The following is an 83,568-nucleotide window of genomic DNA, read 5'->3' as shown; positions in this document are numbered from 1 at the left end:
TTGGGCTGCTGATTTTATCACCCAGTCAGTTTAAAAGATGTTGGTAATGACAAGGTTTCAAAGGATGGGATGATGCCTTTGCCTCGGCGATAAATTTTCTGAAACTTTGGAAAGGCAAGAACGAACGTATAATACCAGCGATTACTGCACACGCTCCTTATACCGTCTCGCCAGAGCATCTGGTACAAGCTATTCAGGCTGCGCGTCATTACGATGTCCCGTTGACGATTCACCTGGCAGAGACACAAACTGAAGTTAAAGATGTTCAGCAGCGCTATAATGCAACCCCAGTGAAACATCTAGAAAATCTCGGTTTTCTGGAGCCGCGTGTATTTGCCGCACACGTTGTCTGGCCTAACGCAAGTGAAATCGCCTTGCTAGCCAAACGTGGTGTTGGTGTTATTCATAATCCTGACTCGAATTTGAAACTGGCTTCTGGCTTTGCGCCGATTCCGGCGATGCTGAAGGCAGGAGTTAAGATTGGTTTAGGTACGGATGGAGCCGCGTCGAACAACACTCTTGATATGTGGAAGGCAATTCGACTCACCGCCCTCATTCATAAAGGGACTACCCTTGACCCCACTGCTGTATCGGCTAAGACAGTTTTGCGTATGGCAACACTTGGTGGTGCAGAAGCACTTGGCTTATCAGATAAAATTGGTGCGATTAAGGTGGGACTTCAAGCAGACCTAATTCAAGTCCAGCTTAAAGAACCACACTTGCTCCCGCTTTACGATGTCATCTCCCATCTTGTTTATGCAGCAGATGCCCAAGATGTTGATACTGTGATTGTAAATGGGCAAGTTCTAATGGAAAAACGTCGGATGCTCACGATTGACACTGAGAGGATTCGCCGTGAAGCTACTTCCATTGCTCAGAGAATCAAAGCTCAATTCCGACCTTCTAATTGATAAATCTTAAGCTGCTCTGGGTCTAACTTAGAGCAGTTTTACTATTTCTCGCATTCCCCAAAAAATTAAATTTGGTTCTACAATCAAGCGTCCTGTAATTTCAGGATATAAAGTTCGCAGATAATTTAGTAATAAAGTGCGATCGCCCCCTTTAATTGCAATATTACCATTAGGAAATAATTGCAACCAGGCTTCAATAAAATATTTGATTCCAGCTAAGACTGTGTAAATTACTCCGCTTTGAATTGCTTCTTTAGTATTGAGAGCAAAACGTGCTGGTAGAGACGGAAAACTTTGCATTTCTACTAATGGTAATTGTCCTGTTTGTTGACCGAGAGTTGCAAATTGCAAGCTTAATCCTGGCAAAATTGCACCTCCAACTAGACACTTATTAGCATCCACAGCTGTAAAAGTTAGCGCTGTACCAGCATCAATTACCAACATCGGAAAACCCCAAGTTTTTGCCGCACCCCACAAAGCTAAAGCGCGGTCAACCCCTAGTGTGGGATAAACGCCTTTTAGTGGTATTTGGTCTAAAGTAATAAGGCGAACATTTGGGTAAGTTTGCCAAATAGCAGTTTGACTGGGAACTACTGAGGCGAGGAAAAGAGGGCAAGGGGGCAGAGAGACAAAAGCGCAAAGGGGTGGAGTATTTGTGAGAAAATTACTTTGTTGATGGGATGGAGAAATTGTCAGCAATAAATCATCTAGGGTTTGACATTCAGCTAGATGTTGGATGACAGACTCAGGAAAATAGTCGGTATCCCAAGCTGAGTAAAGTGTCTCGCCAATAAACAATGCCCAATGCAGCCGCGAATTACCAATTTCCAAGGCTAGCCAAATTTCCTCTCTGTGGCTCTGTGGTTTCACACTTTTAACTTTTTTAAGTCAACTATAGATTTTTTAATAAAAATTAACATTAAAGCCGTGTAACAATAAAAGAAGAGGAAGAAATACTCATTGTGTCAAGGAGGGAGTTATGGTAGCACTCACCGAAAAAACTGAAAAACGGCTCACCATACAGACTGTAGAGATTGCTCAAGAGACGACGGCTATTCGCTCTTTGGATTGGGATCGCGATCGCTTCGATATTGAGTTTGGTCTGCAAAACGGTACTACTTATAACTCGTTTCTCATTCGCGGGGAGCAGACTGCCTTAGTTGATACCTCCCATGAAAAGTTTCGTCAACTATACTTTGATACGCTTACTGGACTAATCAACCCAACAGAGATTGATTATTTAATTATCAGTCACACTGAACCAGACCATAGCGGTTTAGTTAAAGATTTGCTGCAAATGGCTCCAGAAATAACCGTTGTCGGTTCTAAAGTGGCGATTCAGTTTCTTGAGGATTTGGTACATCAGCCATTTAAGCGGCGGATTGTGAAAAATGGCGATCGCTTAGATTTGGGCAATGGTCATGAATTTGAATTCGTGATTGCCCCAAATTTACATTGGCCGGATACCATCTTCAGCTTTGACCACAAAACCAAAATTCTCTACACTTGCGATGCCTTTGGGTTGCACTATTGCTCAGATAGCACCTTTGATGAAGACTTGGCAGCGATCGAAGAAGACTTTCATTACTACTACGATTGCTTGATGGGGCCGAATGCCCGATCGGTTCTATCTGCCCTGAAGCGGATGGCGGAACTGAAAACCATCGACACGATCGCCACAGGGCACGGCCCATTATTATCTCACAATGTAGAAGAACTAGTTGGACGTTACCGCACTTGGAGCCAAAGCCAAACCAAGGCAGAAACAACAATTGGGATATTTTACGTTTCTGAATACGGATATAGCGATCGCCTCGCGCAAGCAATTGCCAACGGTATCGGTAAAACTGGTGTCGCCGTGGAAATTGTCGATTTGGGATCTGAAGTCGATTTACAAGAACTGCGGGAAGTAGTTAGCCGTTGTGCTGGACTAGTCGTTGGATTACCTCCGGCTTCCGGTGCTGCGAATATCCAAGCTACACTCAGCACAGTTTTAGGATCTGTCAAAGAAAAGCAAGCTATCGGCGTATTTGAAACTGGTGGTGGCGATGATGAGCCAATAGATCCTTTGGTAAGTAAATTCCGTAATTTGGGTTTGACAACAGTTTTTCCACCAATTCGGATTAAACAAACGCCCACAGAAAATACCTACAAGTTGTGTGAAGAAGCGGGTACAGACTTAGCTCAATGGGTAACACGCGATCGCAACATCAAAGCCATGAAATCCCTTGGTGCTGACTTAGATAAAGCATTAGGTAGAATCAGTGGCGGACTATATATTATTACTGCTAAAAAAGGCGATGTATCCAGTGCCATGCTAGCCTCCTGGGTTGCTCAAGCTAGCTTCAAACCTTTGGGATTCTCCATTGCAGTCGCCAAAGATCGGGCAATTGAATCACTTATGCAAGTAGGCGATCGCTTTGTCCTCAATGTCTTAGAAGAAGGCAATTTCCAACCATTAATGAAACACTTTTTGAAACGGTTCGCCCCTGGCGCAGATCGTTTTGAAGGTGTGAGAACTCAGCCAGCCGAAAATGGTGCGCCTATCCTCAACGATGCCCTCGCCTACATGGAGTGCGAAGTCATCAGCAGAATGGATTGCGGCGACCATTGGGGAGTATATAGCACGGTCTACGCTGGAGGAGTTTCTAAACCAGAAGCTTTGACTGCTGTGCATCACCGTAAAGTTGGCAACCACTACTAAAAAGTTAGGAGTTAAGAGTTAGGAGTTAGAAGTTAAAAATTAGGAGTTGTAGGGACGAGTTGGACAAAAAATATCGTCTGTACAACGGAAGTTAAAAAATTTAGATTAACGACTTTCTTCAACTCATAACTCATAACTTATAACTCATAACTCTTGTTTTACCTATGTCAAAAAACAAACCCCGTGACGTTCAAGTTTTCCCGATTGCGACAGATACGAGAATACTGCGATCGCGCAGTTGGTCAAGGCTGAGATTTGAAATTGAATATGCTCTTGCTAAGGGTACAACTGCTAATTCTTATTTAATCGAAAGCGATAAAACTGCCATCATCGATCCTCCAGGGGAAACCTTTACGCAAATTTATTTAGAAGCTTTACAGCAACGTTTCCATCTAGAAGATTTAGATTATGTAATTTTGGGACACGTAAATCCTAACCGGGCTGCAACTTTAAAAGCTTTGTTAGAAATTGCCCCGCAAATCACCTTTGTGTGTTCTAATCCAGGAGCGAGAAATTTACGTGCGGCGCTGGAAAATCCAGATTTGCAAATTCTTGTGATGCGCGGCGAAGAAACTCTAGATTTGGGTAATGGGCATAATTTACAATTTATTCCCACTCCCAATCCCCGCTATGCCGATCAACTTTGTACCTACGACCCGCAAACAGAAATTCTGTACACAAATAAGTTATTTGGGGCGCACGTTTGTGGAGATCAGGTATTTGATGAAGGCTGGGAAGTATATAACGAGGATCGGCGCTATTATTTTGATTGTCTGATGGCTCCCCACGCCCGTCAAGTTGAAACAGCGCTGGAGAAATTAGCTGATTTCCCCGTGCGAATGTATGGTACTGGACACGGGCCTTTGGTACGCTATGGCTTAATCGACCTGACCAAAGCTTATCGAGAATGGATTCAACAGCAAGCATCTGCTGACTTGACAGTGGCGTTAATTTATGCATCAGCTTACGGAAATACAGCCACATTAGCCCAAGCGATCGCTCGTGGGATCACGAAAGCTGGTGTTGCTGTAGAATCGATTAACTGCGAATTTACCGAACCAGAAGAAATCCGAGCGGCTGTGGAAAAAGCCGGTGGTTTCATCATCGGTTCTCCTACTCTGGGGGGTCATGCACCGACACCCGTACAAACAGCTTTAGGAATTGTGCTATCCACCGCTACTAACAATAAACTTGCTGGTGCTTTTGGTTCCTTTGGCTGGAGTGGGGAAGCGGTTGATTTAATTGAAAGTAAATTAAAAGATGCTGGCTATCGATTTGGTTTTGATACCATCCGCGTCAAATTCAAACCCGACGATGCCACCTTACAATTGTGTGAAGAAGCTGGAACCGACTTTGCCCAAGCATTGAAGAAAGCTAGAAAAGTGCGATCGCCAAGTCAACCTGCAACCAATGTAGAACAAGCAGTTGGTCGGATTGTCGGTTCTCTTTGCGTTCTCACAGCCAAAGAAGGCGATCGTTCCAGTGCCATGTTAGCTTCTTGGGTATCTCAAGCCAGCTTCAATCCACCTGGTTTAACCGTCGCTGTCGCCAAAGACCGCGCAGTAGAAACACTGACGCATACAGGAAACAAATTTGTCCTCAATATTCTGAAAGAGGGGAATCACTTGGGATTGATGAAGCACTTCCTCAAACCTTTTGGGCCAGGACAAGACCGATTTGCTGATGTCGCCGCCGAAGAAGCTGAAAGCGGTTCTCCCATACTTACGGATGCCTTAGCATATCTCGAATGTTCCGTACAAAACCGGATGGAGTCTGGCGACCACTGGCTGGTTTATGCGACTGTAGAGAATGGCAAATTGTTAGATACTGATGGCGTTACAGCTGTGCATCATCGCAAGTCGGCAACTCATTATTAATCAATCATCGCCAATTTCCGACCCCAGCCTATTTTTGCTAGTACAATTGTTTCCCTTCTCGCTTGCGGGGAGGGGTGATTTGCTAATGGGAATACTTGCTAAATATCAGATGATGTTTGATAGCGGATTTTCTTAGCTTTATGAAATAAAATTCTATAAGTACTGAAGTATTGTCCGAGGCTATTAATCTGAGGGCAGTTCATATTAAGAAGAAAAAATGCAAAGTGTGGCAGACTAGCAACTTTTTGCAAAAACTAACTCAACGCTCTGTGTTAAAAATTATTGCTATGACTTTACGTGAACTTGAAGATCAAGCACTGAGATTATCTGCTGAGGAGCGTTGGCAGTTAATCAATACATTGATGCGATCGCTCCAACCAAAACTTCAGCCAACGTCAAAGCCAAAGGGTTTAGCTGCAAGTTTAATCGGTATTGCCAAGACTGACACCCTGCCACCTACAGATGAAGAAGTAAAAGCCATGCTAGATGAGCGGTTGGTGCAAAAGTATCTGTAATGCGAGTTTTATTTGATACGAACGTTCTGCTGGATGCTTTGTTAGCGCGTGAACCTTTTGTGGCAGATGCTGCTTTTTTGCTACAGACAGTTGAATTGGGGCAAGTTGAAGGATTTATGTCGGCGACAACAGTTACGGATATACATTATTTGGTTGGACGCCAGACCAAAAGTACTGAAATTGCGATCGCCGCAGTGACTCAATTGTTAGCACTGATGGAAATTTGTGCAGTGGATCGCGATGTCCTAGAACAGGCGATCGCATTGAGGTTGACTGATTTTGAAGATGCGGTGCAAGTAGCGTCTGCGATGAAGTTGGGGCTGGAGGCGATTGTTACTCGTGATGTAGATGGATTCACAGGTTCGCCGATTCCAGTACTGTCACCGAAAGAGATGAGAAATCAGTTGATGTAGCAGAATGCTTGAAAAGTTCGGGGGAAGGTAAGACTTAAGCACAATAAATCTCCAACCCCCTTAAAAATTTTTCTCTTAATTCGTGGCTATTTGCTAAAGCTGTAGATTTGTTGCGTCTTTAAGCGATCGCTAATCGATGAAGGCAGTGTACCATCGGCGAATGTCTGCCGATCTAGTTGGACTTGTAAATTACTTAAAGGATCGCAACCAGAAGATATCAAAAATTCTAGTTTCTGGATGTAAGGCACAGTTGCTAGGTTATCCAGAATTTGAAAGATTGCCTGTATGTAAGGATGACCACTCTGCTGATACCAATCACAGCTAGCAACTTTTGGTTGATCGAAACCCAAGTGTACAGTTAAAGATGGTTCGTCAAATAGAGCGATCGCTAAGGGACGCGCTTCTTCCTGCAATAATAGATCGTTACTTTTTGCTAAGTGTCGCAGTTTTTCTAAGCGTTCATAACGTTCCGTCACAGCTTCCGGGTCATCTTGCCAGTGGATTGCTACTGTCACCAGATAAGTTTGTAACAGCATGTGACCCAGCTTTTTCGCTTTTGTCGCTAGATAATAGGAATTGTAGTCGTTTGCCTCAATTAACAATGGCACGCGATCGACTACTTCCAGCCCATAACCCTTGACACCAGCAATCTTACGGGGATTATTGGTAATTAGGCGAATCTTTTTGATGCCCAAATCCATGAGCATTTGTGCCCCCATACCGTAGTCTCGCAAGTCAGCAGGAAATCCCAAACGCTCATTTGCTTCTACTGTATCTAGTCCCATATCCTGCAAAGAGTAGGCTTTGAGTTTGTTAATCAAGCCAATTCCCCGCCCTTCTTGACGCAGGTATACAACTACACCTTGACCAGCAGACTCAATCATTTTCAGTGCAGCTACAAGCTGCATCCGACAGTCGCAGCGTAAAGAACCCAAAGCGTCACCAGTTAAGCATTCTGAGTGCATCCGTACCATCACTGGCTCATCTTTGAAATTAGCTGGATCGCCCTTGACAATTGCAACGTGTTCTGTATTATCCAGAGTATGGCGATAGGCGTAAATTTCAAACTGACCGAATTGACTAGGCAACTTGGTAATTACCTCACGATACACTAGGCGATCGTGCTGTAGGCGATAGCTGATTAAATCCGCAATACTAATAATTTTTAAATTGTGACGTTTCGCGTATTCAACTAACTGCTGCAACCGCGCCATTGAACCATCAGAGTTTTGAATTTCACAAATTACCCCCGCTGGGTATAGCCCTGCTAATCTCGCTAAGTCCACAGCCGCTTCCGTATGTCCGGCGCGTTTGAGTACGCCTCCAGCCTTAGCCCGAATCGGAAAAATATGACCAGGACGACGCAAATCGGTAGGTTTTGTGGCTGGATTGAGAGTAACCTGGATAGTGCGGGCGCGGTCTTCTGCTGAAATGCCTGTAGTGACACCTAATTCTGGGCCGGCATCAATACTGACAGTGAAAGCAGTTTGGTTAGTATCTGTAATGTTGCTTACCATCAAGGGTAAGTCTAGCTCGTCTAAGCGATCGCCTGTCATTGCCAAACAAATTAGTCCTCTTGCTTCCACCGCCATAAAATTAATCATGTCGGGTGTGGCAAATTGGGCAGCACAAATTAAGTCGCCTTCATTTTCTCTATTTTCATCATCTACCACTACAATGACGCGACCAGCTTTTAGGTCTGCTAAAGCGGCATCAATCGAATCAAATTTAAAAACTTGGGTAGGATTAGGCTGTGACACAGAAGATTTCCAGCTATAAACGTAAATTTTTTTAACAATTTCTCCTTTTAGATTGTAGCTCCTTTATAAGGCAGAGAAGTAGACTAGCAATGATTTGATAACGGGGCACAAATTTTTGCCATTAAAAGTGGCGATAAAGTGCAGCGACAGTAAAGGACGAAGGGGATGAGGAAGCATAATAATTATTTGTTTGCTCCCCCATCTTCTAGAGAACAAAGTAGAGGGGTTTAAGACCTTTTGTGCGCTGCGGTCTGGTCGCTGATATTGTTGATAGCTGAGAACGAATTAACCATTCATGGGATAAGGATTTGGGATCATGGGCAAATTTAGACGCGTACCCGTTGGGATTGTTGGCGCGTCGGGCTATGGTGGAGTGCAGTTAGTACGACTACTGATGGATCACCCAGAAGTCGAAATGGTTTATTTAGGAGGTGAGACTAGTATCGGGAAATCCTTTGGGGATCTCTACCCGCATCTGGCTCATGCAACTAACCTGCTAATAGAGGCAGTAGAACCAGAAATAATTGCTCACCGCTGTGAAGTAGTTTTCCTGTCTTTACCAAATGGTCTGGCTTGCCAAATCGCACCCAAACTTTTGGAAAAAGGATGTAAAGTACTAGATTTGAGTGCAGACTATCGGTTTAGTGATTTGACAACTTATACCAATTGGTATGGTACAGAGAGAAGCGATCGCCCAATTGCAGCGACAGCAGTTTATGGATTACCAGAACTTTATCGCGATCGCATTGCCGAAGCTCAACTTATTGGCTGTCCCGGTTCCTATGCCACTGCTAGTCTTCTTGCACTTTCGCCACTTTTAAAGCAAGGCTTAATCAGACCGGAAACAGCTATTATCGATGCCAAGTCTGGCACATCTAGCAGCGGACGGCAGGCTCAAACCAACTTATTACTAGCTGAAGCCGACAACTCCATAACAGCTTTTAATGTTGGTCGTCACCGTCATACCCCAGAAATTGAGCAAATTTGCAGTGACTTAGCTGGTCACGAACTTATGATTCAATTTACACCGCACCTTATCCCAATGGTACGCGGTATTTTGGCAACAGTATATGCCACAATGAGCGACCCAGGTCTAGTACGAGATGATTTAATCACAATTTTCTCAGCCTTCTACCGCAACTCTCCTTGGGTAAAAGTCTGCGGTAGCGGCGTTTACCCCCAAACCAAGTGGGCGAACGGCAGCAATCTTTGTTACATCGGTGTAGAAGTTGACCCACGCACGGGTCGCGTAATTGTTATGTCAGCAATAGACAATCTAATTAAAGGACAGGCAGGCCAAGCAATTCAGTGTTTAAACCTGATGATGGGTTGGGATGAAACCTTGGGGTTGCCCAAGTTGGGGTTTTATCCTTGATTGGGGATTGGGTACTGGGGATTGGGTATTGGGAAGAATTCTTGCCCCAGTCCCTAGTCCCCAGTCCCTAGTCCCTACTTCGGCCCTAACCCCACAGCACCAGCATAAACGGCGCGATCGCCTAGTTCATCTTCAATTCGCAGCAAGCGATTATATTTTGCTACGCGTTCGCTGCGACACAGAGAACCTGTTTTGATTTGACCAGCACGGGTTGCTACAGCTAAATCAGCGATCGTTGTATCTTCAGTTTCACCAGAACGATGGCTAATTACTGAACGGATACTGTTGCGAGTTGCCAAATCAATCGTTTCCAAGGTTTCGGTCAGAGAACCAATTTGATTGAGTTTAATCAAAATGGCATTAGCGGCTTTTTCCTGGATGCCTCTTTGCAAGCGAGTAGCGTTAGTCACAAACAAGTCATCCCCTACCAATTGCACCCGCGAACCTAATTTCTGGGTCAGTAATTGCCAACTTTGCCAATCTTCTTCGTGTAAGCCATCCTCAATTGACACAATTGGGTATTGGTCAACTAGTTGTCCTAAATAATCAATAAATTCAGCCGGGGCGTGAGGTTTACCATCGTAAACATACTGACCATTCTTGTAAAACTCGCTAGCCGCCACATCCAGCGCCAAAGCTACTTGTTCACCTGGCTTGTAACCAGCTTTCTGAATGGCAGCAACCAGCAATTCCAAAGCCACCTGATTAGATTCTAGGTTAGGAGCAAAGCCACCTTCATCACCCACACCAGTAAGCAAACCCTTTTCATCTAACACCTGGCTGAGAGTAGCAAACACCTCTGCACCCCAGCGCAACGCTTCCCGGAAAGAAGTTGCGCCAATTGGGACAATCATAAACTCTTGAAAATCCACGTTATTTGAGGCGTGTGCGCCACCGTTAATCACGTTCATCAACGGCACTGGGAGCAAATTCGCTAAAGGGCCACCCAAATAGCGATAGAAAGGAATTTCTAGAGACTCAGCACCAGCTTTAGCAGCTGCTAAGGAAACCCCCAAAATTGCATTAGCGCCCAAATTGGATTTGTTAGGAGAAGCATCTATGGCAATCATTGTGCGGTCTAGCAATTCTTGGTTGAGGGCATCCAAGCCTAACAATTTTGGCGCAAGTGCTTCTTTGACGTTTTGTACTGCCTTGAGTACGCCTTTGCCCCCATAACGGCTTTTATCGCCATCACGCAGTTCGTGAGCCTCAAAACTGCCAGTAGAAGCACCACTAGGAACTTGCGCCAGTCCGACAACACCGTTAGCTAAATGCACTTCGGCTTCAATTGTCGGTCTACCGCGTGAATCAAGAATTTCACGAGCTGCGATCGCCTCAATGGCGGTATCTAAAAATTTACTCATCTGTACTTTATCCTTTATTCGAGTGTGTTACGCATCCAGTCCAGTTGCCTAACCCAATCGCTAGCATAGGTGGTTAAGAGACTTTCTCGGCTGAGATTAAAGAAGATTTCCATTATCAGGGATAGGGAGCAATGCCCAGAATGGGTAATTGTTTATTCTGTCCTCTCGGCTTTTAATTCTTTCTGTGACAGCATTTTTACCTTAAGACTTTGAGCTAGGTAAAATGTTTGCAGAGAATAACACTAAATCAATTACAGAGAAAAGGTCAATATGCGATTACTACACACAATGCTGCGGGTGGGCAACCTTGAAGAATCTTTAAAGTTCTACTGTGAAATTCTCAAAATGAAACTGCTGCGCCGAAAAGATTATCCAGGCGGAGAATTTACCCTGGCTTTTGTTGGGTATGGCGACGAAAGCGACAACTCGGTAATCGAACTAACCTACAACTGGGGTGTAGAAAAGTACGAATTAGGTAATGCTTACGGTCACATTGCCCTTGGCGTTGATAATATTTACGCTACGTGTGAAGAAATTCGCACTCAGGGCGGTAAAGTCGTGCGCGAGCCAGGGGCAATGAAACATGGTTCGACGGTAATTGCTTTTGTTGAAGATCCTGATGGGTATAAAATTGAACTGATTCAACTGGGAACTCAAGGTTCGGCAGTCAAACAGGAATCACAAGAGCAACTTGTCAGTCAATAATTCGATCGGGGATTTCCAAAAAATTAATTATCCAGTAGGGTGGAATGTCATTTATCTAAGCTGGATTCAGATCCCCGACTTCTTTAAGGAGTCGGGAATCTGGGCAGCAATTTGTGCTTAAGAGCGATCGGAAAATCTACACTGATGTCTTAAAAAGTTGAGCTAGAGGGAGATTGATTCTTCTGGCATACTGGCATATCGTGCCAATCAACCCAGATAAGCGAGATTTTTCCCTTTTTGCCTTTCTTTTTAGGCGGGTTAGGGGATCTTCTCTGGGTAAATCCTATTCATATTACCCCTACACTGTCGTTAACGATCGATACTAATAACCCTCGCTCCAACAATACCATTGGGGAAAGTCTGCTCATAACAGTGTTTTCGTTTTAAATTAGGAAATAGGGAATAAATTAAATTATCATCAATTGTCAATCCAAAATTGCCACCGGAGATACACGCGGATATCCGCCCAGAATGTTTGGATAATTATCTGGGTATTAAGGAGTAGGATTATTACCACTCCCAACTCCCAACTCCCTTTAATAATCCCCCAATCCTTAAACTAAAAATTCAAATTCTAAAATTCTAAAGATGCAACCTACAGATCCCAATAAATTTACTGATAAAGCCTGGGAAGCAATTGTTAAATCTCAGGATATAGTCCGTGCTTATCAACAACAGCAACTAGATGTTGAACATTTAATTATTGCCCTGTTAGAAGAACCCACTAGTCTAGCAATACGTATCCTAGCTCGATCTGAGGTCGATCCAATCCGTTTGCAGCAGCAGCTAGAAGCCTTTACCCAACGTCAGCCGAAAGTTGGTAAAAGCGATCAGCTTTACCTTAGCCGCAGTTTAGATGTTTTACTAGACCGAGCCGAGGAAGCTAGAGCTAGGATGAAAGACTCCTACATTTCTGTGGAACACATACTTTTGGCCTTTGCTGAAGACGATCGCATTGGACGAAAGATGCTCAAAGGCTTTAATGCGGATGCACCTAAACTTGAAGCTACAATCAAAACTATTCGCGGTAGCCAAAAGGTAACAGATCAAACCCCAGAATCCCGCTATGAAGCCTTACAAAAATTTGGCAGAGATTTGACAGAACAGGCAAAAGCGGGAAAACTCGACCCAGTAATTGGGCGGGATGACGAAATTCGACGGGTAATTCAAGTATTGTCTCGTCGTAGCAAAAACAACCCCGTACTCATTGGCGAACCTGGGGTAGGTAAAACTGCGATCGCCGAAGCATTAGCACAACGGATGGTAAACGGTGATGTTCCTGAATCTCTGAAAAACCGCCAACTCATCTCTTTAGACATCGGTAGTTTAATTGCTGGGGCAAAATTGCGAGGAGAATTTGAAGAACGTTTGAAAGCGGTTCTCAAAGAAGTTACGGAATCTAACGGTCAAATTGTCTTGTTTATTGACGAACTACATACCGTAGTCGGTACAGGTTCTAGCCAACAAGGGGCAATGGATGCGGGAAATTTGCTCAAACCTATGCTGGCGCGAGGAGAATTGCGTTGTATTGGCGCTACTACCCTCGACGAATTCCGCAAACACATAGAGAAAGATGCTGCCCTAGAACGCCGCTTTCAGCAAGTATTTGTCGATCAGCCAACTGTGGAAAACACTATTTCGATTCTGCGGGGGTTGAAAGAACGCTATGAAGTGCATCACAACGTCAAAATTTCTGATTCGGCTTTGGTAGCAGCAGCAACCTTATCAGCACGTTATATTAGCGATCGCTTCTTACCAGATAAAGCTATTGATTTGGTGGATGAAGCAGCAGCACAGTTGAAAATGGAGATTACCTCCAAACCAGCCGAATTGGAAACCATCGATCGCCGCCTGATGCAATTAGAAATGGAAAAGCTGTCATTAGCTGGCGAAGAAAAGGGTACTCTCCAAACAAAAGAACGTTTGCAGCGAATTGAGCAAGAAATCGCCAATTTGACGGAAAAACAGCAAACATTTAATGAGCAATGGCAAGGTGAAAAGCAGATATTGGAGGCGATAAGCGCCTTAAAGAAAGAAGAAGATGCGCTGCGAGTGCAAATTGAACAGGCGGAACGCGCCTACGATCTAAATAAAGCTGCCCAACTAAAGTATGGCAAATTAGAGGGAGTGCAGCACGAGCGTGAAGCTAAAGAAGCGAGCCTTTTAGAAATTCAAAACCAAGGTTCCACGTTGCTGCGAGAACAAGTCACCGAAGCCGACATTGCTGAAATCGTCGCCAAGTGGACAGGAATCCCCATCAATCGCTTGTTGGAATCGGAACGACAAAAATTGCTGCAATTAGAAAGTCATTTGCATCAACGAGTCATTGGGCAAGAAGAAGCTGTAGAAGCAGTAGCAGCCGCAATTCGCCGCGCCCGTGCGGGGATGAAAGATCCCTCTCGCCCCATTGGTTCATTTTTGTTCATGGGCCCCACAGGTGTGGGTAAAACCGAACTCGCCCGTGCTTTAGCTCAGTTTCTCTTTGATTCTGATGATGCATTGGTGCGCTTGGATATGTCTGAGTATATGGAAAAACACTCAGTTTCTCGCTTAGTGGGTGCGCCTCCAGGATACATAGGATATGAAGAAGGCGGTCAACTTTCCGAGGCGATTCGCCGCCGTCCTTATTCAGTGGTGCTGTTGGATGAAGTGGAAAAAGCGCACGCCGATGTGTTCAACATTTTATTGCAGGTGTTGGATGATGGGAGAGTTACTGACTCTCAAGGAAGGACGGTAGATTTTCGTAATACCGTCATTGTGATGACCAGTAACATTGGTAGCGAACATATTTTGGATATATCTGGTGATGATTCTAAGTATGAAACAATGCAAAAGCGGGTAATGGATGCTTTGCGATCGCATTTCCGCCCAGAATTTCTCACCCGCCTTGATGATATTATTCTCTTCCATGCCCTCAGTCGCACTGAAATGCGGCAGATCATCCGCATTCAACTCAAACGGGTAGAAAATCTCCTACGCGAGCAAAAAATCTTCTTTGAGATATCCCAATCAGCTTGCGATCACCTTGTCGAATCAGGCTATGACCCAGTTTACGGTGCCCGCCCACTCAAACGGGCAATTCAGCGAGAAGTAGAAAACCCCCTTGCCACCAAGTTATTGGAGAATACTTTTATCTCTGGAGACACGATTATCATTGACAAAAATGAAAATGGTCTGTCTTTTAGCAAAAAAGTGCTGGTGAAGGTGTCAGTACCACAAATTGCTACATAGCACTTGGTGTCTCCCCTTCACTCAACGGGACGTAGCCAAAGGGCTGTAGGGAGAAGACCAAACTGGCTTGGATACACAAACAAAATCTAAGAATAATTGAGGGTTTGAAACCCAAGGATGTGAGTAAACCCCCTATAGTTGCGGTTTCTAACCATCTTTTTAAGATTAATGTAACTGCGTGTTGCATCTATGATGCCTAGTAGCTTCTGCCACAGGGTACTAATTTTGCGTACCTTGTAGCAGAAGCTTGCTTGTCTTTAAAGGTGGTAGTGGGATTTACGCCAAGGTGTACTAATGAGTAATTAGTAATTAATCAAAGCAATGCGAACAATAAGATTTCCGACTTTTTAATTAAAGAAGTCGGGAATCTAAACCGCACATCTGATCATTTTGCCACTAATTGATATCTTTCCTTTAACAGATGGGTATTATAAGCCTACTCTGCTAACAACATCTTCATAAATTTGTCTTCAAATAAAACACATTTACGCAAATCTACTGTGAACCAATGCTCTTATTATTGATCGGACTTGAACTAAATAATTCTGAAAAAATCAGTGTTTACCGGATCAAATGAACAATTCATAAATGATATAACTTTAATAAATTATCTTTTTTATAGCTACTTTAGTTTGTAAGTTAGTAAAGCTAAATGTAGTCGTTAGATAAATATCGTCTCACCTCATACCTGTAAAAATACTTGATAGGCATGAGTAAAAACTTTGAAAAAATAGAAAATTCGTTATAATCTACTCGATTGGGAAGCAGATATGTCTAGAAAACGTCAGCTATTCAAGGTAATTCAAAAAACCTTCAGAAAAATTAGCAAGCAGCTTTTATCTGCAATTAATAAGCAACTTATTTGGCTTTTGCGAACTATCTCTGGTACTCAAAGAAGACGCAGTTCGGTTAATTCTGGCTTTGTATTGCCAACAGTGGCGATGGTAGTTTTGGTAGTTGTACTGTTAACAACTGCAATTTTATTTAGGTCTTTTGAGCGTTCTAAAAACGCTAGTAATGTCCGCGTAAATGAAGCGACAATGCAAGCCGCCACCCCTGCTTTAGACAGGGCTAAAGCCAAAATAAGCGCACTGTTTGCTGACCCGACTCTACCACGTTCTGTCCCATCAAATCTAACCCTATACAATACCTTAGTTAATAAACTTTCCGTCTATACATTTGGTGATGAAACTCCTATAACCCTGGCTTATAACCTTAATAAAAGTACTTCAACTCCGATGATTGAAGCAGCTAGTAGTATGGCTTTAGAAAATCAAGAAAGCATACAAACAGCCTGGAAATTTCCTGCCGATACAGATAATAACGGTAAATTTGATAGCTTTATTCTCTATGGTATCTACTTCCGTACTCCCCCCCAAACTGGTACACTCCGAAGTAGAAGTCCATTAGATGCTAGAACCCCTCCGATGCTACCAGCTAAGGCAGGTGGAGCTTGTGATGTAGCTGGTGATACTAGCGCCAGCTTAGTAGGTAGTTCGGGTTGGTATAAGCTACCAACTGGCGAATTGAAAAAAAGCTTTTTCGTTTATGCAATAACGGTTCCCATTAGTGATATTGCTCAAGCTACTTCTCTTAATACAACCAAATATGAGAAGTATCGAGGTAATAAGGGCTTTTCCGCGTTAGAAATGCAACAAGATCGTAGTCAAGTTTCTATTACTAATAATGCTGTTGTTTATGAAGATGACTTAGATATTACACCAGGGCCAAGATTCCGTCTCAATGGACGTATCTTTACCAACAGTAACTTATTTACTGGTGTAAGCAGTCAAAATATAACCCTATTTCAGGTCAGTAGTAGGTATTCATGTTACTACGAACGAGAAAATAGCAAGATAGTTGTTGGCGGTAATGTTGCAACTGGTAGTCCAATCAGTACAAGTGATACAGGTGGAACAAACGTAGATTTATTTGTAGAAAATGGTGCGCCTACTACAAATAAAACTTTAGCATCTACTAATAAAACCACTTCAAATAACTCGAATGACATTGCGTATAACACTCAGGCTTATGCTCAACGCATAGACTTATTAGTGAAGGCACAACTTAACAATGCTACGACTACTGATCCTCAAGAAATCAGAACTAATATAACCAACAGGACTCTAAACGATCCAAGTTTAGATGCGACTAAAGTACGTAAGGAAGAATTAGAAAACTGGTTTCGTAAGCGTACTAGACGTGTACCATTTAGAGAAGTTCCTTATGGTACTTCTGCTATTATAAAAACTGGCACTACTGAGTACGACTATATAACAGATGCAACAACCTTTATGCAAGGTTCTGTTAATACGCTACGTCCAATGGATGCCTGGATTTATCCAACAGATACTAATACAACACTAACACTAGATACAGCGCAATTACCTACCAGAGATCCAGACGTTGTAGATAATACTCCCGTAATAGAAACACAGTTAGGCGATCGCATCGTAGTAGGCAACAACTTGCCTGAACTTATATGGGACAACACAAAAGGAGACTTTGTAGGAGACAACGATTCCCAACCCATTACTCCTGCTGTGAGGTGGACAAGTAGCACTACCAAAGATCGAACACGTACCACTCGCGTCAGACAGTTATCAGATTTAGGGGTAACAGGACGTGATGGTTTTTGGGAAATTTCAGCCGCTTCACCGCGATCTAATCCCCTTGATGTGGTCGGTGGACTGAGGGTGATTACAGGTGCAGGAGTATATACACCTACAGGTTCTGGACTAAGAACACTCGTCCAACCTACTCTTCCAACACGAGGAGGAAAGCCCGATCTGGTTGACGACCCAAGCACGTCGGGAGTCAACGAAAGTTATGGCACTGTAGTCTGGCCAGATACTATGCCTATGGTTGTATCCGATCCGACTGATCCTCTGAATGCAAGTAAACAAAAACGTGGTGATTTAGTAATGCGTGCCACGGTGGTGTATCACTACAATTTCAATTCTTATAGTCCTCAGGCGAGTACACCAGACGATTATCAAACACCCATGGCCTGTGTAAGTAGCTACTACAACCCTACCAATCAGACAACAGCAACTACAAACACCTATAATCCCCTTGATTCGACAACAGTAGCAGCATCTAACAATGGGATTGTTTATGCTGCTCCCGCTACTGCATCTGATGGTATAACTAGAGGACAAACAGTAGATGCCAATGGTTTTTTTACACTTGGGGCTAATGCTGATGATGTGACTAACACTGGTGTAACTTTGCTAAATCGCTTGAAGTATCAAGCTAACTTGGTATTTCCCAATGGTCGCCTTGTGAATCCTCTACTACGGCAAGCACTGGCCAAAGCAACAACCAGTAAACTCACTCTCTCTGAGCAATCAGCAATTGACTCTACTATCTGTGCAATACAGATTGCTGATGGCACTCTGTCTCGGAGTACTACCTACATTCCTGATGGCGCAATCAAAGAAACTGCATTTCTTGATGCCCGACAAATTAAAGCTATAGATAAAGGTGGTACATTAACTGGAAACTACAATTTAGAAGTTGAACAGCGTCAGCCTCTAGAAATTCGTGCCACTAGCATAAATTTAGGTCAGCTTCGCACACAAGCAATTGGCGCTGCATTGGATAACGAATATCTATTGCCCAATAGCGGCATTATCTATGCCTCTCGTGATGATGCTCAAAAAGATCGCAGTAACCCAACTAGTGAAAATATCAGCGCTAGTGACTACAATCTCGATCCAGAACGGCGACCTAACGCCATTATGTTGATTAATGGCACTAACTTGAGTCGCCAGACTAATTACAGAGCAGAAGAAAAAGGCTTAATTTTAGCAACTGAGCTACCAGTGTATGTTAAAGGCGATTTTAATCTGCACACTAAACAAGAATTCAAAACCCCGGATCTTTTACCTGCTCCCAGCGCTGCTACCTACGATACTAAATTTTACACTCGTGCTGCGGCAAATCGCGATCCTGACTTTGCTTGTCGGCCTAGTGATCCTAGACTACCAAATTGCACAACAGGCGAAACTTGGCGGCCAGCATCAGTAATTGCCGATGCTGTTACCTTGCTCTCTGGTAACTTCCGTGAAGGTTTCCGCAATGAAGGTGATTACGACTTGCGAAATAACCAAGGGAGCGATCCTAACGTCGTACTCAGCCGACTGAAGGTAGGTTTCTGGAATAACAACTTTGTCACTTCATCTAATTTCTTGACTAACTCTGGTGGTGATGCCTACTATACAGGTACTCCCACTTCTACTGACTCAGTAAACAATAACAGTTCTTACGTGAACAACTTTGTCACGCCCATTCAGCGTCGAGGAAGTTTCCCTGAGTATGTAATGGAGATGTGCTTCAAAATACCAGTTTCAGAGTGTCAACCGGGTGACTGGTATGTGGGTTTAGATAGTGATACTGATACAGGTAATGCTTTAGACCTAAACACAGAAATCCTAAAAAGGTCTAGTGATGTAGTAGGTGTAACCGATCTTACCAGACTCTTAGCTGGTACAACTGCGCGATCGCCAAGGGCTGATTTTGCTCAATTTGCTCGTAGGATTGCGTTCAAACGGAAATACACACCAACGGGTGATATTGATTTTGGTAAGCTTGTTAATACTAGTAACAACGCCATAAATTATACTAGTGCTAATCCCATTCCACTAGGTATTAAATTAGGTGTAGTAAGAGAATTGCCGCTAAATTTCATAGCTGGTGTGTTAGACCCGCTTAGCATACCTGACATAGCAACAAATGCTCTATGGTTTGCAACCACAACAAATATTACTTCTCCTAATAGCCCACCACCATCAACTATAAGCGAGATCAAATACAACAATACTAATCGTGTATTCTACAGATACCCCAAACTACCAGCTTCTGGTTCGCTTAGGGATTTTCCTGGAGCCACAGACGCGTCACTATTCAGTGCTACACCCAGCAGAGATGCGTCATACCAGCCGCTATTTGAACCTGTAGTGCAATTACAACTAACAACCGCAACACCATCTACTCCAAATTACGCGGCTTTAGCAGGATCGTCTAGTGTAGTTAAAAACACTAGATGGTTGTCTCAGGCAAGTCAAACAAATTTTAATCTAGTAGTTGCTGCTGGTGATACTCCGGCTCGTGTGGGTGCAAGTACCTACGAAATCAATGGGGGTTTGCATAACTTTGTGCGCTTCTTAGAAAACTGGGATGGGATTGATGCCAATATCAACGGTTCATTTATCCAATTTAAACGCAGTATCTATGCTACTGCACCATTCCAAGTTTTTGTCAGACCAGGGCCAACAACTCCTCCTGCAACCACTTCTGACCCTAATGATACTAGCGCTGCTAACCTTTTGAATAATAACAGTATCTTTTACAGACTTCTGAATTCTGCAAGACCTGGTTACACATCAGATAGTACTTACATTACTAATCCTAGTGGTGAAGCGCCTTATTATATGGCTCCTAACCGTAACTGGGGTTTTGATGTGGCGTTATTGGCGCAAAACCCCGACTTGTTTGCCCAGCGCTTTGTAACTCCAGCAGCTGATCCTCCAAATGAATACTTCAGAGAAGTAGGCCGCGATGACCTTTGGGTGAAAACTCTGTTATGTGCTGTACAAGATGAAAATGCGAATGCAGGGAATGGGTTTGAGGATGCGCCCAGCGCCTACTTTGGCACCATCGTCTCTACCCCTGTTACTACCCCTCCGGCCCCTGACCGCAAGTTCAAATTTGCGCTACCTGCAACTGAACGTCCTACTAACTGCCAACTCCAACCATCCTAAAATGTCTGAATGAGAGTTTTTACATCACTTTTCGGGTGAATAGACCACGTTAACAGACCTAACCCCCTAGCCTCCTTCCCTAATAGGGAAGGGGGAAAATTCAAAGCCTCTCCCCTTGTAGGAGAGAGGTTACGAATATATTACACCCGATCGCAAATTACTTTAAAACATAGCCTTATTAAGAAATTGAGTATGAACCCACGCCAACTACAAGAATTATCTGCCCAGTCTAACGAGTCAGGTTTTACGATCATTGAGTCGCTTGTGGCAATCCTCGTAGTTGCCATTTTGCTAGTAGCGATCGCACCTGTTTTAGTAATGTCAACAGCAACTCGCGTGCAAGCTAAACGGGTGGAATTGGCAACAGGAGCGGCTAAAGCCTTCATTGATGCTATCAAGTCTAAAACAATCTCAGATCCAACAATCACCGTTACACTGGCTGCTAGCACAACTAGAAATGTATCCAGTTCAAGCACTGACTATTTATTGAGTAGTACGTCAGCTCCTACTGCTAGCACTGGTTTGTATTGCTTTAACAAAAATGGCAGCCTTGCTAATCCCAACTGTACTAGCGATTTATTTTACATTCAAGCTATTCGCGTTGCTGTCACAGGTAGCGACGCTGATAAAGGTCAAGGCTATCGTTTGGGAGTTCGGGTATATCGTTCAGATGCGGAATTTGGTTCTTTGACTGCGGGTAGCAGTGGAAAAACAGCAGCAACATTCACTGGGGGACTAGGCGATCGCAAAGCACCACTAGTAGAAATGACAACTGAAATTGTCAGAGGTCAAAGTTCGTATAGCGCTTTGTGCGATCGCCTTGGTGGTTGTCAACCATAATTAACCCGTTAAACAATAAAAAATTTCATAACTAAGTATCGGTCATTAAGGAGAACCTGTAGCAAAATGAATATATTGAGGTGGCTGTTAAGTACTCAGCTAAAACCCTCTCATAAGCAAAATAAAAATAGTGGGTTTACCCTGATTGAATTATTGGTGGCTATGCTCATTGCATTTTTAGTAATTACGCCGTTACTAAGTTTTATGATCAGTATTTTAAACACTGATGGTCAGGAACAAGCCAAAGCGAACTCAGAGCAAGAAATTAAAGCTGCACTAGATTATATTACTCGCGATCTCCAACAAGCTATATATATATATGATGCTACTGGAATTGCTTGTCTTAGCGGTACTGTTGATGCTAGTACCGCTAACACTTGCCCAAATGCAAGTACAACAGGGAATCAACTACCTAACGGAACAGATAAAGTGCCTGTGCTTGTTTTTTGGAAACGAGAATTAATTAATCAAGCAATTACAATTACAGGCACTCAAAAAGATGATACTTTTGTTTACTCATTAGTTGCCTACTATTTAATTCAAGACACTAGCACTACTTGGTCTAAAGCTGCACGTATCGCCAGATGGGAAATTAAAGATGGCGTTCCAAATACTGCTGCTACAGTAGGTGCTTGCGATGGATTTACCACCGAAAAATATCTACCATGTCCAGATAAAGGTTTTAAACCATTTGACTTGTCACAAAAAGGCATAACATTACAAGCAAAAATGAATAGTTGGGCAGGAGGGGGGGCTTACAATCAAGTTCCCGTGGTTTTGGTTGATTTCATAGATCAAACGACAATAGCACAGGGAGCGCCAGCAATAACATGTTCTACTGGCTTTAGTCAAGTTCCAGTAGCAGCAACTATTGCCAGAACAGGATTCTATGCTTGTATAAATTCAGTTGGCACAGATAATAGAAGTACTGCGGAAGTTTACTTAAGAGGTAATGCACAAGCTCGTCTTATACAAAATGATGAAACTAAAGTACGTTACGCGCAGAGCAAATCTAGTTATTTTCCGAGTGGAAACATTAAAGTTCAAGGAAGCAGCTTCATTTTTACCAAATAGCTTCTATCTTTGATAAATATTAATAAAAGCAGGATAGTATGGCGAATATTCTTAGTTTAAGACTATTAAATTATTTCCACTTGCACAGCCGAAAAACAAAGCTAAAGCAGCAATATTTAGCAAATAGACCCTCTACTAATGGCTACAAGCAACAAGATGCTGGATTTAGTCTTATAGAGTTAATAGTAGTACTGCTGCTAGTAGGAATTTTAGCAGCGATCGCAGCTCCTGGTTGGGCTGCCTTTGTAAATCGGCAACGGATCAATAAGTTTAACGACGCCGTTTTCGCAGCACTGCAAGAAGCACAGCGCGAAGCTAAAAACAAAAAACTTAGCTACAGTGTCAGTTTTCGGAAAAATAGCACAACTCAAGAGGTTGCTATTTTTCCTACCAAAAAGAGCGATGGTAGCAATTTGCCTTTAGCTGAAATCAGCACGTGGAAACCTTTAGGAACGGATGTAGGCGTTAGCTCTGATAAATTTTTGCTAGGTACAAATCTAAATAGCACTACTGAAAACACTGCCGATTCTACTGTATCCTATTCTTTAAATGCATCAGCAAAAATTACTTTTGACTATATGGGAACTTTACCCAATGCAAGTCTTGGAACATCTGGGTTACAAATAGTGGCAGCTGTACCAAGCTCTGCAAATCCTACATCGCCTAGTAGCGTAAAGCGATGTGTCATTGTGAAAACTCTCTTAGGCTCAATGGTGACAGCAAAAGATAATAATTGCAGTTAAGTAATTTAAATACCAATATTTGTTTAAAAATACGTAATATTGCTGAACATAAAACTGCACGTTGATAGCAAAATTGAAACATCATGTGCAGTTTTAATATTTGATAGATTCATTTAAGAGCCATTGATAAATTAGCCATTGCCTGAACATAATAATAAGCGTCATCAAAATATACTTTTCGGAAAATGACTGAGAACCTTGACTTTACTGTAGCTATCCCAACTTATAACGGTGAAAGTCGTTTGCCTGAACTATTAGAACGACTAAAAAACCAACTTCAGACCGAAAATTTATCTTGGGAAATTATAGTTGTAGACAATAACAGCACTGATAATACAGCTAAAGTTGTTCAAACTTATCAAAAAGATTGGCGATGTCCTTATCCTTTAAAGTATTGCTTTGAAGCAAAACAAGGCGCAGCTTATGCTCGAAAAAAGGCAGTTGCAGAAGCTAAAGGTAAATTCATAGCTTTTCTAGATGATGACAACTACCCAGTATCAAATTGGGTAGTCGCAGCTTATGCTTTTGGTGAAAAATATCCTAAAGCTGGAGCTTATGGCAGCCAAATTCACCCAGACTGGGAAGTAGAACCACCGGAAAACTTTAAGCGAATTGCTCCATTCTTAGCAATTACAGAGCGTGGTAATCTACCGCTATTATATGAAGCGTCTAAAAAATTACTACCCCCTTCTGCCGGACTTGTTGTTCGTAAACAAGCATGGTTAGAAAGTGTACCAGATAAGTCTATTTTAACTGGTAGAATTAAAGGTAATATGCTTACCAGTGAAGATTTAGAAATGTTGTCTTACATCCAAAAATCAGGATGGGAAATCTGGTATAACCCAGAAATGGAAATATCACACAAAATACCAAAATTGCGTTTGCAAAAAGATTATTTAATTCCATTTTTTCGAGGAATTGGACTTAGCCGTTGTGTAACTAGAATGGTAAATATTAAACAAATATATAGACCATTTGCTCTTTTGTCTTATATGCTAAATGACTTGCGTAAAATCACGTTACACTTACTAAAATATCGAACTAATCTGAAAGATGATTTGGTGGCTGCTTGCGAGATGGAACTTTTTTTAAGTAGTTTCATTAGTCCCTTTTATCTTTGGAAAAATGGATACTTTAAAAAGTAAATTACTAAAATATTAGGCATTTATTAGGCATTATGACTGAATTAACAGATGAAAAGTTAGATATTAGCGTAGCCATTCCTGCATACAATGGAGCAACCCGTTTACCTAAAATTTTGGATAAGCTCTTAACCCAGACAGGAGTAGAACAACTTAACTGGGAAATTATTATTGTGGATAATAATAGTTCTGATAATACATTTGAAATTATCCAGAATTACCAAAAAATATATAATGGAAACTGTCATTTAAGATATGTTTTAGAAACCGAACAGGGAGCAGCTTTTGCAAGATTGCGAGCAGTACGTGAAGCCAAAGGGCAGCTAATAGCATTTTTAGATGATGATAATTTACCTGCACCTGATTGGTTATCAGAAGCATATACCTTTGGATTAGAGCATCCTCAAGCAGGTGCTTGGAGTGGACAGATTCATGGTGATTTTGAAGTAAATCCACCAGAAAATTTTGAAAGAATTCAAGCTTTTTTAGCTATCAGAGAACATGGTTCAAATCCATATTTATTTGACGCAGATAATTTAAGACTTCCTCCTGGTGCGGCACTTGTTGTTCGGAAACAGGCCTGGCTTGAAAATGTACCACAGCGGCCTAATTTAAGTGGGAAGCTGCCTGGTATTTTCGTACAGGGTGATGACTATGAACCATTGCTTTATATACATTATGCAGGCTGGCAGATTTGGTATAATCCTGCCATGCATACTTATCATCAAATACCACACTGGCGACTTGAGAAAGATTATCTCTTAACTCTGGCACGTGGTTGTGGATTGTGTATTTTCCAGTTAAGTTTGATAAATACTAAAAATTGGCAAAAACCAATAGTGTTTATGAAAACTATTTTAGGGAATTTACGCCGAGCATTAAAACACCTAATTCACTATAGAGGGCAATTTAAAACTAATTTAATTGCTCTTTTTGAAATGGAGTTTTACTTGGCTAGTATGATAAGTCCTCTCTACTACTTAAAATGCAGTCTTGGTAGAGTATTCAAAAATAAATTAGCCCTATAAAAGCGATGAAAACCAGCAAACCAATACCAAAAATTTCTGTAATCATTCCCACTTATAACAATGAAAAGACTATTAAGTATACAATTGAATCTGTTTTAAATCAAACTTTTACTGACCTAGAATTAATTGTAATTAATGATGGCTCAGAAGACTCAACTCTAGAAGTTGTAACAAAAATCCAAGATTCAAGAATAAAAGTATTTTCCTATTCCAACGCTGGCGGAAACGTCAGTCGTAACCGAGGACTACACCATGCAGTTGGTGAATTTGTTAGTTTTTTAGATGCGGACGATCTTTGGACATCTGATAAACTTCAATCTCAGTTAAAAGCTCTACAAGAAAACGTTACTGCAAAAGTTGCTTATAGTTGGACTGATTATATTGATGAAAATGGTCAATTTTTACTTTCAGGTAAACGGATTAATGTAAATGGAAATGCTTATGAAAAACTGTTATTAAATAACTTTCTAGAAAATGGTTCCAATCCCTTAATTTATAAAGAAGCTTTAATTACATTAAATGGCTTTGATGAATCTCTAAGTGCGGCTCAGGATTGGGATATGTGGCTGCGATTAGCCTCTAACTTTGATTTTATATGTGTACCATCTGTACAAATCTTATATCGCATAAGCGCTAATTCAGTTTCTTCCAATCTTGTCAGGCAGGAAAAAACCTGCTTGCAAGTGCTTGATAGAGCGTATAAGGAAAAACCTTCGACACTTGAGCAGAGTTGGAATATAAGCCTAGCAAATTTATATAAATATCTGACCTGCAAAGCTTTACAAAAACCATTTAATCGGCACAAAAATCTAACCGCTGCTAGATTTCTGTGGAAGTATTTTCTTAACGATCCTGCAAGACTTCAAAATATAAATTTCACCCTAAAATTGTTCTTGAAAATTGTCATAATTTTTACTTTGCCCACCTTGCTTTACAGTATTATTAATCAGCGCGAAGTCAGAAGCGAAGAAGCTGATATGTTGCTTAACATCTGGGTAGTTGAAAATCGACCAGTAAGCAAAAATGGATATCCAGGTGCATTTACGATCTCTAGTTAATGCAAAAAATCTCTTAAGGAATAATCATTTTAACAGTGGTTTTACCTTACCAGAGATGTTAGTAATGATTGTATTAATTGGGATCTTAGCTACACTCGGAATATCCAATTGGCTGGCTTTTGTGGAGACTCGCCGTCTCAACACTAGCCAAAATGAGGTTTATTATGCTATGCGCCAAGCACAAAGCCAAGCCACCAAAGATAAATTGACCAGGCAAACCAGTTTTCGCATACAAAATGGTGTCGTGCAATGGGCAGTTCATCAACCAGAGGCAGGACAATTCATTCCTGATGCTGTTACAAACAATGGTAACCTATGGCATAATCTTGAGCCAAACATTCGCATTGATGAAGAGGAAAACGATAAAGGAAAAAAGGAGACAACTTTACGAAAACACACTTCACAGCAAATGTGGCGAGTTTTATTTAACTATCACGGTTGTCCTATCTCTGAAATTGGAAATCAGTGTACTGTAGGCGGATTAGGACAGATAACTTTCTACAGCTTGAATGGTGGTAAAGCTAGACGTTGTGTTTATGTTTCTACTATTTTGGGGGCCATGCGGACGGGAAAAGATCATACTAGAGCCAACGAAAACGACAAGTATTGCTATTAAGATATTTTTAGTTGTTAAACAAGGTATTGTGTGCTGAACTTACCAGCAAGCCCAAAACAGCACCTGATTATTTTCACTCGCTATCCAGAACCAGGTAGGACAAAAACCCGATTGATACCTGCTTTGGGAAATGTTGGTGCTGCCAATCTTCAACGGGAAATGACTGAGCATACAATATTTCAGGTTCAAGAATTGCAAAAAGCCATTGACATATCTGTGGAAGTGCGTTTTGCAGGTGGCGATTTACAACTTATGCAAGATTGGCTGGGGTTGGATTTGATTTACCAGTCTCAAAGTGAAGGGAATCTAGGTTTGCGCATGGCGCGATCGCTTTTTGATGCTTTTCAATCTGGTGCAGAAAAAGTAATTATCATTGGTACAGATTGTCCTGGAGTGAATGCCCAGATTTTAGCAACAGCCTTTGAGAAGTTACACGCCTTTGACCTCGTACTTGGCCCTGCGCTCGATGGTGGATATTACTTAATTGGTTTGCGCCAATCCATCCCGGAGCTATTCGTTAACATCGAATGGGGAACTGCTCAAGTATTCCAGAAAACCGTGGATATCGCTCAGAAACTTAATTTATCATACGGGGACTTGTTGCCCTTAGCTGATGTCGATCGACCGGAGGATCTGCTAATTTGGGAACAAGCCCTTACAGAAAAGATGGAGCGATCGCTTTAAGGAGCAAAATCAAGGGGCGAATTGAAAAAGTGCGTAGGTAGAGCCATAGGAATCACTTTTTCATAAAGATGCGATCTGACGAGCTTGGGGATGAGAATTAAGAGACAGAAGCAATAAAATTCTGTGGAATATCAGCACTGCTGAAATAGCTCCTTAAAGCTTTTTGAGGCTGCTTCAGGTTTGGCAACAATTTCAACAATTTTATTGCGTGCATCTGCTTCAAACAGCGCCTCAACAGCAACTTGGGCGACTTTCTGTCTGGGAATACTACCATCAAACAGCGTATCTGCACTCTGCATCACGATGCGATCGGAGTTGTCTTCATTCTTCAACCCACCAGGCCGCACAATCGTATAAGTAAGACCACTTTTCTGAATATACTCTTCAGCTTGTTTTTTCCACAACAAAATTAACCAAAACAAGTTGAGCGGATGGAAAAGCCGGGAAGTGCACAAAGAAGAAACTAAGATGAGATGCTCAATTCCCTTTGCCTTAGCAGCATCTACTAAATTTTTAGTCCCTTCAAAATCTACTTTATAGGGGCCAGTGGGGTCAAAGCTAGGTTTTGCCCCAGTCGCAACCAATAAAACTGTGCTATCTGCCAACGCAGCAGTTAAACTTTCTGGTTGTAACACATCGCCTAACACTAATTCGGCTTCAGGAGACAGAATACCCCTAGCTTTCTCTATATCCCGCACCAAGGCTCGGACGGGAATATTCCGCGCTATTAATTCTTGCACAATCCGGCGACCTGTTTCACCTGTTGCCCCTGCTACAAATGCTTTCATGATAAATGCTATCCTGGGAAACTATTGTGTGCTTGTTCAGTTCTTTATTTTAGTAATTCTATGGAGTTACTCGCAGATTAATGAGGTTTCGGTCAAAATGGGATCTGAATGCGAAATGACCCAGGTGTGTGGGGAATCATTAATATAGACTAACGCCAAAATATAGAGTAATGCATTTATGCTTTCAAGAAAAGGCGAATATAAATCCTGGGAAATAACAGAAGCTGTTTTACCTGTAGTGTCCGCCCAAGAAGCTGAGGACACATTAACAGAACCAAATGTAGCGACGCTGACAAAATTTTACGGTCATTATCAAGATTTTATGGAAATGGCTGCCCCAGTAGAGAAGGTTGCTGAGTATCTTAATTCTCACGCCTCATGGTTTTCGCGCTGCGCTGAACCCATGAAGGTACAATCACTTGGGGAAAATGGCTATGGTTTAACAATTGGTCGTTTTGGTTCTTTTGGTTATGAAGTAGAACCGAAAATAGGTTTGGAATTGTTGCCCCCAGAGGAGGGTATTTACCGCATCCGTACAATCCCCATTCCTGACTACCAACCGCCTGGTTATGACGTAGATTATCGGGCATCTCTAGAGTTAAAAGAAACCGATGTTTCCACTAGCATTGATAAGGTTACAAGAGTTGAATGGGAATTGGATTTGATAGTTTATCTTCACTTTCCCCGATTTATTCAGCGATTACCCAAGTCTATAGTTCAATCTACAGGCGATCGCTTACTTAATCAAATTGTCCGCCAAGTCTCCCGCCGCTTAACTCGCAAAGTTCAGGAAGATTTTCATAAATCTTTGGGAATACCGTTTCCTGCTAATTTTAAGCAAAAGCGTTGATAGGATTTCAAAAAATTCAATAATTCTAAATTATTTGTACGTTTGTAGGGTAGCACAGCTGTGCTACCCTACTTTGCTAACTATGCTTGAGTGAGAATTTTTTGGACAATTTGCACGCCAGTAACAGCCTGCCAAGCAAAAAGTCCCAAAAGGGTGAAATTTATCAAAATATGAGTTGCACGTGCCCAATTTGCTCCTTTTTGCATATAAGGGGACAAAGCAGCAGAAAATGCAATCAAACCTGTCATACCCAGTCCTGCTAGTAGGTGAGGCCCGACAAATAACTTTTGGTTATTAATGTAAGTGACAGCCATCCCACCAATCGCACCTGTCACCATCAAAGCTAGGAGTATAGACCCGATTTGGTAGTGTCTAACGTTATATCTACCTTTAATCAGTTCTTTCTTTTCTTCTCCCTGAGCATTTCTGGTACGCTGTAATTGCAATCCCAAATAGGCTGCATAAATTGAGAGTACTAATAGCGCCCACATAAGCACCGGATGGAAGAAGTTCAGCCAATATTTCACCGATGTAGAAAGTTCCAGACTCATCGCGTTCTCGCTTAATAATTAAATCTTCATAAAAATTAGCATAACTCTATTTTCTGTGCTTAAATTTGCACAAATTAAAAGAGACTCGCCCGACTATTTTCCTTTGCCCTCTTGCCAAAGTGGATAAACAATCTCAGACTAAATTTTGAGGGTAGACGAACAAAACCCCCTGTGTGGGATCTCATCCATGACTGAAAACAACAATACTTTGCTGCTCAAAGCTGCTAAAAGTGGTGATATTAAGGGACTGTGTGCGCTACTGGCTGCTGGTGCAAGAGTGGACGCGTGCGATCGCCAAGGCACCACGGCGTTAATGTTTGCTGCGAATTTAGGCTACACCGAAATTGTACGATCGCTGCTTGATGCTGGGGCAAATATCAACTTGCCGAGAAAACTCTATGGTTTAACAGCTTTGATGTTGGCGGCTAGTGCCAAACAGCTTGACATTTTGCAACTTTTACTCTCTAAAGGTGCAGATGTCAATGCCACTAATGAAGATGGCAGTACAGCATTAATGGCAGCAGTCCTCAAAGGTTATATCGATGTAGTGCGAGTTTTATTGGCTGCTGGTGCCGAAGTTAATATTGCTGATAAAGATAATGATACGGCATTGAAACTTGCCGTTAAGCAGGGAAAAATAGAAGTTTTACAAGCAATTCTCCAAACTGGTGTCGATGTCAATATCCCAGATGAAGAGGGTGAGACACTTTTAATGCTAGCGGCAGATTTGGGACATCTGGAGATTGTGGAAGCACTGTTAGCAGCAGGGGCTGATGTGAATGTGAAAAACGCTGATGGTGGAACTGCCCTATCGGCAGCAGCGGCTGGACACAGTGCGATCGTAGCAGCTTTACTAGATCGAGGTGCCCAGATTAATCTTCAAGATCGAGATGGTGAAACTGCCTTACATCTTGCCGTTGTGGAAGGCTACATTGATGTCGTGCAAATATTACTTAACAGGGGTGCAGATGTGCAAATTAGCAACCATCTGGGCGATACACCACTCCTTGTAGCAGCATTGCAGGGACATAGCCAAATTGTTGAGGCACTGGTACGTTCTGGCGGAGATATAAATGGGAAAAGTCTTGGTGAAATACCTTTGACGTTGGCTGCATCACAAGGACACACCCAAACGGTGCAAGTGTTGTTAGATTATGGTGCTGATGTCAATATTCCAGGGGATGATGGCAAAACTGCTTTGATCAAGGCAACCGAACGCCAACACAAAGAGATCGTACATTTGCTGCTAGCAAAGGGGGCAGATGTGAATTTTCAAGACTCAGCAAGGGCCACATCATTGATGTGGGCGGCTTCAGGAGGTTATGGCGAAATTGTGCAGTTATTACTTCAAGCTGGGGCAGATGTGAATTTGAAAAACCGGGGCGGTTATACTGCTTTGATGATTGCAGAATTTAATGGTTATAAGAATGTGGTGCGGAGTCTGCAAAAAGCTGGGGCGCAAGAATAGCGATTTAATTTCCTCATCTAAAATATTTTCCAGAAATATCTTGACAAATTATTAAATGAAGTTTATGGCTGAAATATCAAGGAAGTTTAAAAAACCAAATCTAGGACGAATAAACAAAGAAAGCAAAACTCCGTCGTAGCTGTTGTGAACTTGCTACGGCGGAGAAAGAAAAAATTAAAACGCTAAAAGGGAGCAGACCAAATGCTTGCGTCACAAGGATAGAAAGAAAGCAAAAATGAAGAAGTAAATTTACCTTTTACTTTTTACCTTGTAAATTTTACCTTTTACCTGCTCTCCCCCTTGGCGTTTCCTACTGTGCTAGATGTGCAAAATATATAGTTTTTAATTGAACAGAAAAGTATTCTAACGATCATTTTTTATGTATTATCCTAAAAGCTAAATACAAACAAGTTCACAAAAAAGGCTGATGTGCAACCATTTGGGCGATCGCTATGAAAATTCAAAGAAAAATAAATAAAAAATTAAATTTAGTGTAATCACTGTGGTGAATCCTCTGTCACCATAAACTCAAGCATTGACTAATGGACTCGATCGAGTATAAATAGCCAACGATTATAAGATTTGCAGAACAACTAGTGTCATATCATCAGTGTTTTGTTTATCAGCACCGATGAATTGCTGAACTTGGTCAAATAGGTAATCTACAATCTCCTCTGGCCCATTGCAGTATTTACAAGCAGTATTGAAGCCAGTAACAAAATTGTCTTCATCGAAGCGATCGCCACCAGCAGCAGCAGCATCAGTTAAGCCATCTGTATAGTAAATAATTGTATCTCCAGGCTCTAACTGTGCCTGGGCATCTTCATATTGGCTGTTAGCATCCAAACCGATTAACATTCCCAAAGTATCTAAACGGGTGACAGTTTTTGTCGCTGCGTGCCACCATAAAGGAGGATTGTGTGCCGCATTGCTATAAGACAGAATTCGGCTGTAGGGGTTATATTCTGAGTAAAATAGTGTTACAAAGCGATGGGAATTTTCCAAATCCGCATACATAACTCTATTTAAGTTTTGTAGAATTCCGGCTGGGGAATTACCATGTAGCACTTCTCCCCGTAGCATTCCCCGCATCATCGTCATAATCAGCCCAGCGGGGACACCTTTGCCCATGACATCTCCAATAACCAAACCCCAGCGGCTAGTTTCGCTGCCACCTTTGATCTTGGGCTGAATCTTATTATGATTGGTAGCAATAAAGTCGTAGTAGTCTCCGCCGACGCGATTGGCAGGTTTACAGCGTGCAGCCAGGACTGCACCAGGAATTGTCGGACATTGACGTGGTAGAAGTCGCCGTTGAATTTCTGCGCCAATTTCTAATTCTTGGTCTAAGCGTTCTTTTTTTCTTAGTTCTACAGCTAGTTCATCGTTTTCGATCGCTACTGCTGTTTGGTCTGCCACTAACCTAACTAACTTTTGCCTGGTTTCTGTCCAACTATATTCTGGATCGCGGCTCAAGACATAGAGCCATCCCCGTTCTGTATGCTTTACCAGAATCGCCGTACCAAAGATTTGCACATCTGGCCCCAAATAGCGATGCATCTGGTCATCCAAAATCCCCGTGGCATTCGCTAGGGGGGCAGCATTGGGTAAAAGCGTGATTTGACTACTGGCTATTTCTAGCGCTTTGCGGATATTTTTGCGCTGGCCACTATCTTGCCAATGTAACTGTTCTAACCTGACTTGACCATTAGGTTTGTAGAGAAACAGGGCGCTACCGTCTGCATCTGTCACTCTTGTTGCCATCAGCGGAATCAGTTCCAAAAACTGATTCAAATTATTGAAACTTCTCAGGGCAAATCCTAAAGAACTTAGCAAATCTTGAATTTTGTTCTGTTCTCGGTGTAACCTTGCCACGAGTTCTTTGAGTGCCACGACTGGTGTGACATCCGTCGCGGCACTACTACTATTATCAATGGGTTGAGAGGGCAGTTGAGACACAGGCACGGGTATTATTGCACTTTATATTGGCAGATTTTAGATTATTTATAAATCTTTTGGCTTTGGCTTTGCTAAACCATATTTAGACAAGACTTGCCATTTTAGCAAGAGTATAAAGACGTAACAGGCAAATTTTATAAGTATTTTATTTGCTTATTGTATTTTTGATGGAATATTAGTTATTTCAAATCATGTATTTTTAGTCCAAATTCTACCCGTAAAAATTACTAGTTTTGCCGATCTATCAGAAAAATTTTCATTTTCTCATAACTTAATTACCAAAGCATATCTCTAAAGTCATAAAAATACTTTATTCAAAGAATAATTTCTAACGCTCTCAGAGGGACTTTTTGGGCAGAAGCAACTAGAAGACTAGAAGTTTTTTGAGTAAAAAGCTCTATAAGCGCTCAAATCAAGCTTGATTTGCTCAAAAACAGAACTACACTCGTTCCCAAACCTGAGAATATGTTAATAATTTTTCAAATACTTAATTTGTATACCATAAATGCTCGGATAATCGCCAAGATTGAGCTTTTCCATTTTTCATTTCTCGTTTTGTGAATTTTGATTTGCTGAATACGCAAAATTTAAATCCATCAAAACTGCATAAAAGTGAACTAACTCTATCTTCTTAGTCAGAGATAACAGAGTTAAACCATTAGCCTGTAATTTATTCTAGGGGTAAGTCATTTGGTAAGTGTAAGATATGAATAGAAGAGATGACACTAAAAATAGAAGAAATATCTTCTAAGAACTTTAAGTCAAAATTCAGAAAGAGTCTTTTCATTTAACCATTAAAACTCCAACCTTTCGATAGACGTTGCACGAGTAAGTAGCCATAGCCAATACCAAACACCTACGGAGGAATAAACCTCCCGCAGCGCTGAAATTACTCGCGTTAGTACCCAAACGTACTGCTCACCATTGGGACTGCTGTCTATCCCACAATAGAGTTGTATTTGTGGGGATGAGCGTCTCGATTCCCTTTTCAATTGCTGCAAGATGAAAGTCTAAGGGATTTTGTATGTCGCAACTAAATATCGTGCTGCTACATTTAAAAAGCCCATTTCAGACCTCAAAAAGGGCATTAGCTAGAAATTTTAGCAAAAGTCACCTATTTATTGTGACAAATTCATAATTTTAGGACTTGAGCTGTTTCTAGTTAGTTCAAGTGATAATACCAGATCGTTCATCCCTAAATTTATCAGCTTTAAGACTTACGCAAAAATAACTAAAAAGCTTAATTTATCGAACCTCCTTCTCTGTCAGAGTCTGATGCCAACGCGCAGTATCTCCCAGAGAATAATACAATATTGCGTAAGTCCTAAGTTTGCTAAGAAAAATTTTTAACTCAAAATTTTTCAATTAACCACTCAAAAGAGCTTCGACAAACTCATAGCTTGAAAAGGGGCGTAGGTCTTCAATTCCTTCGCCAGCACCAATAAAGCGAATGGGTAAACCTAGCTGCTGTACAACGGCAAGGGCAACGCCGCCTTTAGCAGTGCCATCTAGCTTGGTTAAGACAACACCACTGAGTTGGGCAGCTTGGGAAAAAACTTCAGCTTGCCGCAGTCCATTTTGACCTAAAGTTGCATCTAGAACCAAAAGAGATTCTACTTTGGCATCTGGGGCTTTTTTGTCGATAATTCGCCGGATTTTACCGAGTTCGTCCATTAAATTTTTCTTGTTTTGCAGTCGCCCAGCTGTATCTACCAGAAGTAATTCGGTTTGACGCGCTTGAGCGGCTGCGATCGCATCAAATACAACTGCTGCCGGATCTGTATTTTTTCCCGGATTGGCAATTACATCCACGCCACTTCTACTACCCCAAACCTTTACTTGTTCCACTGCGGCAGCGCGGAAGGTGTCTGCTGCGCCAATCAAGCATTTATAGCCAGATTTTTGTCCCAGATGGGCGATTTTGCCGATGGTAGTGGTTTTACCGGCACCATTGACCCCGGTAATTAACCATATATTTAAGGTTTCTTTTTCTGGGGTAAAAGTAGTTTTGTGGGATGTTTTACTCGGTGCATCCAGCATATCCCGGAGGATTTTTTTCAGGAAAGCGATCGCTTCTTCAGGTGCGGTAACTTCTTCTCGCAGTTTTGTCTGTAAGGCATTGATAATAAAGTCTGTCGCCTCTACACCAACATCAGCTTGCAAAAGCAACGCTTCAATTTCCGTCACAGCAGCAAGATTTAGCGGCCCTTGACCAACGATCGCCTTCAGTTGATTGAGAATACTACGGCGAGTTTTGTCTAACCCTTGCCGGAGCTTTTTCAGCCAGGTAATTTCTTCAATAGAAACGTCTTCTGCACTCCTACCTTGAGCTGCTAGAACTTTCGCTGACCAGACAAACCCATCATCAAAAACCAATCCGGGAATTTCCTCTTTTGTTTCTGAGGTTGTCGCTACTGGGTGTACTACCTCCGGTTCTGGAACTTCAATGGCGGTGGCTATTAGTTGTTCTAGCTTGGCTTGCCGTTCTGCCGCCGCCCGTTCTAAAAAGGATAAGTTAGCTGGTGCTGTTGGCTGTGTTGCCTCTGGCGTAGCTAGTGGTTCGGTAGGTGTTGGTTCAACTTCGCTTGCCGTGAGTTCTGTGGTGGAAACATCAGGCTGTTCAGCAATTGCTGCCACTGAAGAATCTTCTGTAATTTTTTTCTCACTAGCAGCTTGGATAACTTCTGGCTGTGCTGTTTCTACGGTTGTATTAGTAGCTTCTGGTTCGGTTATTTCCGCAGTTGCCGTTTCTGCGGTTTCAGGTTGTATTGATGGTGCTAAGGTATCTGCTGGATCGGGTGGGGTTTCTACTACCTCGACTTGCTGTTTTTGCTGAATATTTTTGTAAGCAGCTTTCGCAAATGCCAATAAATCTGCCGTTGTGTCTGGTGTAGTTTCAGCAGTTGGTGTTGAGGTTTCGGCTGGCTCTGGTTGGGGTTCTTTTGCAGGAGGAGTTTCTTCCTGTTTATTATCAGAGGGAGTGTTAGAGGAATCGTTATGTTGACGACGGAACCAATTAAAAACCATTGCAGCAGTATTAGTTATATGAGTTATTAAGTTATAAATTATGAGTTTAATTTAACTTTGTACTTTTTCTTGGAGTGAAAACTTCCGGGTTATCCTCACCTTTCAACGCCAGTTTAAAGAAAATCCTTACAACAAGAGGTTTCCTCTGTTTGCGCAGCATCTCACTTTGGAAGAGATTCCGCTTGGAAGAAGCCGCAGAAGGGGCTACAGACTTTTTCCCACGGCAGTAAAGAAATTATGAATTCCGCGGCAGTACTACGCAGTTTTTTTCTGCTCAGTGACTCGGCGCAGAACACCGTTAATAAACCGATGACCATCGTCTCCACTGTAGCGTTTGGCTAGCTCCACAGCTTCGTTGATGGCGATACTGTCTGGAACTCCCAAGAACTTCATTTCTGCCACGGCAATTTGCAAAATATCGCGGTCAATTTGGGCAAGACGAGTTACTTGCCAATCTACTAAGGCAGCAGATATGAGTTCATCTATAATGTTTCGATTTTCGTTGACGGTGATTACAAGCTCTTTAGCGTAATTCCGAACTCCCTTGTCTTGATTAGCTAATTGAATCAATACTGGGAAATCAACTGCTGTACCCAACTGATTGATTGCTGTCTGGGTGCAGGCGATCGCTTCTTGAAGCATTGTTCTGGCAGTATTGAGGTCGGAGGCCCGAGTTTGGCTGCTTAAGAGGCGATCGTTACTGCGTTGCAGCTCACCTGCGGCATTATCAAGGGTATCTTGTACCTCTGAGGTCAGAGTGCGTACTGCACCTAGTACCAACTTAGATACTAGTTGATCGTCTTCCAATTTCTCTAATTTCTTGGGGTTGACTGGCAATTGGCTAAGGCTTAAAAGCGCCAATTCACGAGCAATTTGCTGGGGTTTACGAGGTTGCATAAAACTGAGGGGTGATTGTGCAAGAACGGAATTAACTAGGCAAGACAAACTTACAAGCCTATCAATTTTGGCACAGTTAAACAACATTACGCATTTGCTTGTGACTCTATGCCAGATTGATTCCAGAGAGGCTGAGAAAAAGCTTGTACTTTGCCTCAGCCAAATGCCTTGGAAGGGCGGGGCTTCATACCCATATTCCACAACGCTTGTCGGAGAGGGGAAGGGCTTGCTCCTCTTGCTCCCTGCCCCCTGCCCCTCTGCCTCTTCGGTGAGCTGCTATTCTTTATTCCAACCTCCTGCCTTCTGCTTTCTGCCTTCTTCACGTTTCTTCAACGGGAATAACCTGCTGCTCGATCTCTTTGTGTTTCACTTCCAATGTGGACTCTTTGGAGAAAACCAAAGGCGTATTGGAGGCGACAATGCCACCTGATACAACTATTTTAAAGGCGTCTTCAATCGACATAGAAAGGTTCACAACCTCGTCTTCAGGAACGACTGCGTACCATCCAGTAGTCGGATTTGGGGTGGTGGGGATAAAGACACTTAACACGGGGCGAGACATCTGGGCTTGGATATCACTGCTGATTGCACCAGTAACAAAAGCGATCGCCCAAATTCCTCGGCGGGGATACTCTACCAAAATTACCCGGCGAAACTTGCCATTAGAATCTTTTAGTATTGTTTCTAAAAGCTGTTTGAGAGTTTTGTATACCTGTCCGGCTAAAGGAATTGCCTGTAATAATTGCTCACCAAAATCTAACAACCACCGCCCAGCTATATTCCGAGCCATCAAGCCCATCAGTAATATACTTAGTAGTGGTACAGCTAATCCTACTAATAAATTAAGTATATTTACTAAAAATGGATTTAACCCATCAAAGGGATTCAATTGTTTGGGAATTTGGGTGAGGAAGTTGATTACCCAAGTCGCAATGGTAATTGTCAACCAGATAGTAGTTGCCAGGGGAATTACTACCAACAAACCAGCAATCAGGTCGTTTTTTAAGTCCTGTTTTAGGCGATTGATTACCAAGCCTCGATTCTCCTGTTTTAAGCTAGAGGAACTTTTGTTATTCGTATCCATACCAGCAGATTCGTCAAATTCCGAAGGCTTTAACTTTGGCAGATTCTGCCGCAAGTAACTGTCTAAAACGCTAGCAAGTTGCTTGCTGCTGGAAATCAGCTATTTTCCTATAAGCATACACATAGACATTAACCAATCCCATGGCGACTGGTTATTCTTAGAGGATGTTACTTTTATTTATAAAAACTGTAAAGAATTGTTGCAGTTTCTTAGTTATTATTAATTTATCGCGCTTAATCACAAGCTGCTTATGATTGTGAAAGTACTACAGGATAAACTAATAAATTATTTTATCTGGTCAGTCACTCACATTTGAGCAAAGGTGGCTTTTATGAAAAGATTCTGTTACAAATATTAATCTATTAGGGATTTTCAACAAATAAATTATCCATCTTGTGGGGTGAGTATTCTGCTCGCCCTGAATATAGAAGATATAGGGACACCCGTCCCACAAAAGAATTTGGGATGTTTTTTATTTATACCAATTTAAAAAAAAATGCGACAGATACATACTCCCAAACCTTTGTTCTATCTAGCTTCCCTAATTTTGAATTTTGAATTTTGAATTGGTATTAGAAGTCTCTTTTATCTAGTCTTGAATTATAAAAAACAAGATCCCCGACAACTTTTACGAAGTCAGGGATTTGTTTAGCACATGTGTGCGCTCTATAATTTTGCGTAGTTTACCGCCGTAGGCATCGCTATACAAAAAATCCTTCTAATCTCCAGCGCTCTTCATGCCGCATCAACCTGTGTAGTTTCAGAATCCGCGCATTGCAACTGTTGTGTATTCTCTTGTACCAAAATTGCTGTTGTATCTAAATTAGGTTTTGGTAAATACTTCATTTCCCAGACTTTGAGCAAAATCAGGTATTCGTAGAACGCCTGCAATGTACACCAAGCGACTCCGGCGCGTCCATCTAAGCATCCGCCTAAGATAAAATACATATATATAAACCGTAGCAACGGTCTAGCGGGCAAACGTAAAGATAAATCTTTCAGGGCACGCCGTCTTTCGACTTCCGATTTGCCAAAGAATAAATCTTGCCAGTTCACCTTTCCCTGTTCTAGCTGATACAATGTTTCTTGAGCTTCATCCGTAGAATAGCGGTTGTGCTTGTCAATCCAACGGCTCAAACCTTTGCTACAAGTGTAGTGTGGGTATGTTTCTTTTAAAAAGCTAGTTGCACCCTCACAAACTTCTCGCTCAGTATGACCGTAGTCTGTAAACCATACTTTACCGTGGCGGAAGAGTCGCATTTGGTAACGGGGATACTGTGTGCTGTAGCGAATCCAACGATTCATGAACATAACGCGTTCAGCCACGTAGTAACCGATATAGTCTGGATTCTGACTTGCCTTTTCGCATTCCGCAAACAGTTCTGGTGTCATACGCTCGTCAGCTTCGAGGATATAAACCCATTGATGCTTCGGGGGGATAGACTCTAACATCCAGGTGCGTTGGCGTCCGTGGCTTTCAAAAGCGTGTTGGACAACGCGGATGGGATAGCGACTGGCGATTTCCACAGTGCGATCGCTACTGCATGAATCCACAACAATGATGTCATCTGATAACATCGCCGATTCGATACAAGCAGCAATATCTAGTTCTTCGTTATATGTCAGTATGTAAATTGAGAACATTACTCAAGTTTTATAGCGATTTTACTCAGCGATCGTTGTCTTGTTATTAGTTATTAGCTATTAGACGCATGGCAGTATCAGCCGTCAATAATTTTTGGATACTTCCTACTGCCATGCCAATAGTGGATTAGCGTGCGGCAGTTCTAGGTTTACCACCTTGTACAGCACCCCTACCTCTTAAGCTTGTCCAGCCGATGATAATGTAACCAATTGACAATAGCAAACTGCTAATACCAATCCGCAGTCCAGATTTCCAAGCAGTATCTTTAGCTTGTTGCAGTGCTTCGTCTCGGCGCTGGCGAACTTGGCTTAGTTGTTGAGTTTGCAGCGTTTGAACATCTGTTTGTTGTTCAATAGCTTTGTCAAGTACTTGGGGATTTGTTTTAGCCTTCTTCAGTAACTCTTTTATATTTGCGGGAATTTGAGGACTTTCAATTGCTTGCTTATATTTTTGGTCATCTTTGAGGATTTCACTAAACTGAGCTTTGGTTTGGTTTCGCAGTTGATCTAGTTGCGCTTTTCCTTGTTCAGTATTCAGTTGTGCTTGCAATTGCGATAACCGAGTGTTCAGTTGAGTTTCTGCTTGATCTGCTTCTTGGGTGATTCGGTTGAGTGTTTGAGTCTTGGCTTGATTGACGTTATTTAGGTGCAGGGGAAAAATCAGCAAGAACATCAACCCTAAAATACTGGAGATAATCGCGGCAGGAAATCTTAAATCGATACCTTGGGGGCGATCGCTTGCTGGATCGGCATTCTCAATCCAATAGGCAGCAAACAGAAGCCCCAAACCTACTAGAGGGACGATTCCGCGATCGACGAGCGCTGTTCCTAAATTGATTTGCCATACCCGATCGGTGGGTTGAAAGGGTAACAACAGAATCAAAAAGTCAACGAAAAACGACAAAATGCAGATTATTCCAACTACCTTAAGTGTGAGAGCAGTACTCACGGAAGTAAAACGGTTAACCATAATTTTTCAAACTGGTGGTGAATATGAGTGATTTTCATATTTCAAGCTACTTGAATATTGTGCCCATGACTATGACTATTGTGTAAAAACACAAAGCAGATTCAATATTGCTAAAGGCTATCTGCCTCTTGGTTTTCAACTAGCCCACAGTAACATTTGTTATCTACAGTGTCTTCAGGAAAATCCTGGTATTTTAAAATACGAAGTTGATGCGGGCTAGAGGAACAGATTGATTAATTAGCCAATCTGCCTGATTGCAGTTCTCAATCGGTCTTAATACAGAGCTTTTATAAGGGTTCACAGATGTGAATCGGTGTCAATTTAAATCTAGACCTTTGCCATCAGGTTGTATCGACTTATCGCCCAATTTGAGCAAGGAAGCAATTATTACCGAGAGCAGATGCTACTAAAAATGATTGAGCTTATACAGGGTAGGGATTTTTGGGAGTATCTCGCTTGCTATACTTACAGTAGTTTTCTTTTGCATAAAGTAGAAACCTACGGGTTTTGAGGCAGGAAGTAGAAACTCTTTATATCTGATGCGTGAGTCCTACATTTTGTATCTCAGTTACTTGCAAACTCCTGTATTTATACTCTTTTTTGCTAATTCCTCAAAAAATCAGCAAATCGGAAATAATAACTAACAATCAGGTGTGAACTTTACTAGAATCAGTTCGTCGGTGATTTTTGTTAGCAAAAAGAGTGAATTTGAAGGAGTCAGACTCTGAAAGGCTTTGAATTCAAAGGTGTTGAAAAACTTATCGGCCCAATAGCTGCGCTTCTGGGCTTTGTGTATTTGTTGCAATGGTATATTGGAGACTTGCGATCGCCTTCCGATCCCATCTTTGAAAATAAACAGCCGCCTTTGGTGATGAAAGAGGGCGACCCTTATATCCGCGCTTTAATGCGAACTATCTCGGCAAGTGAGGCTAGTGGAAATCGTCCCTATTCGCTGTTATATGGTGGACAGCAAGTCAACGACCTGAGCCGACATCCTGAGATATGCGTCACAATTGTCACTGGCCCCAATACAGGAAATTGTTCTACCGCTGCTGGCAGATATCAAATTATCAACATTACTTGGTATCGTTTAGCTCCTCTTTATCACCCAAAGCCGATGCGAATGATGTTTTGGACTACTTATAGTTTTGAACCAGAATATCAAGATGTAGTAGTTTACCGTTGGTTAAATGATTCTAAAGTTTGGGGAACTAATATTTCGCAACTGTTGCGTCAGGGAAAGTTAAATGATGTTTTGCGGCGACTCTCTCCCACCTGGACAAGTTTGGGATATGGCATAGAAACTAATTCTGTTAGTAACTCTTTGCCTAAAGTTTATCAGAAAATGTTGCAAGAAGAATTAACCGCAGCTAAACAACCAACAGCCCCAAATTTGCCACCATCTCCAACTCCTTCTAGAAAGGCAGTAAAAAAGTAGTAAGATTATCGTAATTTTTAACTTGCTGCGGATAAAAAACTTGTGATATTTTCCACAAATACCAAAGTATTTTCAAAGTGGATATTGTGTGCAGCATTGCTAATTATTTTTATCTGAGCAAATTCACATATTTTAGCCATTTCTGTATTAATAGATATAAATTTTTCATCATACTCACCAGCTAGCAAAAGTATAGGAATTTTATTCTCTTGTAGCTTCTTCCATAAAGAAGGTTGGCATCCAGTTCCCATCAAGCGCAATGATTTATCTAATTCCTGTGGATTGTTCTGCAACCGGCTTTCAACCATGCGATCGTATTCTGGATGATTTTTTATATCGCCAAAAATCGGCTGATTGTACCAATTTGATAGAAAAGCAGTAAAATCACCTTTTTCAAAGGCTCTTGTTAATTTTCTACCTATTTGTGTATCAAGTTTAATCCGTTCTAATCGTTCTGTTGCTGTTGATAAACCTGGGGAAGCTGACTCTAGCACAACTTTATAAAAACGTTCTGGAAAATTCAAGATTAGGTATAAAGCCAATCTTCCACCCATTGAATAACCAACTAAAAAGCATTTGGCAATTTTTAACTCATCCAGTAAGTTGATTAAAGCATGAGCAGTGTTTGCCATTGTATAGTATTCGTCCCCACTCAAAACTTGAGTTTTTCCATGTCCGGGGAGATCAATTGTTAAATAGGAAAATTCTTTTAATAGTAGTTTGATAGCTTCATCAAATTCATTAATATTACCCATGAAGCCATGCAAAAAAAGAATTAGTGGTTTATCTAGAGTGCTATTTAAATAATAATGAAATTGATAATTTTTTAGAATCATAGTCTAGGTAAAAATTATCATTGCACAGCATATTCTCTGATATAGCCGTAGTCACACAGGTTAGGACATTTGGAAAAAGTGAATGCTAGAGTTAACAATAGTTTTACCTCCTGCCCTCTGCCTCCTGCCTCCTGCCTCCTGCCATATCATAAGTTTTTCCATCGTTGCCTCTTAGAAAAAATGAACAAAGGAAAGTCTATAAAAATAGCTTATCTACCAGTTGGCAATATGATGTCGCTGGAGTGAATGTCACGATGCACTATTAAATTTTGATATATCGCTGCTAGCGATCGCTAATTTGGCGAATGCATTTTAGATTATTTTTCTCATTTTTAAGGTAAAAATCGATCTAAAGCAGCTTTTAACTGTTTAATTTCAACGTCAATATTACCCTCTTGTGCGGCTCTAGCAATACACTCAGTTAAATGTTCATCCAAAACAATTCGCGCTACCCGATCCAATGCGCCCCGCACTGCGGCAATTTGCAGCAGAACATCAGGACAAGGGCTATTTTGCTCGACCATTGCCTTAATACCACGAACATGTCCTTCTATACGCGATAAGCGATTGACAATTCGCCGTAAAGACTCTTCGCTATGGATGTGGGGATGAGCCAACTCTCCAGTCCCATGAGTACCATCTGTATGCTCGTGGTCTGTATCGTGATAGTGGGAATGTTCTGCTTGCTCGGATGTTGGCAAGGATTTTTTACCTAATCGATTTGATCCATTCATGGGCTATCAAAAGGCTTGTATTACTAAGATCCTAGTCTAGTACTCGACTAACCCAAAACTTATGAGTGAAGGCAGATCCCGTTCACCCTAACTTTACTGCTGACGATTGGCTCTTTCTTGGGGAATAATCTCCGTTACTACCCTACCGCTAGAACTACCACCTTTGACAACAATATTTTCTGTTTGCAGATTACCAACTGCTGTTTCACCCACAAAATTTAATGGTGGGTCAATTTGTCGGTAAACAACATTTCCCTGAGCTTCAACTAACTTATTGTCTAAATACCAAGTTAATGTATTGGATCTGAGAGACTGGCGACGCTGACCAACGGCGTTGACGTTACCTTTTAAGTAAACGGTTTTTTGGGGTATTTTCATTTCACCTTGATTGGCTGTCACTGTGACATTTTCAGCACGCTGGAACATTCGCGTAGGTGAGTTTGTAGTTACAGTTTCTGCGTTCATGTTCCAGGTCATAGAGTTACTAGCTATTTGCATTGGTGGGTCTAGTAAGTCTAGTTGAGCATTCTTTTGGACAGTGGCAATTTTTGTTTTTAAGTTGACTTCGGCAGAATTACCCTTACCGCGATCGCTAATTTTATTATCTTTGTAGCGATCGATTTCTAGAGGGCGATCGCCAATCAGTTTTTCTTCTTTAATATTCCAGATTAAATGTTCAGTTCTCAGTTGCATCTGGGGATCGATAGAATTTGCTACTACTCCTCCAGAAAATTCCATCCGTTGTTCGCGGGTTTTAACTCGGACTTCCTGTGCTACTGCTTGTAGTTGTTTATGAGTGCCGTTAATCTTGTTACGAACAATCAACAAATCTTCTTTGGGACGCCATTCTAATTCATTACCTTGCAACACAATCCCATTATTAGGATCTGTGGCAAATATCTTACCTTTTAGAAACAACTGCTTCCCATCTTGTTCAATGTCTGCTACATCTGCCTTAATTTGGTAAACAATTTTGCCATCTTGATATAGTTCACCATAAGGACTTTCAGCTTGACCAATTTGTTTTTCTTTGGTGTATTTTGCGGTTTTAGCCCTGACTTTCCAAATAGGTCTTCCCACTTCATCTGCTTGTTCTAGGGTGACATCAAAGAAAGTCAAATTGCTATCTTTATTAGATGAATCCGCAGTATTTTGTTGGGAAGTTGGCGGGGATTTGCCCCCACAGCCAACTAAACCAAATACTAATAAAAAGGTCAAAGGTAAAATAAGAAAGGAGGGAGTGGAGGAGAAATTTTTTATTTTTCTCTTTTCCAATCTCCCTCTTTTATGAAATTGATACGCCATTATTCTTGGATTTCTAGGTGTCCATCACTCGTTCTGGGGTCTTCCAAAAAACCGATCCCAGATAAAGGTCGATATGGATAGCTTTGACGAGGAGTTTTTTGAATATCTTCTTTGATGGCTTCTAAATCAATGTAGCGATCGCTTACATTAATTAAGCTGTCACTGGTCATGGAACGCAAGCTCACAACTTCTACCCGCACGCCACGATAGCTGACTGAATTAACCGCATAAGCTAAATCTCCATCACCGCTAACTAAAACTGCGGTATCATAAGAATCTACAAGTGCCATCATGTCTACTGCTATTTCTACATCCAGGTTAGCTTTTTTCGAGCCATCTGGTAGCTGGACTAAATCCTTAGCAATGACTCGATAGCCATTGCGACGCATCCACAGCAAAAACCCCTGTTGCTTCTCGTTTGTCCGGTCTACACCAGTGTAGAAAAAAGAACGCAGTAATCTAGAACCTCCTGTTAATCGACATAATAGCTTCGTGTAATCGATTTCAATCCCTAGTTGCAATGCAGCGTAAAATAAATTTGAGCCATCAATAAATATGGCGACTCTACCCCGATTCTCCAAAACTTGTTCTGGCGTAAATATTGAATCGTTTTCCAAATTATTCAACATCATTGTGATACCTCAATTTTTATCCCTGTTATTTTTGATACAAATACCAACTTTTAGATGCTAGTCACAGCGGCTTATGATAATGTTCCGCGGCTAATTGAAATTGAGCCACGATAAATTTTGTGAGAAAATAAAAAAATTGAACAAAATCAGAGTTTGATAAGGACTAATCGTTTTTCGGGGGTTCTATTCGTTTAAAAATCGGTTGGGGTGTACCCAACTGTTGTTTGCTCGATAGTAGCCCCCATTTAGCATGGATGGCAAAAGGAGCATTAACTGAACTTTGTTTTTGATCGTTAAAATTTATTCTGAAGCCTAGCTGCTGATAAATATCGCTACTAATGTTCGGAATAATTGGGGATAGCAGATAAGCTGCTAGTCTAACTGATTCTAAAACTGCGTAGAGAACCTTTTCCACCGACTCCTGCTGTCCCTGTTTATATAATGACCAAGGAGCTTGTTCATCAATAAATTTATTACTGGCTTGCGCCAGTGAAAGGATAGCCTCACAAGCTTGACTGAAAGCTAGCTCCTGGTATGCTTGTTTTACATGCTCCCCTAGACGTAAACCAATTGCTTTCAAAGGATTTTCGTCAGGAATCCCTTCATTGCCAATTGATGGGACATTATTCTCAGCACAGTATTTTTTCACCATGCTCAAAGTGCGATTTAGCAAATTACCTAAATCATTTGCCAAATCTGCATTCAGAACATTAATGAACCTAACTTCATTAAAATCTCCATCTTTGCCAAATTCGATTTCCTTAAGGAAGTAATAACGAACGGCATCACTACCATAGCTCTTAACTAACGCTATAGGATCAAGGGTATTACCCAGACTTTTGCCCATCTTTTGCCCATCTTTAGTCAAAAAGCCATGTCCAAAGACTCTATCTGGCAAGGGTAAGCCAGCCGATAACAGCATTGCTGGCCAGTAAACTGCATGAAAGCGCAGAATATCTTTACCAATTAGGTGCAAGTTGATTGGCCACCATGTTTCTAAAGCATTTGCTAAAGTCGGTTCTGCATCTGGTTCTAGTAATGCTGTGACATAACCTAGCAGGGCATCAAACCAGACATAGAGAGTGTGCTTGGGATCGACTGGCACGGGAAAGCCCCAATCTAAATTCACTCGTGAAATGGAAAAGTCTTGCAGTCCTTGATTGACAAAGCTGAGGACTTCGTTGCGCCGACTTTCTGGTTGAATAAAATCCGGTTTAGATTGATAAAATTCTGTCAGCTTAGTTTGATATTTTGATAAGCGGAAAAAATAGTTTTGTTCGTCTCGCCACTCCACTTCTTTGTTAGTATGAATTGGGCAACGGTGTCCTTCTAGCAGATCCCGTTCTTCTTTGAATTCTTCGCAGGATACACAGTACCAGCCTTGTTGCTGTCCTTGGTAAATATCACCAGATTCCCAGACTCGCTCAAAGAATTCTTTAACGATCGCTTGATGATGAGGCGCAGTAGTCCGACTAAAGCGATCGTATTGAATATCTAATAATTGCCATAAACTCACGAAACTAGGGACAATTTCATCGCAGAATTCTTGTGGCGCTTTCCCTAAACTTTCTGCCGTTCGCTGAATTTTTTGCCCATGTTCATCTGTACCTGTAATTAGTAATACTTGATGTCCCAGTAATCTCTGAAATCGTGCCACTACATCGGCTGCGATCGTCGTGTAAGCACTGCCTATATGAGGGACATCGTTTACATAATATAGGGGTGTGGTCAGCGCAAATTTAAATTCTTTTTTTTTCACTAGATTCATACAAAATAAAAATTAACTTATTAAAACGTTTTACATCTTACCTTTTATCGGCAAAACCAGGCGATTATACAACATTATTACCATTTTTTCCAATAACATCTTCATACTAGCGAGTTTATCAAGTCCAGAATTGTTTTTGAATACGCATCAATTAAACTCATTTTTACCTAAAAAATGGAAATTCACTAATCATAATTTTTTTGAATAGTTTATATTAGATATTCTTGTATTCAAGAATACATAATTGAGAATGCAGAAAATCTAATTACTCTTGTAGATTAGATATTTCTATCTTAAGACGGTCATGGCGATAGTAAAGAAATGTAAAAATTAAATTAAGACAAATTGCCATATTTACTGGAAGATATATTGATTAGGTATGAGTGGAAATAGCCCCCTAGAGATTTCTCGCGCTTTGGTGGCGGCATTCTCAACGCAAATGTTCCGCTATTACGAAGACCGCATTCCCCAGGATGCGAGCGTTTTGGTAGTCAGCAATCACCGCAGCTTTATGGATGCACTGATTTTAATGGCGGCGTTATCGAGTCCGATTCGCTTTGCTTGCCATCACTACATGGGACAAGTTCCAGTCATGCGGGAGATTGTCACCGGTCAATTGGGGTGTTTTCCCTTGGAAGAAACTCAAAACCGCCAGCAAAGCTTTTTTTCGCAGTCACAATTGCTATTGCAGTCCAAGCAGATGGTAGGAGTATTTCCAGAAGGGACTGCACCAATGGTGAAATTTACTCAGCCAAGCCAAGTGGGTGAGTTTCAGCGGGGATTTGCCCATTTGGCATTGCGAGCGAATGTGCAGGATTTAGCTATTTTGCCGATCGCGATCGCTTCCTTAGAAGAAGTAAACACTAATGGCTTCCCATTAAGACTTTTGAGTGTATTCGACCCTTCAGAACCTTTATTTAAGCAAAATGGTTGGCATCCCTTGGTAATTTATCGTCGAGTTGCGGTGTTAATCGGTCGTCCTTATTGGATTACGCCCCAACATCATAAAAAATATCATGGCAAACAAGCCAGAACTGTTGTGACTGAACTGACAGAACACTGTCAGGGCGAAATTAGCAATTTACTGCGTCAAGGTTGCTATTAGAGCCATTCGATTTGGGATTTTGGATTGTTCTTATGACTTTCAATGTCTTGCTCTAAAAAGACGTTTGTTTTAGGTAAGAAGCACCGAACTTTACTTGAAAGCAATAATCAACAGTACAAAAGTTTTATATCATTGACCAATACTTCTCTGCGAGACGCTACGCATAGCTTGCTTCCCCGGAGGGGTACGACTACGCGGTAGTTGAGCGCAGTCGAAACTCAGTACAAATGACTAATGACTAATGACCAATGACTATCACAGAAGTTGAGCTAAATCCTTGTTTTCTAACTCCTAAACGAGTACAGCCAGAGTATCCACTTTTGGTATATTTGCCAGGAATGGATGGAACTGGTCAACTATTGCGATCGCAAACTGCTGGATTAGAAGCTGGCTTTGATGTCCGTTGTTTGGCACTCCCCCGCAAAGACCTTAACAGTTGGGATGTCCTAACTAAGAGTGTATTGGACTTGATCGATGCCGAATTAGAAAAAAGCTCTCAAAGACCAGTTTACTTGTGTGGTGAGTCCTTTGGTGGTTGCTTGGCAATGAAAGTGGCAATCCAAGCACCCGATTTATTTAAGCGAATTGTCCTAATTAACCCAGCTTCATCTTTTCATCTTCGCCCTTGGTTAAGTTGGGCATCCCAATTAACTTACCTAGTGCCATCAGGATTGTATGATATTGGCGCACTAGGTTTGTTGCCATTTTTAGCCTCTTTGTCACGCATTTCTCGCAGCGATCGCCACGATTTGCTAAAAACGATGCGTTCTGTCCCAGCAGAAACCGTTCTTTGGCGGTTGTCTTTACTGCGAGAGTTTCATATTGATGAGGAACAGTTAAGGCGTTTAACTCAACCAGTTTTGTTGATTGCTGGTGCTAGCGATCGCCTTTTGCCTTCTGTAAGCGAAGTCAACCGCATAGGGAACATCTTACCAAATAACAAGATTGTAGTGTTGCCCAATTGTGGACACGCTTGCTTGCTAGAGCAAGATACTAATCTCTATGAAATTCTTCGGGATAACGACTTTTTAGAAAGTAAAGCTGATAAAGGTAGAGTTAAAAAGTAAAAAGGGTGCTACACACAAATTCAGAGAGTTCACAACCTTTATTTTGCCTTATTTGGTAACAAGGGAAAGTAAAGTATACATATTCTCGTCACCTTCAAATAATATTTGCATCATTAAAAAGCTTAACCAGAACATATTTTTGGAGACTCTCAAATGGTTGCTCTCAAAGAGTTCCTCAGCCGATAATTAGACAAATTGAATGAAGAAGAACTCAAACAAGTTAGTGATTTTATTGCCTTCCTCAAATTCCGCAGCATAAATATTAGCTGGCAAATAGATAAAAATCAAATGGCTGCTCTTTACAGTGAATTTGCCCAGGAAGATCGTCAACTAGCAAAGGCAGGATTAGATGAATATGCACAACTACTTACACAAGAAGATTTAAAATCAGGGTTCAACGAGGTGAAGTATGGCTAGCCAATTTAGACCCTACCAAGGGTTCTGAACAAAGAGGTACAAGACCAGTTATTATTTTTCCAGATAATATTGTTGTCTGTCATCCATCTTATGTCTATAGTTAAAGCTCAGAATAATTCCTATTTACTCTGACGAATTGTACTTATCGAAAGATGTCAAAGCTCCTCAAACTTCGCTACAACAAAAAGAGAGAGGCTTTACAAGATGGTGTCAAGAAATGGCAGATCAACCCCAAAAAATAGAAGTGAATAAATTAGTTAATTCACCCAGAGAAACTTCAGAAGTAAAAATCCAGACTCAATCATCAGTAGAAAATGAACCGTCTATAGTAGAGTCTTTGATTAAAACTGTTGCTGAGACTGGCCAAGCTGTTTTAGACACAGCAATCGAAGTGGGAGAAGCGACAGCCAAAGAAACACACAAGTTTATTGAGCAAACAACTCAAACCAGCGGTCAGGTTGTAAATCGTCTCAGCGAAAATTGGCTGATTAGAAAACTATCTGGAGTCTTAAATCTCAATTGGCTGATTAACGATAGTAACCTTGTTAATTTAGAACAAGCAGAAGCGGCGGTAAACAAGCTTAAAAAACAGTATCCAAATGAATCACCCAGCCAGCTTGCTCACCGAATCATGGTGGAAAAATCAACTAAAGCAGCCACAGTTGGACTAACCACTAGTATTTTGCCAGGAATAGCAGTGGCATTGTTGGCAATTGATTTAACAGCCACAACAAAATTACAGTCAGAAATGCTTTATGAAATTGCATCTGTCTACGGGCTAGATTTAAAAGATCCTGCTCGCAAAGGTGAAGTTTTAGCAATTTTTGGGTTGGCTTTGGGTGGAGGGCGTTTGTTGAAAGCTGCTGGATTAGGCTTGCTGCGAAATGTGCCCTTGGCGGGTGCAGTGATTGGAGCTAGTTCAAATGCGACGATGATCTATTCATTGGGCTATGCTGGTTGTCGATTTTACGAAGCCAAGCTGGATGAATCCACTTCCTTAGCATCGCCACAAACATTAGCAACATTAAAAGCCGAAAGTGAAAAGTATCTAGAAAGTGCGATCGCTCAAGAAGCAGTCATGGATCAAATCTTAGTTCACATGATCCTTGCTAGTCATCCAGACAAGACTTTGGAAGAAATTTTGCCAGAATTACAAGCTGTAAAACTCAGTCCTACCTCTTTGGATGCCATTGCTCAAAATATCAAATCACCTAAATCTTTAGATGTACTGCTCAATCAGCTAAATCATGATTTTGCCATGCCCTTGCTGGCTCAGTGTGAAAAAATTGCCCAGCTTGACAATAAAACTACACTACACGAGCAAGAAATAATCGCAGCGATCGCCAGAAAATTTAACATTCATACAACAATTGGGGCATAGGAAATGGGGCATGTAACAAGAAGCAGGACGTAAAAGAATCTGACTTTTCACGGCATCTGGAAAACCTCTCTCTAAATCTCTCTCCTAAAAGGAGAGAGACTTTGAATTTTCCCCCTTCCCGCCACGGGTTGGGGGTTAGGTTTTTAGTGGACTTTTCTATATGTAGCAGGGGACAGGGAACTCTTAACAGGGAACAGGGTCGAAAGTCGCTTTTTGTCTAGGTTTTATATTAGGTTTATGTCCTAAACTACTTGTTGGCGACAGCTATAACGCGAAAAGTCAGGTAAAAGAATGGAAATCATAGCTTCATTAACGAGGATCAAACACTCGTTAACGGAGTTCTAAGGTGGATTCACGAGGATCAAACACTCGTTAACGGAGTTCTGAGGTGGATTCACGAGGATCAAACACTCGTTAACGGAGTTCTAAGGTGGATTCACGAGGATCAAACACTCGTTAACGGAGTTCTGAGGTGGATTCACGAGGATCAAACACTCGTTAACGGAGTTCCGAGGTGGATTCACGAGGATCAAACACTCGTTAATGAGTGCTATTTATACTTACTAACCCCATGCTCAATGCCCAATGCCCAATTCCCAATTCCCCATGCCCAATGCCCCATGCTCAATGCCCAATACCCACTCCCCTTAGCATGAAACCAGAATTTTGAGCAATACTGGTACAAGAAGGAATATTTACAGAAAATCCCAAAATGACAATTCAACCTAGTGATAAGCCTTTACTAGAGTGGGCAGGCGATAGTTTGGCAATTGGATTATTTGAAGATGCAGTAGAGTTAACCGGAGAACTAGCTACTTTAGATCAAAAGTTTTCTGGGGTATTAAAAGAACTGATTACTGAAGAAGAATTTAAAGGTAAAGCCAACAGTACGATCTTCACCCGTGTAAATGCTGGTAGCCCAGTGCGGAAATTGATTTTAGTAGGTTTAGGCAAACCAGAAGCGTTAACACTAGATACTCTGCGCCGTGCTGCGGCGGCTGTCGCCAGGGTAGGAAAAAAGCAAAAAAGCAAAATTCTCGGATTTAGTTTTCCATTATGGAATAACGATCCAGCAGCAAGTGCCCAAGCGATCGCAGAAGGTGTGGAATTAGCACTTTACCAAGATATTCGCTTTAAATCCGAACCAGAAGATAAAGGTTCACAAATAGAAAGTGTAGATTTACTGGGTTTCGGCGGACAAGAAGCCGCCATTACCCGCGCTAATCAAATTGTTTCTGGGGTAAATTTGGCACGGCAATTAGTGGCAGCACCAGCCAACGCAGTCACACCAATTACTTTAGCCGAAACTGCTCAAGCGATCGCCAAGGAATACGGTTTACAACTAGAAATTCTGGAACGAGAAGATTGTGAAAAGTTGGGTATGGGTGCATTTTTGGGAGTAGCCCTAGCTTCTGATTTGCCACCGAAATTCATTCACCTAACTTACAAGCCAGAAGGTACACCCAAAAAGAAATTAGCAATTATTGGTAAAGGTGTAACCTTCGATTCCGGCGGACTCAATATTAAAGGTGCAGGTAGCGGCATCGAAACCATGAAGATGGATATGGGGGGTGCAGCTGCTACCTTCGGCGCAGCAAAAGCAATTGCTCAAATTAAGCCGGATTCGGAAGTTCACTTCATCTCCGCTGTAACCGAAAACATGATTAGCGGTCATGCCATGCACCCTGGAGACATTCTCACAGCATCAAACGGCAAAACAATCGAAGTGAACAACACCGATGCAGAAGGACGTTTGACCCTAGCAGATGCCTTGGTGTATGCCGAAAAATTGGGATTAGATGCGATCGTTGATTTAGCCACCTTGACTGGTGCCAACGTCATTGCCTTGGGTGACGATATTGCTGGTTTGTACACTCCCGATGATGGTGTTGCTTCCCAGATCGAAAAAGCTGCCCAAACTTCAGGAGAAAAGATTTGGCGGATGCCAATGGAAGAAAAATATTTTGAAGGGCTAAAGTCAGGTATAGCGGACATGAAAAATACAGGGCCGCGTCCAGGTGGTGCAATCACCGCTGCCCTTTTCCTCAAGCAATTCGTCAAACAAACCCCTTGGGCGCACATAGATATTGCAGGCCCAGTGTGGACAGATAAAGAAAATGGCTACAACAGCGCAGGGGCAACTGGCTACGGCGTTCGGACGCTAGTTGATTGGGTGCTAGGAAGCGGGGAATAGGGACTGGGGACTGGGGACTGGGGACTGGGGACTGGGAAAGAATTTTCTTAATTCCCAATTCCTAATTCCCAACTCCTAATTCCCAATGCCCAATGCCCAAATTCGTGCTATCTTGAGCTTGCCAGTAAAAATTGTTGCAATAGTAACAGAATTAATTTGGCGGTCAGAAAATTAAGCTTTTTCGGGCATTGCCATCTGGTAAAATTTGTAAGGTTTCTAGAAGCTGTGAGCAATGGGATCGACTCGCGTACGGATCGCAATTGACGCAATGGGAGGGGATCATGCACCCGGTGAAATCGTTGCTGGCGCATTGCGAGCAAGAGAAGAATTGGGTGTAGATATATTTTTGGTTGGCGATCGCCAACAAATAGAAGCTGCCTTGCCATCAAAAACAAGTTTAGGGCAGGTAGAGATTGTGAATGCTGAAGAAGCGATCGCAATGGATGAGGAGCCTTTAAATGCAGTTAGACGCAAACGCAAGGCTTCTATCAATGTGGCGATGGATTTAGTCAAGCAACAAAAGGCAGATGCGGTATTTTCGGCTGGTCACTCTGGAGCCGCTATGGCATCAGCTTTGCTCCGCTTAGGACGATTGCCAGGAATCGATCGCCCAGCGATCGGGACAGTTTTTCCCACAATTATTGCTGGTAAGCCAGTGCTAGTACTTGATGTTGGCGCAAATGTAGATTGCCGCCCCAAGTTTTTAGAGCAGTTTGGCGTTATGGGATCGGCTTATAGTAAGTATGTCTTGGGTACAGATGAACCGAAGGTGGGTTTGCTGAACATCGGTGAAGAAGACTCTAAAGGCAATGATGCAGCCGTCCGCGCCCACCAACTGCTACGCGAAAATTCCCAAATTAATTTTATTGGCAATGCTGAAGGGCGTGATGTGCTTTCCGGTCGCTTTGATGTAATTGTCTGTGATGGCTTTGTCGGCAATGTACTGTTAAAATTTGCCGAAGCCGTTGGAGAAGTGATTCTGCAAATTCTGCGGGAAGAATTACCCCAAGGATTACACGGTCAAATTGGTTCAGCACTCTTAAAACCCAACTTGAAACGGATTAAGCAGCGAATGGATCACGCAGAACATGGTGGTGCTTTACTGCTAGGCGTGGCAGGAGTCTGTTTTATCGGTCACGGTAGCTCCCAAGCACCTTCAATTTTCAATGCAATTCGCATGGCAAAAGAAGCCGTTGACAACGAGGTGATCCAACGAATTCAGTCCCAATATATCCTAGAGCGCGAAAGTGGTTAGTCATTCGTCATTAGTCATTGGTCATTGGTCATTGGTCATTGGTCATTTGTAAAGGACAAAGGACAAATGACAAAGGACAACTGACAAAAGACAACTGACAAAAGACAAAAGACAAAAAGCTGATAGCTTGGGAGATTAGGAGTGCAAAACTTAGGCGTAGCAATTACCGGAAGTGGCTCGGCAGTACCAGCGACTTCCCTACACAACGAGACATTGAGCGAACTAGTTGAAACATCAGATGAGTGGATCGCTACAAGAACGGGAATTCGTCAACGTCGATTAGCTCTGCCATCTGAGTCCTTGAGTGTACTCGCTACTGCCGCCAGCAGTCAGGCGATCGCCGCTTCAGGAATAAAACCAGAAGACCTAGACCTGATTCTGCTAGCGACTTCCACGGCTGATGATTTGTTTGGTAGTGCTTGTCAAGTACAGGCGCAATTGGGAGCTACTAACGCAGTCGCCTTTGACTTGACTGCTGCCTGCTCTGGCTTTGTGTTTGGTTTGGTTACAGCAGCCCAATACATCAGAACTGGTGTCTATAGAAACGTACTATTGATCGGGGCAGATATCCTCTCTCGCTGGGTAGATTGGGAAGATCGGCGGACTTGTGTATTATTTGGTGACGGTGCTGGAGCAGTGGTGTTACAAGCTGCCAAAAGCGATCGCTTATTAGGATTTGCACTTAGAAGTGATGGTACTCAAAACCATTACCTCAACCTTGCCTATGCAGGTACTTCCCAAGAACTGCTGACTGATGTAAATATCACCAAAGGCGCTTACCAACCGATTACGATGAACGGCAAAGAAGTCTACCGCTTTGCTGTCCAAAAAGTGCCAGAAATAATTGATAAAGCTTTGTTTCAAGCCAACCTTAGCGTTGACCAGATAGATTGGCTGATATTGCATCAAGCCAATCAGCGGATTATCGATGCCGTTGCCCAACGCCTGAATATCCCAGAACATAAAGTTATTAGTAATCTCGCCCATTACGGCAATACCTCAGCTGCTTCCATCCCCTTAGCTTTAGATGAAGCAGTACAACAAGGTAAAATTCAAACCAATGACATCGTTGCTACATCCGGCTTTGGTGCCGGTCTTACCTGGGGCGCGGCAATCTTTCAATGGGGAAGATAATATATTGTCCTTTGTCATTAGTCCTTTGTCCTTTTTTATTCACTAATAACCAATGACAAATGACCAATGACAAATGACCCTTCGGGTTCGCCAGTTGCTCATGGGGGAAACCACGCCAGATGCTCCACTTGGGGAAACCCCAAGACCGCACTGGCTCCCCAAGACCGCACTAGCTCACCAATGACCACTGACTATTGACAAATGACAAAAACTGCATGGGTGTTTCCCGGACAAGGTTCCCAAACGCTGGGAATGGGAATGGATTTACTAGATATACCGTCCGCTAAAGACAAGCTTGCCAAAGCTGAGGATATTTTGGGCTGGTCTGTAACTGAAATTTGTCAAACTCAAGAAGAGAAGTTATCACAGACGCTGTATACTCAACCAAGTTTGTATGTGGTCGAAAGCATTCTTGCTGACCTGCTTCGAGAACGAGGACACCAGCCAGATTTAGTGGCTGGTCACAGTTTGGGAGAATATACTGCTCTTTATATAGCAGGTGTTTTTGAGTGGTCGGCTGGTTTATATCTGGTGAAGCGTCGTGCAGAACTGATGGATAGTTCCATCGATGGGATGATGGCAGCTTTGATGAACTTTGACCGCGAACAGTTAGAAAAAGTCATTGCTCAAACGCCTGATGTGGTGATAGCAAATGATAATAGTTCGGCTCAGGTGGTAATTTCAGGCACGACTGAGGCTGTACAAGCGGTGATGACTCAAGTTAAAGCAAAGCGTGCGGTTCCTCTAAAAGTTTCTGGAGCATTTCATTCACATTTAATAGCACCAGCAGCTGCGGAATTCCAAGACATTTTAGAATCTGTGGAATTTCAACCCGCGATTGTGCCAGTGCTGTCTAATGTAGAACCAATTCCGTCTATTGATGCTGAGATTTTAAAACAACGCCTAAACAAACAAATGACTGGTTCTGTAAGATGGCGAGAAATTTGTCTGCAATTACCAGCCAACGGTATCGAGCGAGTAATGGAAGTTGGCCCTAGTAAAGTATTAACTGGCTTGATTAAACGTAATACCCCTGATTTGATTTTACAAAACATCCAGAAGGTTAGTGATTTACCTGTTTAATTTTTTTAGCTTTTAGCGGTAGGGTAACGACAAATTCTGCGCCCTTTCCTAATATGGAATTACAATCGAGTTTACCTTGATGTAGTTCAGTCACAATTTGATAGCTGATAGATAAACCTAATCCAGATCCCTTACCCACATCTTTAGTTGTGAAAAAGGGGTCAAATAATCTTGTTAGAGTTGTTCGCTAACCTTGTATCCAGAAATACTGACTCTAGTGATAAACATACTGCTAAATTCTAAAGATTTCTAGATTTAGTGTTCCCAGAAGAGTGAAGTAATTCATATCTATAGCTTTTTTGCGTTTGATCTGAGTGTTGCGATCGCTTATGCTAAATTCAGTTTGATTTGCATTATCTTCTGTGGACAAAAACCGCGAACCGTTGATCAGTCTGGCACTTTACCACGCCTTTAAATGGTCAGTCGTCAGCCCCATGCTTCACGCTTATTTTCGGGGCCATATTTATGGTGCGGAAAATGTCCCCAAATCAGGGCCTCTATTAGTAGCAAGTAATCACGCTAGTTACTTCGATCCGCCAATTGTTTCTAATTGTGTACGTCGTCCAGTGGCGTATATGGCGAAAGAAGAGTTATTTAATATCCCCATTTTGGCGCAAGCGATTAAATTGTATGGTGCTTACCCAGTAAGTCGGGGAAATGCCGATCGCAATGCCATCCGTTCCGCCCTAGAATATCTCAATAAAGGTTGGGCTGTCGGTGTTTTCTTGCAAGGTACTCGCACCCCAGATGGTCGAATTACAGACCCTAAAAGAGGCGCATTGCTGCTAGCGGCGAAAGCAAAAGCGCCAATATTGCCGGTGAGTGTCTGGGGTACTGAAGGGATTTTACAAAAAGGCTCGTCCCTACCTCACGCAGTTCCCATCACTGTCAGAATTGGTAAATTGATTGATGCTCCCAGTTCCAGTAATAAAGAGGAATTGGAAGCGTTGACACAAAAGTGTGCCACAGTCATAAACCAAATGCATGATTTAGGAAGATGAGTTAGACACGCAAGAGATGTATGCTTTAGGGAGGTAGCGATCGCTATTAGATTACTCTAATCTTAAACTTTATTCCTCTAGCAATAAAGTAAAGGACTTCCAACAAATAACTCTCAATCTTACAGGGCGGCTAACTCGATCGCGCTAAACAACTAGCGTTTTTATGGCTTAATTACAAATTACGAATTACGAATTACGACTTATGAATTATTATGAGCGGCTTTGAAGCCAAGAATTTTTGGGAGCGATTAAATAATCTGGCATTAGTTCGCTTTTTGCTTTTGGTTGCTTCTGGCTGGGCAATTGTACAACTTTTAGCTTATTTTGAATCGGTCATTGTTATTTTTACATTTGCGGCAATTTTAGCTTTTTTACTCAGTTATCCTGTACAAGGGCTGCGGCGTTTTTTGCCCCACGGTGTAGCTGTTGGTGTCGTTTTCTTGCTCAGTATTGTGATTATAGGCGGTCTGATAATTACTGTGAGCTTAACAGTTTTATCTCAAGGACAACAATTAATTAATAGTATCACTGCATTTTTAAATTCTTTAGTACCGTTATTAGAGGGACTAGAAGGGTTACTAAAAAACCGTAATTTCCAGATAGATTTAAGTTTTATTGAAGAACAATTGCGGAATCAGGCTATATCAACTCTTGTTAATAGTTTAGCTATTTTACAAGGGTTTATGACGAACTTTGTCACTTTTATTTTGATCGCAGTTGTGGCTTTTTTCATGTTATTAGATGGAGAAAAACTGTGGAATTTTATTTTAAAAATAGTTCCCAAACAGCGTCGTAATAGATTTACAAACATAATTAGAAGGTCTTTTTTAGGATTTTTTAGAGGTCAGCTGCTATTAAGCGGATTTTTAACAATTTCAACATTTTTAGTGTTTTTACTATTAGAAGTACCTTTTGCTTTGATATTGTCAATAATAATCGGAATTGTTGATATCATTCCTGGCATAGGCGCGACATTAGGAGTAAGCACAGTTACTCTATTTGTGTTGTCTCAAGGTATTTGGTTAGCAGTAAAAGTATTAATAGCTTGTATTGTACTCCAGCAGATACAAGACAACTTGATTGCGCCCAGAATTATGCAAGGTGCGCTGAATCTTAATCCTGTAGTTGTGTTTTTTGCTTTACTAGTAGGGGCTAGAGTAGCAGGATTATTAGGTGTTTTTATATCTATTCCCATCGCTGGAGTAATTGTGTCTTTATTTGAAATTGATGAAATGAAATCTGAAGTTTAGTTATTGGTCATTTGTCATTTGTCATTTGTCAGGAACTCGGAACTAGTGAATAATATAAAAATAGCCATTCACAAATAAACATTGGGAAGTAATGTCGGATTTAAGAGCGGAATTAACAGAAATTTTGGATGAGGCAGAGTGGGAATGGTTAATTCCTCATGTACAAAGAGATGCAGTAATTTTGGTAGCGCTTGAGCTAGACTTGGTGGATGTTGGAGTAGCGATCGCCAGTGATAACATTCCATCAGTGGAACAGTGGATTGATAAACAATTAATTACCAAACCCACAACAGTACAAGTGGGAGAATGGAATGGCGATCGCAGTAAGCGATTTAATACTCTCATCGTTCAACCTTACGTTCTAGTCCAAGAAATAGTTGCTGCCTAATTCGTTTATGTGTTGTTTTGATGGCAGTTGGTGTTGGGGTATTTTATCAGAAAAGATAGTCTAATGTGTCAGTTATTACTTGGTTATTGCCACGGACTATCTGGCTGATTGAATTAAAGCAAAATTTTCTCCTTTAAGATTTATCCATCTAGGAGCTAGAATTGTTACCATAATTTCAGATTAGATATTGAAACCTTGATCCAATCTGAAACCTTAGAATTATTAGAATGGCATCGCCTGTGCCAGCACCTTGCCACCTTTGCCGCAACTAAGCTGGGGGCGACAGCTGCGCGTCATCTGAAAATACCTGATTCTCAGACCCAAAGCGAACTGTTGTTAGAGCAAACCAAAGAAATCTACCAACTGGAAAGTTGCCTAACCACGGGACTGTCATTTGAAGGAATTCAAGATATTGGCGATTCCCTAGAACGAGCAGAACGCAGTGGAGTTTTGGCAGGAGAAGAACTGTTAGCGATCGCTACTACCCTCGCTGGTGCCAGAAATTTGCGCCGTGTCATCGACAATCAAGAAGATTTGCCGATATTGACTGATTTGGTTGCCGATTTGCGGACTTATCCCGAACTAGAACAGGAAATTCACCGCTGTATTGATGAACGGGCCCAGGTAACTGACCGCGCAAGTCAAAAACTGGGAGAAATTCGCACAGACTTGCGGCGAGTACGCAGCCAAATAACTCAAAAGCTGCAAAATATCTTACAGGCAAAATCTGGCGCAGTTCAAGAACAGCTGATTACGCAACGGGGCGATCGCTTTGTTATCCCCGTAAAAGCACCCCAAAAAGATGCTATTCCCGGTATAGTTCACGATACCTCTACCAGCGGTGCCACCCTGTATGTGGAACCGAATTCAGTAGTGCCTCTAGGCAACCAACTGCGGCAAATTATCAGAAGAGAGCAAGCCGAAGAAGAAACGATTCGCCGCATTTTGACTGAACAAGTAGCCGCAGTTAAACCAGATTTAGAGAGATTGTTAGCGATCGCCACCACTTTGGATCTGGCAACCGCTAGATCGCGATATAGTTTCTGGCTAGGAGCAAACCCTCCTCGATTTATCCAGCGCGAAGACAGGGAAATGATTACCTTGCGGAACTTGCGACATCCTCTGTTAGTGTGGCAGCAACAGCACGAACAAGGGCAACCAGTAGTTCCTGTAGATTTACTGATTAGTCCACAAATTCGGGTAGTGACAATTACGGGGCCTAATACTGGCGGTAAAACTGTAACTTTAAAAACTTTGGGGTTAGCAGCATTAATGGCCAAAGTGGGTTTATTTGTCCCCGCCCGCGAACCAGTAGAAATACCTTGGTTTGATAAAGTGCTGGCAGATATTGGCGATGAACAATCCTTACAGCAGAGTTTGTCTACATTCTCTGGACACATCCGCCGGATTAGTCGGATTTTGGAAGCATTGGGGAATGGGGAAGTAGAGGAACAGGGGAGCAGGGGAGCAGCACTTCGGCTACGCTCAGTGACCGAGGAGCAGAGGAGCAGCACTTCGGCTACGCTCAGTGACCGAGGAGCAGAGGGGGAACTTTCTACTTCTAACTCAGCACTCGTTTTACTTGATGAAGTCGGCGCAGGAACCGATCCAGTGGAAGGTAGTGCCTTAGCGATCGCTTTGTTGCAATATCTTGCCAACCATGCCCAGCTAACGATCGCCACTACTCACTTCGGCGAACTAAAAGCCCTGAAATACGAAGACGATCGGTTTGAAAATGCCTCTGTAGAATTTGACGAAAGTACTCTGTCGCCGACTTATCGTCTGCTGTGGGGCATCCCCGGACGTTCTAACGCCTTAACTATTGCCCTGCGCTTGGGATTAAAACCAGAAGTTGTACAACAGGCAAAAACCCAAGTTGGAGAAGCCACAGATGAAGTTAACCAGGTAATTGCTGGGTTAGAAGCGCAACGCCGCCGCCAAGAAACCAAAGCTGCGGAAGCCCAAGTTTTGTTACAGCAAGCGGAACGTTTATATAAAGAAGTATCTGCAAAAGCCGCAAGTTTGGAGGAAAGGGAAAGCAGTTTGCGGGCTTCCCAGGAAATAGCAGTCCAACAAGCGATCGCTCAAGCAAAAGGTGAAATTGCCCAAGTAATTCGCCGTTTGCAGAAAGGTACGCCCACAGCCCAAGAGGCGCAGCAAGCTACTAATGCTTTGAATCAAATTGGCCAGCAATATCAGCCAGCAGCGCCAGCAAAACCAAAAGTTGGGTTTATGCCCAAGATAGGCGATCGCATCCGGGTTCCCAAATTGGGACAGATAGCAGAAGTGATCGCTGCTCCCGATCAAGATGGTGAGTTAAGCGTTCGCTTTGGGCTAATGAAGATGACTGTGAAGTTAGAAGACGTAGAATCTTTAGACGGTCAAAAAGCCGAACCAGTTGTCAAACCCAAACCAGCCCCAGCAGCAGTAACCCCGCCACCACAAAATGTCCCAGAAATTCGGACTTCCCAAAATACCATCGATTTGCGTGGTAAACGCGTGGCTGATGCCGAATACATTTTAGACAAAACCATTTCGGAAGCTACAGGCCCAATCTGGATTATTCACGGCTATGGCACTGGTAAGCTACGACAAGGAGTTCACGCCTTTTTGCAACAGCATTCCAGAGTGAACAACTACGAACCAGCAGAACAAGCAGATGGCGGCACTGGTGTTACCGTTGCTCACATCAAATAAAAAGCAGGAATGCTATGTTACTTGAACTCAATCAACTAATTGTTAGAGCCGGTCATCAGTTGTTGATTAAAGATGTCTCTTGGTCGGCATACAAACGCATTTTAGCAGAACTAGGAGACAATCGCAGTTCGCGGATAGGTTACAGTCAAGGGGTGCTAGAAATAATGGCTCCATTGCCAGAGCATGAAGTAGCTAAAGTTATTATTGGCGACTTGGTAAAAGTTTTATTAGAAGAACTTGATCTGGAATTTTGGAGTTTGGGTTCTACAACTTTTGATCGGGAAAGTATGGATGCTGGGGTAGAACCCGATGATTGTTTCTATATCCAAAATGAAGCTAAAATTAGGGGCAAAGATAGAATCAATTTAGAAACTGACCCGCCTCCAGATTTGGCTATTGAAATTGATATTACCTCTCGCACTCGTTTTAATAATTATCAATCTTTGAGAGTACCGGAACTGTGGCGATGGAATGGAAGTAAGTTAGAAATAAACGTGCTTTTTGATGGTAAGTATGTAGAATCAAATACCAGTTATATTTTCCCCAATCTCTCAATAAACCAAGTGATTCCCGAATATTTGATGCTAAGTAAAACCAATGGCAGAAATGCGACAATCAAAGCATTTCGTGTGTGGATAAGACAGCAAATTAGTAGCCCTATTTAGTTTAAATTATCAGAAATGCCTACTCAAAAAAGTTATAGCTAGTCGGATAAAAATAGTGATATTTTGCTATTTATCCCTTACAAAACTAAACATTAGGAGATTTACGAAGCGTGGTTTACAGGTTAGCAAACCACGCTACTTACCTTTTATTTAATACCTATAATTAGCAGACATTAATATTCTAATTAAATAAAATATATCATAAATTATATGGATATAGAAATAGAAACTCTACAAGAAGCTGAAGCAGTAATTGAAAGTGACATAAGAGCCAAAGTCACGAGGCTAGACTTGAGTTTTTCTCATAGGTATAGGGATTCTGTTATTCCTGATTCTATCGGCGACATATTAAGTTTAGAAGAATTAACAATTTATAGTAAATCGTACAATATAGTTTATGGAATTGAACAAATACCAAGAACTATTGGAAAGCTAACTAACTTGAAAATACTTAAGATTTATGATTTATGTGAATTAGAATATCTACCTGAAAGTATCGGTAATATTACAAATTTAGAAGTTTTGCACATTGCTGATTGTTCACGCTTGAAAGCAATACCAAACAGTATTGGTAAACTCAAAAATCTTAAGCGGTTAGAGTTGATGGAATCAATGAGACCGCTTGCTAATTTTGAGAATTTACCTGACAATATTGGAGAACTTAGTTCTTTAAAAAAACTGATAATTAACTCTACAGTTATACAATCACTACCGAATACTATAGGTAATCTTAGTAATTTAGATTATTTAGAAATCAGCCGCAATCCCAAACTACATAAGTTACCAGATACTATTGGCAAACTGCAAAAATTAACAGTTATGAGGCTTGAAAGGGGATTTTTAAGTTCTTTGCCAGAGAGTATTGGTGAATTGCGAAATCTTAGAGAACTAATTATTAATGACAATAAATTAACTCAATTACCAGGGAGTATAGGTGTCCTGACTAAGTTAGAAAAGTTAGAGCTTATAAACAATCAGTTAACCGGATTACCAAATAGGATTGGGAATTTATCTGGACTTAAGAACAGTATACTTCTCTATGGGAATCCTCTAAAGTCTCTTCCTGAAAGTGTTTTCAATTTACCATTTGAAATAGATTGGTGATGATTATAGAGTGATTTGCTTGGGTGAAGTAATGAAATTAAGCCATATTTAAGCATAAGTTTTGGTAAATATCTAAACTATACTATTACCTCTGCCCATTAACTTTGTAAATGAGTTCTGATATCTGCATGGTTTGTGGTTAAAGTTATAGTACCAACTTAGTTGGAATAAATCAATTGCCAACATCTTCAAACGCTGACTTTATCAAATTTTTAAGTTTGTCATCAGTTTTATTCATGGAGGCGTCAATCGTCCTGATGTTGCCCAGCCTATACTGAAATAACAGGCTGCACACAAGTAAAACTCAGTTGGGGTAATGTCCAGTAGCAAAAAGTGCCTTTAGGAAATAGGATAAATATTTGTAGAGTAATTATGTATATATTAAGACCAAGTAATAAATATCAAGAAATTTCAAAATTTGAAAATGCAAACAAATTAGGAGGTATTCTACATAATTACTTAGCGATCGCTAGCGGTTAGCATTCAAAACAATAGTTTATTTATACTCTGATGCGGAGCTAACAGCGAAAGTCGGGTAAACCTTAATTAGAATTGATAATTTTTTACTTTGTCGAAAATAAATTTTCATCTAGAGTAAGACAAAGATACCTACTGTGTACCACATATAAAAGCTAGCTGAAGCCTCCGGCTCATAGCTATCTATGGGAAACCAAGCTTGATTCTTAAGAGTCTGGTTTCAAAATGGGTAACAGCAACATCCCCTATCAGCTCGATCACCTATGCTAAAAGTTATGCACTCGGCCGCCAACTCAGCCACTCCAAATTCCCAGTGGGAGGATTTAATCAAGCTTCCAGCCCCAAACACGGTTCAATGGGACAATATCAAAACCCAATTAGACTTGGTGCTGTTAGCGCTAGAAACCTTAACTGGGATTGGTTCAGAGGCAATGCTTTCGGCGGCAACCGATCTGAATTTAGAGTCAAGAGTGCCAGACCGCGTAGCTTTATGGCGATTGCGCCAATCAAATCCTCTACGCAAAGGTCAAGGAGGGCGAAAAAAACTAGATGTCGAAGAAGCGCGATCGCTTGTTTTGATCGTCTGCTACCTAGCCAAACAGCACCAGGAATTGATTCGCCGTGCTGTCGGTCTGTTAGAACAAATGGCAGAAAATAACCGGGAACCTCACCAGGCTGCTTTACTTGGAGACTATATTGATGCTTTTTGCAACACCTACCAAGAGCGGATGGAAGAGGACGAGCAAATCTCAACGGATTTACTAACTAACCTGGCCTTAAAACTGCTTGTAGATTTACTTTTTTACAGCGCTCCTGGTGGGCATCGCCGTCTCTGGCTAGCACTTATAGACCGTTCAACAAAATTTTAAATTTTAGATTTGAAATTCCTCAACCAAAATTCGTTTTCAAAAGTTTGCTAGGTAAGGATTCCTTTTTGATGGTCATTAGTTCTTGAGCGATGCACTATCAACAATGCTTCTTCCTTGCACGCCAGTTTGCATCACAGAAGGAACCTGACAAATTTCTGAGTGGAAGAATCCACCGTTCCAACTTTTCTTTGCAAGCAACTGGCTCAATTTTTGCAAAATCCCAATATAGTCTTCTTCGTAGTTCCTGTCATGCCTCTATCAAATTCAGTTATTCGTTGCTATACACCACCGACTTGCACGCTAGAAGTATTCGCGCAAAGCTCACCTCTGTCTCGTTGGATGGGGAAAACTGTCCTCAAACATCTGAGTTTTGAGCTACGTTTTGACGATCCCCGACTTCCAGAAGAACAAAGAGTTCCAATTCGGGGCGATCGCGAGCAACTTGAAGCTTTATGTGATGCCGTCACCAACTATGTACAGCAATTCCTCCAACAGTCTCCAGAAAGCTTTTGGGTCAGTTTCCCCAGTACCCAGGAGTCAAGCACAGCACTGGATGAGCCAGAATTAAAGTCTTCAACAAAAACATTAAATGCTTTTAGTAACCAGATTCCAGGGGCAAATATCCACTTAGAACCAAGCAGCTATTTAACTCACAACCTATTTCTTGGTTCTCTGGCCAACTATTCCTCCGGCCCCGTAATTCAACTCAGTTTGCTGCAACTATTCGATTTGGCAAGTGCTTTAGATGAATACTCAACTGATGTCATGGCACTTCCAACTCTCAACAGCACAGGTTCGACTCTGAGGTTTCCTGCTTGGGCGCCTGTTGCCGCAGTATTAGTATTAGGTGTAGGTTTTTTACCAGTTACTTGGCAATATGCTAACAATATTAGAGAAAAGCAACAACAGACAGCCAAAACATCAAATTCAGAAGCAGTAAAGACTGCTCTAGAACCTTCATCTTCACTAAACTTTCCCACCCCTGAACCTGGGCTAACCCCTCCATCAAATAATTTGCTAGGTTCTACACCTCCACTTTCCACATCCACTTTACCCCAAGCACCTCTAACAGCCCCTAGTTCTAGTAGTTTCTCTCCACCGCCACCAAATACGTTGACAATACCTCAAGGGACGACTGCAACCCTTCCTAGTAATCGAGCGAGCGCACCATCCAAGAAAATCCCAGGTCAGGAAATTGCCATATTACCAAATCTTGGACAGAATTCAACCGGGTCAAGTCCCCAAGCCGGTGCTATCCCTCAACTGCGGAATTTGCCACCTAGACTATCTTCTAACGCCAATAGCTTACCAACTAATATCTCACCAGTCCTCCCTCCATCTCTTGACACCATACCCAATAAGAATCGTGTCAATACCCCAGCCCAACCCTCCCCACTAACTTCACAACAGCTAGACGAAACAATTAGTTCTTTACAGCAATCTTCTGCTGGAGAGAAACCTACTTCACAACTTCCCTCCTCTAGAACTGCTGCTAATAATCCATTTATCGATCAATTAGGGGACGCAGGTAAAAACCCTACATCCAGAGAAGTAGCTACTGACACATTATTTGACACACCGCAAGTAGCAGAAGCTAGACAATACCTAACAAAGCGTTGGCAACCGCCTACTGGACTGGGACAAACATTAGAGTACAGTTTGATAGTTGGTGTTGACGGCACAATTGAACGAATTTTCCCCCTTAATAAGGCAGCAAGAGAATTCGTTGATAACGCCGGGATGCCTGAAGTTGGCAAACCTTTTGTTTCCGCTAATAAAAATGGACAAAATGTCAGAATTCGAGTTGTTCTCAGTCCTGATGGCAAGGTACAGACTTTTCCCGATGAATAACTAAACTCATCCTTTTAATGCCACTTGTAAAACTGGTACAAATTTTGTGCCAGTTTTTACTGACTACATTGCTCTTAAGCTCACTTGTTGAAATCCAGTTACGCAACTGGTCTTACTATTAATTACCAGTAAACCTACCAATAAATATAATTCTTCTTAACTTCAATTTTCCAAAACTAAACTATAGATACAAGTCTGGAAACCCAGATTAAATCTTACACTTCTTAATTACAAATTAATAATTGGTATTAATAACTCATATCAAAGGTAGAAAATATGCAAACAATTGGTATCCAAAAAGATAGTGCAGCTTGGATTATTCAAACTTGGGTAGCTTTTGTGATTTCTATTTCTATGACCACCTTCGATATTGTAAACTTACCTGTAAATGCTTGGGTGAAAGGCTTTATAGATATGAGTATGCTTTCTCTGTTGGCTCAACTTTACTTTTGCAAAAACTACTAGAGAGTTGCACGAAACTAGAAGATTAAGCGCTAGGTTAGACGAGGCAAAAGTAGAAAAATTACTTTTACAACACGATCATCTAAATTTTAAATGAAGAGAGTTAGTTCTTACAGGGAATTCAAAATTATCCTGACATCAGAAATTAACTACATAACGAAAAACAAAAGGACTGAATATTCCAGTCCTTTGTTATATTGATTTAACGTTTTTATCTTAATAACGGGATTTTTTGGTTTTTGACTTTTGCTTTTTACGCCGACGTTGGCTAGCAGCAACTGCCTCTTCTACAGGATAACCTATTAAAGGAATTACCTGATATTTGCGTTCTTCTTCTAACTTTTTCAGTTCAGTGTAATCAACCCAGTGAATGCAATCAACCGGACAAGTGTCAATTGCTTCTTGGATAATTTCTTCAGCGTCCCCATCTTGCCGAACCACGCGCGATCGCCCGTAATCTGGTTCAATATAAAAGGTGTTACGCGCAACATGAGCGCAATGCTTGCAACCAATACAGGTGATTTCGTCAACATAAACACCATTTTGGCGCAGTACACCACCTAATTCCGGTTCCAAACCAGAACGTTCTGGGGCATCCCGTAAAAAACCCCCTAATTCTGGTTCCAAACCGGAACGGTTATCTTCTTGTTCTTCCGGTGACGGCAGAAAATCAGCCATTACGCACTCCAGCGCTGTACTACCAGGCGAATTGAACCATCTTCATTTTTTTGTTGTTCAGAAACTTGAAAACCAACACGAGCAGTTTCTTTCAGAACTGTTTGATAAGCATAGCGCTGTGTTACTTGGCGCAAAAATCCATCTACAGATAGGTCTTGTTGCCAATATTGCAAGTCAGCCACCAATTCATATTCTTTGCCATTCCATCTAAAGCCGATGTCATAGCCATTTTCCTGCTCAATACTAACTTCCGCAGGATGGGTTTGACCGCGATAGCCACGAACTTCGCGCGGGCCGGGTTTCCAGTCTACGCCCAATTCAGTCAAAGCATCTTTCAAAGAATCAAGGTTACGGATTTGAGTCTTAATTTGGCTAAAGTGTGACATGGTGGTTGTGAATTAATAACACTAAACTACTGTGAAAACTTACCAATCGCTGTAAGTGGTGTGTGTATTCGCCACATTAGATTGCTGCACCTTGGCGGCGAAATATTCTGAGGTTGGCTCATGATTAAGTACTTGCCCCAGCTGCGCCTCTATTGCTGCTGTAACTTCAGCGCAAGAATTACCCACAATGCCAGTGACTTTCTCTTGTACCCGACCGTCTGGATAGATTATGAACTCTAATGTCTCCATTCTTTTGGCCAACCAGGATAAGTACGATTAAATTGTACTGCCTTAGCAGAAGGCTACAAATATAGCCGTAGGAACATTTTTACTAGTTACTAGATACAAACTTGCCATTTGTTAACTAATGTTCCATCTTTCAACATATATATCTCATAATCTTTACAAAACTTATTAATATTATAAGCACACACGTCAGTATTTAGTTAGTTTCTCTTAACCTCATTGATTAGTCAAGGTAACAACTGAAGCTTGCTAAGTAAGCTGCAAAAGTCCTAAAAACAAGCATTAGAGGTAGTATAGCCAGCAAATAATTCACAAAAATATAAAATTTATTGAAAAACTTTATTCTTAGCATTCGTTCTACCTTATTATTCTCCAGGTAGATTTAGATGCAGTGCAGTATAACTCTAAAGTAATATAGTGTGTATACGTAGGTATTGTATTAGGCCTTTAGATATCAGTTACTTTAGCTGGCATCGGCTGTAGAAAGATTTTTAAAGTGCGTTCGCTATTTTCTGCCATTAATAAGATTTATCAACCTCGACTCTAGACATTTAAATATGTACAAATTTGCCCCAGCTTGGGAGAAGGAGCAAATAGTCTTTGGTGCTGCACGACCTGGATATTCTGATAAGAACGTTCAGGATTGGATAGAATTCATGAAGCGCCAAAATATCAAGCGTGTTTGCTGTCTTCTTGATGAACAACAGCTAGCTTTTTACTCTAATCTTCTAAACACATACAAACAAAAATTTGGGAATCAACTAGTTTGTTGGGCACCAATTGCAGATTTCCATTTAGCTGATTTAAAAACCCTCACACATAAAATACTTCCTTTCTTAATAGAAGCAGATAAAGAAAATGAGAAAGTCGTTGTTCATTGCTCTGGTGGAATTGGGCGTACTGGACATGTGTTAGTGGCATGGCTAGTTAGTGTCCGAGGATTATCAAATCAAGCTGCAATAAATGCTGTCAAAAAAACAGGTAGAAATCCTTATGAAGCGGCGATCGCTGCTATATTTAGAGGTAGAAATCCCTTGAAAGTTATAAAAGAACTTAACGCGCTTCTGAATGATTGCCGTCTCTCAGTGAATAAAACATTTTGATGCTATCATCCTGTTTAATCAGTCTATTGACGAGGTAAATTCTATGGCAATGGTTCTTGATAAAGTAGTTCCTTTTGGGAGGTCAATGGATGAATATATAAAAATATTCAATTTAACAAATGCAGATTTAAATAAAAAAATTATTGGAATTGGAGATGGGCCAGCAAGCTTTAATGCAGAATTGACACGTCAGGGTAAAAGTGTAGTTTCTGTTGATCCACTGTACCAATTTTCTGGTAATGAAATATTGCAAATATTTAATGAAGTAGTAGATAATATCATTAATCAAGTCAAGTCTACAACGAATGATTGGGTATGGAGCTATCATAAATCTCCAGATGATTTACGACACAATCGAGTGAAAGTTATTCAAGAATTTCTGTCTGATTATGAAACTGGCAAAAAGAGCAATAGATACGCAGTCGGTGAATTGCCAAAATTAGCTTATGAGAATCAAGAGTTTGAGCTAGCTCTTTGTTCGCATTTATTATTTTTATATTCAGATCATCTCGATTACAATTTTCACTTAAATTCAGTAGGTGAGATGCTGCGTATTGCTAAAGAAGTCCGAATATTTCCCCTCATAACTTTAATGTGGAAACACTCACAACATTTAGATGAAATAGTAAAATATTACACTTCAATGGGTTATAAAATAGATATTGGAAAGGTTGAATACGAATTCCAGCCTGGTGGAAATAAAATGTTGAAGATAACCAGAGATGTTATATAATTCGTATTCATCAAAAATTGGTATAACTATTACGGTAGCATCTCATAACCATTCGGTGAACTTCATGCGTTTTGACTGTTTCCAAAAGAATTTGGCATAATTCCTCAGCATTGTCTGCTGTCATACCTAAGATTGATGAAAAGAGACGAGCTTTATCTTTGCCTTCATCATGCTCTGGATTGAGGCAGTAGTCACGCAGTTTACAAATATCAACGGATGTATTTTCTGCATTTGGGATTAGATTAGTTGAACTAGAGCTTTGATATTCTCAAACGTGATTTGATGCGAGTTATCTCAAAATTAGTATAGGCGATCGCTTCCTACAGTTAGATAGGATAGATTGCTTCAATGTTGGTAAACTCAAGTGAATCATCTGACACTGTAGCTGAGATGTCAGCGCCTAGTTCAGCATAACAGTTTAAAACACGAGTATATGGAAAATCATCATCTATGTCTTCATAATAATCGCTATAAAAGTTAGTGCTTCTTGGAGCATTAACTCTTATACACTCTACACTCGCCTCTACATTTATACCGCACCCTATACTAACTTCTATACTATGCTCATCAAAATCCCAGATCAACACTGGCTCAGTGATTTCAACATTTAAATGCCTAATATGTTCTACAAACATTGGCTCATAGTAATTTCGATAATCAGAATCAGAAATGTGAAAGTAAGAATTCCTAACTTCCTTCAAGCGTTCACGAACGCTATTTACAACTTCATCCAAATTAAGTCTCGCTTGAACCCACTCAAGATTTATATGTTCAAATCGTTCTGCATGTTCTTTGTTGAAAGCTTCGGGTGAAGGGTAATATAAAGCTGTTAAGCCATTTTGAGCTAGATCACCTACAAGTTCCTGACGCAATGAAGTTTTGTCTGGGGCCGCAAAATCTTTTGTATTTTGAGAAATGAAGACATATTGTTCTCCATGTCTACGTTTTTTACAAGTTTCAATAAATAATAACCAAATGATTGTATCTCTGAGTTCTTTCCCAGATTCAATACATGGTGGTATTCTTTCCGTAGCTCTTTGCATCGCTTCACGTAAAACAGAAGGCTCAAGAGGAATGCGGAACAAACGTCTACTTCGGACAAGTTTTTCTAAATTTTCCTCCCATGCAGTCAATGTGCGCTTAAATACTTCTGTAGCCTCAAACTGAGGTGTATCTCTTATTCCTATTCGTTCGGCGTTCTTAATTGCAGCTTCAATATTGTTAGCTCGTGCAGTCACTTCTCTTTTGAAATGAGCACGAACTTCCATCTCAACAGGTTCAAGCAGTAACACTTGTGAAAAACGCTTCTCAGCGAAGTCTAGAAGTACTCGCATCTTTTGTGAGCGGAACCAAGGATCGGCAATTATGACATTTGCATCAATAACTATATCCATCAATACATACCTTTATCATGTATTTTATGAAGCAATCTAAGCTATTTAGTGTACAGAAAATTTCTGTACGTACACCCTAACGTGTGGAAGCCTGAGTTACCAATACTGACTGCAAATTTACTTCATTCTCACTTGGCGATGCCCAAGCTGCTTAGAATAGTAGTGATAGAAAGGATTGTAATTATGAACGTCGTCATTCCTAATGAAATATTAATCGCAACTCGGATGACTGAAGGCGAAATGAAGCAGGAAATTGCAGTGATGCTGTTTCAAAAAGAAAAGTTAACTCTTGCTCAAGCCAGTCGGTTTGCAGGTATGAATCGTATAGCATTTCAGCATCTACTCGCAAGTCGTCAAATTTCAGTGCATTATGGGGTCGAGGATTTTGACCAAGATATAGAAAACTTGCGGGCGATGGGTAGACTGTGATCGTTGTCAGTGATACTTCACCCATTAATAACCTCGCCGCCATTAACCATCTTCATTTACTACAACAGCTTTACGGAACAGTTCTAATTCCTGAAGCTGTTTACCGAGAACTAACTGATCCCAATTTTCCAGTTGCAGGTGCAATTGAAGTCCAAACTTTTATCTGGATTCAAACTCGTCCAGTTCAAGATCGAACATTGGTTGAAGCACTCAGCAATGAACTGGATATTGGTGAAGCTGAAGCGATCGCTCTAGCGCTGGAAATGAAAGCAGATCAAGTTTTGATTGATGAACGTCGTGGTCGCATGGTTGCAGCTAGGCTAAATCTTGGTTACACAGGAATTTTAGGGATTTTGGTTGAAGCTAAAAGTCAAAAGCTGATTTTTGCTGTGAAACCTTTGTTAGATGCTTTGATTAACCAAGCAGGATTCTGGGTGGCAGAACCTTTATACAAGAGGGTTTTGCAGCTTGTTGATGAAAATTAAATGTGGCATAGACTTTATAACTGAGCAGCAGTAGGCATTCTAAAAATCTTTTCACCTATTAACTTTCCTAGCAAGTGTTTGCGGTTAATTTGCCAGTGATACTTCGCCCATCAATAACTTTGCCGCCACTTTACTGAGTTTCCTTTTACTCTGATTCAAATTTCCACCAGAAGTCTATTGACTTCTGGTAAATCTATTGAGAAGCTAATAGTTAGATTTACTAACTAATAGAAGTGCATCAAACTTGTGACAATACTGACAGGAAAAATAAATCGATCGCAACCTCAAGAAGAACCAAAACCGTTGATTTTGGAAACTCAGGGACTCACACGCCGTTTTGGTAAGTTAACCGCAGTTAATAACCTGAGCATATCTGTAGAACAGGGCGAAGTATTTGGACTGCTTGGCCCCAATGGCGCAGGGAAAAGTACAGTTATTAAAATGTTGACAACCTTGTTGCCTATCAGTGCAGGGAAAGCAACCTTAGCTGGCTATGACGTGGCTCGTCAATCTAATCCTGTGAGACGGGCTATCGGCTATGTACCCCAAGCGCTCTCTGCTGATGGTAGTCTCACGGGATACGAAAATCTCTTAATCTTCGCCAAGCTGTATGGAATACCTGCCAAAGGACGCGATCGCCGTATCTATGAAATTCTAGAATACATGGGTTTGCAAGATGCGGCGAAACGCTTGGTACGAAACTACTCTGGTGGGATGATCCGCAAGCTGGAAATTGGCATATCAGTTCTACATCAACCCCAAATTCTGTTTCTTGATGAGCCGACTGTCGGACTAGATCCCATCGCTCGAACTCAAGTATGGCAGCTTGTATTACAACTCTGTGCTGATTACGGCACAACTATATTTTTAACAACCCACTTTTTAGAAGAAGCGGATAGCTTATGCAACCGAGTGGCTATTATGCAGCAAGGTGAAGTCGTTACTACAGGTACACCAAGCGACTTAAAAGCTTCTTTAAATAACCCAAATGCAACTTTGGATGATGTCTTTATTCACTATACAGGCAACCAGTTAACATCAGGAGTCAACTATCGTGACACAGCAAGAACCAGACGTACTGCTCAACGGTTGGGTTAAAGCACCACCCACTGTCCGAGGAAATTCGATCTCTGCAATAAAAGAGCTAGTTACAAAAACTCTGGCGATCGCAGAATTAGAAATACGTAAACTTCGCCACGATCCCACTGATTTAATAGTTCGAGCTGTGCAACCAACCTTATGGCTGCTAATTTTTGGGCAAGTTTTCACCCGCACTCGTGCCATTCCTACAGGGAACTTACCCTATTTGGACTTCATTTCTGCTGGTATTTTGGCTCAGAGTATTTTGTTTGTGGCAATTTTTAGTGGTGGAATGACGCTAATCTGGGAGCGAGATTTAGGCATTGTCCATAAATTTTTAGCTAGTCCTACGCCTCGTGTGGCGATGGTGTTGGGCAAAGGTCTAGCATGTGGGGTACGGTGCTTATCTCAGGTAATATTCATTTACGGATTGGCATTTTTATTAGGTGTCAAACTAAATCTTTATCCTCTAGCTATTCTCCAAGTACTGCTGCTAGTCATACTGGGGGCGGGAACATTTTGTATTTTTTCATTAATTATTGGCTGTTTGGTGAAAAGCCGAGAAAGGATGACGGGTATTGGACAATTGTTAACCATGCCGTTATTTTTTGCGAGCAATGCCATCTATCCCATCTCGTTGATGCCCAGTTGGTTAAAGTTGATTTCCCATTTAAATCCGTTGACTTATCTGGTTGACGGCTTACGTAGCACCATGCTGTTAAACGGCACTAGCATCTATGGCTTTGGTCTGGATTGTACAATTCTCTTATTCACATTAATAATTTTGGCCATTCTAGGTGGAAAACTTTATCCACGGGTGGCCATGTAACTAGGAGAACAACAAGCCCATGACCTTGGATAAACCTAATCAAGGTGCAACTTCCGAAGAATGTGCCGCTAGAGTAATGGAAACAGTTCCATTAGTGATGCGGTTTATCCGAGCGGATATGCGTGCCCATAGTGCCGCTTTTTTATCCATACCTCAATTGCGATCGCTAGCATTTATCAACCGCAATCCTGGTGCTTCATTATCTGACTTAGCAGAGCATTTAGGTGTCACCTCTGCTACAGCATCAGCAACCATTGAACGTTTGGTACAACGCGACTTCGTGAAACGGATTGCTCATCCTCAAGAGCGGCGGCGGGTGCTGCTCAATTTAACTGAAGATGGAAAACACCATCTCAAGCAATCTCAAGATCAAACTCGCGCTCATATTAGCGATCTGCTCAAAGGTCTTTCAGAAGACCAAATTTCCAATATTGAAGAAGGCTTAACTCTACTAAAAAATGTCTTCGAGAAAACAGAACTCAAAGCCCCATAACTTTGAGGTTGCACAACACGATCCCTTTGCAGCCTTTAAGTTTCGAGACTATCGGCTATTTACCATTGGACGGCTGGTGCTGTTCGTGGGGTCGCAAATGCAAACTGTAGCTATCGGCTGGGAACTCTATGAGCGGACTAACTCAGCGATCGCTTTAGGTGGTGTAGGACTGGCGCAAGTCCTACCGATGATTATTCTCACCTTAATTGCCGGAGATGTTGCCGATCGCCGCGATCGCAAACTCACCATGTTACTCTCGGTAATGTTGCTAGCCCTCTGCTCCCTAGCTTTAGGGGTGCTTTCCTATACTCAAGGGGCAATTTTTCTAATTTACGCCTGCTTAGTATTAACAGGTGTCGCTAGGGCATTCCTCAAACCTGCCAGTGATGCTTTGATGTGGCAATTAATACCTGTCAGTGCGTTTACCAATGCAGCTACTTGGAATAGTAGTAGCTTTCAATTGGCTGCTGTTGTTGGCCCAGCCTTCGGGGGATTTGGGATTGCGCTATTGGGAAGTGCTACAGGAGTTTATGTGTTAGCTGCGATCGCAGCGTTGCTGTGTTTTATTTTAACGTTGGCGATCGAACAGCAAAAAGTCATCCGCAAAACTGAGCCAATCTCATTTCAAGCACTTGCAGCCGGTGCTAAATTTGTTTGGCAGAATCAGTTGATTTTAGCAGCGATTACATTGGATATGTTTGCTGTATTGTTGGGTGGTGCGATCGCATTGTTACCCATCTTTGCCAAAGATATTTTACATGTGGGGCCAGTGGAGTTGGGATATTTACAAGCAGCCCATTCCATCGGTGCTTTGACTATGGCGATTACACTGGCGTATATACCACCGTTACGCAAAGCAGGCCCAGCCTTATTATGGTCAGTGGTTGGTTTTGGGGTTGTCACAATTATCTTTGGACTTTCTCGTTCCTTTTGGCTGTCTATGTTGATGCTGATCCTTGGTGGCGCACTAGATAGTATTAGCGTTGTGATACGCCATACATTAGTTCAAATCAGAACACCGGATCATTTACGCGGTCGGGTTGCTGCTATTAATAGCGTGTTTATTAGTGCCTCAAATGAATTAGGCGGCTTTGAGTCCGGCTTGACTGCTGCTTTATTTGGCCCGGTGATTTCCGTTGTGGGTGGTGGAATTGGCACAATTTTAGTAGTGATTGCTACAGCTATGATTTGGCCAGGAATTCGTAAGTTAGGAGCTTTGCAAGAGTATAAATAAATTTAAAATGGCAGTATTAGATGATGGAGTTATATCCACTACTAAGTCTTCCATAGATAATAAAAATCCCACCCTATGTAAAAGCTACAAAATTATAATTGTTATCTTTTGCTAGGATGGGATTTTTGTTTAGTGAAAGTTGCACATCACATAATTAAAAGATAGATCAACCCAGACTTTTGGAATTATGTATAACTTGAATTTGCCTTTCAATTTATACAATTGCCACTAAGCAGTTGGGCCACCACCACCAAAACTTGGTACACTGCCTCCAGTTGGAATACCATACTTAGAAGGGTCGAAGCTATCAGCCGTTGGAATACCATACTTAGAAGGGTCGAAGCTATCAGCCGTTGGGATGCCAGAGCTACCTAAACTAAAGCTGCCTTCTTTTGGAATACCATACTTAGCAGGATCGAAGCTGCCTTCTTTGGGAATTCCATACTTATCAAAATCAAAGCTGTCAGCCGTTGGGATGCCATACTTAGCAGGATCGAAACTGCCTTCTTTGGGAATTCCATACTGATCAAAATCGAAGCTGTCAGCGGTTGGGATGCCAAAAGCGCCTCCAGATGCGAAAGGATCGCTGGAGTTGCTAGCCTGACCACCACTATTAACGGGATTACCAAAAACAGAATTTGAATCAGATGCCATTAGAGTTAATTCTCCTATTAGGACATAAATTTGGCTTCATTAATAAATATCACAAAGCACAATTAAGCTTCATCTGTAGCTTTTTTATTGTTTTTTTAATTTCTAATCTTGAGCTTTTAGGACTAAATTACAGAGTTTTTTTAGAAAATTTACTAAATCCAAAAAACACTTGTAATTAATGCTATTTACCTAAAAAATATATAAAAACTCACTGAGCTATACAATGAAAAATCTTTAGATGCTTATGTCAAATCTTTAGATACTTTTTCTATTGCAATTTGCAGGGTAAACTCATTTAAATTTGTATAGATCGGACTTGACAAATTGGCTTCATAAGTAGAGAGACTATAATGCTGTATTTGAAAATTTCAAATAACAAATTGCTCGTATACTTGAAAAATTATCTAGAGTGGGAGGGCAACAAAGCTGTTCCTGGCTTGCTAAATGCAGCGTCTCGCCCAGAAGAATACAAAGAGACAAGCTACTACGTAGCTTTCATCGGGAATAAAAGGAAGAGATAAGTTAAGAATTATTCGGCGCCAGTTTAGAGACAGTTAGTATTATTAGTTACTATAATTGCCTTGCGGGTGTCTGAGATTAGCTCAAAGTATTTGACTATAATAGTAGATATAAACCTTGTTTCTAAGCCTCAAATTTGAATAAATACTATAGATTGTTTTTATAGGTGAGCATTATGAACAACAACCTTCCATTAGATCCTAGAAAAGGTTTTAACTTAGCCAAAACTTCAATGAATCAGGAGTCGCCTTTTGTAGAAAATGATGGATTGCTATTGTATAAAGATAGGTGCAAGACTCCAGAATTTCTAAACTCATCTTTTTGCATACATCTCTTTGATGAACGGGTTATCGTAGATCACTATGTACTGTTGTTTCCTGATTCAGAAGCTCTTACAGACTATGCTAAAGCTCTGATTAACTATGATGCCAAAATTACTGAAGGGCCAGGAAAATGGCCTGATGATTTTTGTCCTGAGCAAAATCTATTGCCTGAAGATGCTAGTATGTACTTTCTCTCAGCCTTAATGCCGTCAGGCATGATTTTGGTACTGCTTGCGCCTAACGCACCAGATGAACAGATTGCTAACTTATTCCAACAGCAAGGTTTTAATACTGTCCATCACGTTGCCATTCTTGTTGATGATATCTATACAGCAGCAGAAGTATGGCAGAAGAAAGGTTTTATTCCTCTGTCTCTAACTCCTCAAGAAGATGATTCCTTGTGCCAATGGTTTTTCCGCAATTGGGCAGGGCAAATTATAGAGCTAATCTGTCGGCAATGTATGGGCAAAGAGACTTTTTCCTGTGAGAATATTGCTGGTTTACGGCTTTCAGAATTGGCAGCCTAAATTTATAATTCGTAATTAGTAATACTCGCCAAAGGCGAGAAGCAAGCTACGTAATTCGTAATTATTTGGTCAAGTATGCTTCGCGCGACGGTGGTTAGCAGCTTGTAATAATAGAGATTCTGCAAAAGCGATCGCATCAGTTGCAGATTTACCACCAGCCAACTGCGCTAATTCTTCCCGGCGGGTGTTTAAATTATCCAAGGTAGTAACTCTAACAACGGTACGCTGTTCGGCATTATCATTGTTGGCTTTTTTACCTTTACCTTGATTGATAGTTTGCTTATCTACACGAAAATGCCGATCGGCCATTGCCGCAACTAAAGGTTGATGGGTAACACATAACACCTGGTTGTGTTGACTTAGCTGGTATAATTTTTCTGCGATCGCTTGGGCTACCCTTCCCGAAACCCCGACATCAATTTCATCAAATACCAATGTCCCGGCTACATCAACTTGAGAAAAACAAGCTTTCAGCGCCAGTAAAAAACGGCTCATTTCGCCACCAGAGGCAACTTCTGTTAAAGGTTGCAGTGGTTCACCGGGGTTGGAACTAAATGTAAAGGTAATTTTGTCTGCTCCCATCGCAGTTGGGAAAGCTGGTAATATTTCAACCAGAAATTTCACCTTTTCCATCGCTAGGGGTTTGAGTTCAGCTATCAAACGCGATTCTAAATTGGCCGCCGCCTGACTCCGCAATTGAGTTAACTGATTACTTGCTTGGGTAAGTTTCTCAAAACACGTCTTTTCTTGCTGTTCTAACTTTTCGATAGATTGTTCGCTGTCGTTAAGTTGGGCTAATTCCCCTTGGATACGTTGGTAATAAGCGATCGCTTCTTTTAGTGTCGGCCCATACTTGCGACAAATTTGCTTTAACTCCTGAATCCGTTCTTCCACCTCTTCCAATCGGTGCGGATCTGCTTCTAAACCGTCCCCATAAGCATTAATTTGCCTTCCCACTTCCATTACCGCAGCTTGCGCGTCCCGTACCAACTCCAATAGGGGTTGTAGTTGGTTATCGTATTCCACCATGTCATTTAATGTCGCCTCACTGTCTCCCAATAAATCACTTGCGGCGGGAGTTTCATGATCGTTTTGATACAAAGCCTGATAAACCTTGTAACTCATTTGTTGCAAATCGACGACATGATTCAGGCGTTCCCGTTCTTGTCCCAACTGTTCCAATTCATTAGGTTCGCCCAGATTCGCTGCTCCCAATTCCTGCACTTGATAAGCGAGCAAGTCGAGTTGTTGCAATCGTTCCCGTTCCGATGTCCGGCGTTTTTCTAGTGCTAAATGCGCCTGTTGGTAAGCACTGAAGCTTGCGGCGACTTTATGACGTTGCTGCATTAGAGAGTCGCCCCCATACAAATCTAACCAGTCGCGGACTTGGGCAGATTGTCCTACTTGTACAGTTTGACCTTGGGCGGTGATTTCCACCAAGCGATCGCGCATTCCTGCCATGATCTGCCGATTTACCAACACACCATTCACCCGCGATCGACTGCGGACATTACTCGTAGTGGCTGTGATTTCTCGGCTAATGACTACAGAATTTTCATCAAGCAAATCTATTTCTTGTTCGGTCAACCAAGCGGCTAGGGGAGGGTTTGAGGTGAAAGTAGCTTCTACCATCGCCCGACTTGTCCCCGTGCGAATGACTCTACTAGAGACTTTACCGCCCAAAGCAGCATCAATGGCATCTAAGATAATCGATTTTCCAGCGCCGGTTTCACCTGTTAACACATTTAGTCCCGCGCCAAATTCTAATTCCAATTGGTCAATTAGGGCAAAGTTTTCAATTCGCAGGCAAAGCAACATCAAGCCAAATTCTCCATGAGGGCAGATGCCGGATAATTCTAATTTACAGGATAATAAGTCTCATCTTTGAGCAACTAGCAATACCTAATACTATTGAACTAGTATGCCCGTTTAAGTGTAGCAGACTAGTGGGGAGTGGGGAGCAGGGAAAGAAGCAAGGGAGCAGGCTTGCCGCGAGCGTAGTCGAACGAAAGCAGGGAGCAAGGGAATTTTACCCTTTGCCCCCCGCATCCTGCCCCTTTGCCTCTTTCAATGCCCAATTCCCAATTTCTAAACATATTGTTACAATACTTAATGTGATCGTTCTGACTGGTGGCCTTCTTCATGATTGTTAAGACACTTCCCCCTAGTTCCCGACCGATTCAAGAGGACAGTCGCAACGGCACAAATCGCCGAGGCGACGAATTAAATGTTATTGATGTAGTGCCAGAAGATGGTACATCAACGTTAGCTGTACGCTCACCAAGACTTTTAGCAGCCCAAAAGGTGAGAACAGCAGCCCAACCTGAGACGCTTTACGATCCCGTGGGCATAGCGGCGCATTATCGAAATAGAAAAGTGCAAGTTTTACGGCGGATTTTTGCCGTGTTGGGGCCAACTCTATCCTTTGTGTTTGGATTGTGGTCGGATAGTAAACGGGGAATTGTCGTCAAAAATGACCGCCGCCGAGCCACTCAGCTACGAGTATTGCTGACCCAATTAGGGCCTGCTTACATCAAAATTGGACAAGCTTTATCCACCAGACCGGATCTAGTTCCTCCCGTATACCTAGAAGAATTAACTAAATTACAAGACCAATTACCGCCTTTTCCCAACGAAATTGCTTACCAGTTTATTCAAGAAGAATTAGGCGCACCTCCAGAAGAGGTTTACGCCGAACTCTCGGCACAGCCAATTGCTGCGGCTTCATTGGGGCAAGTGTATAAAGGTAAGCTAAAAACTGGTGAAGAAGTCGCTGTTAAAGTTCAACGCCCCGACTTAAGAGAGGGAATCACCATTGACTTGTATATTTTGCGTAACCTCGCCGCTTGGGTGCAGAAAAAAGTCAAACGGGTAAGAAGTGACTTAGTTGGGATTCTTGATGAATTAGGCGATCGCATTTTTGAAGAGATGGATTACATCCATGAAGGTGAAAATGCCGAGCGATTTTTCGAGTTATATGGTCATATAAAAGACGTATACGTACCGAAAATTTACTGGGAATACACCAATCGTCGCGTCCTGACGATGGAGTGGATCAACGGCACTAAATTAACCCAGACAGAAGAAATTAGTGCCCAAGGGATAGATGCTCGTTATCTCATTGAAGTGGGTGTGCAGTGTTCCCTGCGCCAGCTGCTAGAACATGGATTTTTCCATGCAGATCCCCACCCTGGTAATTTGTTAGCGACAACCGATGGCAAATTAGCTTATCTCGACTTTGGGATGATGAGCGAGATTAAGCCACCACAGCGTTATGGTTTGATAGAAGCGATCGTCCACGTTGTCAACCGCGACTTTGAAGGATTAGCAAAAGACTACGTGAAGTTAGATTTCTTATCACCAGAAACCGATTTAACACCAATTATCCCAGCTTTTGCCAGAGTTTTTGCTGATGCCCAAGGAGCCAGTGTTGCCGAACTCAACATTAAAAGCATCACCGATGAACTATCAGCCTTGATGTATGAGTATCCTTTCCGCGTACCGCCCTATTACGCCTTAATTATTCGTTCCCTGGTGACGCTCGAAGGTATTGCAATATATATAGATCCAAACTTTAAAGTTCTCAGCGAAGCTTATCCCTACGTTTCTAAACGTCTGTTAACAGACCCAGCACCGCAATTAAGAGCATCATTACAAGATTTGCTCTTTAAAGATGGCAGATTTCGCTGGAATCGCTTAGAAAACTTGTTAAAAAATGCGCGTAATAGTCAAGACTACGACTTTAATTTAGTGCTAAATCAAGGGATAGAATTTCTATCATCTGAACGTGGTGCTTTTATTCGTGACAAGCTAGTAGATGAATCTGTTAACGGACTCGATGCTTTCGGTAAAAATGTTTTACATAACTTTACCTCCTTGTTACGAGAACGGGTAGGATTGACAGCAGTTAATAAAACTCCAGCGGCCACGGTTGAACAACAACAAACCTTGGAGCATATAAAACGTATATTAGGTATTCTCCGAGAAACAAGAGGCTTTGACCCAGTGCAAATTACATCCCAAATTACTCAGTTATTGGTAAATTCAGACGTACAACGTTTAGGTCAACAAATTGCCAACCGCTTCACGCAGAAAGCTGTGGCCAGGTTAATTCGGCAATTATTGGCATCTTAATAAAAGTTATGAGTTAAAAACTTTATTTAACTCATAAATCATTCATTCTAGAACACCAATTCAGTAATCCTCGAAGAACCTCTCCCCCTACCCTCTCCTACAAGGCTACGGTGTATACACAAGTCTTAAAAACCTAGCCTTAAGTTAGGGTCGGGGTGTGCATTA

72 protein-coding genes and 1 pseudogene are annotated in these 83,568 nt (G+C 41.6%); 49 read left to right on the top strand and 24 right to left on the bottom strand.

Annotation, left to right across the window (positions count from 1 at the left end):
* Positions 1–89: 89 nt before the first annotated feature.
* The gene (locus tag RM368_RS17490; protein ID WP_322695230.1) at positions 90–911 is read left to right on the top strand and encodes an amidohydrolase; all 822 of its coding nucleotides are present in this window, start codon (positions 90–92) and stop codon (positions 909–911) included.
* A 27-nt stretch (positions 912–938) separates the two neighbouring features.
* On the opposite strand, the gene RM368_RS17485 is transcribed toward RM368_RS17490, so the two are convergent.
* Positions 939–1,781 carry a pantothenate kinase gene (locus RM368_RS17485; protein WP_322695228.1) on the bottom strand — a complete coding sequence of 281 codons (843 nt, stop codon included), beginning with the start codon at positions 1,779–1,781 and terminating at the stop codon, positions 939–941.
* Positions 1,782–1,890: 109 nt separating this feature from the next.
* Between RM368_RS17485 and RM368_RS17480 the strand changes: the two genes are divergently transcribed.
* From RM368_RS17480 to RM368_RS17465, 4 genes are all read left to right on the top strand, one after another.
* Positions 1,891–3,615, top strand: a complete 1,725-nt coding sequence (locus RM368_RS17480) for a diflavin flavoprotein (RefSeq protein WP_322695227.1) — start codon at positions 1,891–1,893, stop codon at positions 3,613–3,615.
* A 164-nt stretch (positions 3,616–3,779) separates the two neighbouring features.
* A complete protein-coding gene (locus RM368_RS17475) occupies positions 3,780–5,492 on the top strand; it encodes a diflavin flavoprotein (protein ID WP_322695226.1) in 1,713 nt (570 codons plus the stop codon).
* A gap of 287 nt (positions 5,493–5,779) precedes the next feature.
* A complete protein-coding gene (locus RM368_RS17470; RefSeq protein ID WP_322695225.1) occupies positions 5,780–6,007 on the top strand; it encodes a hypothetical protein in 228 nt (75 codons plus the stop codon).
* A complete protein-coding gene (locus RM368_RS17465) occupies positions 6,007–6,420 on the top strand; it encodes a PIN domain-containing protein (RefSeq protein WP_322695224.1) in 414 nt (137 codons plus the stop codon). The genes RM368_RS17470 and RM368_RS17465 overlap by 1 nt, the downstream gene beginning before the upstream one ends.
* An 86-nt stretch (positions 6,421–6,506) precedes the next feature.
* Here RM368_RS17465 and ribBA read toward each other — a convergent pair whose 3' ends face one another.
* Entirely contained in the window at positions 6,507–8,180 is a 1,674-nt protein-coding gene (ribBA, locus tag RM368_RS17460) for a bifunctional 3,4-dihydroxy-2-butanone-4-phosphate synthase/GTP cyclohydrolase II (protein ID WP_322695223.1), read from the bottom strand.
* A 316-nt stretch (positions 8,181–8,496) separates the two neighbouring features.
* Here ribBA and argC point away from each other — a divergent pair, with 316 nt between their 5' ends.
* Positions 8,497–9,555, top strand: coding sequence for an N-acetyl-gamma-glutamyl-phosphate reductase (gene argC / locus RM368_RS17455; protein WP_322695222.1), 1,059 nt, complete (start codon positions 8,497–8,499; stop codon positions 9,553–9,555).
* A 74-nt stretch (positions 9,556–9,629) separates the two neighbouring features.
* Here argC and eno read toward each other — a convergent pair whose 3' ends face one another.
* Positions 9,630–10,919, bottom strand: a complete 1,290-nt coding sequence (eno, locus tag RM368_RS17450; RefSeq protein WP_322695221.1) for a phosphopyruvate hydratase — start codon at positions 10,917–10,919, stop codon at positions 9,630–9,632.
* Between the two features lie 270 nt (positions 10,920–11,189).
* Between eno and gloA the strand changes: the two genes are divergently transcribed.
* The 11 genes from gloA (at position 11,190) to RM368_RS17395 (ending at position 27,805) form a co-directional block, all read left to right on the top strand.
* On the top strand, positions 11,190–11,624 hold the full coding sequence (gene gloA, locus RM368_RS17445; RefSeq protein WP_322695220.1) for a lactoylglutathione lyase: 435 nt from the start codon (positions 11,190–11,192) through the stop codon (positions 11,622–11,624).
* Between the two features lie 588 nt (positions 11,625–12,212).
* A complete protein-coding gene (gene clpB, locus RM368_RS17440) occupies positions 12,213–14,855 on the top strand; it encodes an ATP-dependent chaperone ClpB (protein ID WP_322695219.1) in 2,643 nt (880 codons plus the stop codon).
* A 770-nt stretch (positions 14,856–15,625) separates the two neighbouring features.
* A complete protein-coding gene (gene hpsA / locus RM368_RS17435; RefSeq protein WP_322695218.1) occupies positions 15,626–20,620 on the top strand; it encodes a hormogonium polysaccharide biosynthesis protein HpsA in 4,995 nt (1,664 codons plus the stop codon).
* Between the two features lie 192 nt (positions 20,621–20,812).
* Positions 20,813–21,460 carry a hormogonium polysaccharide secretion pseudopilin HpsB gene (hpsB, locus tag RM368_RS17430; protein ID WP_322695217.1) on the top strand — a complete coding sequence of 216 codons (648 nt, stop codon included), beginning with the start codon at positions 20,813–20,815 and terminating at the stop codon, positions 21,458–21,460.
* Positions 21,461–21,526: 66 nt separating this feature from the next.
* Entirely contained in the window at positions 21,527–22,534 is a 1,008-nt protein-coding gene (gene hpsC / locus RM368_RS17425; RefSeq protein WP_322695216.1) for a hormogonium polysaccharide secretion pseudopilin HpsC, read from the top strand.
* A gap of 38 nt (positions 22,535–22,572) precedes the next feature.
* Positions 22,573–23,277 carry a prepilin-type N-terminal cleavage/methylation domain-containing protein gene (locus RM368_RS17420; protein WP_322695215.1) on the top strand — a complete coding sequence of 235 codons (705 nt, stop codon included), beginning with the start codon at positions 22,573–22,575 and terminating at the stop codon, positions 23,275–23,277.
* A 185-nt stretch (positions 23,278–23,462) separates the two neighbouring features.
* Positions 23,463–24,422: a hormogonium polysaccharide biosynthesis glycosyltransferase HpsE gene (gene hpsE / locus RM368_RS17415; protein WP_322695214.1), complete on the top strand. Its 960-nt coding sequence runs from the start codon at positions 23,463–23,465 to the stop codon at positions 24,420–24,422.
* A gap of 32 nt (positions 24,423–24,454) precedes the next feature.
* Positions 24,455–25,447, top strand: a complete 993-nt coding sequence (gene hpsE / locus RM368_RS17410; protein WP_322695213.1) for a hormogonium polysaccharide biosynthesis glycosyltransferase HpsE — start codon at positions 24,455–24,457, stop codon at positions 25,445–25,447.
* A gap of 5 nt (positions 25,448–25,452) precedes the next feature.
* Positions 25,453–26,505, top strand: a complete 1,053-nt coding sequence (locus RM368_RS17405; protein ID WP_322695212.1) for a glycosyltransferase — start codon at positions 25,453–25,455, stop codon at positions 26,503–26,505.
* A complete protein-coding gene (locus RM368_RS17400) occupies positions 26,471–27,121 on the top strand; it encodes a type II secretion system protein (RefSeq protein ID WP_322695211.1) in 651 nt (216 codons plus the stop codon). Before RM368_RS17405 ends, RM368_RS17400 begins: the two co-directional genes overlap by 35 nt.
* Positions 27,122–27,151: 30 nt before the next feature.
* Positions 27,152–27,805, top strand: a complete 654-nt coding sequence (locus RM368_RS17395) for a TIGR04282 family arsenosugar biosynthesis glycosyltransferase (RefSeq protein WP_322695210.1) — start codon at positions 27,152–27,154, stop codon at positions 27,803–27,805.
* 131 nt (positions 27,806–27,936) lie between these two features.
* On the opposite strand, the gene RM368_RS17390 is transcribed toward RM368_RS17395, so the two are convergent.
* Positions 27,937–28,593 (bottom strand): NAD(P)H-binding protein, encoded by a 657-nt coding sequence (locus RM368_RS17390; RefSeq protein WP_322695209.1) that lies wholly within the window; start codon positions 28,591–28,593, stop codon positions 27,937–27,939.
* A gap of 178 nt (positions 28,594–28,771) precedes the next feature.
* Here RM368_RS17390 and RM368_RS17385 point away from each other — a divergent pair, with 178 nt between their 5' ends.
* Positions 28,772–29,443 (top strand): DUF1997 domain-containing protein, encoded by a 672-nt coding sequence (locus tag RM368_RS17385; protein WP_322695208.1) that lies wholly within the window; start codon positions 28,772–28,774, stop codon positions 29,441–29,443.
* Positions 29,444–29,523: 80 nt separating this feature from the next.
* Here RM368_RS17385 and RM368_RS17380 read toward each other — a convergent pair whose 3' ends face one another.
* Positions 29,524–29,994 carry a DUF4079 domain-containing protein gene (locus RM368_RS17380; protein WP_322695207.1) on the bottom strand — a complete coding sequence of 157 codons (471 nt, stop codon included), beginning with the start codon at positions 29,992–29,994 and terminating at the stop codon, positions 29,524–29,526.
* Positions 29,995–30,181: 187 nt separating this feature from the next.
* Between RM368_RS17380 and RM368_RS17375 the strand changes: the two genes are divergently transcribed.
* Positions 30,182–31,462, top strand: coding sequence for an ankyrin repeat domain-containing protein (locus RM368_RS17375; RefSeq protein ID WP_322695206.1), 1,281 nt, complete (start codon positions 30,182–30,184; stop codon positions 31,460–31,462).
* A gap of 573 nt (positions 31,463–32,035) precedes the next feature.
* On the opposite strand, the gene RM368_RS17370 is transcribed toward RM368_RS17375, so the two are convergent.
* The 6 genes from RM368_RS17370 to RM368_RS17345 all read right to left on the bottom strand — a co-directional run bounded on the left by RM368_RS17370 (position 32,036) and on the right by RM368_RS17345 (position 41,043).
* Positions 32,036–33,427, bottom strand: a complete 1,392-nt coding sequence (locus tag RM368_RS17370; protein ID WP_322695205.1) for a PP2C family protein-serine/threonine phosphatase — start codon at positions 33,425–33,427, stop codon at positions 32,036–32,038.
* Between the two features lie 1,359 nt (positions 33,428–34,786).
* Entirely contained in the window at positions 34,787–36,448 is a 1,662-nt protein-coding gene (ftsY, locus tag RM368_RS17365) for a signal recognition particle-docking protein FtsY (RefSeq protein WP_322695204.1), read from the bottom strand.
* A gap of 255 nt (positions 36,449–36,703) precedes the next feature.
* Positions 36,704–37,345: a transcription antitermination factor NusB gene (gene nusB, locus RM368_RS17360; RefSeq protein ID WP_322695203.1), complete on the bottom strand. Its 642-nt coding sequence runs from the start codon at positions 37,343–37,345 to the stop codon at positions 36,704–36,706.
* Between the two features lie 319 nt (positions 37,346–37,664).
* The gene (locus tag RM368_RS17355) at positions 37,665–38,429 is read right to left on the bottom strand and encodes a DUF502 domain-containing protein (RefSeq protein ID WP_322695202.1); all 765 of its coding nucleotides are present in this window, start codon (positions 38,427–38,429) and stop codon (positions 37,665–37,667) included.
* Positions 38,430–39,164: 735 nt separating this feature from the next.
* The gene (locus RM368_RS17350) at positions 39,165–40,073 is read right to left on the bottom strand and encodes a glycosyltransferase family 2 protein (RefSeq protein ID WP_322695201.1); all 909 of its coding nucleotides are present in this window, start codon (positions 40,071–40,073) and stop codon (positions 39,165–39,167) included.
* A 127-nt stretch (positions 40,074–40,200) separates the two neighbouring features.
* On the bottom strand, positions 40,201–41,043 hold the full coding sequence (locus RM368_RS17345) for an HpsJ family protein (RefSeq protein WP_322682245.1): 843 nt from the start codon (positions 41,041–41,043) through the stop codon (positions 40,201–40,203).
* A 790-nt stretch (positions 41,044–41,833) separates the two neighbouring features.
* Here RM368_RS17345 and RM368_RS17340 point away from each other — a divergent pair.
* Positions 41,834–42,481, top strand: a complete 648-nt coding sequence (locus tag RM368_RS17340) for a glycoside hydrolase family protein (RefSeq protein ID WP_322695200.1) — start codon at positions 41,834–41,836, stop codon at positions 42,479–42,481.
* 17 nt (positions 42,482–42,498) lie between these two features.
* Here RM368_RS17340 and menH read toward each other — a convergent pair whose 3' ends face one another.
* The 5 genes from menH to metG all read right to left on the bottom strand — a co-directional run bounded on the left by menH (position 42,499) and on the right by metG (position 47,756).
* Complete coding sequence (menH, locus tag RM368_RS17335; protein ID WP_322695199.1) at positions 42,499–43,317, bottom strand: 2-succinyl-6-hydroxy-2,4-cyclohexadiene-1-carboxylate synthase; 819 nt, start codon at positions 43,315–43,317, stop codon at positions 42,499–42,501.
* A 332-nt stretch (positions 43,318–43,649) separates the two neighbouring features.
* Complete coding sequence (locus RM368_RS17330) at positions 43,650–44,051, bottom strand: metal-sensitive transcriptional regulator (RefSeq protein WP_322695198.1); 402 nt, start codon at positions 44,049–44,051, stop codon at positions 43,650–43,652.
* 93 nt (positions 44,052–44,144) lie between these two features.
* A complete protein-coding gene (gene lptC / locus RM368_RS17325; protein WP_322695197.1) occupies positions 44,145–45,356 on the bottom strand; it encodes an LPS export ABC transporter periplasmic protein LptC in 1,212 nt (403 codons plus the stop codon).
* Positions 45,356–45,985: an NYN domain-containing protein gene (locus tag RM368_RS17320; RefSeq protein ID WP_094348455.1), complete on the bottom strand. Its 630-nt coding sequence runs from the start codon at positions 45,983–45,985 to the stop codon at positions 45,356–45,358. Before RM368_RS17320 ends, lptC begins: the two co-directional genes overlap by 1 nt.
* Positions 45,986–46,151: 166 nt before the next feature.
* Entirely contained in the window at positions 46,152–47,756 is a 1,605-nt protein-coding gene (gene metG / locus RM368_RS17315) for a methionine--tRNA ligase (RefSeq protein ID WP_322695196.1), read from the bottom strand.
* A gap of 379 nt (positions 47,757–48,135) precedes the next feature.
* On the opposite strand from metG, the gene RM368_RS17310 reads away from it, so the two are divergent.
* The 10 genes from RM368_RS17310 (at position 48,136) to fabD (ending at position 57,392) form a co-directional block, all read left to right on the top strand.
* Positions 48,136–48,861: a 1-acyl-sn-glycerol-3-phosphate acyltransferase gene (locus RM368_RS17310; RefSeq protein WP_322695195.1), complete on the top strand. Its 726-nt coding sequence runs from the start codon at positions 48,136–48,138 to the stop codon at positions 48,859–48,861.
* A gap of 248 nt (positions 48,862–49,109) precedes the next feature.
* Complete coding sequence (locus tag RM368_RS17305; protein WP_322695194.1) at positions 49,110–49,928, top strand: alpha/beta hydrolase; 819 nt, start codon at positions 49,110–49,112, stop codon at positions 49,926–49,928.
* Positions 49,929–50,123: 195 nt separating this feature from the next.
* Complete coding sequence (locus RM368_RS17300) at positions 50,124–50,345, top strand: hypothetical protein (protein WP_322695193.1); 222 nt, start codon at positions 50,124–50,126, stop codon at positions 50,343–50,345.
* On the top strand, positions 50,282–50,449 hold the full coding sequence (locus tag RM368_RS17295; RefSeq protein ID WP_322695229.1) for a type II toxin-antitoxin system PemK/MazF family toxin: 168 nt from the start codon (positions 50,282–50,284) through the stop codon (positions 50,447–50,449). Before RM368_RS17300 ends, RM368_RS17295 begins: the two co-directional genes overlap by 64 nt.
* A gap of 113 nt (positions 50,450–50,562) precedes the next feature.
* Positions 50,563–51,726 carry an EcsC family protein gene (locus tag RM368_RS17290; protein WP_322695192.1) on the top strand — a complete coding sequence of 388 codons (1,164 nt, stop codon included), beginning with the start codon at positions 50,563–50,565 and terminating at the stop codon, positions 51,724–51,726.
* 712 nt (positions 51,727–52,438) lie between these two features.
* Positions 52,439–53,920 (top strand): leucyl aminopeptidase, encoded by a 1,482-nt coding sequence (locus RM368_RS17285; RefSeq protein WP_322695191.1) that lies wholly within the window; start codon positions 52,439–52,441, stop codon positions 53,918–53,920.
* A 232-nt stretch (positions 53,921–54,152) separates the two neighbouring features.
* Positions 54,153–55,175: a phosphate acyltransferase PlsX gene (gene plsX / locus RM368_RS17280; protein WP_322695190.1), complete on the top strand. Its 1,023-nt coding sequence runs from the start codon at positions 54,153–54,155 to the stop codon at positions 55,173–55,175.
* Between the two features lie 141 nt (positions 55,176–55,316).
* Positions 55,317–56,309, top strand: coding sequence for a beta-ketoacyl-ACP synthase 3 (locus tag RM368_RS17275; protein WP_322695189.1), 993 nt, complete (start codon positions 55,317–55,319; stop codon positions 56,307–56,309).
* Between the two features lie 66 nt (positions 56,310–56,375).
* Positions 56,376–56,507: a hypothetical protein gene (locus tag RM368_RS17270; protein WP_322695188.1), complete on the top strand. Its 132-nt coding sequence runs from the start codon at positions 56,376–56,378 to the stop codon at positions 56,505–56,507.
* A gap of 3 nt (positions 56,508–56,510) precedes the next feature.
* Entirely contained in the window at positions 56,511–57,392 is an 882-nt protein-coding gene (fabD, locus tag RM368_RS17265) for an ACP S-malonyltransferase (RefSeq protein WP_322695187.1), read from the top strand.
* On the opposite strand, the gene RM368_RS17260 is transcribed toward fabD, so the two are convergent.
* Positions 57,373–57,531 carry an ATP-binding protein gene (locus RM368_RS17260; RefSeq protein ID WP_416212239.1) on the bottom strand — a complete coding sequence of 53 codons (159 nt, stop codon included), beginning with the start codon at positions 57,529–57,531 and terminating at the stop codon, positions 57,373–57,375. The two genes, fabD and RM368_RS17260, sit on opposite strands and share 20 nt — an antisense overlap.
* A 223-nt stretch (positions 57,532–57,754) precedes the next feature.
* On the opposite strand from RM368_RS17260, the gene RM368_RS17255 reads away from it, so the two are divergent.
* The 9 genes and pseudogenes from RM368_RS17255 (at position 57,755) to RM368_RS17215 (ending at position 68,253) form a co-directional block, all read left to right on the top strand.
* The gene (locus tag RM368_RS17255; RefSeq protein WP_322695186.1) at positions 57,755–58,393 is read left to right on the top strand and encodes a lysophospholipid acyltransferase family protein; all 639 of its coding nucleotides are present in this window, start codon (positions 57,755–57,757) and stop codon (positions 58,391–58,393) included.
* 212 nt (positions 58,394–58,605) lie between these two features.
* Positions 58,606–59,643 (top strand): AI-2E family transporter, encoded by a 1,038-nt coding sequence (locus RM368_RS17250; protein WP_322695185.1) that lies wholly within the window; start codon positions 58,606–58,608, stop codon positions 59,641–59,643.
* 91 nt (positions 59,644–59,734) lie between these two features.
* Positions 59,735–60,031: a DUF2288 domain-containing protein gene (locus tag RM368_RS17245; protein WP_322695184.1), complete on the top strand. Its 297-nt coding sequence runs from the start codon at positions 59,735–59,737 to the stop codon at positions 60,029–60,031.
* 195 nt (positions 60,032–60,226) lie between these two features.
* Complete coding sequence (locus RM368_RS17240; protein WP_322695183.1) at positions 60,227–62,728, top strand: endonuclease MutS2; 2,502 nt, start codon at positions 60,227–60,229, stop codon at positions 62,726–62,728.
* Between the two features lie 14 nt (positions 62,729–62,742).
* Positions 62,743–63,393, top strand: a complete 651-nt coding sequence (locus RM368_RS17235; protein WP_322695182.1) for a Uma2 family endonuclease — start codon at positions 62,743–62,745, stop codon at positions 63,391–63,393.
* 210 nt (positions 63,394–63,603) lie between these two features.
* Positions 63,604–64,497, top strand: a complete 894-nt coding sequence (locus RM368_RS17230; RefSeq protein ID WP_322695181.1) for a hypothetical protein — start codon at positions 63,604–63,606, stop codon at positions 64,495–64,497.
* A 740-nt stretch (positions 64,498–65,237) separates the two neighbouring features.
* Positions 65,238–65,843, top strand: coding sequence for a DUF3038 domain-containing protein (locus RM368_RS17225; protein WP_322660741.1), 606 nt, complete (start codon positions 65,238–65,240; stop codon positions 65,841–65,843).
* Positions 65,844–66,092: 249 nt separating this feature from the next.
* Positions 66,093–67,694, top strand: a complete 1,602-nt coding sequence (locus RM368_RS17220) for a DUF4335 domain-containing protein (RefSeq protein ID WP_322695180.1) — start codon at positions 66,093–66,095, stop codon at positions 67,692–67,694.
* A gap of 276 nt (positions 67,695–67,970) precedes the next feature.
* Positions 67,971–68,253 (top strand): annotated as a pseudogene (locus tag RM368_RS17215) (YiaA/YiaB family inner membrane protein).
* Positions 68,254–68,372: 119 nt separating this feature from the next.
* Here the strand turns inward: RM368_RS17215 and RM368_RS17210 are convergent.
* Genes RM368_RS17210 through RM368_RS17200 form a run of 3 tightly spaced genes read right to left on the bottom strand, consistent with a single transcriptional unit; the run spans position 68,373 to position 69,469 of the window.
* Entirely contained in the window at positions 68,373–68,834 is a 462-nt protein-coding gene (locus RM368_RS17210; protein ID WP_322695179.1) for a ferredoxin, read from the bottom strand.
* Complete coding sequence (locus RM368_RS17205) at positions 68,834–69,220, bottom strand: DUF1257 domain-containing protein (RefSeq protein WP_322660747.1); 387 nt, start codon at positions 69,218–69,220, stop codon at positions 68,834–68,836. The genes RM368_RS17210 and RM368_RS17205 overlap by 1 nt, the downstream gene beginning before the upstream one ends.
* A 39-nt stretch (positions 69,221–69,259) precedes the next feature.
* Complete coding sequence (locus tag RM368_RS17200; protein ID WP_094328129.1) at positions 69,260–69,469, bottom strand: DUF2997 domain-containing protein; 210 nt, start codon at positions 69,467–69,469, stop codon at positions 69,260–69,262.
* A 554-nt stretch (positions 69,470–70,023) separates the two neighbouring features.
* Between RM368_RS17200 and RM368_RS17195 the strand changes: the two genes are divergently transcribed.
* Complete coding sequence (locus tag RM368_RS17195) at positions 70,024–70,569, top strand: protein-tyrosine phosphatase family protein (protein ID WP_322695178.1); 546 nt, start codon at positions 70,024–70,026, stop codon at positions 70,567–70,569.
* A 43-nt stretch (positions 70,570–70,612) separates the two neighbouring features.
* On the top strand, positions 70,613–71,302 hold the full coding sequence (locus RM368_RS17190) for an SAM-dependent methyltransferase (RefSeq protein ID WP_322695177.1): 690 nt from the start codon (positions 70,613–70,615) through the stop codon (positions 71,300–71,302).
* Positions 71,303–71,312: 10 nt separating this feature from the next.
* On the opposite strand, the gene RM368_RS38785 is transcribed toward RM368_RS17190, so the two are convergent.
* Both RM368_RS38785 and RM368_RS17185 read right to left on the bottom strand, forming a co-directional pair.
* Positions 71,313–71,540 carry a DUF6883 domain-containing protein gene (locus RM368_RS38785; RefSeq protein ID WP_416212240.1) on the bottom strand — a complete coding sequence of 76 codons (228 nt, stop codon included), beginning with the start codon at positions 71,538–71,540 and terminating at the stop codon, positions 71,313–71,315.
* Between the two features lie 88 nt (positions 71,541–71,628).
* Entirely contained in the window at positions 71,629–72,696 is a 1,068-nt protein-coding gene (locus RM368_RS17185) for a PIN domain-containing protein (protein WP_322695176.1), read from the bottom strand.
* 183 nt (positions 72,697–72,879) lie between these two features.
* On the opposite strand from RM368_RS17185, the gene RM368_RS17180 reads away from it, so the two are divergent.
* The 6 genes from RM368_RS17180 (at position 72,880) to RM368_RS17155 (ending at position 77,246) form a co-directional block, all read left to right on the top strand.
* Positions 72,880–73,125, top strand: coding sequence for a UPF0175 family protein (locus RM368_RS17180; protein WP_190963340.1), 246 nt, complete (start codon positions 72,880–72,882; stop codon positions 73,123–73,125).
* Positions 73,122–73,610, top strand: coding sequence for a DUF3368 domain-containing protein (locus RM368_RS17175; protein ID WP_322679272.1), 489 nt, complete (start codon positions 73,122–73,124; stop codon positions 73,608–73,610). The genes RM368_RS17180 and RM368_RS17175 overlap by 4 nt, the downstream gene beginning before the upstream one ends.
* 246 nt (positions 73,611–73,856) lie before the next feature.
* The gene (locus RM368_RS17170) at positions 73,857–74,708 is read left to right on the top strand and encodes an ABC transporter ATP-binding protein (RefSeq protein WP_322695175.1); all 852 of its coding nucleotides are present in this window, start codon (positions 73,857–73,859) and stop codon (positions 74,706–74,708) included.
* Positions 74,665–75,519, top strand: a complete 855-nt coding sequence (locus RM368_RS17165) for an ABC transporter permease (protein ID WP_322695174.1) — start codon at positions 74,665–74,667, stop codon at positions 75,517–75,519. The genes RM368_RS17170 and RM368_RS17165 overlap by 44 nt, the downstream gene beginning before the upstream one ends.
* Before the next feature lie 19 nt (positions 75,520–75,538).
* The gene (locus RM368_RS17160) at positions 75,539–76,012 is read left to right on the top strand and encodes a MarR family winged helix-turn-helix transcriptional regulator (RefSeq protein ID WP_100902601.1); all 474 of its coding nucleotides are present in this window, start codon (positions 75,539–75,541) and stop codon (positions 76,010–76,012) included.
* Entirely contained in the window at positions 75,978–77,246 is a 1,269-nt protein-coding gene (locus RM368_RS17155; RefSeq protein ID WP_322695173.1) for an MFS transporter, read from the top strand. Before RM368_RS17160 ends, RM368_RS17155 begins: the two co-directional genes overlap by 35 nt.
* A gap of 228 nt (positions 77,247–77,474) precedes the next feature.
* On the opposite strand, the gene RM368_RS17150 is transcribed toward RM368_RS17155, so the two are convergent.
* The gene (locus RM368_RS17150; RefSeq protein WP_322695172.1) at positions 77,475–77,900 is read right to left on the bottom strand and encodes a hypothetical protein; all 426 of its coding nucleotides are present in this window, start codon (positions 77,898–77,900) and stop codon (positions 77,475–77,477) included.
* A 694-nt stretch (positions 77,901–78,594) separates the two neighbouring features.
* Here RM368_RS17150 and RM368_RS17145 point away from each other — a divergent pair.
* Positions 78,595–79,269, top strand: a complete 675-nt coding sequence (locus RM368_RS17145; RefSeq protein WP_322695171.1) for a VOC family protein — start codon at positions 78,595–78,597, stop codon at positions 79,267–79,269.
* 69 nt (positions 79,270–79,338) lie between these two features.
* Here the strand turns inward: RM368_RS17145 and recN are convergent, their stop codons facing one another.
* Positions 79,339–81,087, bottom strand: a complete 1,749-nt coding sequence (recN, locus tag RM368_RS17140; protein ID WP_322695170.1) for a DNA repair protein RecN — start codon at positions 81,085–81,087, stop codon at positions 79,339–79,341.
* A gap of 324 nt (positions 81,088–81,411) precedes the next feature.
* Between recN and RM368_RS17135 the strand changes: the two genes are divergently transcribed.
* Positions 81,412–83,403: an AarF/ABC1/UbiB kinase family protein gene (locus RM368_RS17135; RefSeq protein WP_322695169.1), complete on the top strand. Its 1,992-nt coding sequence runs from the start codon at positions 81,412–81,414 to the stop codon at positions 83,401–83,403.
* The last annotated feature ends 165 nt before the right edge of the window (positions 83,404–83,568 follow it).

This window comes from Nostoc sp. DedSLP03 (assembly GCF_034530815.1).
GTDB lineage: Bacteria > Cyanobacteriota > Cyanobacteriia > Cyanobacteriales > Nostocaceae > Nostoc.
The sequence above is the reverse complement of the archived record's forward strand: the minus strand, read 5'-3'. Positions and strand labels throughout refer to the sequence as shown.

Bases quoted from the DNA above. Each gene is read 5' to 3' on its own strand.
- RM368_RS17250 (WP_322695185.1), top strand. From the start codon at position 58,606: ATGAGCGGCTTTGAAGCCAAGAATTTTTGGGAGCGATTAAATAATCTG.
- RM368_RS17345 (WP_322682245.1), bottom strand. From the start codon at position 41,043: ATGGTTAACCGTTTTACTTCCGTGAGTACTGCTCTCACACTTAAGGTA.
- RM368_RS17185 (WP_322695176.1), bottom strand. From the start codon at position 72,696: ATGGATATAGTTATTGATGCAAATGTCATAATTGCCGATCCTTGGTTC.
- RM368_RS17135 (WP_322695169.1), top strand. From the start codon at position 81,412: ATGATTGTTAAGACACTTCCCCCTAGTTCCCGACCGATTCAAGAGGAC.
- RM368_RS17470 (WP_322695225.1), top strand. From the start codon at position 5,780: ATGACTTTACGTGAACTTGAAGATCAAGCACTGAGATTATCTGCTGAG.
- hpsE (WP_322695213.1), top strand. From the start codon at position 24,455: ATGACTGAATTAACAGATGAAAAGTTAGATATTAGCGTAGCCATTCCT.
- RM368_RS17385 (WP_322695208.1), top strand. From the start codon at position 28,772: ATGCTTTCAAGAAAAGGCGAATATAAATCCTGGGAAATAACAGAAGCT.
- RM368_RS17200 (WP_094328129.1), bottom strand. From the start codon at position 69,469: ATGGAGACATTAGAGTTCATAATCTATCCAGACGGTCGGGTACAAGAG.
- RM368_RS17355 (WP_322695202.1), bottom strand. From the start codon at position 38,429: ATGGATACGAATAACAAAAGTTCCTCTAGCTTAAAACAGGAGAATCGA.
- RM368_RS17155 (WP_322695173.1), top strand. From the start codon at position 75,978: ATGTCTTCGAGAAAACAGAACTCAAAGCCCCATAACTTTGAGGTTGCA.
- metG (WP_322695196.1), bottom strand. From the start codon at position 47,756: ATGAATCTAGTGAAAAAAAAAGAATTTAAATTTGCGCTGACCACACCC.
- nusB (WP_322695203.1), bottom strand. From the start codon at position 37,345: ATGCAACCTCGTAAACCCCAGCAAATTGCTCGTGAATTGGCGCTTTTA.
- RM368_RS17190 (WP_322695177.1), top strand. From the start codon at position 70,613: ATGGCAATGGTTCTTGATAAAGTAGTTCCTTTTGGGAGGTCAATGGAT.
- RM368_RS17225 (WP_322660741.1), top strand. From the start codon at position 65,238: ATGCTAAAAGTTATGCACTCGGCCGCCAACTCAGCCACTCCAAATTCC.
- RM368_RS17320 (WP_094348455.1), bottom strand. From the start codon at position 45,985: ATGTTGAATAATTTGGAAAACGATTCAATATTTACGCCAGAACAAGTT.
- RM368_RS17420 (WP_322695215.1), top strand. From the start codon at position 22,573: ATGGCGAATATTCTTAGTTTAAGACTATTAAATTATTTCCACTTGCAC.
- plsX (WP_322695190.1), top strand. From the start codon at position 54,153: ATGGGATCGACTCGCGTACGGATCGCAATTGACGCAATGGGAGGGGAT.
- argC (WP_322695222.1), top strand. From the start codon at position 8,497: ATGGGCAAATTTAGACGCGTACCCGTTGGGATTGTTGGCGCGTCGGGC.
- hpsC (WP_322695216.1), top strand. From the start codon at position 21,527: ATGAATATATTGAGGTGGCTGTTAAGTACTCAGCTAAAACCCTCTCAT.
- RM368_RS17310 (WP_322695195.1), top strand. From the start codon at position 48,136: ATGAGTGGAAATAGCCCCCTAGAGATTTCTCGCGCTTTGGTGGCGGCA.
- RM368_RS17270 (WP_322695188.1), top strand. From the start codon at position 56,376: ATGACAAATGACCCTTCGGGTTCGCCAGTTGCTCATGGGGGAAACCAC.
- RM368_RS17405 (WP_322695212.1), top strand. From the start codon at position 25,453: ATGAAAACCAGCAAACCAATACCAAAAATTTCTGTAATCATTCCCACT.
- RM368_RS17205 (WP_322660747.1), bottom strand. From the start codon at position 69,220: ATGTCACACTTTAGCCAAATTAAGACTCAAATCCGTAACCTTGATTCT.
- lptC (WP_322695197.1), bottom strand. From the start codon at position 45,356: ATGGCGTATCAATTTCATAAAAGAGGGAGATTGGAAAAGAGAAAAATA.
- RM368_RS17180 (WP_190963340.1), top strand. From the start codon at position 72,880: ATGAACGTCGTCATTCCTAATGAAATATTAATCGCAACTCGGATGACT.
- RM368_RS17330 (WP_322695198.1), bottom strand. From the start codon at position 44,051: ATGAATGGATCAAATCGATTAGGTAAAAAATCCTTGCCAACATCCGAG.
- gloA (WP_322695220.1), top strand. From the start codon at position 11,190: ATGCGATTACTACACACAATGCTGCGGGTGGGCAACCTTGAAGAATCT.
- RM368_RS17160 (WP_100902601.1), top strand. From the start codon at position 75,539: ATGACCTTGGATAAACCTAATCAAGGTGCAACTTCCGAAGAATGTGCC.
- RM368_RS17475 (WP_322695226.1), top strand. From the start codon at position 3,780: ATGTCAAAAAACAAACCCCGTGACGTTCAAGTTTTCCCGATTGCGACA.
- hpsB (WP_322695217.1), top strand. From the start codon at position 20,813: ATGAACCCACGCCAACTACAAGAATTATCTGCCCAGTCTAACGAGTCA.
- RM368_RS17145 (WP_322695171.1), top strand. From the start codon at position 78,595: ATGAACAACAACCTTCCATTAGATCCTAGAAAAGGTTTTAACTTAGCC.
- clpB (WP_322695219.1), top strand. From the start codon at position 12,213: ATGCAACCTACAGATCCCAATAAATTTACTGATAAAGCCTGGGAAGCA.
- RM368_RS17305 (WP_322695194.1), top strand. From the start codon at position 49,110: ATGACTATCACAGAAGTTGAGCTAAATCCTTGTTTTCTAACTCCTAAA.
- RM368_RS17390 (WP_322695209.1), bottom strand. From the start codon at position 28,593: ATGAAAGCATTTGTAGCAGGGGCAACAGGTGAAACAGGTCGCCGGATT.
- eno (WP_322695221.1), bottom strand. From the start codon at position 10,919: ATGAGTAAATTTTTAGATACCGCCATTGAGGCGATCGCAGCTCGTGAA.
- RM368_RS17245 (WP_322695184.1), top strand. From the start codon at position 59,735: ATGTCGGATTTAAGAGCGGAATTAACAGAAATTTTGGATGAGGCAGAG.
- RM368_RS17220 (WP_322695180.1), top strand. From the start codon at position 66,093: ATGCCTCTATCAAATTCAGTTATTCGTTGCTATACACCACCGACTTGC.
- RM368_RS17150 (WP_322695172.1), bottom strand. From the start codon at position 77,900: ATGGCATCTGATTCAAATTCTGTTTTTGGTAATCCCGTTAATAGTGGT.
- RM368_RS17380 (WP_322695207.1), bottom strand. From the start codon at position 29,994: ATGAGTCTGGAACTTTCTACATCGGTGAAATATTGGCTGAACTTCTTC.
- RM368_RS17285 (WP_322695191.1), top strand. From the start codon at position 52,439: ATGACAATTCAACCTAGTGATAAGCCTTTACTAGAGTGGGCAGGCGAT.
- RM368_RS17400 (WP_322695211.1), top strand. From the start codon at position 26,471: ATGGATATCCAGGTGCATTTACGATCTCTAGTTAATGCAAAAAATCTC.
- recN (WP_322695170.1), bottom strand. From the start codon at position 81,087: ATGTTGCTTTGCCTGCGAATTGAAAACTTTGCCCTAATTGACCAATTG.
- RM368_RS17235 (WP_322695182.1), top strand. From the start codon at position 62,743: ATGTTACTTGAACTCAATCAACTAATTGTTAGAGCCGGTCATCAGTTG.
- RM368_RS17290 (WP_322695192.1), top strand. From the start codon at position 50,563: ATGGCAGATCAACCCCAAAAAATAGAAGTGAATAAATTAGTTAATTCA.
- hpsE (WP_322695214.1), top strand. From the start codon at position 23,463: ATGACTGAGAACCTTGACTTTACTGTAGCTATCCCAACTTATAACGGT.
- RM368_RS17195 (WP_322695178.1), top strand. From the start codon at position 70,024: ATGTACAAATTTGCCCCAGCTTGGGAGAAGGAGCAAATAGTCTTTGGT.
- ftsY (WP_322695204.1), bottom strand. From the start codon at position 36,448: ATGGTTTTTAATTGGTTCCGTCGTCAACATAACGATTCCTCTAACACT.
- hpsA (WP_322695218.1), top strand. From the start codon at position 15,626: ATGTCTAGAAAACGTCAGCTATTCAAGGTAATTCAAAAAACCTTCAGA.
- menH (WP_322695199.1), bottom strand. From the start codon at position 43,317: ATGATTCTAAAAAATTATCAATTTCATTATTATTTAAATAGCACTCTA.
- RM368_RS17230 (WP_322695181.1), top strand. From the start codon at position 63,604: ATGGATATAGAAATAGAAACTCTACAAGAAGCTGAAGCAGTAATTGAA.
- RM368_RS17465 (WP_322695224.1), top strand. From the start codon at position 6,007: ATGCGAGTTTTATTTGATACGAACGTTCTGCTGGATGCTTTGTTAGCG.
- RM368_RS17350 (WP_322695201.1), bottom strand. From the start codon at position 40,073: ATGTTCTCAATTTACATACTGACATATAACGAAGAACTAGATATTGCT.
- RM368_RS17210 (WP_322695179.1), bottom strand. From the start codon at position 68,834: ATGGCTGATTTTCTGCCGTCACCGGAAGAACAAGAAGATAACCGTTCC.
- fabD (WP_322695187.1), top strand. From the start codon at position 56,511: ATGACAAAAACTGCATGGGTGTTTCCCGGACAAGGTTCCCAAACGCTG.
- RM368_RS17480 (WP_322695227.1), top strand. From the start codon at position 1,891: ATGGTAGCACTCACCGAAAAAACTGAAAAACGGCTCACCATACAGACT.
- RM368_RS17375 (WP_322695206.1), top strand. From the start codon at position 30,182: ATGACTGAAAACAACAATACTTTGCTGCTCAAAGCTGCTAAAAGTGGT.